General features: G+C 64.5%; 110 protein-coding genes and 1 pseudogene (1 of these 111 running past the window's edge). 43 read left to right on the top strand and 68 right to left on the bottom strand.

Translation table 11 applies throughout. The features are described 5' to 3' along the window. The first annotated feature begins 239 nt into the window (after positions 1-239). Positions 240-3,617, top strand: coding sequence for a transglutaminase family protein (locus tag NMQ16_RS10045; RefSeq protein ID WP_257080428.1), 3,378 nt, complete (start codon positions 240-242; stop codon positions 3,615-3,617). A gap of 31 nt (positions 3,618-3,648) precedes the next feature. Here NMQ16_RS10045 and NMQ16_RS10050 read toward each other — a convergent pair whose 3' ends face one another. Then, on the bottom strand, positions 3,649-3,771 hold the full coding sequence (locus NMQ16_RS10050) for a hypothetical protein (protein WP_257080648.1): 123 nt from the start codon (positions 3,769-3,771) through the stop codon (positions 3,649-3,651). A 3-nt stretch (positions 3,772-3,774) separates the two neighbouring features. Between NMQ16_RS10050 and NMQ16_RS10055 the strand changes: the two genes are divergently transcribed. Beyond that, positions 3,775-4,116: a twin-arginine translocation signal domain-containing protein gene (locus tag NMQ16_RS10055; protein WP_257080634.1), complete on the top strand. Its 342-nt coding sequence runs from the start codon at positions 3,775-3,777 to the stop codon at positions 4,114-4,116. Next, positions 3,998-4,363 carry a YbaN family protein gene (locus tag NMQ16_RS10060; RefSeq protein ID WP_257080636.1) on the top strand — a complete coding sequence of 122 codons (366 nt, stop codon included), beginning with the start codon at positions 3,998-4,000 and terminating at the stop codon, positions 4,361-4,363. Before NMQ16_RS10055 ends, NMQ16_RS10060 begins: the two co-directional genes overlap by 119 nt. A gap of 4 nt (positions 4,364-4,367) precedes the next feature. Here the strand turns inward: NMQ16_RS10060 and NMQ16_RS10065 are convergent, their stop codons facing one another. Together NMQ16_RS10065 and NMQ16_RS10070 are read right to left on the bottom strand one after the other, a co-directional pair. Then, positions 4,368-5,462: an alkene reductase gene (locus tag NMQ16_RS10065; RefSeq protein ID WP_257080429.1), complete on the bottom strand. Its 1,095-nt coding sequence runs from the start codon at positions 5,460-5,462 to the stop codon at positions 4,368-4,370. Between the two features lie 104 nt (positions 5,463-5,566). Continuing rightward, positions 5,567-6,571, bottom strand: coding sequence for a zinc-binding alcohol dehydrogenase family protein (locus tag NMQ16_RS10070; RefSeq protein ID WP_257080430.1), 1,005 nt, complete (start codon positions 6,569-6,571; stop codon positions 5,567-5,569). A 103-nt stretch (positions 6,572-6,674) separates the two neighbouring features. On the opposite strand from NMQ16_RS10070, the gene NMQ16_RS10075 reads away from it, so the two are divergent. After that, on the top strand, positions 6,675-7,601 hold the full coding sequence (locus NMQ16_RS10075; RefSeq protein ID WP_257080431.1) for a LysR family transcriptional regulator: 927 nt from the start codon (positions 6,675-6,677) through the stop codon (positions 7,599-7,601). Here the strand turns inward: NMQ16_RS10075 and NMQ16_RS10080 are convergent. From NMQ16_RS10080 to NMQ16_RS10100, 5 genes are all read right to left on the bottom strand, one after another. After that, positions 7,568-7,879 (bottom strand): DUF3253 domain-containing protein, encoded by a 312-nt coding sequence (locus tag NMQ16_RS10080; protein ID WP_257080432.1) that lies wholly within the window; start codon positions 7,877-7,879, stop codon positions 7,568-7,570. The genes NMQ16_RS10075 and NMQ16_RS10080 overlap by 34 nt on opposite strands. Further along, positions 7,843-8,676 (bottom strand): sulfurtransferase, encoded by an 834-nt coding sequence (locus tag NMQ16_RS10085; RefSeq protein WP_257080433.1) that lies wholly within the window; start codon positions 8,674-8,676, stop codon positions 7,843-7,845. The genes NMQ16_RS10080 and NMQ16_RS10085 overlap by 37 nt, the downstream gene beginning before the upstream one ends. 5 nt (positions 8,677-8,681) lie before the next feature. Beyond that, positions 8,682-9,032: an STAS/SEC14 domain-containing protein gene (locus tag NMQ16_RS10090; protein WP_069039493.1), complete on the bottom strand. Its 351-nt coding sequence runs from the start codon at positions 9,030-9,032 to the stop codon at positions 8,682-8,684. Positions 9,033-9,051: 19 nt separating this feature from the next. After that, a complete protein-coding gene (locus tag NMQ16_RS10095) occupies positions 9,052-9,900 on the bottom strand; it encodes a DMT family transporter (protein WP_257080434.1) in 849 nt (282 codons plus the stop codon). A gap of 89 nt (positions 9,901-9,989) precedes the next feature. Continuing rightward, positions 9,990-11,093, bottom strand: coding sequence for an aromatic ring-hydroxylating dioxygenase subunit alpha (locus NMQ16_RS10100; protein WP_257080435.1), 1,104 nt, complete (start codon positions 11,091-11,093; stop codon positions 9,990-9,992). A 193-nt stretch (positions 11,094-11,286) separates the two neighbouring features. On the opposite strand from NMQ16_RS10100, the gene NMQ16_RS10105 reads away from it, so the two are divergent. From NMQ16_RS10105 to dxs, 3 genes are read left to right on the top strand one after another with little or no spacing between them, the layout of a single operon-like run. Then, entirely contained in the window at positions 11,287-11,541 is a 255-nt protein-coding gene (locus tag NMQ16_RS10105; RefSeq protein ID WP_257080436.1) for an exodeoxyribonuclease VII small subunit, read from the top strand. Next, positions 11,534-12,430, top strand: coding sequence for a polyprenyl synthetase family protein (locus tag NMQ16_RS10110; RefSeq protein WP_257080437.1), 897 nt, complete (start codon positions 11,534-11,536; stop codon positions 12,428-12,430). Before NMQ16_RS10105 ends, NMQ16_RS10110 begins: the two co-directional genes overlap by 8 nt. Before the next feature lie 2 nt (positions 12,431-12,432). Next, complete coding sequence (dxs, locus tag NMQ16_RS10115; RefSeq protein ID WP_257080438.1) at positions 12,433-14,322, top strand: 1-deoxy-D-xylulose-5-phosphate synthase; 1,890 nt, start codon at positions 12,433-12,435, stop codon at positions 14,320-14,322. Positions 14,323-14,414: 92 nt separating this feature from the next. On the opposite strand, the gene rplS is transcribed toward dxs, so the two are convergent. From rplS to pyrF, 7 genes are all read right to left on the bottom strand, one after another. Further along, entirely contained in the window at positions 14,415-14,798 is a 384-nt protein-coding gene (rplS, locus tag NMQ16_RS10120; protein WP_069039488.1) for a 50S ribosomal protein L19, read from the bottom strand. 123 nt (positions 14,799-14,921) lie between these two features. Further along, positions 14,922-15,653 carry a tRNA (guanosine(37)-N1)-methyltransferase TrmD gene (gene trmD, locus NMQ16_RS10125; protein WP_257080439.1) on the bottom strand — a complete coding sequence of 244 codons (732 nt, stop codon included), beginning with the start codon at positions 15,651-15,653 and terminating at the stop codon, positions 14,922-14,924. Continuing rightward, positions 15,635-16,180 (bottom strand): ribosome maturation factor RimM, encoded by a 546-nt coding sequence (gene rimM, locus NMQ16_RS10130; RefSeq protein WP_306441786.1) that lies wholly within the window; start codon positions 16,178-16,180, stop codon positions 15,635-15,637. The genes trmD and rimM overlap by 19 nt, the downstream gene beginning before the upstream one ends. Beyond that, a complete protein-coding gene (rpsP, locus tag NMQ16_RS10135) occupies positions 16,177-16,413 on the bottom strand; it encodes a 30S ribosomal protein S16 (RefSeq protein ID WP_257080443.1) in 237 nt (78 codons plus the stop codon). Before rpsP ends, rimM begins: the two co-directional genes overlap by 4 nt. A gap of 88 nt (positions 16,414-16,501) precedes the next feature. Beyond that, positions 16,502-18,427: an ATP-binding protein gene (locus tag NMQ16_RS10140; RefSeq protein WP_257080444.1), complete on the bottom strand. Its 1,926-nt coding sequence runs from the start codon at positions 18,425-18,427 to the stop codon at positions 16,502-16,504. After that, positions 18,424-19,260: an ABC transporter substrate binding protein gene (locus NMQ16_RS10145; RefSeq protein ID WP_257080445.1), complete on the bottom strand. Its 837-nt coding sequence runs from the start codon at positions 19,258-19,260 to the stop codon at positions 18,424-18,426. The genes NMQ16_RS10140 and NMQ16_RS10145 overlap by 4 nt, the downstream gene beginning before the upstream one ends. A gap of 226 nt (positions 19,261-19,486) precedes the next feature. After that, on the bottom strand, positions 19,487-20,227 hold the full coding sequence (gene pyrF, locus NMQ16_RS10150) for an orotidine-5'-phosphate decarboxylase (RefSeq protein WP_257080447.1): 741 nt from the start codon (positions 20,225-20,227) through the stop codon (positions 19,487-19,489). Positions 20,228-20,390: 163 nt separating this feature from the next. On the opposite strand from pyrF, the gene NMQ16_RS10155 reads away from it, so the two are divergent. Continuing rightward, entirely contained in the window at positions 20,391-21,842 is a 1,452-nt protein-coding gene (locus NMQ16_RS10155) for a hypothetical protein (protein ID WP_257080448.1), read from the top strand. Here NMQ16_RS10155 and NMQ16_RS10160 read toward each other — a convergent pair. Beyond that, complete coding sequence (locus tag NMQ16_RS10160) at positions 21,839-22,684, bottom strand: YihY/virulence factor BrkB family protein (RefSeq protein ID WP_257080449.1); 846 nt, start codon at positions 22,682-22,684, stop codon at positions 21,839-21,841. The two genes, NMQ16_RS10155 and NMQ16_RS10160, sit on opposite strands and share 4 nt — an antisense overlap. 99 nt (positions 22,685-22,783) lie before the next feature. Here NMQ16_RS10160 and wrbA point away from each other — a divergent pair, with 99 nt between their 5' ends. Next, complete coding sequence (gene wrbA / locus NMQ16_RS10165) at positions 22,784-23,377, top strand: NAD(P)H:quinone oxidoreductase (protein WP_257080450.1); 594 nt, start codon at positions 22,784-22,786, stop codon at positions 23,375-23,377. Between the two features lies 1 nt (position 23,378). Further along, positions 23,379-23,738: a DUF2069 domain-containing protein gene (locus tag NMQ16_RS10170; protein WP_257080451.1), complete on the top strand. Its 360-nt coding sequence runs from the start codon at positions 23,379-23,381 to the stop codon at positions 23,736-23,738. A gap of 33 nt (positions 23,739-23,771) precedes the next feature. On the opposite strand, the gene NMQ16_RS10175 is transcribed toward NMQ16_RS10170, so the two are convergent. The 5 genes from NMQ16_RS10175 to NMQ16_RS10195 all read right to left on the bottom strand — a co-directional run bounded on the left by NMQ16_RS10175 (position 23,772) and on the right by NMQ16_RS10195 (position 29,968). Continuing rightward, entirely contained in the window at positions 23,772-25,316 is a 1,545-nt protein-coding gene (locus NMQ16_RS10175) for a 2-isopropylmalate synthase (protein WP_257080452.1), read from the bottom strand. A gap of 228 nt (positions 25,317-25,544) precedes the next feature. Beyond that, positions 25,545-26,321, bottom strand: a complete 777-nt coding sequence (gene pssA, locus NMQ16_RS10180; protein WP_257080641.1) for a CDP-diacylglycerol--serine O-phosphatidyltransferase — start codon at positions 26,319-26,321, stop codon at positions 25,545-25,547. A 206-nt stretch (positions 26,322-26,527) separates the two neighbouring features. Then, entirely contained in the window at positions 26,528-27,544 is a 1,017-nt protein-coding gene (gene ilvC / locus NMQ16_RS10185; protein ID WP_069039477.1) for a ketol-acid reductoisomerase, read from the bottom strand. Positions 27,545-27,615: 71 nt separating this feature from the next. After that, complete coding sequence (gene ilvN / locus NMQ16_RS10190) at positions 27,616-28,107, bottom strand: acetolactate synthase small subunit (RefSeq protein WP_257080453.1); 492 nt, start codon at positions 28,105-28,107, stop codon at positions 27,616-27,618. A 151-nt stretch (positions 28,108-28,258) separates the two neighbouring features. Next, positions 28,259-29,968: an acetolactate synthase 3 catalytic subunit gene (locus NMQ16_RS10195; RefSeq protein ID WP_257080454.1), complete on the bottom strand. Its 1,710-nt coding sequence runs from the start codon at positions 29,966-29,968 to the stop codon at positions 28,259-28,261. A 196-nt stretch (positions 29,969-30,164) separates the two neighbouring features. On the opposite strand from NMQ16_RS10195, the gene NMQ16_RS10200 reads away from it, so the two are divergent. The 4 genes from NMQ16_RS10200 to NMQ16_RS10215 all read left to right on the top strand — a co-directional run bounded on the left by NMQ16_RS10200 (position 30,165) and on the right by NMQ16_RS10215 (position 32,120). Further along, a complete protein-coding gene (locus NMQ16_RS10200) occupies positions 30,165-30,731 on the top strand; it encodes an RNA polymerase sigma factor (RefSeq protein WP_257080643.1) in 567 nt (188 codons plus the stop codon). Continuing rightward, positions 30,728-31,150: a DUF3619 family protein gene (locus NMQ16_RS10205; RefSeq protein ID WP_257080455.1), complete on the top strand. Its 423-nt coding sequence runs from the start codon at positions 30,728-30,730 to the stop codon at positions 31,148-31,150. The genes NMQ16_RS10200 and NMQ16_RS10205 overlap by 4 nt, the downstream gene beginning before the upstream one ends. Further along, positions 31,150-31,602, top strand: coding sequence for a DUF3106 domain-containing protein (locus tag NMQ16_RS10210; protein WP_257080456.1), 453 nt, complete (start codon positions 31,150-31,152; stop codon positions 31,600-31,602). Before NMQ16_RS10205 ends, NMQ16_RS10210 begins: the two co-directional genes overlap by 1 nt. Positions 31,603-31,688: 86 nt before the next feature. Next, complete coding sequence (locus NMQ16_RS10215; RefSeq protein WP_257080457.1) at positions 31,689-32,120, top strand: RDD family protein; 432 nt, start codon at positions 31,689-31,691, stop codon at positions 32,118-32,120. A gap of 30 nt (positions 32,121-32,150) precedes the next feature. Here NMQ16_RS10215 and lptG read toward each other — a convergent pair whose 3' ends face one another. Both lptG and lptF read right to left on the bottom strand, forming a co-directional pair. Next, a complete protein-coding gene (gene lptG, locus NMQ16_RS10220; protein WP_257080458.1) occupies positions 32,151-33,224 on the bottom strand; it encodes an LPS export ABC transporter permease LptG in 1,074 nt (357 codons plus the stop codon). Positions 33,225-33,226: 2 nt separating this feature from the next. Further along, the gene (gene lptF, locus NMQ16_RS10225; RefSeq protein WP_257080459.1) at positions 33,227-34,309 is read right to left on the bottom strand and encodes an LPS export ABC transporter permease LptF; all 1,083 of its coding nucleotides are present in this window, start codon (positions 34,307-34,309) and stop codon (positions 33,227-33,229) included. 127 nt (positions 34,310-34,436) lie between these two features. On the opposite strand from lptF, the gene NMQ16_RS10230 reads away from it, so the two are divergent. Genes NMQ16_RS10230 through NMQ16_RS10245 form a run of 4 tightly spaced genes read left to right on the top strand, consistent with a single transcriptional unit; the run spans position 34,437 to position 40,090 of the window. Then, entirely contained in the window at positions 34,437-35,930 is a 1,494-nt protein-coding gene (locus NMQ16_RS10230; RefSeq protein WP_257080460.1) for a leucyl aminopeptidase, read from the top strand. A 4-nt stretch (positions 35,931-35,934) separates the two neighbouring features. After that, entirely contained in the window at positions 35,935-36,363 is a 429-nt protein-coding gene (locus tag NMQ16_RS10235) for a DNA polymerase III subunit chi (protein ID WP_257080461.1), read from the top strand. Continuing rightward, positions 36,360-37,118, top strand: a complete 759-nt coding sequence (locus tag NMQ16_RS10240; protein ID WP_257080462.1) for a hypothetical protein — start codon at positions 36,360-36,362, stop codon at positions 37,116-37,118. Before NMQ16_RS10235 ends, NMQ16_RS10240 begins: the two co-directional genes overlap by 4 nt. 29 nt (positions 37,119-37,147) lie before the next feature. Then, positions 37,148-40,090 (top strand): valine--tRNA ligase, encoded by a 2,943-nt coding sequence (locus NMQ16_RS10245; RefSeq protein ID WP_257080463.1) that lies wholly within the window; start codon positions 37,148-37,150, stop codon positions 40,088-40,090. A gap of 418 nt (positions 40,091-40,508) precedes the next feature. Here the strand turns inward: NMQ16_RS10245 and NMQ16_RS10250 are convergent, their stop codons facing one another. Then, positions 40,509-40,736: a sulfurtransferase TusA family protein gene (locus NMQ16_RS10250; RefSeq protein WP_069039466.1), complete on the bottom strand. Its 228-nt coding sequence runs from the start codon at positions 40,734-40,736 to the stop codon at positions 40,509-40,511. Positions 40,737-40,805: 69 nt separating this feature from the next. Beyond that, a complete protein-coding gene (locus tag NMQ16_RS10255) occupies positions 40,806-42,257 on the bottom strand; it encodes a M48 family metalloprotease (protein WP_257080466.1) in 1,452 nt (483 codons plus the stop codon). A 190-nt stretch (positions 42,258-42,447) separates the two neighbouring features. Here NMQ16_RS10255 and NMQ16_RS10260 point away from each other — a divergent pair, with 190 nt between their 5' ends. The 4 genes from NMQ16_RS10260 to NMQ16_RS10275 all read left to right on the top strand — a co-directional run bounded on the left by NMQ16_RS10260 (position 42,448) and on the right by NMQ16_RS10275 (position 45,540). After that, the gene (locus NMQ16_RS10260) at positions 42,448-42,918 is read left to right on the top strand and encodes a response regulator (RefSeq protein ID WP_306441788.1); all 471 of its coding nucleotides are present in this window, start codon (positions 42,448-42,450) and stop codon (positions 42,916-42,918) included. Positions 42,919-42,929: 11 nt separating this feature from the next. Continuing rightward, on the top strand, positions 42,930-43,421 hold the full coding sequence (gene moaC, locus NMQ16_RS10265) for a cyclic pyranopterin monophosphate synthase MoaC (RefSeq protein WP_257080469.1): 492 nt from the start codon (positions 42,930-42,932) through the stop codon (positions 43,419-43,421). Positions 43,422-43,515: 94 nt separating this feature from the next. Further along, entirely contained in the window at positions 43,516-45,003 is a 1,488-nt protein-coding gene (locus NMQ16_RS10270; RefSeq protein WP_257080471.1) for a CYTH and CHAD domain-containing protein, read from the top strand. A 78-nt stretch (positions 45,004-45,081) separates the two neighbouring features. Next, entirely contained in the window at positions 45,082-45,540 is a 459-nt protein-coding gene (locus NMQ16_RS10275) for a histidine phosphatase family protein (RefSeq protein WP_257080472.1), read from the top strand. A 4-nt stretch (positions 45,541-45,544) separates the two neighbouring features. Here the strand turns inward: NMQ16_RS10275 and NMQ16_RS10280 are convergent, their stop codons facing one another. The 14 genes from NMQ16_RS10280 to NMQ16_RS10345 form a co-directional block, all read right to left on the bottom strand. Then, positions 45,545-47,020: an O-antigen ligase gene (locus NMQ16_RS10280; protein WP_257080473.1), complete on the bottom strand. Its 1,476-nt coding sequence runs from the start codon at positions 47,018-47,020 to the stop codon at positions 45,545-45,547. 61 nt (positions 47,021-47,081) lie between these two features. Next, positions 47,082-47,711: a prepilin-type N-terminal cleavage/methylation domain-containing protein gene (locus tag NMQ16_RS10285; protein ID WP_306441775.1), complete on the bottom strand. Its 630-nt coding sequence runs from the start codon at positions 47,709-47,711 to the stop codon at positions 47,082-47,084. A gap of 21 nt (positions 47,712-47,732) precedes the next feature. After that, complete coding sequence (locus tag NMQ16_RS10290; RefSeq protein WP_257080475.1) at positions 47,733-49,364, bottom strand: HD domain-containing phosphohydrolase; 1,632 nt, start codon at positions 49,362-49,364, stop codon at positions 47,733-47,735. A gap of 28 nt (positions 49,365-49,392) precedes the next feature. Beyond that, positions 49,393-51,768 (bottom strand): GspE/PulE family protein, encoded by a 2,376-nt coding sequence (locus tag NMQ16_RS10295; RefSeq protein ID WP_257080476.1) that lies wholly within the window; start codon positions 51,766-51,768, stop codon positions 49,393-49,395. A gap of 69 nt (positions 51,769-51,837) precedes the next feature. Continuing rightward, positions 51,838-52,605 carry an MBL fold metallo-hydrolase gene (locus NMQ16_RS10300; protein ID WP_257080477.1) on the bottom strand — a complete coding sequence of 256 codons (768 nt, stop codon included), beginning with the start codon at positions 52,603-52,605 and terminating at the stop codon, positions 51,838-51,840. A 21-nt stretch (positions 52,606-52,626) separates the two neighbouring features. Next, positions 52,627-54,864, bottom strand: coding sequence for a CHASE2 domain-containing protein (locus NMQ16_RS10305; protein WP_257080478.1), 2,238 nt, complete (start codon positions 54,862-54,864; stop codon positions 52,627-52,629). 117 nt (positions 54,865-54,981) lie between these two features. Beyond that, entirely contained in the window at positions 54,982-55,791 is an 810-nt protein-coding gene (locus NMQ16_RS10310; RefSeq protein WP_257080479.1) for an FHA domain-containing protein, read from the bottom strand. 12 nt (positions 55,792-55,803) lie between these two features. Continuing rightward, entirely contained in the window at positions 55,804-56,577 is a 774-nt protein-coding gene (locus tag NMQ16_RS10315; RefSeq protein ID WP_257080646.1) for a Stp1/IreP family PP2C-type Ser/Thr phosphatase, read from the bottom strand. 113 nt (positions 56,578-56,690) lie between these two features. Then, positions 56,691-59,306: a serine/threonine-protein kinase gene (locus tag NMQ16_RS10320; protein ID WP_257080480.1), complete on the bottom strand. Its 2,616-nt coding sequence runs from the start codon at positions 59,304-59,306 to the stop codon at positions 56,691-56,693. Positions 59,307-59,519: 213 nt separating this feature from the next. Further along, on the bottom strand, positions 59,520-60,473 hold the full coding sequence (locus NMQ16_RS10325) for an ornithine cyclodeaminase family protein (RefSeq protein WP_257080481.1): 954 nt from the start codon (positions 60,471-60,473) through the stop codon (positions 59,520-59,522). A gap of 6 nt (positions 60,474-60,479) precedes the next feature. Next, on the bottom strand, positions 60,480-61,223 hold the full coding sequence (locus NMQ16_RS10330) for a TerC family protein (RefSeq protein WP_257080483.1): 744 nt from the start codon (positions 61,221-61,223) through the stop codon (positions 60,480-60,482). Between the two features lie 128 nt (positions 61,224-61,351). Next, positions 61,352-62,245, bottom strand: coding sequence for a succinate--CoA ligase subunit alpha (gene sucD, locus NMQ16_RS10335; protein WP_069039450.1), 894 nt, complete (start codon positions 62,243-62,245; stop codon positions 61,352-61,354). 14 nt (positions 62,246-62,259) lie between these two features. After that, a complete protein-coding gene (gene sucC, locus NMQ16_RS10340; protein ID WP_257080484.1) occupies positions 62,260-63,426 on the bottom strand; it encodes an ADP-forming succinate--CoA ligase subunit beta in 1,167 nt (388 codons plus the stop codon). Positions 63,427-63,616: 190 nt separating this feature from the next. Beyond that, on the bottom strand, positions 63,617-64,315 hold the full coding sequence (locus tag NMQ16_RS10345) for a fumarylacetoacetate hydrolase family protein (RefSeq protein ID WP_257080485.1): 699 nt from the start codon (positions 64,313-64,315) through the stop codon (positions 63,617-63,619). 211 nt (positions 64,316-64,526) lie between these two features. Between NMQ16_RS10345 and NMQ16_RS10350 the strand changes: the two genes are divergently transcribed. After that, positions 64,527-66,680: a FimV family protein gene (locus tag NMQ16_RS10350; RefSeq protein ID WP_257080486.1), complete on the top strand. Its 2,154-nt coding sequence runs from the start codon at positions 64,527-64,529 to the stop codon at positions 66,678-66,680. A 15-nt stretch (positions 66,681-66,695) separates the two neighbouring features. Here the strand turns inward: NMQ16_RS10350 and NMQ16_RS10355 are convergent, their stop codons facing one another. Then, positions 66,696-67,442 (bottom strand): Nif3-like dinuclear metal center hexameric protein, encoded by a 747-nt coding sequence (locus tag NMQ16_RS10355; RefSeq protein WP_257080490.1) that lies wholly within the window; start codon positions 67,440-67,442, stop codon positions 66,696-66,698. 27 nt (positions 67,443-67,469) lie between these two features. On the opposite strand from NMQ16_RS10355, the gene NMQ16_RS10360 reads away from it, so the two are divergent. Next, positions 67,470-68,672 carry a Do family serine endopeptidase gene (locus tag NMQ16_RS10360; protein WP_257080491.1) on the top strand — a complete coding sequence of 401 codons (1,203 nt, stop codon included), beginning with the start codon at positions 67,470-67,472 and terminating at the stop codon, positions 68,670-68,672. On the opposite strand, the gene tatC is transcribed toward NMQ16_RS10360, so the two are convergent. From tatC to hisB, 10 genes are all read right to left on the bottom strand, one after another. Then, positions 68,673-69,419 (bottom strand): twin-arginine translocase subunit TatC, encoded by a 747-nt coding sequence (gene tatC / locus NMQ16_RS10365; RefSeq protein WP_257080493.1) that lies wholly within the window; start codon positions 69,417-69,419, stop codon positions 68,673-68,675. 10 nt (positions 69,420-69,429) lie between these two features. Further along, entirely contained in the window at positions 69,430-69,885 is a 456-nt protein-coding gene (tatB, locus tag NMQ16_RS10370) for a Sec-independent protein translocase protein TatB (RefSeq protein ID WP_257080495.1), read from the bottom strand. Positions 69,886-69,966: 81 nt separating this feature from the next. Then, complete coding sequence (gene tatA / locus NMQ16_RS10375; protein WP_257080496.1) at positions 69,967-70,194, bottom strand: Sec-independent protein translocase subunit TatA; 228 nt, start codon at positions 70,192-70,194, stop codon at positions 69,967-69,969. 2 nt (positions 70,195-70,196) lie between these two features. Continuing rightward, positions 70,197-70,556, bottom strand: a complete 360-nt coding sequence (locus NMQ16_RS10380) for a histidine triad nucleotide-binding protein (protein WP_257080497.1) — start codon at positions 70,554-70,556, stop codon at positions 70,197-70,199. 72 nt (positions 70,557-70,628) lie between these two features. Further along, positions 70,629-70,952, bottom strand: a complete 324-nt coding sequence (locus NMQ16_RS10385; RefSeq protein WP_257080498.1) for a phosphoribosyl-ATP diphosphatase — start codon at positions 70,950-70,952, stop codon at positions 70,629-70,631. Further along, positions 70,949-71,338: a phosphoribosyl-AMP cyclohydrolase gene (gene hisI / locus NMQ16_RS10390; RefSeq protein WP_257080499.1), complete on the bottom strand. Its 390-nt coding sequence runs from the start codon at positions 71,336-71,338 to the stop codon at positions 70,949-70,951. The genes NMQ16_RS10385 and hisI overlap by 4 nt, the downstream gene beginning before the upstream one ends. Continuing rightward, positions 71,335-72,105, bottom strand: coding sequence for an imidazole glycerol phosphate synthase subunit HisF (gene hisF, locus NMQ16_RS10395; protein WP_257080500.1), 771 nt, complete (start codon positions 72,103-72,105; stop codon positions 71,335-71,337). Before hisF ends, hisI begins: the two co-directional genes overlap by 4 nt. Positions 72,106-72,138: 33 nt before the next feature. Continuing rightward, a complete protein-coding gene (hisA, locus tag NMQ16_RS10400; RefSeq protein ID WP_257080502.1) occupies positions 72,139-72,885 on the bottom strand; it encodes a 1-(5-phosphoribosyl)-5-[(5-phosphoribosylamino)methylideneamino]imidazole-4-carboxamide isomerase in 747 nt (248 codons plus the stop codon). Between the two features lie 76 nt (positions 72,886-72,961). After that, a complete protein-coding gene (gene hisH, locus NMQ16_RS10405) occupies positions 72,962-73,597 on the bottom strand; it encodes an imidazole glycerol phosphate synthase subunit HisH (RefSeq protein WP_257080504.1) in 636 nt (211 codons plus the stop codon). Between the two features lie 57 nt (positions 73,598-73,654). Next, positions 73,655-74,242: an imidazoleglycerol-phosphate dehydratase HisB gene (gene hisB, locus NMQ16_RS10410; RefSeq protein WP_257080505.1), complete on the bottom strand. Its 588-nt coding sequence runs from the start codon at positions 74,240-74,242 to the stop codon at positions 73,655-73,657. Between the two features lie 150 nt (positions 74,243-74,392). On the opposite strand from hisB, the gene NMQ16_RS10415 reads away from it, so the two are divergent. The 3 genes from NMQ16_RS10415 (at position 74,393) to NMQ16_RS10425 (ending at position 77,064) form a co-directional block, all read left to right on the top strand. After that, on the top strand, positions 74,393-75,469 hold the full coding sequence (locus NMQ16_RS10415) for a histidinol-phosphate transaminase (RefSeq protein WP_257080507.1): 1,077 nt from the start codon (positions 74,393-74,395) through the stop codon (positions 75,467-75,469). A 68-nt stretch (positions 75,470-75,537) separates the two neighbouring features. Next, positions 75,538-76,155 (top strand): hypothetical protein, encoded by a 618-nt coding sequence (locus tag NMQ16_RS10420; protein WP_257080508.1) that lies wholly within the window; start codon positions 75,538-75,540, stop codon positions 76,153-76,155. Positions 76,156-76,335: 180 nt separating this feature from the next. Then, positions 76,336-77,064 (top strand): hypothetical protein, encoded by a 729-nt coding sequence (locus NMQ16_RS10425; RefSeq protein WP_257080509.1) that lies wholly within the window; start codon positions 76,336-76,338, stop codon positions 77,062-77,064. Positions 77,065-77,088: 24 nt separating this feature from the next. Here NMQ16_RS10425 and NMQ16_RS10430 read toward each other — a convergent pair whose 3' ends face one another. The 13 genes from NMQ16_RS10430 to NMQ16_RS10490 form a co-directional block, all read right to left on the bottom strand. Then, on the bottom strand, positions 77,089-77,898 hold the full coding sequence (locus NMQ16_RS10430; protein WP_257080510.1) for a DUF2189 domain-containing protein: 810 nt from the start codon (positions 77,896-77,898) through the stop codon (positions 77,089-77,091). Positions 77,899-77,999: 101 nt separating this feature from the next. Continuing rightward, positions 78,000-79,304, bottom strand: coding sequence for a histidinol dehydrogenase (gene hisD, locus NMQ16_RS10435; protein ID WP_257080511.1), 1,305 nt, complete (start codon positions 79,302-79,304; stop codon positions 78,000-78,002). Next, entirely contained in the window at positions 79,301-79,942 is a 642-nt protein-coding gene (gene hisG / locus NMQ16_RS10440) for an ATP phosphoribosyltransferase (protein WP_257080513.1), read from the bottom strand. The genes hisD and hisG overlap by 4 nt, the downstream gene beginning before the upstream one ends. A 64-nt stretch (positions 79,943-80,006) precedes the next feature. Then, the gene (gene murA / locus NMQ16_RS10445; protein WP_257080515.1) at positions 80,007-81,269 is read right to left on the bottom strand and encodes a UDP-N-acetylglucosamine 1-carboxyvinyltransferase; all 1,263 of its coding nucleotides are present in this window, start codon (positions 81,267-81,269) and stop codon (positions 80,007-80,009) included. 7 nt (positions 81,270-81,276) lie between these two features. Next, positions 81,277-81,510, bottom strand: coding sequence for a BolA family protein (locus NMQ16_RS10450; protein WP_257080517.1), 234 nt, complete (start codon positions 81,508-81,510; stop codon positions 81,277-81,279). A 1-nt stretch (position 81,511) separates the two neighbouring features. Further along, complete coding sequence (locus NMQ16_RS10455; RefSeq protein ID WP_257080519.1) at positions 81,512-82,270, bottom strand: ABC transporter permease; 759 nt, start codon at positions 82,268-82,270, stop codon at positions 81,512-81,514. Next, positions 82,267-83,181, bottom strand: coding sequence for an ABC transporter ATP-binding protein (locus NMQ16_RS10460; RefSeq protein WP_257080521.1), 915 nt, complete (start codon positions 83,179-83,181; stop codon positions 82,267-82,269). The genes NMQ16_RS10455 and NMQ16_RS10460 overlap by 4 nt, the downstream gene beginning before the upstream one ends. Positions 83,182-83,229: 48 nt before the next feature. Continuing rightward, complete coding sequence (locus NMQ16_RS10465; RefSeq protein ID WP_257080522.1) at positions 83,230-83,526, bottom strand: lipid asymmetry maintenance protein MlaB; 297 nt, start codon at positions 83,524-83,526, stop codon at positions 83,230-83,232. Further along, positions 83,523-84,143: a phospholipid-binding protein MlaC gene (locus NMQ16_RS10470; protein ID WP_257080524.1), complete on the bottom strand. Its 621-nt coding sequence runs from the start codon at positions 84,141-84,143 to the stop codon at positions 83,523-83,525. The genes NMQ16_RS10465 and NMQ16_RS10470 overlap by 4 nt, the downstream gene beginning before the upstream one ends. Before the next feature lie 89 nt (positions 84,144-84,232). Further along, positions 84,233-85,096, bottom strand: a complete 864-nt coding sequence (locus NMQ16_RS10475; RefSeq protein WP_257080526.1) for a VacJ family lipoprotein — start codon at positions 85,094-85,096, stop codon at positions 84,233-84,235. Positions 85,097-85,128: 32 nt separating this feature from the next. Beyond that, entirely contained in the window at positions 85,129-85,605 is a 477-nt protein-coding gene (mlaD, locus tag NMQ16_RS10480) for an outer membrane lipid asymmetry maintenance protein MlaD (RefSeq protein ID WP_257080528.1), read from the bottom strand. Continuing rightward, positions 85,602-86,390, bottom strand: coding sequence for a lipid asymmetry maintenance ABC transporter permease subunit MlaE (gene mlaE / locus NMQ16_RS10485; protein ID WP_069039422.1), 789 nt, complete (start codon positions 86,388-86,390; stop codon positions 85,602-85,604). The genes mlaD and mlaE overlap by 4 nt, the downstream gene beginning before the upstream one ends. After that, a complete protein-coding gene (locus NMQ16_RS10490) occupies positions 86,387-87,208 on the bottom strand; it encodes an ABC transporter ATP-binding protein (RefSeq protein ID WP_257080532.1) in 822 nt (273 codons plus the stop codon). The genes mlaE and NMQ16_RS10490 overlap by 4 nt, the downstream gene beginning before the upstream one ends. Positions 87,209-87,312: 104 nt before the next feature. Here NMQ16_RS10490 and NMQ16_RS10495 point away from each other — a divergent pair, with 104 nt between their 5' ends. From NMQ16_RS10495 to NMQ16_RS10550, 12 genes are all read left to right on the top strand, one after another. After that, positions 87,313-88,764 (top strand): sigma-54 dependent transcriptional regulator, encoded by a 1,452-nt coding sequence (locus NMQ16_RS10495; protein ID WP_257080534.1) that lies wholly within the window; start codon positions 87,313-87,315, stop codon positions 88,762-88,764. A gap of 1 nt (position 88,765) precedes the next feature. Next, a complete protein-coding gene (locus NMQ16_RS10500) occupies positions 88,766-90,238 on the top strand; it encodes an AAA family ATPase (protein ID WP_257080536.1) in 1,473 nt (490 codons plus the stop codon). Between the two features lie 217 nt (positions 90,239-90,455). After that, positions 90,456-92,102, top strand: coding sequence for a pilus (MSHA type) biogenesis protein MshL (locus NMQ16_RS10505; RefSeq protein ID WP_257080538.1), 1,647 nt, complete (start codon positions 90,456-90,458; stop codon positions 92,100-92,102). After that, entirely contained in the window at positions 92,099-93,343 is a 1,245-nt protein-coding gene (locus NMQ16_RS10510; protein WP_257080540.1) for a tetratricopeptide repeat protein, read from the top strand. The genes NMQ16_RS10505 and NMQ16_RS10510 overlap by 4 nt, the downstream gene beginning before the upstream one ends. After that, positions 93,333-95,087 carry a GspE/PulE family protein gene (locus tag NMQ16_RS10515; RefSeq protein WP_373566773.1) on the top strand — a complete coding sequence of 585 codons (1,755 nt, stop codon included), beginning with the start codon at positions 93,333-93,335 and terminating at the stop codon, positions 95,085-95,087. Before NMQ16_RS10510 ends, NMQ16_RS10515 begins: the two co-directional genes overlap by 11 nt. A 2-nt stretch (positions 95,088-95,089) precedes the next feature. After that, a complete protein-coding gene (locus NMQ16_RS10520) occupies positions 95,090-96,292 on the top strand; it encodes a type II secretion system F family protein (protein ID WP_257080545.1) in 1,203 nt (400 codons plus the stop codon). Beyond that, a complete protein-coding gene (locus tag NMQ16_RS10525) occupies positions 96,292-97,815 on the top strand; it encodes a hypothetical protein (RefSeq protein ID WP_257080546.1) in 1,524 nt (507 codons plus the stop codon). The genes NMQ16_RS10520 and NMQ16_RS10525 overlap by 1 nt, the downstream gene beginning before the upstream one ends. Next, positions 97,812-98,414, top strand: a complete 603-nt coding sequence (locus NMQ16_RS10530; protein ID WP_257080547.1) for a hypothetical protein — start codon at positions 97,812-97,814, stop codon at positions 98,412-98,414. Before NMQ16_RS10525 ends, NMQ16_RS10530 begins: the two co-directional genes overlap by 4 nt. Beyond that, a complete protein-coding gene (locus NMQ16_RS10535; protein ID WP_257080548.1) occupies positions 98,411-98,815 on the top strand; it encodes a hypothetical protein in 405 nt (134 codons plus the stop codon). The genes NMQ16_RS10530 and NMQ16_RS10535 overlap by 4 nt, the downstream gene beginning before the upstream one ends. Then, complete coding sequence (locus NMQ16_RS10540; RefSeq protein WP_257080549.1) at positions 98,812-99,729, top strand: hypothetical protein; 918 nt, start codon at positions 98,812-98,814, stop codon at positions 99,727-99,729. The genes NMQ16_RS10535 and NMQ16_RS10540 overlap by 4 nt, the downstream gene beginning before the upstream one ends. Then, positions 99,726-100,451, top strand: coding sequence for a type II secretion system protein (locus NMQ16_RS10545; RefSeq protein WP_257080551.1), 726 nt, complete (start codon positions 99,726-99,728; stop codon positions 100,449-100,451). Before NMQ16_RS10540 ends, NMQ16_RS10545 begins: the two co-directional genes overlap by 4 nt. Before the next feature lie 237 nt (positions 100,452-100,688). Then, entirely contained in the window at positions 100,689-102,023 is a 1,335-nt protein-coding gene (locus tag NMQ16_RS10550; protein WP_257080553.1) for an adenylate/guanylate cyclase domain-containing protein, read from the top strand. Positions 102,024-102,257: 234 nt separating this feature from the next. Here the strand turns inward: NMQ16_RS10550 and NMQ16_RS10555 are convergent, their stop codons facing one another. Both NMQ16_RS10555 and folE read right to left on the bottom strand, forming a co-directional pair. Beyond that, positions 102,258-103,421 carry a porin gene (locus tag NMQ16_RS10555; protein ID WP_257080555.1) on the bottom strand — a complete coding sequence of 388 codons (1,164 nt, stop codon included), beginning with the start codon at positions 103,419-103,421 and terminating at the stop codon, positions 102,258-102,260. Positions 103,422-104,042: 621 nt separating this feature from the next. Next, the gene (gene folE, locus NMQ16_RS10560) at positions 104,043-104,648 is read right to left on the bottom strand and encodes a GTP cyclohydrolase I FolE (RefSeq protein ID WP_257080557.1); all 606 of its coding nucleotides are present in this window, start codon (positions 104,646-104,648) and stop codon (positions 104,043-104,045) included. Between the two features lie 298 nt (positions 104,649-104,946). Here folE and NMQ16_RS10565 point away from each other — a divergent pair, with 298 nt between their 5' ends. Further along, positions 104,947-106,458, top strand: a complete 1,512-nt coding sequence (locus NMQ16_RS10565; RefSeq protein ID WP_257080559.1) for a DegQ family serine endoprotease — start codon at positions 104,947-104,949, stop codon at positions 106,456-106,458. 151 nt (positions 106,459-106,609) lie between these two features. Here the strand turns inward: NMQ16_RS10565 and ribD are convergent, their stop codons facing one another. The 3 genes from ribD to NMQ16_RS10580 all read right to left on the bottom strand — a co-directional run bounded on the left by ribD (position 106,610) and on the right by NMQ16_RS10580 (position 109,167). After that, positions 106,610-107,683: a bifunctional diaminohydroxyphosphoribosylaminopyrimidine deaminase/5-amino-6-(5-phosphoribosylamino)uracil reductase RibD gene (gene ribD, locus NMQ16_RS10570; protein ID WP_373566774.1), complete on the bottom strand. Its 1,074-nt coding sequence runs from the start codon at positions 107,681-107,683 to the stop codon at positions 106,610-106,612. A 21-nt stretch (positions 107,684-107,704) separates the two neighbouring features. Further along, a complete protein-coding gene (gene nrdR, locus NMQ16_RS10575) occupies positions 107,705-108,184 on the bottom strand; it encodes a transcriptional regulator NrdR (RefSeq protein WP_257080570.1) in 480 nt (159 codons plus the stop codon). Positions 108,185-108,270: 86 nt separating this feature from the next. Further along, positions 108,271-109,167: a flagellar brake protein gene (locus NMQ16_RS10580; RefSeq protein WP_257080572.1), complete on the bottom strand. Its 897-nt coding sequence runs from the start codon at positions 109,165-109,167 to the stop codon at positions 108,271-108,273. Between the two features lie 383 nt (positions 109,168-109,550). Here NMQ16_RS10580 and aceE point away from each other — a divergent pair, with 383 nt between their 5' ends. The 3 genes and pseudogenes from aceE to NMQ16_RS10590 form a co-directional block, all read left to right on the top strand. Next, entirely contained in the window at positions 109,551-112,226 is a 2,676-nt protein-coding gene (aceE, locus tag NMQ16_RS10585; protein WP_257080582.1) for a pyruvate dehydrogenase (acetyl-transferring), homodimeric type, read from the top strand. 96 nt (positions 112,227-112,322) lie between these two features. Next, positions 112,323-112,487: pseudogene (locus NMQ16_RS19380) on the top strand (biotin/lipoyl-containing protein); the annotation flags it as partial. 265 nt (positions 112,488-112,752) lie between these two features. Next, positions 112,753-113,457, top strand: the 5' portion of a protein-coding gene (locus NMQ16_RS10590) for a 2-oxo acid dehydrogenase subunit E2 (protein WP_373566775.1). Its footprint extends 312 nt past the window's final position; 705 of the gene's 1,017 nt are visible here — the first part of the coding sequence; it begins with the start codon at positions 112,753-112,755; the stop codon falls past the right edge of the window.

Below are 113,457 nucleotides of genomic sequence, written 5' to 3' on the forward strand. Positions count from 1 at the left end.
ACGGCTGGATGTCGACCCGAGCAATCTGCACAAGCTGGCGCGTCGCCTCGGACTCAAATGACAGGCGACGGCGGCGGCTTGCGGACACGTCATGCACCGGCGCGGTGCGTGACGTGTCCGCAGCGTGCAACGGCCGTCGACGAGCTGAAACGAATAGCACAGAAAATCATGGACTTGTCTCGCGCACGCTAATTGCTTGAGTGCATCATCCCCTTCACTGCCCGCAACCGGAGTATTCCGTGTCCATCCACGTCGCACTGAATCACGTCACCCACTACCGCTACGACCGTCCGGTGCTGCTGAGCCCGCAGGTGGTGCGACTGCGCCCGGCGCCGCACACCCGTACGCCCATCCTGTCGTATTCGCTGCGCGTCACGCCGGCCGAGCACTTCGTCAATTGGCAGCAGGACCCGCAGTCCAACTATCTGGCGCGTCTGGTGTTTCCGGAACGCACGCGCGAGCTGCGCATCGAGGTCGATCTGATCGCCGAAATGTCGGTCATCAATCCGTTCGATTTCTTCCTCGAACCGGCGGCCGAGAAAATTCCCTTCGGATACAACGAAGAGCAGACGCGCGAACTGTTCCCGTATCTGGTCACCTTGCCGCTGACCCGCGACAACGCGCCGAAATTCACCCGCTGGGTCGATGACGCACGCACCCTGTTCGGCAGCAACGGCAAGGCCAGCGTCGACTATCTCGTTGCGTTGATCCAGCAGATGCAGGGCGACATCCGCTACCTGATCCGCATGGAGCCGGGCGTGCAGACGCCGGAGGAAACCTTGCAGAAGGGCAGCGGCTCGTGCCGCGACACGACCTGGCTGCTGGTGCAGGTGCTGCGTCATCTGGGGCTGGCGGCGCGTTTCGTGTCCGGCTATCTGATACAGCTCACCGCCGACGTGAAGTCGCTCGACGGCCCGAGCGGCCCGGAGAACGATTTCACCGATCTGCACGCCTGGTGCGAGGTGTATCTGCCGGGCGCCGGCTGGGTGGGGCTGGATGCGACGTCCGGCCTGTTCGCCGGCGAGGGCCACATTCCGCTCGCCTGCTCGCCCGACCCGTCATCGGCGGCGCCGATCAGCGGACTGACCGAAAAGTGCGAAACCGAATTCGAGCACCACATGAAGGTCGAGCGCATATGGGAAGCGCCGCGCGTGACCAAGCCCTACACCGACGACGCCTGGTCGCGCATCGAAACGCTGGGTCATCGCATCGACATCGATCTGGCTCAGCACGATGTGCGGCTGACCATGGGCGGCGAGCCGACCTTCGTGTCGGTGGATGACCGCGATGGCCCGGAGTGGAACACCACCGCCGATTCGCCGCCGGACAAGCCGGTCAAGCGCCTGCTCGGCGCGGAATTGCTGGCGAAACTGAAGGCGCGCTATGCGCCGGGAGGCCTGCTGCATTACGGCCAGGGCAAGTGGTATCCGGGCGAACAGCTGCCGCGTTGGTCGCTGTCCTGCTTCTGGAGGCGCGACGGTGAGCCGATGTGGACCGATCCCGGCCTGATCGCCGACGAAGCGGTCGATTACGCGCTCACCGCGGAACATTGCGCGACCTTCCTGAAGGCGCTGTCGAAGCGCCTTGAAGTGGACGGCAAATATGTGTTTCCGGCCTTCGAGGACGTCTGGTACTACCTGTGGCGCGAACGCAAGCTGCCGGCGAACGTCGATCCGTTCGATTCACGGCTCGAAGATCCGCTGGAGCGCGAGCGCATGCGCCGGCTGTTCCATGACGGGCTGGACAGCGAGGTCGGCCACATCCTGCCGCTGGCGCGCACACCGGCCGGCAACGCCTGGCAGAGCGGTCCGTGGTTCCTGCGCGACGAACGCTGCTTCCTGATTCCGGGTGATTCGCCGATGGGCTACCGGCTGCCGCTCGATTCCCAACCCTGGGTGTCGGCCGCCGAATACCCATGGGTGCATGCGCCCGACCCGGTGCAGCGGCAGGTGCCGCTGCGGCCGCAGCGCGACATCGCCGTGCGCCTGCAGCAGCCGGAGGACGACGATGCGACGGCCATCGACTTCGCCTCCGCAGGTCCGGCGGCGACCCGCGTGCCGGCCACCGACCGCAAGCCGGAAACACTCGAATCCGCCGGCTGGATCACCCGCACCGCGCTGTGCGCGCAGGTGCGCCACGGAGTGATGTACCTGTTCATGCCGCCGCTGCCGACACTGGACGATTATCTGGAACTGGTCACTGCGGTCGAACTGACCGCGGCCGCCTGCGGCCACCCGGTGGTGCTCGAAGGCTACGAGCCGCCGCGCGATGCACGCGTCGAGGTGTTGCGCATCACGCCCGACCCGGGCGTGCTGGAAGTGAACATCCAGCCCTACCACTCATGGGACGACATGGTCGCCGGCACCACCTTCCTCTACGAGGCTGCGCATGAAACCCGCCTCGGTACCGAGAAGTTCATGATCGACGGCCGCCACAGCGGTACCGGCGGCGGCAATCACTTCGTGCTGGGCGGCGCCACGGTGGCCGACTCGCCCTTCCTGCGACGGCCCGATCTGCTGCGCAGCATGATCAGTTACTGGCACAACCATCCGGCGCTGTCGTATCTGTTTTCCGGCCTGTTCATCGGCCCGACCAGTCAGGCGCCGCGCATCGACGAGGCGCGCAACGATTCGGTGTACGAGATGGAAATCGCGTTCGCCGAAATCGAGCGCCGTTCGCGCGATACGGGCTACACGCCGCCCTGGCTGATCGACCGCATCCTGCGCAACCTGCTGGTCGATGCCACCGGCAATACGCACCGCGCCGAATTCTGCATCGACAAGCTTTACTCGCCGGATGGCGCGACCGGCCGGCTCGGCCTGCTGGAAATGCGCGGCTTCGAAATGCCGCCGCATGCGCGCATGAGCCTGACGCAGCAACTGCTGCTGCGCGCGCTGATCGCCCGCTTCTGGCAGCAACCGTATGCGCCGCCGAAGCTCAAGCGCTGGGGCACCGAACTGCACGACCGCTTCATGCTGCCGCACTTCGTGTGGGAGGACATGGGGGACGTGATCGATGACCTGCGTGCCTTCGGTTACCCGATGGAACTGCAATGGTTCGCGCCGCACTTCGAGTTCCGCTTCCCGCGGATGGGGCAGTTCTCCGCCCGCAACGTGCTGGTGGAATTGCGCAGCGCACTTGAACCGTGGCATGTGCTGGGTGAGGAAGGCGGCGCTGGTGGCACGGTGCGCTATGTCGATTCTTCGGTCGAGCGCCTGCAGGTCAAGGTGCAGGGCCTGGTCGACGACCGGCATGTGCTGGCGGTCAATGGCCGGCGCGTGCCCCTGTCGCCAACCGGTCGCGTGGGTGAATACGTCGCCGGCGTACGCTACCGCGCCTGGCAACCGGCCACCTGCCTGCACCCGACCATCCCGCCACACGCCCCGCTGGTGTTCGATCTGGTGGACGACTGGATGAAGCGTTCGATGGGCGGCTGCCAGTACCACGTCGCGCACGCCGGCGGGCGCAATCACGAAAGCTTCCCGGTCAATTCGTACGAAGCGGAAGGCCGCCGTCTCGCGCGCTTCTTCGCCATGGGACATACCCCCGGCCACCTGTCCGCCCCACCCGAGGACCGCAATCCAAACTTCCCGTTCACCCTCGATCTGCGACGGTAAGATCGGCCCCCCGCGCCGTTCCTGCCGGGATTTACGCAGTCACTGTGGGAGCGGCGGCCTCGCCGCGATCGGCGCGTTGATCAACGATCATCGCGGCATCCATCGCGGCGAGGCCGCCGCTCCCACAATCCGTTGCATCGAATTCGAAGGACATGACATGACTTCCCGCAGAGATTTTTTGCTCAACGCAGGCATCGCAGGCGCCGCGGTGGCGGCTGCCTCGGTCAATCGCGTGGCGCTGGCCGCCGTGCCCGAACCGGTGATCGAAACGTCGGCCGATNTTCATCGACCGGCCAACGCGTGGCGGGGTGCGGCACAATGCAGCTTTCGCCCTTGCTCCATCCGTGTTGATCCACTGGACCCGACAATTTCTGTGGCGGCTGCTGGCCGCGGTTTCGGTAGTGCTGGGCGTGATCGGTGCGGTGCTGCCGGTGCTGCCAACCGTGCCCTTCCTGCTGCTGGCGGCCTGGGCGGCCAGCCGGGGCTGGCCGGAACTTGAAGCCAGATTGCTGGCGCACCCGACCTATGGCCCCTGCATCACGAACTGGCGCGAACAAGGCGCCATTCCGCGGCGCGCCAAGTGGCTGGCCAGCGCGATGATGCTGTTCAGCGCCACCACGCTGTGGTTCAGCCCGGTGCCGGGGTGGGTACGCGGCGGCGTATATGTGATGTTGATGGTGGTCGCCGGCTGGATGTGGACGCGCCCCGAACCGGCGGTGCGCCCCCTGCCGCAAGACCTTCCCTGAGCGATCAGGCAGCGTCCAGCGCCGGATAATCGGTATAGCCCGCTGCACCGCCGCCGTACATCAGTTCGGCGCGTAACTCGTTGTACGGCGCGTTGTCGCGCAGGCGGCGTACCAGATCCGGGTTCGAAATGAAGGGGCGGCCGAAAGCCACCGCGTCGATGCCACCCGATGCGACGGCATCCATCGCCATCGGGCGGTCGTAGCCATTGTTCGCGATCCAGCCACCGTTGAACCGTGCGCGCAGCGCCGCGTAGTCGATCGGCGGCTTGACGCTGGCTGGTGCGCGTTCGCCGCCGGTTTCACCCTCGATCATGTGCACGAAGGCGATGCCCAGCGCCGACAGCCGGTCCAGCACATGGCTGTGCAGCGCCTGAGGGTTGCTGTCGAGCGGCGTATCGCAGAAGGTCGTGGCGGGCGAGAGGCGCACGCCGGTGCGACCGGCGCCGACTTCTGCAACCACTGCCTGCATGATCTCCAGCAGCAGCCGGGCGCGATTCTCGATCGGGCCGCCATACGGGCCGCTGCGGTCATTCACGCTGTCGCGCAGGAACTGCTCCAGCAGATAGCTGTTGGCCGAATGCACTTCCACGCCGTCGAAACCGGCGTCGATCGCATTGCGCGCGGCGCGGCGGTAGTCGTCGATCAGACCGGGCAGTTCGTCGTCGCGCAGCGCCCGCGGTGCGGACACATCGACGAACCCGTCACGCGTGAAGCACTGCGCATCCGGACGCCGCGACGTGGACGACACCGGAGATGCGCCGCCGGGCAGCAGCGACGTGTGCGAAATGCGGCCGACGTGCCACAGCTGCAGGATGATGCGACCGCCTGCGGCGTGCACCGCATCGGTCACCTTGCGCCAGCCGGCGACCTGTTCGGCGGAGTGAATGCCCGGCGTGTCGAGATAGCCCTGCCCCATCGGATTGACCTGCGTCGCCTCGGCGATGATCAGGCCGGCGCTCGCGCGCTGCGTGTAGTACTCGACGGTCAGCGGTCCCGGCACCTGACCGGGCAGCGCGCGGTTGCGCGTCAGCGGCGCCATGACGATGCGGTTGTTCAGTGCGATGTCGCCCAGCTTGAGCGGGTCGAAAAGTGTGGTCATGCAGTACTCCCCGAATTGAAATGGCCTCGCCGCGGATGCACACCGGTCCGACCCGAAGCGATCAAGCGTGATCGGGCCTTGCGGCATTCATCCGCGGTATGGAATCAGAATCCTTCCAGCACGATCTTGCCGCGCGCCCGGCCGCTTTCCAGCAGCGCGTGCGCACGGCGCAGATTGGCTGCGTTGATGGCGCCGAAGTGCTCGCCCAGCGTGCTGCGCAGGCGTCCGGCATCGACCAGGTCGGCGACGGCGTCGAGCAGCGTACCCTGCTCGGCCATGTCGGCGGTCTGGTAGAGCGAGCGCGTGAACATCAGTTCCCAGTGCAGCGACAGACTCTTGCGCTTCAAGGCGAGCACATCGAGCGGCCCGGCCGGATCGTCGATCAGCGCCAGCCGGCCCTGCGGCGCAAGCGCTTCGACCAGCTGCGCGTAGTGCAGATCGGTCTGGGTCAGACTGGCAACATGCGTCACCGATTCGATGCCCGCCGCGCGCAGCGCCTGCGCCAGCGGCTGCCGATGATCGATCACGTGATGCGCACCCAGTTTGCGCACCCAGGCTTCGGTTTCCGGTCGCGACGCGGTGGCGATCAGCGTCAGCCGCGTCAATTCACGCGCCAGCTGCAGCAGGATGGAGCCGACGCCGCCGGCCGCACCCACCACCAGCAACCGGCCTTCGGCGTCGTGCACCTGCAGCCGATCGAACAGCAGCTCCCAGGCCGTGATGGCGGTCAGCGGCAGCGCCGCCGCCTGGGCGAATCCGAGCGAGACCGGCATGCGACCGACCAGACGTGCATCCACAGCCTGGAATTGCGCATTGCTGCCCTGCCGCGTCAGGTCGCCGGCGTACCACACGCGGTCACCCGGCCTGAAGCGGGTGACCTGGGCGCCGACGGCTTCGACCACGCCGGCTGCGTCCCAGCCGGGTACGCGCCACTGGCCCTCCGGCGGCGGGTTGTTGCGGCGCACCTTGGTATCGACCGGATTGACCGACACCGCCTCGACCCGCACAAACACATCATGCCCGTGCGCCTCAGGCGGCGTCAGTTCGATATCGACCAGACAATCTGCGCGATCCACCGGCAGGTTTTCGCGGAAGGCGACGGCTTTCATTGCATTGACCCGGACGACTGGTGAAGTGGTCGCCATGCTAACGCCTGCAGAATCGATTGATAATCCAGCAAATACCCAATTCATCTTCAAACAATTTTTGAAAATGAAACTGCGCGACCTGACCCTTTCCCAACTGGAACTGTTCGTCCGCATCGCCGACGCCGGTTCACTGAGCACCGCCGCGCGCCAGTTCGATCTGACGCCGGCCGCCGCCAGTGCCGCGCTGAAGCGGCTGGAAGCGGTTTTCGGCGTGCGCCTGATCGAGCGGTCGACGCGTTCGATGCGGCTGACGGCCGAGGGCGAACTGCTGCGCGACCATGCACGGCGCGCACTCGGCGATCTCGACGACGCGCGCGCGCTGCTCGGTGCCGGGCGCGAGACCCTGACTGGCGACATCCACCTCGCGGCGCCGTCCGATCTCGGTCGCGGTGCGCTGTCCGCCATGCTGGACCGCTTCATTGCACAACATCCGGATGTCCGGCTGACGCTGTACGTGTCCGACACACTGCAGGACCTGGTGCGGGAGCGGGTCGATCTGGCGGTGCGCTACGGCGAGTTGCCGGACTCATCCATGGTGGCGCGCCGGCTGCATGTCACGCGACGGGTCGTCGTGGCCTCGCCAGACTACATCGCGCGGCACGGCGCCCCCGCTCATCCATCGGAACTGGTGCAGCACAATTGCCTTGCCCTGTACCGCAGCGGCCGGCCGCATCTGGCATGGCGCTTCGAACGCGCGGGCGTCGAAACGACGATCACGGTGCGGGGCAACCGGCTGGCTTACGATGGTGCACTGGTGCGGCAGTGGGTGATCGAAGGGCTGGGCATCGCAACCAAGGCGCGGCTGGACGTCATCGACGATCTGACGAGCGGCCGGCTGGTCGAACTGCTGACCGACTGGCGCGGCGAAGATTTTCCGCTGCATGCGATGTTGCCCGCCGGCCGCCACATGCCGCTGCGGGTGCGCCGGCTGCTGGATTTCCTCGGTGAACAGTTCGCTCAGGTGGAGCCGGAACAAGGCCCGGATGCCTGAGCGATACGGATCGGGCCGCGCCAGTCGCCGTCGGCATCGCGCTTTTCACCGCCTTGCGTGATGACGACCCGGCCCTCGCGCGCCAGCCGGCGTGCCACCTCGCGCACGCGTGGCATCAGCGCGCGCCAGTCAGCGGCCAGCGCCCGCGCGACTTCAGACGGGCAGATCGAACGTCCGGCGCCCCGCAGGGCAACCTGCGCGAGCAATTCGCGCACGATCTGCGCATCGTCGGTGACGCTGTTCAGCGCGCCACCGGCCGCGCCGGATCGCTGCACCATTCGCTCCACGAACCCGGGTAGAGGCGCGCACCGGACAGGCCGGCCAGTTCGAGCGCCAGCAGGTTGTGGCAGGCCGTGACGCCACTGCCGCACTGCATGACGAGCGTCGCCGGATCGCGTGCTTTCGCGATCGCGCACCACTCGGCGCGCAGCACATCCGCCGGCTTGAAGCGGCCATCGTCGGTCAGATTGAGCTTGAAGAAACGATTGACCGCGCCCGGAATGTGGCCGCCGACCGGATCCAGCGTTTCGTTCTCGCCCCGGAAACGGTCCGGCGCACGCGCATCGACCACCAGCAGCGCGCCGCCGTCGAGATTGGCCAGCAGCGCATCGGCATCCACCGTGGTGTCGACCGCGCCCTCCGGATAGCGAGTGGCTGGGCGGCTGCGCACGCTCTGATTGAGTGCTCCGCCCGCGGCGAGCCAGGCGGCGAGGCCGCCGTCGAGCACTGCGGCGTCGGCATGGCCGACCCAGCGCAGCATCCACCACAGACGGGCGGCGAACATCCCGCCCGCGTCGTCGTAGGCGACCACCGAGTGCCCGGGCGTGATGCCGCAGCGGCCGAGCAGCGCGGTGAAGGCGGCCGGCGACGGCAGCGGGTGACGGCCGTTGCTGCCGGTCTTCACCGACGACAGGTCGCGATCGAGGTGCATGAACAGCGCCCCGGGAATATGGCTCCCGGCCCAGGCGGCCTCGCCGGCGTCAGGTCTTGCCAGGTCATGCCGGCAGTCGATCACGACCAGGGCGTCGTCGCCGAGGCGACCGGCGAGTGCATCGGCGCTGATCAGCGGGCCCATGGCGCTCACACCGTTTCGGCGAGCCAGGCGCGCGCGCTGGCCTCGTCGTCGAACACGGTCACGTCGGCATCGACGAACACCTGCGACAGCCAGGCCGTCCAGACCATCCACGGACTGCCTGCGATCACCGCGATACGGCCGAAATCGTGGCTGTGCGCGCGGGCGAAGCGCAGTTCCTCGAGCGCCATGTCGAGCGTGAAATCGGTCATCTGGCGAAGGTCGATCAGCAGATTGACCACGCCTTCGAACTTGATGCGGTAATTCACCAGGTCTTCGAACTCGCGGTAATCCGCCAGCGTGAACTCGCCGAAGGCAGACACCGTCACCAGATTGCCTTCGGACTCCGTTGCGATCATTTGAAATCTCCTTTCAGAACTAGGACTTCACCGGCGGCGGCCTGAGCAGCGCAAGCAGGCCGCTGGCAACGATGAGCAGCATGCCCAGCCAGACTACTGCAGTCGGGACCTCCTGCCACAGCAGGATGCCGTAAAGCGTGGAAAAGGCGACCGTCGTGTAGGCCAGACTGGCCGACACCAGCGTGCGTCCCCCCTTGTAGGCAGCGGTCATGCAAAGCTGAGCCGCCGTGCCGAACACGCCGACGCCGCCGAGCAATGCCCAGGTGCGTGCCGAATGGAAGTGGAATCCGCCGTCGGCCAGTGCCCACAGCGCGCCCAGCACGGCCGAACAGGCAGAGAAGTAGAGCACGATGCGCCACTCGGGTTCACCGAGGCGCCCCAGATCGCGCACGCTCAGGTAGGCGACGGTGGCGATCAACCCGGACCCCAGTCCGAACAGCCCGCCGACCCACTGGTCGCTGCCCAGCGTCGGCTGCAGCACCAGTACGACACCGGCGAAACCGATGGCCAGCGCCAGCATCAGCGGTCGTGACAATTCGCCCGAAGCGGTGAAGCCGAGCCAGGCGGCCATGAACAGCGGCGAGGTGTAGTTCAGCGTGACCGCAGTCGGCAATGGCAGGAGCGATATGGCTTCGAAGTAAAGGATGAGCGAAACCGCGCCCGACAGGCCGCGCTTCAGGTGCACGCCAGCGTGCGGCGTGGCGAAGTCGGCACCGCGCAGGCGCATCACCACGGCCACCAGCAGCAGCGCGATGAATCCACGGTAGAAAGCGATTTCCGACGCCGGCAAGGCGTCGCTCGCCAGCTTCACGCACACGCCCATCGACGCAAACAGCAGGCTGGCCAGCACCATCCACAGCGACTGCATCGTCAGACCCTCAGCTGCACAAGGAAGCGAGGCACCGGGGTACCCCGTCCTGCCCGAGGCACCGACCAGGGCTCACGGGCATCCGGCCGTCACAGATAGTCGGCCATTTCGCGGCGGTACCACTCGTGGAAGTGCTGCATGCCATCCTCCATCGGCGACTGATAAGGTCCTGTTTCCGAGCGGCCCTGCTTCATCAGCGCGCGCCGGCCGGCGTCCATGCGCTCCGCGATTTCGTCGTCCTCGCGTGCCGTTTCCATGTAGGCGGCGCGTTCGGCTTCGATGAATTCGCGCTCGAACAGCACGATGTCTTCCGGGTAGTAGAACTCGACCACGTTCAGCGTGCTGTCCGGTCCCTGCGGGTACAGCGTGCTGACCACCAGCACGTGCGGATACCACTCGACCATGATGTTCGGGTAGTAGGTCAGCCAGATCGCGCCGTGCGGCGGAAGCTCGCCCTGATAGTAGTCGAGCACCGCGCGGTGCCAGCGTTCGTAGGTCGGCGTGCCGGGCCGCGCGAGGCGGTTGTTCACGCCGACCCTCTGCACCGAGAAATCGCGAGCAAATTCCCAGCTCAGGTCATCGCACGTGACGAACTTGCCCAGCCCGGGGTGGAAGGGCTCGACGTGATAATCCTCCAGATAGACCTCGATGAAGGTCTTCCAGTTGTAGTTGCACTGGTGCATTTCGACGTGATCGAGCCGGTAGCCGGAAAAATCGAAATCGGGTGCCACCTGCATGCCGGCCAGATCGGCTGCGATGTCGCGCTGGCCCGAAAACAGCAACCCTTTCCAGTTCTGCAGCGGCTGTCGCTTCAGGTTCAGGCAGGGTGTGTCCGGGAAATGCGGCGCGCCCAGAAGTTCGCCCCGCGTGTCATAGGTCCAGCGATGCACCGGGCAGACGATGTTGGATGCGTTGCCGCGCCCCTTCATCATCAGCGCCTGACGATGGCGGCATACGTTGGACAGCAGTTCGACGCCGGACGCGTTGCGTACCAGCATGAGTGCATCGTCGGCCCAGCCCAGGGTCTGATAGTCGCCCGGATCGGGCACCATCAGTTCATGCCCCACATAACCCGGCCCGTTGTCGAACAGCACGCGCTTTTCGAGTTCGAACAGCGATGCATCGACGTACCAGGACACCGGAAACTGTGATTGCGCCGGTTCCAGACGGGTAATGGACTGTAGATCGGACATTCCCCAACCCCCGAAGTCAAAGTTGGAAAACCGCGCGCCGGCCTGCGCGGAACACATGGCACGAGAAAGTCTGTGCACGGATGTGCGAGGGCCGGGTGCGCGTGACAAAGCCGGTGAGTATAACCAGATGCAGGTTTGACCGCCCGGGGTGGATCAGCTATTTTTCGCGGTCCAGCCAGCGCCCGTACCCAGAATGATCCGAAAATCGGAAGCGGCGTCAGAACCCGCCAGCTTCGAGACCGCCATCGAAGAACTCGAATCCATCGTGCGTGCGATGGAAGACGGCAAGCTGCCGCTCGACAGCGCGCTGGAGCGTTACCAGCGAGGTATTGATCTGGTGCGCCACTGCCAGTCGGCGCTGAATGCTGCCGAACAGAAGGTACAGATACTCGAAGACGGGTTGCTGCGCGATTTTCCGGCCGATGCAGGCGCGCGTGACAATGACTGAAGTCGGACCGGGTTTCCGCGACTGGGTGAGCGCTGTACAGCAGCGTACCGAATGCGCACTCAGCCGCTTTCTGCCGCCGGACACGATAGCCCCTGCACGATTGCATGAAGCCATGCGCTATGCCGCGCTGGGCGGCGGCAAGCGGGTGCGTCCGCTGCTCTGTCACGCGGCAGGCAGCCTGTCAGGCGCCGCACCCGAAGCACTCGACGCCGCTGCCTGTGCGCTCGAACTGATCCACGTCTATTCCCTCGTGCATGACGACATGCCCTGCATGGACGACGATGTGCTGCGCCGCGGCAAGCCCACAGTGCATGTGCAGTACGACGACGCCACGGCGCTGCTGGTCGGCGACAGCCTGCAATCGCTTGCTTTCCTTCTTCTTGCGGAACACTGTTCGGTCGCCCCGGTCACGCGGATAGATCTGATCACGCAACTGGCGATCGCGTCCGGCTCACGCGGCATGGCGGGCGGTCAGGCGATCGATCTGGCATCGGTCGGCCTGGAACTGAACGTCGAGGCGCTCGAATTCATGCATATCCACAAAACCGGTGCGCTGATACGCTGTGCGGTGAAACTGGGCGCCGCCTGCGGGGAACTGGACGCAGCCGGCACGGCGAAGCTGGACCATTACGCGGCACGGGTCGGGCTGCTGTTCCAGGTGGTGGATGACCTGCTCGACTGTGAAGCGAGCACGGCGGCGCTGGGCAAGACTGCGGGCAAGGACGCCGCGGCGAACAAGCCGACCTATGTCACAACGCTGGGCATCGGCCGGGCGCGCGAACGAGCCCGCGAACTGCACGACGAAGCGCTCGACAGCCTCACCGGTTTCGGCAACAAGGCACAACGCCTGCGCGAACTCGCCGATTTCGTGCTGACACGGCAGAACTGAACATGGACAGATCCTTGCAAACGACAAGCGCCTACCCGCTGCTCGACACGATCGGCTCTCCGGCCGACGTGCGGGCGCTCGACGCGCGCGACCTCGCGCCGCTGGCGGCCGAACTGCGCAGATTCCTGCTCGAATCGGTGTCGCGCACCGGCGGTCACCTGTCGTCCAACCTCGGCACGGTGGAACTGACGGTCGCGCTGCATCACATCTACAACACGCCGCACGACCGCATCGTGTGGGATGTCGGCCACCAGACCTACGCGCACAAGATACTGACCGGCCGGCGCGAACGCATGTCGACACTGCGCCAGTATCAGGGCGTGAGCGGCTTCCCCCGCCGCTGCGAAAGCGAGTACGACACCTTCGGCACCGCGCACTCTTCGACCTCCATCTCCGCGGCCCTCGGGATGGCCGTCGCAGCCCGCGCACAAGGGCTGAAACGGCACAGCATCGCGGTGATCGGCGACGGCGCGATGACCGCCGGCATGGCATTCGAGGCGCTGAACAATGCTGGCGTCGAAGACGCGGACATCCTTGTCATCCTGAACGACAACGACATGTCTATCTCGCCGCCGGTCGGCGCGCTGAACAAGTATCTGACACGCCTGCTGTCGGGCCAGACCTACAATGCTGCGCGGCGAGCCGGAGCAAAGGTGCTCGAACTGGCACCTTCGCTGAAGGAGTTCGCCAAGCGTGCGGAAGAACACGTGAAGGGCATGATCACGCCCGGCACGCTGTTCGAGGAATTCGGCTTCCATTACTACGGTCCGATCGACGGACATGATCTTGACGCACTGATTCCGACACTGGAAAACCTGCGCGAACTGCCCGGACCGAAATTCCTGCACGTGATCACGAAGAAGGGCTACGGATACAAGCTGGCCGAAGCCGACCCCATCCTGTACCACGGTGTCGGCAAGTTCGACCACCATGCGGGAATCCAGACGGCCAAGGGCGCCGGCAAGCTGACCTACACCCAGGTGTTCGGTGACTGGCTGTGCGACATGGCGGCGCTGAGCGACAAGCTGATGGCGATCACGCCGGCGATGCGCGAAGGCTCGGGCATGGTGCGCTTTGCCCAGGAATACCCGACGCGCTACTTTGATGTGGGGATCGCCGAACAGCACGCACTGACGTTCGCGGCCGGCATCGCATGCGAAGGCATGAAGCCCGTGGTCGCCATCTACTCGACCTTCCTGCAGCGCGCTTACGACCAGTTGATCCACGACGTCTGCCTGCAGAACCTGCCGGTCATGATGGCACTCGACCGCGCCGGTCTGGTGGGTGCCGACGGTGCGACCCATCACGGTGCGTTCGACCTGTCCTACCTGATGTGCCTGCCGAACATTGTCGTGATGACACCAAGCGACGAGAACGAGTGCCGGCAGATGCTGTACACCGCCTATCTGCACGAAGGTCCCAGCGCCGTACGCTATCCGCGCGGCAGTGGCCCCGGCGTACCGTTGCAGAGCGACATGCGCGCCTTGCCGATCGGCAAGGGCGAGCTGCGCCGTTCCGGCAACGGCGAAGTCGCCCTGCTTGCCTTCGGCGCCATGCTCACACCGGCGCTGGCAGTGGCTGATGAGTTCGACGCCAGCGTGGCGAACATGCGATTTGCCAAGCCGCTCGACACGGCGCTTGTAATCGAACTGGCGCAGCGCCACGCAGTGCTGGTGACGCTGGAAGAGAACGCGCTGATCGGCGGCGCCGGCAGCGAAGTCGAGCGCGTGATCAACGACGCCCGACTCGCCTGTCGCGTGGTGCGCATCGGCCTGCCTGACCGCTTCGTCGATCACGGCGATCCGGCGCAACTGATGGCGGAGGTCGGACTGGATGAGGCGGGCGTGCGGGCTCGGGTGCGGGCTGCGCTGCAGCCGCTGGATGCCAGCTGACATCAGCGCGAGGCCAGACGTGAAAAAGGGACCGCGAGGTCCCTTTTTCATCATCGCTGCAGGGGGCGCCGAGGCGCCCCGCAGGACTGCGTTCAGTCCTGCTTGGCAGCCGGTGCAGCGCGGCGCACAAGCTTTTCCTTGATGCGCGCCGACTTGCCCGAACGCTCGCGCAGGTAGTACAGCTTGGCGCGGCGCACGTCGCCGCGGCGCTTCACCTCGACCGACGCGATCAGCGGCGAGTAGGTCTGGAATGTCCGCTCGACGCCTTCGCCGCTGGAAATCTTGCGAACGATGAAATTCGAGTTCAGGCCGCGGTTGCGCTTCGAGATCACGACGCCTTCGTAAGCCTGGACGCGCTTGCGCTCGCCTTCGACCACGTTCACGTTCACGATCACCGTATCGCCGGGCGCGAAGTCAGGGATGTTCTTGCCCAGACGGGCGATTTCTTCCTGTTCGAGTTGCTCAATCAGATTCATTGCAAAAACTCCTGGTCAGTGGCATTGCCTTGCCGCAGAGCACCTGTTCCGTGATGCGCGCATTTATTGAAGTGATCCGTACGCGATCACCCTCTCTACTTCAACTGCATTTACGTCATTTTCCTACAGCAGATCAGGACGACGCTTGCGCGTCAGCGCCAGAGCCTGCTCGGCGCGCCAGCGCCGGATACGGGCATGATCACCCGACAACAGCACTTCCGGCACCGTTTCGCCTTCCCACGTTTCCGGCCGCGTGTAGTGCGGACAGTCGAGCAGGCCGGCAACGAATGAATCCTCGATCGCCGAATTTGCGTCATTCAGTGCGCCCGGAAGCTGGCGGATGATGGCATCCATCAGCACCATCGCCGGCAACTCACCGCCGGACAACACGAAATCACCCAGCGATATTTCAAGGTCGACATGGCGGTCGATCAAGCGCTGATCCACCCCTTCATACCGACCACACAACAAGACAAGCGCCTGCGCGCCTGACAGGTCCATCACGCGACGATGCGTCAATCGCTCGCCCGCCGGTGAAAAGTGCACCACTTTCACCGCGCCGCCATGGCGCGCCCTGCACGCCGCGATCGACTGCGCGAGCGGTTCCGCCATCATCACCATGCCGGGACCACCGCCATACGGACGGTCATCCACGGTACGGTGGGCGTCAGTCGCGTAATCGCGCGGATTGACATAATTCGCGCGCCACAGCGATCGCTCCATCGCGCGTCGCGTGATGCCGCTGCGCTCGATGGCCGCAAACATTTCAGGGAACAGCGTGATCACCTCGAAGGCGATACCCGCCGTTCCGGCTGCTTCGTCAGCGCGATCAGGCCCTACCACTGCGCATCCCATTCGACGCAAACCACGCCCGCTTCGCGATCGACATCGGTCACCACGGCCGACACAAAAGGAATCAGGCGTTCAACCGGCTTGTCACCCGATCGGGCATCGACCACGACCAGCACGTCGTCGGCACCGGTTTCCAGCAGCCGATCGATCTGACCGAGCGTCACGCCCGCACTGTTCACGACCGTCAGACCGATCAGGTCGCCCCAGTAGTACTCATCCTCTCCGGTATCCGGAAGTTCATGGCGCGGCACGGCTACATACAGGCCGACCAGCTTTTCCGACCCGTTACGGTCGTCGCAGCCTTCGAACTTCACGACCGGCCCGGTGTTCTGCAGTTTCAACGCAGCCAGCTTCAGCGTGCCCCACTGATCAGCCGGCGCGTCTGCGTCGGCATGAACACGCCAGTCTCCGATCACTTTCCACGACTGAGGATCGTCACCGAAGGGGTGCAGCCTCAACCAACCCTGCACGCCGAACGGCGCCGACAGTCGCCCGAGGACGACCAGGGTGCTCGCCGAGCCGGAAATCAGGCGACCTTCTTGACCAGACGGGCGACCGTCGGGCTCAGTTGCGCGCCGACGCCGGTCCAGTAGGCCAGTCGTTCGGTGTTGACCGACAGGCCGGTGCCTTCCGGGGCGATCGGGTTGTAGTAACCGACGCGCTCGATGAAGCGGCCATCGCGACGATTGCGGGAATCGGTCGCAACGATATTGAAAAACGGGCGCTTCTTGGCACCCCCACGCGCGAGACGGATAACGACCATTGCACTTCCTTCGAAACGAGGAAAACCCGCGATATTAGCGAAGAACCTACTACGCAGCAAGACATTCACCGCGCAACTTCGATCGTCATCAGGCGACCGGGTTCTGTGACTGCGCAAGAACCTGCTGGATCAATGCACGCAACCGAGCCGGACGCACCGGCTTGTGCAACACCGGGTAGCCGCGCGCGGTCGCCATGCGCCTCACCTGCGGATCGGTGTCACCGGTTACCAGTGCAGCGGCGATCTCACCCTTCTGCTCGGCGAGCAGCGTGTCGAGCACGTCGATCCCGGTCGCGACGGCTGCGAGCCGAAAATCGCACAGGATCAGTGCCGGCGCCTTCTCGCGCTGCCGGATGGCGTCGCGCGCTTCGGACAGTGTTCCGGCACACAGCACCTCGCAGCCCCAGGAGGCAAGCAGACCGGCGATGCTCGTGCGAGATCCCGGATCGTCGTCGATGACGACGACGAACAGCGACAGCCGGTCGGGCATCACGTCCGGCACGTCTTCAGGCACAGTGCGGTTACCACCTTCGACACGGGGTACTTCGATCGCGAATACCGACCCCACACCGGTCCGCGAGCGCACGGTCACCTCGTGGCCGAGCAGTCCGACCAGTCGCCGTACGATGGCCAGTCCGAGCCCGAGACCCTGGCCACGCGCGCGCGCCGGGTTCTGCAATTGGTAGAACTCCTCGAAAATCATCTCGAGCGCCTCGTCGGGGATGCCCGGACCCGAGTCGCGCACCTCGATGCGCAGGAGATCGCCACGCGTTCGCACGGCAATCAGCACGCCGCCCCGCTGCGTGTAGCGAACCGCATTCGACACCAGATTGATCATGATGCGTTCAAGCAGCAGCGGATCGGTATCCGCCCATGCGTCGGTCGCGCGCAGCTTCAGGCGCAATCCGCGCTGCAGTGCATCGGCCGCGAAGTCATCCACGATGCGCGACAACAGCGGCTGCAATGCGAACTCGGAACGACGCGCTGTTACGCCGCCGGCGTCCAGCTTCGACATGTCGAGCAGCGCATCGAGGAGATCTTCCATCGCACCGACTGATTCCTCGATCTGCCTTATCAGGGAACGATGTTCCGAACCGCGCAAGCGTTCGGCCAGTTCGGCAACGAACAGCCCGAGCGCGTGCATCGGCTGGCGAAGGTCATGGCTGGCGGCTGCAAGAAAACGTGATTTCGCGTGATTGGCGCGTTCGGCATCGTCCGTGCGACTGCGCAACTGGCGGGTCGCGTCAGCAATGCGTGCTTCAAGCTCGTCGCGCGCTCGGGTTAACCGCTCGGCCATGTTGTTCACGCCTTCGCCCAGGATACGCAGCGACCCGCCTCCCGCCACCGGCACACGCTCGTCGAGATGACCGTCGCCGATTCGCCGGACGACGCGCGATACTTCTCGCACCGGTCGGGTCACCGTATGGCTGATGCGGATCGCAAACGCGCTGGCCGCCAGCAGCGCGCAGGCAATGACGAGCGCGCTTGTCACGGCGAAATCGGTCTTCAGCGCATCGACCCGCTTGCGCGACACCTCGACAAGTACCCAACCGGTTGGGCGATTGTCGACCGAGCCTTCGGTCAGCCCGTCGAACATGTCCTGGTCGCCGATCACCGCACTGCGCACAATGGGCTCGATGAAAAGCGTCGAGGACTCAAGCTCGACCAGTGCCAGTCCGGCCGGCCGGGCACCGGGCACATAGGCTTCACGGCTGAGCAAGCCGCCCGACACCACGAGGTCTCCGTCGCGGTTCGATACCATGATGCCCGTGACGTCACGTTCGCGCCGCGCGGCCTCGATCAGCGCCACCAGTGCATCGGTGTTGCCGGAAAACACGCCGTAGTCGGCGGAGGCCGCAACCTGACGCGCAGTGGCGTGACCCCGTTCGACCAGCGCGCTTTCGAGCGCGGCCAGACGATCCAGCACGAGCCACACGCCACCGACAAGGCCACACACCAGCAGGGGTGCAAGTGCCACCAGCAGAACGCGGGATCGGATTCCCCAGTGCTTCATGGCGACTTCTCCTGCTGCACCAGCTGGTCGCGCAAGGCTTCGGCATCGGCGATCCGCAGGCCGAGCGAGCGTGCAACATGGGTATTCACCGACACCGTGAAGTGACGGGGAAAGCGCGCAGGCGGCCAGTTGCGTTCGAGTGTCCAGCCGATCATCGCGTCGGTGGCCTGGCGCGCCATTTGTTCGGGCGTCGAGTAAAGCGACATCACTGCGCCGGCACGTACGTAGGCGGCGGAAAATCCGACCACCGGTATGCGGGCACGGAAGGATGTAAGCAGCAGATTGCGCACGGTGCCGGCGTTGTGCACGCGCGGATCCGGCAGCGCGAGAAACAGTTGAGACTGCTCAAGAACCTGTGTGAGCGACGAGAAAAGCGATGCCTCACCTGTAAAGGACGCAAACACCAACTGGAGCGGCGTGCCGGTCATCGCCTCGCGCAGCGGCTGCAGGCGTTGCGGTGTATCAGCATCAGCCACCACGCCGATGCGCCGCACGTCAGGCAGTGCCAGACGGATCAGCGCCACCTGACGCGAAAATGGCTGATCGATATGGATGGCCGACCACCTGCGCGCATCACCTGCAACCAAGGCTTCGTAAGCCGCCTTCGGCACAAGCGTGGAAAGCACCGGTACATTGACCTCGCTCTGCACAAGCGTGCGCAGTGCACTCGCACCGACAGCGACCACCAGATCATGCGACTCGAGCGCTTCGGGCGAAAAGTCTGCCCGCGACAGCACGGCGATCGAATAGCCGCCACGCGCGCCGCGCTCAGCCTTCAATGAATCGGCAAACTCCGCGTAGGCGCCACCCGATTCACTGAGCAGGACCAGCACGGATGCTGCGAGAGCGGCTGGCGCACCAAGCAGGAGGAGCGCGCACAGCAGCGCCCTGGCGGCCCGGGAGAACCGGGAACGCATGGACGACCGGGCGGGTGTAGGTGCCGACGCAAGCACGTGAACGCGGTACTGCCCCGACGCTGACTGAAGACACGATGAGTATGCTGCAAGGCTCACGCGCAAATCATCATCCGAAGGGCTGATGACGTACGCGGGTTTCCTTTCAGCACACACCCAGCGCCTGTGCGATCTGCTGCTGCATCCGGCGCGCGGCCGCGGCCGGGTCGGACGCATTGCGGATCGGGCGCCCGACCACGAGGTAATCGGCACCGTTGGCCAACGCCTGCGCGACATCAACGGTACGCTTCTGGTCGTCAGACGGCCGGTTCTCGACCGGCCTGATGCCCGGCGTCACGACCAGCACGCGCGAACCGAGTTCGGCGCGGATCGCCGGCGCTTCAAGACCGGACGACACGACACCATCGCACCCGGCTGCCAGCGCGCGCCGGGCGCGTGACAGAACGAGTGCTTCGACATCACAGGCAAAGCCGAGGTCGTCCAGATCGCCGCGATCGAGACTGGTCAGCACGGTCACTGCGAGAATCTTCAATGCGCCCTTGTCGGCGCCAGCCGCCTCCATGATGGCCTGATTGCCGTGCACCGTCGCAAAGGTCGCACCGCTGCAGGACAGCGCACGGACTGCCGACCGCACGGTTTCCGGCACGTCGAAGAACTTCAGGTCGACAAACACCTTCTTGTCGCGCTGCACCAGCCAGTCGAGCAGCTCGAAGTAGTTGCCGGTCATGAACAGCTCCAGACCGATCTTGTAGAAGCGGACCGCGTCGCCCAGCTGGTCGACGACGGCACGCGCCTGATCGGCACTCGGTACATCCAGGGCAACAATCAGCCGGTCGGCCGGGTCGATGAGGGGGCGTTCAGCGCTGGCGGGTCGGAAGTCGGTCATGATCCAGAAAGAAGTGAGGCGTATGGCCTGCGCACGAAAAGCCCGAGTTTACTAGAATCATCCCTTCCTTCTTCCGCTGCAACGATCACTCACGATGTCTTTTCCCGCTTCCGTATCGCCCGTGCTCGAAGGGCTCATCCGTGACGCGCGGACGGGAGACGGCATGAGAACGGTGCTCAACTGGCTCGCACAGCCGGCTGACAGCCTAGTCGCGGTTGAATCGACCGCGTTGTCTGCCCACCTTGACATGCTCGACGAGGCGAACGTGGCACAGACCGTTCGTGTGCGCATCCTCGATATCTTCCACGACCGTGCGCGAACCTGCACTGCGGCACTGAAGCCAGAGCTTGCGGCGAGTGCCCTCCCGGTCGAACATGGAATGCGCAACACCGCGGAAACGCTCTGTTTGCTGCATATGCGGCTTGCCCGCGCCTATCTCGATGCGCTCGCAGAAGGCGCGGCCCATCGGCCCGCACGTACCGCAGGACATGCCATGGTGTGCGTACTCAACGCCTACGCACTCAATGTGCTCATCGCGGCCGACGACCCGCCGGGCCTGTGGGGCACCGCCAATGCGCTGTTGATGCATGCGCGGACCGTAGCCACGCCGATGACAAGCGGGCCGGGCTCTGTCGACGCCGAACAGCTTTACCGTCAACTGGTCGCGCTGGCGCTTGCCCAGCCGCCCAATCTTGCACCGTCCGATTTCTTCCGGGTAGCCGAATACGTGCGCAGCTACTCGGGGGCGGTGCAGATGCAGGTACAACCCCCCCATCGCGACCTGGATTCATGGTTCTGGCTCGACGACGAGATAGACCGGGGTCCCACCGCGGTGTTGCGCACACCGGCCGACATGGAACGCACCGGGCACATCCTTTACTGCTCATGTCAGCGGCTGGGGCAGGTACTCGGTCAGCACCTCGATCTGATCGACGAAGGGGGCAGCGCTGGCGAACTGCACCTGCCTGCCTGTCTCGAACAACTGCCGACGCGCCGGCTGATGCGCATGCTCCAGTCGCGCTGGATGTCGATGCCCAGGCGCCAGCAGGCGCGCCGCGAACGCGTCCAGGACGTGCGCATGCTGATCGGGTTCGATGCGATATGGACATTGCTCGAACGGCGCGATGCCTCGCCGGACTGGTCGAACTGCAGTTCGCACTGGATCATCCAGAACGACAGTGCGAGCGGCTTCGCGCTGAGTCTGGCGAGCGGCCAGACCGGACTTGTACGTCCGGGCACGCCGGTCATGATCAAGGGCGTCGATTCGCGGAAATGGATGATCTGCGTGGTGCGCTGGGCACGCAGCGGACAGGCGGACCAGATGGAAATCGGTGTCGAACTGCTCAGCCATGGCGCACAGGCAGCCACCGTGATATTCGGCACCGAGCGGGCATCCGGTCGCATGTCGGTCGCAGCACTGCGGCTGCCGCCGCTGACTTCGCGCCGACCGCAGCCGGCATTGATGCTGCAAACGGGCGCCGCAGTCGGGCGCGATATCCTCATCGCGCATGCCGCCGGCGAGCGCCTGCGGCTGGGAGATGCCCGGTTGTCGGACCTCACCCTGCAAACTCACGCCTTCGAACTGTTCGAACTTGAAGAACTGATGACGTCCTAGGGTCTGTTGCCCGACCGCACGCCTGCGTGCAGTTCCGCCGTCAGGCTGGCGCCGAACAGCACGATGCTCCAGAACAGATAGAGCCACAGCAGGAAAACCGGCAAGGTCGCCAGCGCGCCATATACCAGCTCATAGCCCGGCACGTGATCGATATAGACACTGAGAGCCTTCTGCATCAACGACAGCAGCGCCGTGGCGACCAGCGCACCGGTCGCCGCATAGCGCAGCGATACGCGAGCGCGGGGCAGCATGCCGTACAGCAACAGCAGAAAACCGGCGGTGACCAGAGCGGCCGCCGCGCGCAGCGCCGCGAGCTTGAGCCAGGTCGGCTCGTCGATCAGTCCGAGCGACGCGGTGACCAGATACAGGCTCAGCGCGGCTCCGGTGCCCAGGGCAAGCGGTGCCAGAAGCGGCAGGCCGAGATAGACCAGCATGGTCTGGCGCAGCCTGCGTCGCGGCGCCTGTGACCACATTGCATTGATCGCATGGTCTGCGGTGCGCACCCACACCCAGGCACTGACCAGCAGCACCAGCAGATCGGCCGCTGAAAGGCGGCGCGCCTTTGCGACGAAGCGCATGGCGTGGCGAACCACCGATGCGCCCGTTTCATCCGGCAGCAGCGTACCGGTCAGATAGGCGCGCAGCGGCTTGGCGACGCGCAGCGCATCGGGCAACAGATCGGCGATTTGCTGCGCCAGCACCAGCAGCGGCACCAGCGCGAAAAGCAGCGCCAGTGCCAACGCGGCGGCGGACTGGGCCGCATGGGCGTCCCGGTGCCGACGAGCCGTGGCCGCCAGTGTCCGAAAAATGCGGCCGAGCGAAACCGGGAAACGGGAAGACATGTCGTACGCGAAGAAGAACGGGAAATTCGGTGACCGGGGCCGGGGCCTGTACACTCAGCCACCTCATTGTGCTGGATCACCTGCGTTGAAAGATATCCGGTGAAGGAAATTCTGGTTCTGTACTACAGCCGCAACGGCTCGGTTCTCAATCTGGCGCGCCAGATCGGGCGCGGCATCGACTCGGTCGACGGTGCCGCCGCACGCCTGCGCACCGTACCCGCTGTATCAACGGTGTGCGAGGCGGTCGCCTCGACAGTGCCGGACAGCGGCGCACCTTATGCCGAAGCACGCGATCTGGAAGAATGCGCCGGCGTGGCGCTGGGCAGTCCGACCCGCTTCGGCAACATGGCCGCGCCGCTCAAGTACTTTCTTGATGGCAGCAGTCCGCAATGGCTGTCGGGCGCGCTGTCAGGCAAGCCTGCTGCGGTATTCACCTCGACCACCTCACAGCACGGCGGTCAGGAAAGCACACTGCTGACGATGATGCTGCCGCTGCTCCATCACGGCATGGTCATTGTCGGCCTGCCCTACTCCGAACCCGACCTCAGCACGACACCCGACGGCGGATCGCCCTACGGCGCCAGCCATGTGGCGGGAGCCGATGGCGACAACCGGCTGACCGAGCCGGAGGCACGCCTCGCCTTCGCACTCGGCCGCAGGCTTGCACTCACTGCACTCAAACTGGCCGCCTGACATGACCGCACGTCACTGGAACCTGATGGCCAGCATCAGCCTGGTCGCCCTCATCCTGCTCGGCCTGGCGTGGGAGCTGTGGCTTGCTCCACTGCGTCCGGGTGGGTCCTGGCTGGTGTTGAAGATCGTGCCGTTGCTTGCCGCGCTGTTCGGCATCCTGCGTGGCAAGCGCTACACGCATCAGTGGATGTCATTGCTCAGCCTGGTCTACCTGACGGAGGGCATCGTGCGTGCGACGTCCGACAGCGGGCTGTCGGCGCAGCTGGCGGCTGTCGCAACCGTGCTGACGACGACGTTGTTCTTCGGCTGCATGTTCTATTCGAAACTGACGGCGCCAAGCCGGATGGCTGCAGCGGAGTGACAAAGGCCGGCGCCCCTGGCGCCGGCCTTCAGGTCAGATCGGGCTTTCGCCCTGGGGATTCAGCTTCTGGCCGCCGCGCAGCTTGTTCAGCGCGTTGATGTAGGCCTTGGCCGAAGCGACGATGATGTCGGTGTCCGCACCCTGACCATTCACGATGCGGCCGCCCTTCGCCAGACGGACGGTCACCTCGCCCTGCGCGTCGGTACCGGTGGTGATCGCGTTGACCGAATAGAGCAACAGTTCGGCTTTGCTCGCCGCCACCATTTCGATCGCCCGGAACGCCGCATCGACCGGGCCACTGCCCTTCGACTCGACGGTCGCTTCGCGGCCTGCATCGATCAGCGTCACTGCGGCATGCGGCGTTTCACCGGTTTCCGAACGCACGCTCATGGCGACCAGCTTGTACAGTTCCTCTTCCGGCGTGACCGACTCGTCGCTCATCAGCGCCTGCAGGTCCTCATCGAAGATTTCGTGCTTCTTGTCGGCCAGCTCCTTGAAGGCGGCGAACGCGACGTTCAACTGTTCTTCCGACTCGACCACGATGCCCAGATCGTTCAGGCGCGCGCGGAATGCATTTCGGCCCGAATGCTTGCCGAGCACCAGCTTGTTGGTGTTCCAGCCCACATCCTCGGCACGCATGATTTCGTAGGTTTCGCGGTGCTTGAGCACGCCGTCCTGATGAATGCCGGACTCGTGCGCGAAGGCATTGGCACCGACCACCGCCTTGTTCGGCTGCACCGGATAGCCGGTGATGGTCGACACCAGGCGCGACGCCGGCACGATCTGCGTGGCATCGATACGCGTCTCAAGGCCGAACACATCACGCCGGGTACGCACTGCCATGACGATTTCTTCGAGTGACGCATTGCCTGCCCGCTCGCCCAGTCCGTTGATCGTGCACTCGACCTGGCGTGCGCCGGCCATCACAGCGGCAAGCGAATTGGCGACCGCCATGCCGAGATCGTTATGGCAGTGCGTCGACCAGATGACCTTGTCGGCGCCCGGAACCCGCTCGATGAGCTGCTTCATGCGCTCGGCCCACTGCGCCGGCACCGAATAGCCGACCGTATCGGGCACGTTGATGGTCCGGGCACCCGCCTTGATCACCTCGGTGAAGACACGGACCAGGAAATCGATGTCGCTGCGCACGGCGTCTTCGGCCGAGAACTCCACGTCATCCGTGTACTCGAGCGCCCAGCCGACCGACTTGATCGCCTGCGCCACGACCTGATCGGGCGTCATGCGCAGCTTCTTCTCCATGTGGATCGGGCTGGTCGCGATGAAGGTGTGGATGCGCCCGCTGGCGGCGGGCTTGATCGCCTCGCCAGCCCGGCGGATATCGCTCTCGCTGGCACGGGCGAGCGAGCACACGGTGGATTCGCGAATGGTTTCCGCCACCGCGCGTACCGACTCGAAGTCACCGTTAGAAGCGGCTGCGAAGCCGGCTTCGATGACGTCGACTCGCATGCGTTCGAGCTGGCGGGCAATGCGCAACTTCTCGTCGCGCGTCATCGATGCGCCGGGGCTTTGTTCGCCGTCGCGCAAGGTGGTGTCAAAAATGATCAATCGTTCAGACATGACTTTCTCCGGTTTCAGACTGGAATGTTCGGCGTACGGGATCGCTCCGCGGTGGCGCTGGCGCACGGCGGGCAGACTTCAGCAAATTTTGGGGAGGAATTAGTGTGCGCGCGAGCGCAGCAGCGGCCGGGCCAGCAGCAGGCGGCGCAGCGAGAGGGATGACGACGGAAGGCGGATCGCGTTCATGTACGCGAATATAAATGCAATTCCGCCGTCCGGCAATCGCACTTACTGTGGGTCGGCCGGAGGCTGAGCTGATTTTCGCGTGAAGATTTTCGCCAGCAGCATCACGTAGCCGGACAACGCATAGGCGACAAACAGGCCGAACAGCACGATGGGCGGGTTCACCGACACCGCAACGAAGGCAAGCACGAAGCCGAAAATGACGATGAAGGGCACACTTCGGCGCAGATTGATGTCCTTGCCACTCCAAAATTTCACGTTGCTGACCATCGTCAGGCCGGCGAAAAGGGTGATTGCGAACGCCGCCCAGCGCATGTCCGGGCCGGTGTACCCATTGTCGGTCGTGACCCACACAAGGCCGGCGACCAACGCTGCCGCGGCCGGGCTCGGCAGTCCCTGAAAATATCGTTTGTCCACCGTGCCGAGATTGGTGTTGAAACGCGCCAATCGCAATGCCGCGCCGGCACAGTAGATGAAGGCGGCAATCCAGCCCCATTTCCCGAGGCCGCGCATGGCCCACTCGTAGGCGATCAGCGCGGGCGCAGCGCCAAAGGACACCATGTCCGAAAGCGAGTCGTACTCGGCGCCGAACGCGGACTGCGTATGGGTCAGGCGCGCCACCCGACCATCAAGCCCGTCAAGCACCATGGCGACAAAAATGGCGACAGCGGCGTACTCGTAGCGGCCGTTCATGGCCTGCACGATCGCGTAGAAGCCCGCAAACAGGGAGGCTGTGGTGAACAGATTGGGCAGGATGTAGATGCCGCGCCGACGTTTCAGCGGGTCGGCCGGTTTCACATACTGCGGGTCGTACTCTGACATGCGCTCACTCCGGCAAACCCTGCGCAACGGCAACGCGCAAGGCAGAACACTGCGTACAGGGCGATCCGGCGGACGCCATGCGAACAGGTCCGCCATCATGAGCGATCCATGTCTCAGGACACGACCGGAATCATTCAAGCCCGGAAAGAAAAAGCCCGATCAGTCCACGCACATGCGCAGACTGATCGGGCCGCACAGGCACCGAATCAGTTCTTCGACTGGTCGACCAGCTTGTTCTTCGCGATCCACGGCATCATCGCACGCAGCTCGGCACCGACCTTCTCGATCTCGTGATTCGCGGTCAGGCGACGACGGGCGGTCATTTCCGGGTAATTGGTGCGGCCTTCGAGAATGAAGCGCTTGGCGTAATTGCCGTTCTGGATGTTGTCCAGGCACTCCTTCATCGCGGCACGGGCTTCTGCGCCGATGATGCGCGGGCCGGTCACGTACTCACCATACTCGGCGTTGTTCGAGATCGAGTAGTTCATGTTGGCAATGCCGCCTTCGAAGATCAGATCAACGATCAGCTTCACTTCGTGCAGGCATTCGAAATAGGCCATTTCCGGTGCGTAGCCTGCATCCGTCAGCGTTTCGTAACCGGCCTTGATCAGTTCGACCAGACCGCCGCACAGCACGGTCTGTTCGCCGAACAGATCCGTTTCGGTCTCTTCGCGGAACGAGGTTTCGATCACGCCGCCCTTGGTGCCGCCGTTGGCCGCAGAGTAAGACAGCGCGAGATCACGCGCCTTGCCCGACTTGTCCTGATACACGGCGATAAGCGACGGCACGCCGCCTCCGCGCAGGTATTCGGAACGAACCGTATGGCCGGGGCCCTTCGGCGCAATCATCACGACATCGAGGTCGGCGCGCGGCACGACCTGGTTGTAGTGGATGTTGAAACCATGCGCGAATGCGAGCGTCGCACCCTTCTTGATGTTCGGCTCGATATCACCGTAGTACACCTGCGGAATGTTCTCGTCCGGCAGCAGGATCATGACCAGATCCGCGCCCTTCACTGCCTCTGCCACTTCCTTCACCTTCAGGCCGGCACCTTCAGCCTTCTTCCAGGACACGCCGCCCTTGCGCAGGCCGACCGTGACCTTGACGCCGGAATCGGACAGGTTCTGTGCGTGGGCATGGCCTTGCGAACCATAACCGACGATGGTGACTTTCTTGCCTTTGATGAGGGACAGGTCAGCGTCCTTGTCGTAGAAGACTTTCATGGGTTTTCCCTTATACGTGTGGGTTTGAGCGGTGATGTGGTACGTGAAGGTGATACGGATTCGGTTGCTGCCTACAGACGCAATATGCGATCGCCGCGGCCGATGCCGCAGACGCCGGTACGCACGGTTTCCAGGATCAGCGACGCATCGATGGCGCCGACGAAGGAATCGAGTTTGGACGTGTTGCCGGTCAGCTCGATGACATAGGTCGAGTCGGTCACGTCGATGATGCGGCCGCGGAAGATGTCGGCGACACGCTTCAGTTCTTCACGGTCCTTGCCGGTCGCGCGCACCTTGATCAGCATGAGCTCGCGCTCGACGTGTGCGGCTTCGGACAGGTCAACCACCTTGACCACCTCGATCAGCTTGTTCAGCTGCTTGGTGATCTGTTCGATGATGTCATCCGAACCGGTGGAAATGATGGTCATGCGCGACAGCGACACGTCTTCGGTCGGTGCCACGGTCAGCGATTCGATGTTGTAGCCGCGAGCGGAAAACAGCCCGGACACGCGAGACAGTGCGCCTGCCTCGTTTTCGATCAATACGGATATGACGTGCCTCATTGCGAGCGCCTTGGTAGGGATTGCAGAGACCGCTGCCGCGGAAACGGGCTGCCGGAGGCCGGTGCCCGATGCCTGCCGGGCGGGTAATCCCGGCTGGCGGACTGGCCAGCCTGGCCGGCCAGCTCCGCGTACAGCAGCGTTCGAACTACGGTTACAGGTCTTCCGAAGACAGGATCATGTCGGTCAGACCCTTGCCGCCCATCACCATTGGATAAACGTTTTCGGTCTGGTCGACCTGGAAGTCGAGGAACACCAGATCATTCTTGCGCTTGAACGCCTCGCGCAGTGCGCCTTCGACATCGCCCGGCTTTTCGATGCGCATGCCGATGTGGCCATAGGCTTCTGCCAGCTTCGGGAAATCCGGCAGCGAATCCATGTACGACTCCGAGTAGCGGTTGCCGTGGATGATTTCCTGCCACTGGCGGACCATGCCCAGATAGCGGTTGTTCAGGCTGCAGATCTTGAGCGGGATACGGTACTGCTTGCAGGTCGACAGTTCCTGGATGTTCATCTGCACCGAACCTTCGCCGGTCACCACCGCAACCGGCGATCCCGGGTGGGCGAGCTGCACGCCGATACCGTAGGGAATGCCCACGCCCATCGTGCCCAGACCACCGGAATTGAGCCAGCGGCGCGGCTTGTCGAACTTGTAGTACTGAGCCGCCCACATCTGGTGCTGGCCGACGTCGGACGTCACGAATGCGTCGCCCTTGGTCACTTCCCACAGCTTTTCGATGACGAACTGCGGCTTGATGATTTCGTCGCTCTGCTTGTACTTGAGGCAGTCGCGGCGGCGCCATTCTTCGATCTGCTTCCACCACTCGCCGAGCGCTTCCGGATCGGGGCGGTCAGCCGAGCCGTCGAGCAGGCGAAGGATGTCGTCCAGCACGTCCGGCAGGTTGCCGACGATGGGCACATCCACCTTCACACGCTTGGAGATCGACGACGGATCGATGTCGATGTGGATGATCTTGCGCGCAATGCGCGCGAAGTCAGCCGGATTGCCGATCACCCGATCGTCGAAGCGGGCGCCGACGGCAATCAGCACGTCGCAGTACTGCATCGCCATGTTCGCCTCGTAGTTGCCGTGCATGCCGAGCATGCCGACGAACTGCTTGTCGGTCGCCGGATAGGCGCCGAGGCCCATCAGCGTGTTGGTGCACGGCGCGCCGAGCGTGCGTACGAGTTTGGTGAGCTGCTCCGAACAGTCCGACAGGATGACGCCGCCGCCGGCGTAGATCATCGGCCGCTTGGCTTCCAGCAGCAGCTGAACGGCCTTCTTGATCTGCCCCTGATGCCCCTTGATGATCGGATTGTACGAACGCATCGTCACCGATTTCGGGTACTCATACTCCGCCTTGGCGATCGTGATGTCCTTCGGAATATCGACCAGCACCGGGCCCGGGCGGCCGGTCTTCGCGATGTAGAAGGCTTTCTTGATCGTGCTGGCGATATCCTTCGCGTCCTTGACCAGGAAGTTGTGCTTCACGCACGGACGCGTGATGCCGACCGTATCGCACTCCTGGAAGGCGTCCTGGCCGATGGCGGCCGTCGGCACCTGACCGGAGATGATCACCATCGGGATGGAATCCATGTAAGCCGTGGCTATGCCGGTGATGGCATTGGTGACACCGGGACCGGATGTGACGAGCGCAACCCCTACACGGTCAGTCGAGCGCGAGTAGGCATCGGCCGCGTGCAGCGCGGCCTGTTCGTGCCGGACCAGTACATGGCGTACCGCGTCCTGCTTGAAAAGCTCGTCGTACAGGTACAGGACGGCACCGCCCGGATACCCGAACACATATTCGACCTTTTCTTCCGCAAGGCACCTGACTACAATTTCCGCTCCGGTCAATAGCATTGAAGCACCTGTATAAAATTTCCGGAAAAGCGCCAGAGGGTAGCCTGCACCTGTTGCGTGGTCAAGGCATTTGTCCGCCATCGGCGCGACGATGCGAACTCACCATCGCGCCCCGTCCGCCGGGAACCAAGCCTCCAGCCGATCGATCCAGACCACGCTGACCGTTCGGCGCAGATCACCCCGAGAAGGAATCAATCTGGCTTCCAGAGAAGAACTGTCGAGCTTTCTCGCCGCCGTGGAACGTCGTGCCTTCAAACAGGCCGTTTTCGCGTTGCGCAATGATGAATCCGCGCTCGATGCGGTGCAGGATGCAATGCTCAAACTGGCAGAAAAGTACAGTGACCGGCCGGCCGGCGAGTTCCCGATGCTGTTCCAGCGCATCCTGCAGAACGTCATTCGCGACGCTTTCCGGCGACGCAAGGTACGCTCGACCTGGACAACGCTGCTGTCGGCCTTCTCCGGCGCGGATGACGATGACGATTTCGATCTGCTCGACACCATGGTGGTCGACGACCCGTCATCATTCGGCCGCAGCCCGGAGCAGAACGTCGGGCAGGCGGAAGTGATGGCGCTCATCGAGCGGGAGATTGCCCGGCTCCCGGGCCGTCAACGAGAGGCTTTCCTGATGCGTTACTGGGAAGAAATGGATATTTCCGAAACCGCGGCGGTCATGGGCTGCTCCGAGGGCAGCGTGAAGACGCACTGCTCGCGCGCGACGCATTCTTTGGCCGCCGCCCTGAAACTGCGCGGCGTCAAGCTATGAACCATCCCGTCATCAGGCCCGAGCCGACCGCGCTCGAACAGGCAGCGATAGGCCAGCGCGCGCATGCCGCACTGGAAGCCGCCAGTGCCGGACTGGCGCCCGACATCGTGTTCCGTCTGAGCCAGTCGCGCGAAAAGGCGCTTGCACTGCATGCATCGAAACGACGGGCGCCTATCGCCCTGTTTCAGCTGGTCGGCTTTCCGGGCACCGGCCAGAACTGGCTGCGCGACGTCATCACGCCGGCGCTCGGCATCGTATTGCTGGCTGCGGTCGCCACCTTTGCCGGGCAATATGCTGCGAACGCGAATCACAGCGAAGTCATTGAAATCGACAGCGCACTGCTGACCGATGACCTGCCGATCGATGCCTATCTCGACCGCGGCTTTGCCGCCTGGGTCGCGCACCAGGGAGGCGTCTGATGCGCACCCTGCTGTATGCGATTTCGATTCTGCTGGCTTTCACAGCGGCCGTCCCTGCACAGGCCGGCGAGCAGCCCGACTGGCAGCATCTGAGTGCAGCGCAGCGCGACGTGCTCGCTCCGCTGGGGGGTGACTGGAACCACCTTGACGATGACAGGCGCCGGAAATGGCTCGAACTCGCGCAGCGATTTCCATCGATGACGCCCGACGAGCGAGCGCGCATGCGCGCTCGCATGAGCTACTGGTCCAGCCTTACACCGGAGGAGCGGGTCGAAGCACGCGAGCGCTACAAGCGCCTGCAGGCCATGCCGCCCGAGCAGCGCGAAGCACTGGCGCGCAAGTGGGAAGCCTACGAAAGCCTGTCGCGCGAAGAACGCAAACGCTTCAATGACAGTCAACGCCCGGTAGAGAAAGCGCCGGGCGCCGCCGCTGCAACCCCTGTGCGCAAGTAAACTGTGCATGTTCTCCACGGTTCGCCGGAGTGCACTTCGCATTCCAGCGAGCCTCATGCCGCCATTTCACGCTGCCTGACTGTCCGATGTCCGACCTCATCCGTTTTCCGGCCGCCGGCCTGCGCCGGCGCCTCGCCTCGCTGCTGTACGAATCCCTGTTGTTGCTGGGCGTGCTGGCCGCTGGCTTCATGCTTCCATATCTGGTGATAGGCCTGTTCTTCGAAGTCTCACCACAGGGCTGGTTTGCCTGGCTGCACGCCGGTTCTCTGCTCGGCCTGTATTTCGTGCATTACTGGCACACCGGCGGGCAGACGCTGGCCATGCAGACCTGGGGCATCCGGGTGGTCGATGCGACGCAGGACAACCCGCCGCACTGGCGCCGCGCCACGCTGCGCTATCTGCTGAGCTGGCCTTCGGTGCTGTTCTGCGGCGCCGGACTGATCTGGGCACTGTTCGATCGCGAGCGCCAGTTTCTGCACGACCGGCTGGCTGGCACGCGGGTGATCCGCGTCAAGTAACCTGCCAGGAAGGTCTGGGGGAGCAGACGTTCATCGCCGGTCTTCCCACCACAGCATGGCGGCCGCAGCGAACATGAAGAGCAGTCCCGGCGTCAGCGCCGCCGCATAGGGCGGCCACGAATTGATGGCGCCGAGGTTGGAAAACAGCCCGTTCAGCATGTGGAAGAACACGCCGATCATCACGCCGGTAAACACCTTGATGCTGACCGCGGCATTGCGGTTGTGCATGTAGGCAAACGGCAACGCAAGCGCCAGCATCACGATGCAGGCGAGCGGATAGGTAAATTTCTTCCACAACGCAATTTCGTAGCGACCGGTTTCCTGCCGGTTGTCGACCAGGTGCTGGATGTAGTGCCAGAGCTTCCAGGCCGACATGCGTTCGGGCACGACCAGCATGACACTCATCACATCGGGGCTCAGACCCGATTCCCACACCAGGCTGTCCGATCGGCTCACCCGCGCACCCTTGTCGGTGAATTCGGTGCGGGTGACGTCGGTCAGCGTCCAGCCCTCGGGCGGCAGATAGGCGGCCCCGGCGGCTTCCAGCACCGACAGCAGCACACGCCTGTCGTTGAACTCGAAAATGCGCAGCTGCTGCAATTTGCCATCGGGCGTTACGCTGCCCACGTTCACGAAGTCGTTCTCGTCCTTGATCCAGAAGCCGCTGCGGAATTCGCTGGTCAGCAACTGCGAGCGCGCGGCGAGCTTCAGTTCCTGCGCCGCCTTCTCGGCGGGCGGTGCAACGAACTCGCCGGTCACGAAAGTCAGCACCACAAAGGGCAGACCGATACGTGCCAGCAGACGCAGCAGTTGCGGCGTGGACACGCCCGACACCCGCAGCACGGTGATTTCGGAATGGCGCGACAGTGTGGTCAGCGAGTACAGCCCGCCGATCAATACTGCAATCGGCAGCGTTTCATACACGCGGCCGGGCATGGTCAGCACGGTGTACATCACCGCGTGCTCAAGCCCGTAATTGCCGCGCCCGAGGTTGTCCAGTTCGTTGATCAGGTCGAAAAAGCCGAACAGCCCGAGAAAGGACGCCAGCACCAGCAAGGTGGCCAGCACGACTTCGCGACGCAGGTAGCGTTCGTGTATCAGCATGGTCAGCGGTTCGCCCAGGCCCGTGGAACATGAGCGTACGCGCGCCACGCAAACAGGAGGGCGAGCAGCAGGAACATGCCACCGTGCAGCGACCACAGTGCGCCGGACAGCGACAGCTTGCCCTGTGCAACCCAAGCCTGTGTGATGCTCAGCAGGTTCGAATACATCAGATAGATCAGCAGCGCGGTGAGCAGATTGGTGGCGCGGCCGGCGCGCGGATTGACGAACGAGAGCGGAATCGCCAGCAGCGCCAGATTGAGCGCAGCGATAGGCAGCCCGATGCGGAACGCCAGTTCGCCATTGTTCGGCGGCGTCGGATCGGCCAGCAGTTCCGCGACCGTACGCAGATAAGGTCGTGACTCAACGCCCTGCGCCTCGCGCGTTTCGATGCGCACTGCGTAGCGCTCGAATTCCATCACGCGATACTCCGGGCTGCCCGGCACGCCCTCGTAGCGACGCCCTTCGAGCATCACGACGAAGCGGTCGCCGTTTTCCACCGTCTGCGTATAGCCGTCGCCGGCCACCATCACCCCCAGCTTTCCCTTGTCGGTCGTACTGACGAAGATGTTCTTCACCGCACCGTCCTTGCCCTCGCCGCTTTCCACGAAGAACACGCGGTCTGCCTGGGACGACTCGCGGAAACTGCCGGGTGACATCTGGGCCACGTCATCGCGATTGCTCATGCGGGTGCGGAATTCGGCACTCTTGTTCAGCGCCCAAGGCGCGAGATAGAGCGACAGCACCGCCACCAGCATGGTCAGCGGCACGGCAAACACCAGCACCGGGCGTATCCAGGCGGTCAGCGACACGCCGGTCGAAAACCACACGACCATTTCCGAATCGCGCCAGCTGCGCGACATCGACAGCAGAACGGCGATGAACAGCGTGAGCGACAAGATGACCGACATGTAGCGCAGCGCGCCGAAGCCGAGCAGCGCCATCACCGCTTCGGATGCCACCTTTCCGCCGGCCGCCTGTCCGAGCAGGCGGACGAGCTGCGTGGACAGCACGATGGCAAACAGGGCCACGAAGACCGTCAAGGCTGTGCTGGCGAATTCGCGCAGGGCGGCGCGCTGGAAGATCAAGCCTGGGGCTCCGTGCGGAACAACTCGGCGCCGGGGCACCGAGCAGCGTTCTTTTTTGACTCGTGTGCGGCTTCACGCCGATAATCAGGCGGTTTGAAGCGGCGCGAATTGACTTGAGGAGAAGCGGGTGGAATTTAGCATAAAGAGCGGCAGCCCCGAGAAACTGCGCACGGGCGCACTGATCGTCGGCGTCTACGAATCCCGCAAGCTCACTGCCGCTGCCGCTGCGCTGGACGCGGCGAGCAAGGGCCGAATCGGCGAAATCACCGGCAGCGGCGACATGGAAGGCAAGGCGGGCAGCACGCTGCTGCTGCACAAGTTGCCCGGCGTTGCCGCCGAGCGTGTGCTGCTGGTCGGTCTGGGCAAGGAGAAGGAATTCGGCGCCCGCGAATACCGCGACGCAGTGGCGGCAGCCGTGCGCGCACTGCGCGACACCGGTGCAGCCGACGCGGTGTGCGCGTTGGCCGACGAGGCGCCGCGCAAGTCCGGCGGCACACGCGCGCTGCGGCAGGCGGCGAGCACCGTGCTCGACGTGCTGTACCGCTACGACACGCACGCGCGCCACAAGAAGGATGAATCGCGCGCGCTGGCAAAGATGGCCTTCACGCTACCGAAGAAGTGCAGCGCCAGCGCAGCCGACGAGGCGCTGGTGCAGGGTGCCGCCATCGGCCACGCCCTCGCCTTCACGAAAACCCTGGGCAATCTGCCGCCCAATGTCTGCACACCGACCTATCTGGCCGAGCAGGCGCTGGAACTGGGTCGCAAGAGCGGCATCGCCGTGACCGTGCTGGAACGCGCCGACATGCAGAAGCTGGGCATGGGTTCGCTGCTGTCGGTGTCGGCAGGCACCCGCCAACCGCCGAAGTTCATTGCCATGGAGTATCGCGCCGGCAAGAAGGCCGATGCACCGGTGGTGCTGGTCGGCAAGGGCGTCACGTTTGACTCCGGCGGCATTTCGCTGAAGCCGGGCGAAGGCATGGACGAAATGAAGTACGACATGTGCGGCGCCGCCAGCGTGCTCGGCACGCTGCAGGCCATCGCGGCGATGAAACTGCCGATCAATGTGGTCGGCCTGATTCCGACGGTGGAAAACATGCCGGGCGGCGCGGCAACCCGTCCGGGCGACGTGGTCAAGTCGATGTCCGGCCAGACCATCGAAATCCTGAACACCGACGCCGAAGGCCGGCTCATCCTGTGCGATGCGCTGACCTACGCGGAACGCTTCGAGCCGGCCTGCGTGGTCGACATCGCCACGCTGACCGGCGCCTGCATCATCGCGCTCGGCCACGTCACCAGCGGCCTGATGGCGAACGACGACGCGCTGGCCGACGAATTGCTGGCCGCCGGCCAGAGCGCGCTCGACCGCGCCTGGCGGCTGCCGATCTGGGACGACTACCAGGAGCAGTTGAAGAGCAACTTCGCCGACATGGGCAATATCGGCGGTCGACCGGCCGGCTCCATCACCGCCGCCTGCTTCCTTTCCCGCTTCACGAAAAAGTACAAGTGGGCGCATCTGGACATCGCCGGCACGGCCTGGAAGAGCGGCAAGGACAAGGGCGCGACCGGCCGGCCGGTACCGCTTTTGGTGAATTTCCTGCTCGAACGCGCCGGCAAGCTCTGAGTCCATGCCCCGGGTCGACTTCCACCACGACGCGCCCGACAAGCTGCGCCACGCCTGCGAACTGGTCGCTGGCTGGTACGCCGCCGGGCGCCGGGTGTGGATCCATTGCGCCGACGACCTGCTCGCGGCGCGCATCGACCAGATGTTGTGGACGTTCGAGCACCTCGCCTTCGTGCCGCATGTGCGCGACGGCCACCCGCTGGCCGACACCAGCCCGGTACGCATCGGTCGCGATCCTGCGCTGGCGCCGGCCGACGCGGTGCTGCTGAACCTGTCGGTCCGGGTACCTGAAGGCTTCGAGCAGCGCGAGCACATCGTCGAAATCGTCGGCCGCGACGCCGAGGACCGCGAAGCCGCCCGTGCGCGCTTCGTGCTCTACCGGCAGCACGGCTGCGACCTGCACACCCGACACGCCACGGCGGAGCCCGCATGAGTGATGACCTGCTTGGACGGGCGGACAGCCTGATGCGGCGCAGCCGCAGCTTTGTCGCCGGCCACGCCGCGCCGGCCCCGGTAGATGACGGCATTCCGCTGCTGACGGAAGCCATCGATCTCGATGCGCTGATCGCCGTCCCGGAACCGGAAGACCGTACGGCGGAGATTACCGCGCAGGTCACGGCGGAGGTCACCGAACGTGTGACTGCTGCAGTGACGGAGCGCGTGACCGCCGACGTGACGGCACGCGTCACCGCCGAGGTCACGGCTGCGGTGACGGCAGACGTGACGCGGCAGGTCACGCAGCAGGTGACGACGGAAGTCACCGAACAGGTCACGCGCGAGGTCACCGAGCGCGTCACGCAGGAAGTCGCCGCGCAGACACGGCTGGATCTCCTGGACGAGGCCCGCCATGCGGTACGGGCGGAAATCAGCAAGGAACTCCGGGACGCGCTGCAGCAGAATACGTCGCATGCCCTGACGCAGCAGTTCGGTGATCTGGCGCCGCTGATCCAGAGCCTGATCGACGACTGGAGCCGCACCACCTTGCCGGCGCTGGTCGGGCTTGAACTGCGCGCCGCGCTCGAAGCCGCTATGGGCGCCGCCGTCGACAACGCCACAGCGCGCATCCGCGAGCAGGCGGTGCTCGACCTGCGCGACACCATCGCCGGTGAAATCGAGGCGCGCAGCGTGGCAGTGGTCACCGCCGCGCTGTCCCGCGACCCGTCGGAAGCACCGGACCAGCCTCTATAATCGACGGTTTGCTTTTACGCGAACCCGTCATGACGCTGGCCAAGAGCTTCGAGCCGGCCGACATCGAACGCCGCTGGTACCCCGAGTGGGAATCGCGCGGCTATTTCGCTGCCGGTCTGGACACAGACACCCCGAACAAGCCCAATTTCTGCATCCTGCTGCCGCCGCCCAACGTCACCGGCACGCTGCACATGGGTCACGGCTTCAACCAGACCCTGATGGACGCGCTCACGCGCTACCACCGCATGCGCGGCGACAACACGCTGTGGCAGCCGGGCACCGACCACGCGGGCATCGCCACGCAGATCGTCGTCGAGCGCCAGCTCGACGCTCAGGGCATCTCCCGCCACGACCTCGGCCGCGAGGCCTTCGTGAAGAAGGTGTGGGAGTGGAAGGAATTTTCCGGCTCGACCATCACGCGCCAGATGCGCCGGCTGGGCACCTCGCCCGACTGGACGCGCGAACGCTTCACGATGGACGAAGGCCTGTCGAAGATCGTCACCGAAACCTTCGTCCGCCTGCATGAAGAAGGCCTGATCTACCGCGGCAAACGCCTCGTAAACTGGGACCCGGTACTGGGCACGGCCGTCTCCGACCTCGAAGTGGTGCAGGAAGAGGAAGCTGGTTCGCTGTGGCACATCCGCTATCCGCTGGCTGACGGTTCGGGCCATCTGACCGTCGCCACGACCCGTCCGGAAACCATGCTGGGCGACGTCGCCGTCATGGTGCATCCGGAGGACGAGCGCTACGCCGCGCTTATCGGCAAGACCGTGAAGCTGCCGCTGACCGATCGGGAAATCCCGGTCATCGCCGACGACTATGTCGATCGCGAATTCGGTACAGGCGTGGTCAAGGTGACGCCGGCGCACGACTTCAACGACTACGCGGTCGGCCAGCGACACGGATTGCCGATGATCAGCATCCTGACGCTGGACGCGAAGATCAACGAGCATGCGCCCGCGAAGTACCAGGGCATGGATCGATTTGCCGCGCGCAAGGCCATCGTCGCCGATCTCGAAGCGGCCGGCCTGCTGGACAAGACCGACAAGCACACGCTGAAGGTGCCGCGCGGCGACCGTACCAACGCGGTGATCGAGCCCATGCTGACCGACCAGTGGTTCGTCGCGATGAGCAAGCCGGGTGCCGACGGCAGAAGCATCACGCAGAAGGCGCTCGACGTGGTGGCCAACGGCGAAATCCGCTTCCATCCGGAAAACTGGGTGAACACCTACAACCAGTGGCTGAACAACATCCAGGACTGGTGCATCTCCCGCCAGCTGTGGTGGGGCCACCAGATTCCGGCCTGGTACGACGAGCAGGGCAATGTGTTTGTCGCGCACTCCGAAGCCGAGGCTTACCAGAAGTATTTCGAACACCTCGCGCAATCCAACCCCGACCTGAAGCGCCTCGCCGTCGCCACCGCGATGGCGCGCGAAATGTCCGGCGATACATTGCCCGAGGTCGGCCGCAACTACGCCATCAAGGAAAACCTGCCGCTTCTGAAGCGCGACGAGGACGTGCTGGACACCTGGTATTCGTCGGCGCTGTGGCCCTTCTCGACGCTGGACTGGACACCGGACTGGGAGCCTGGCAATCCGGACAAGAGCAATCCGGCGCTCGACCTCTACCTGCCGTCGTCGGTACTTGTGACCGGCTTCGACATCATCTTCTTCTGGGTGGCGCGCATGGTCATGATGACCACGCACATCACCGGGAAGATTCCGTTCCGCGATGTCTATGTGCACGGCCTGATCCGCGACGCGGAAGGCCAGAAGATGTCGAAGTCCAAGGGCAATGTGCTGGACCCGATCGACCTGATCGACGGCATCGCGCTTGACGACCTGGTAAAGAAGCGCACCACCGGCCTGATGAATCCGAAGCAGGCGGAACAGATCGAGAAGCGCACGCGCAAGGAGTTTCCGGACGGCATCCCCGCCTTCGGCACCGACGCGCTGCGCTTCACCTTCGCCTCGCTCGCCAGCCCCGGCCGCGACATCAAGTTCGACATGCAGCGCTGCGAGGGCTACCGCAACTTCTGCAACAAGCTGTGGAACGCCACCCGCTTCGTGCTGATGAACTGCGAAGGGCAGGACTGCGGGATGGCGCCGTGCAACGAAGACTGCGGCCCGGACGGCGCATTGCATTTCCAGGCGCCCGACCTGTGGATCGTCAGCGAATTGCAGCGCGTCGAAGCCGAAGTCGAGAAGCAGTTCGGCGACTACCGCTTCGACCTGGTGGCGCAGGCCATCTACCGTTTCGTGTGGGACGAGTACTGCGACTGGTATCTCGAACTGGCCAAGGTGCAGGTCCAGAACGGCACACCGGCGCAGCAGCGCGCCACGCGCCGCACCCTGCTGCGCGTGCTCGAAACCGTGCTGCGCCTGGCCCATCCGCTGATTCCGTTCATCACGGAAGAGCTGTGGCAGACGGTCGCACCGCTGGCGGCACGCAAGGAGGGCGATTCGATCCAGATCGTGCGCTATCCGCAGGCGGTGCCCAGCCGCATCGACGCGACGGCCGATGCCTGGGTGATCGAACTGAAGTCCATGGTCGACGCCTGCCGCAGCCTGCGTGGCGAAATGGGCGTATCGCCGGCGTTGAAGGTACCGCTGCTGGCCGCTGGCAATGTCGAGGCGATCACGGGCTACGCGCCCTACCTCGCGGCGCTCGCCAGGCTGAGCGAAGTACAGGCTGTCGGCGACGCGTTGCCGGCTTCGCCGGCACCGGTGCAGGTGGTTGGGGATTTCCGTCTGCTGCTGAAGATCGAGATCGACGTGGCCGCCGAGCGCGAGCGCATCGGCAAGGAAATCTCTCGGGTCAGCGGCGAGATCGCCAAGTGCGAAGCCAAGCTGGGCAACGAAAGCTTCGTCGACCGCGCGCCGGCCAATGTGGTCGAACAGGAGCGCAAGCGCATGACCGACTTTGGCGATCTGCTGGGCAAGCTGAAGGAGCAGCTCGGCCGGCTGGGCTGACGCGCAGATTCAAGTGTCCAGCGATCAGGGACCACTCACACAGTGGTCGGCACCGGACAGCCCCTCCCCACACAGGCCCTGTATGGCCAGCCAGCTCCTCAGGCGGCCATCCGCGGGGGTTTTTGTGGGAGCGGTGGCCCGTGAAAGCGGCTCTGTTGGGAGCAGCCCTGTGGGAGCGGCGGCCTCGCCGCGATACGCACTCTGCACAATGATGGTCACGGCACGATCGCGGCGAGGGCGGAGCGGGGGTTTCGGCGAGCACTGCTCGCCGCCCGCAGAGCCGGCCGGCCATGCAGGGCCGGCAGTGGATCGCCGCTCCCACAGGGCTGCTTTCACAGAAAATGGACGGCTGCTGCACCCGCGATTGGCAGATCGTCGCGGTCCGGTTTGGGGCGACCGCCCCTGTCGGCGAGGTGTCTTACTTGCGGCGCAGCAGGAAGGCGAATTCCTTGTTCGCGTCGCTGCTTTCGAGCAGCGTGTTGCCGGTCTGGCGTGCAAAGGCTTCGAAGTCGCGCACCGCACCGGGGTCGGTCGCGACCACGCGCAATACCTGGCCGCTGCTCATTTCTGACAGCGCCTTCTTCGTGCGCAGGATGGGCAGCGGACAGTTCAGGCCGCGCGCATCGAGTTCCTTGTCGAATTCCATGTCTGCTCCGGTCGCTTGGGTCGCGATGAAAGGGAGCGCGAGTTTACACCTGTCGGCCCGGGCCGGTGTTCACAGCCCGTCGCGCTTGAGTTCGGCCAGCTTCTCGCGCAGTTCACGCAACCGCGCGTCGACCACCGACTGTTGGTAAAAGTCGCCATCGGCAGCGCGTTGAGCGATCTCCAGCTGTTCGATCGCCGCCTGATACTGGCCATTGAGCGCGTAGGCTTCCGCCTGCGAGCGGTGCTGCGCCAGTCGCTGGTCGAGCAGCGCATGGCTGCGTGCCTGGTAGCGATACAGGCGCGGGTCCTGCGTATAAGCCAACACCTCGTCATTGATCAGTGCGAGTGCCTCGGCGGGTCGCCGGTCGGCGAGCAGCGCCTCGATCAGACCGTAGGTGAGCGCGCGCGAACGCGAACGCTTCAAACCGTCGCGAAAGCGCTCGATGGCGCCTTTGGCATCACCGGATTCGAGAAGGATCAGGCCGGCAAGATTGTCGAGCATCGGTGATTCGAAGCGCTCGGCACGCAGCCCGTCCACCTCTAGCTGCGCGCGGGCAAAATCGCGCTGGCGCAATGCGGCATGTGCCAGACCGAAACGCGCGGCGAGCCGGATGCTGCCTTGCACGTCGCGCAAGCGATTGTCGAATTCGGCCAGCGCCTCCCTTGCATCGCCTTCATAGGCGCGCAGCTTGGCGCGCACCAGAAGAAAATCGAGGCTGTCCGGCACCTGTCTGTAGGCGGTTTCCTCGATACGGGCGCTGGCGTCGGTGATGCGTTCGACCGTCAGCGGGTGGGTGCGCAGATAGGCCGGCGAATTGCTCTCGTAGAAGCGCGCCGAACGCTGCATGCGCTCGAAGAAGGCCGCCATGGCCCGGGTATCGAAGCCCGCGCTGTCGAGCATCTGCAGGCCGATGCGATCGGCTTCACGCTCGAAATCGCGCGTGTAGGCAAGTTGCGACGCGACCGTCGCCGCCTGGCCGGCGATCATGGCGCCCTGCGCAACCTGCGAATTGCCGCGCGCTGCCAGCACGGCGATGACGAGCGACGCCAGCGCGATGATGGTCGACTGACCGCGATTGGAAAACTGGCGCGCGATATGGCGTTGCGTCACGTGCGAAATTTCGTGCGCGATCACCGACGCCAGTTCGGATTCACTCTGCGCGGTGACGATGAGGCCGCTATGCACGCCGATGAAACCGCCCGGCCACGCGAAGGCGTTCAGGCTCGGATCGCGCAGCGCGAACAGTTCGAAGTCCTGCGTCGACCCGGGCAGTTTCTCGGTGAGCCGGTCGGCGAGATGATTGAGGTAACCGTTGATTTCCGGGTCATCGACGTACGCACGCTCGCGCACCCGCATGTCGCGCCACAACGCAAGGCCGATGCGATTCTCCAGCGCGGGTGACAGGTCAGCCTGAGCCGAGTCGCCCAGATCGGGCAGCGGTTGCGCGGGTACGGACAAGGGCAGCAGAAGGACGGCAACGACAGCGGTGCGCAGGCTGCGGCGGGTGAAGAAGTGACTCATGGCGATGCTATGATAACGAAGCGAAGTGAACGATCGTTCGGTTCCGGTATCCGGGCCTGTACCGTCGCTGCGCAGCCCGGACAGCCCGCTGCACGCCCGGCAGCCTACCGGGCGACTGCAGGGCGTCGCCTGCCATGTTCCACAGGCATTGCCAGACAGCCATCTTCACCCATTCACGCCCACGCACCCGATGTCATCGATTCCGGTTGGTTCGCACGCCCTGCTGCTGATTGAAGACGTGCCCGAGGATGTGAAGCTCATCACCACGGCACTGCGCACCATCGTGCCGGCCGACCAGATCAAGGTCGTACCGTCGGGCGAGGAAGCGCTCGACTACCTGTTCGGTCGCGGCAACTACGCCGGGCGCGATACGCGTTACCAGCCCGCGCTGATCATGCTGGACCTCACACTGCCGCGCATCAACGGCATGGAAGTGCTGCGCCTGGTGCGCGCCGATCCGCAGACGCATGTGTTGCCGGTGGTCGTCGTGTCCGCCTCCTCGCAGCAGCGAGACATCCGAACCGCGGCCCAGCTTGGCGCCAACAGCTTCGTCCGCAAGTCGCTCGACTTCGTGAGCTTTTCCGAAACGCTGACGCTGCTGGCCCGCTACTGGCTCGAATTGAACATCCAGCCGCCGCATCCGTCGGCGATGACGCGCTGAGGGCGCATACGATGAGTGCCGACAATCCCGCCCAGCTGACACATTTCGATGCCGAAGGCCAGGCCCACATGGTCGATGTCGGCGACAAGGCACACACCGCGCGCGTGGCGCGTGCCGCCGGGTCGATCACCATGCTGCCGGCCACCTTCGAACTGGTGCGCGATGGCACCGCGAAAAAGGGCGATGTACTGGGCGTGGCGCGCATCGCAGGCATCCAGGCTTCGAAGCGGACGTCCGACCTGATTCCGCTGTGCCATACGATCGCACTGACCAAGGTCAGCGTGGATTTCACGCTCGATGCAGCCGGCAGCGCGGTGCATTGCGAAGTCACCGCGCGCACCACCGGCCAGACCGGCGTCGAGATGGAAGCGCTGACTTCGGTCAGCGTAGCCTTGCTGACCATCTACGACATGTGCAAGGCGGTGGACCGCGGCATGCAGATCGGTGACATCCGTTTGCTCGAGAAGGCCGGCGGCAAATCGGGGCACTGGCAGGCGGACTGAATCGGGCCGCGCCGCCGCAAGGTGACGAAGCGGGGCAGTTTCGTTCTACCATCGGCGCCTTCCGGGCAGTGACGCCCGATGCGACAGGACAGTCATGGGCCGGGAAACGGAACTCAAGCTGGCGCTCGCCGAACACGGATGGCGTGCCTTCTCGCGGCATCCCCTGCTGCGCAAGGCGATCGCTGCGCCGCAGACGCACACCTTGCGCAACCTCTATTTCGACACGCCGGATTTTCGCCTGCGCGAGCAGCGCGCGGCGCTGCGGTTGCGCCGCGTCGGGCGGCGCTGGCTGCAGACGGTGAAATGCGCCAGCGCCGCCAGCGCCGGCCTGTCCTCCCGCCCGGAGTGGGAACAGCCCTTTACCGGCCAGTTCGATTTTTCGCAGGTCGATGACGCAGCGCTGCGCCGCCTGCTCGACGGGCTGCGTGACCGCGGCTTGCTGGCACAGGTATTCGAAACGAATTTCGAGCGGCGCGAATGGCGTTTCGCGGCGGGTGACGGCGAACTGCTGTTGATGGCCGACCGCGGCATGATCGAAGCAGCCGGGCGGCGCGACAGCATTTCGGAGCTGGAACTTGAATTGGCCGGAGCACCGATCGAAGCGCTGCTCGACCATGCCGACACCCTGGTGCGCACCCTGCCTCTGCGTGCCGAATCGCGCAGCAAGGCGCAGCGCGGATACGCACTGATCGAAGACAAACCATGTCAGCCGGTGCGTGCCACGCGTTCGCCGGTCGACCCAGAAGGCGGCGCGCAGGACGCCTTCCGCGCGGTCGCGCTGGACTGCATCCAGCACTATCAAGCCAACGAAGTCGGTGCGCTGCAGTCCGACGCGCCGGAATTCATTCACCAGATGCGGGTGGCGCTGCGCCGGCTGCGCAGTGCGCTGCGCCTGTTCGCGCCGGCGCTGCCTGAAGGCATGGCGGCCGATCTCGCGCTGCCGCTGCGCGCGCTTGCCGGTGATCTGGGTGAGCTGCGCGATCGGGACGTGCTGCAATCCGAACTGCTCGCGCCCGTGCTGTCCCACGACGCGCCCGATAATCTGCACGCACTCGATGGCGCGCTCCATGCCATCCGGCAGCAGGTGCGCGACCGCGTGCAGAAAGCGCTGCAGGACGGCCGGCAGGCACGTCTGATGATGGCGCTGCTGCGTGCGCTGCACGAACTTCCGCCAGACGGTGAAGGCAATCTGCGCACGCTGGCGCACAAGCGTCTGGCCCGTGCCCACGCGCGCATGGTCGATGGCTGCCGGCACGCGGCCGATGGCGACATCGGGGCGCTGCATGCGCTGCGCATCGACATCAAGCGGTTGCGCTACGCAATCGAATTCTTTGCGCCGCTGCTCGGGCCGCGCAAGACCAAACGGGCGATCGGCGCACTGATGCAGGCGCAGGAAGATCTCGGCTTCCTGAACGACCTGAGTCAGGCCGGTCCGCGCCTGCTCGCCGCCGCCGGCGACGACCCCGCACTCGTGGCGGCCGTGGCGTTGATTGCACGTCATCACCTGCCGCGCTACCGCAGGATCGTCAGCGATGCACCGAAACTGCTGAAACGCCTGTCGCGCATGCCTTTGCCACGCTGACATCGCCGTGCGTTCATTCCACTGTCACGCCCGGCGCCCACACTGCCGCGCGCCCTGAAAATGATGGAGGAGACAGACATGGAATTGATACTGTGGCGCCACGCGGAAGCGGTCGACACCCTGCCCGACGCGACACGCCGCCTGTCCGGCCGCGGCGAGCGCCAGGCCGCGCAGATGGCTGCATGGCTCAAGCCCCGGCTCCCGAAACAGACCCGCATTCTGGCCAGCCCGGCCACCCGCTGCCAGCAGACCGTGCAGGCGCTCGGCCTCGACTTCGAAACGTCCCGCCTGTTGTCGACCGACAGCTCGGTCGCCGACCTGATCGCCGCCTCCGAGTGGCCGACCGGCGGCGGCGCAGCGCTCATCGTCGGCCATCAACCCACGCTCGGCCAGCTCGCCGCCCTGCTGCTGTCCGGTCAGGAAGCGGACTGGACCGTGAAAAAGGGCGCGGTGTGGTGGTTCAGCAACCGGGTACGGGACGGGGAAACGCAGACGGTGCTACGCGCTTGCCTGGGCAGCGATCTGGTCGAAAACTGACTCGCTACATTGAAGGAAATACAACGCCCTGCAACCAGAACCGGGGCTGAAAATGTCCGGCGCCGGTCCGCTCGAACGTTTCTGTCTCCCACGCTTCCAGATTGGATAACTCGGGCCAGATCGCCCACCACAGGATCAGCATCATGGCCAGCGGCGCAAAGCGAAGTACTTTCCACAGATTCGACTGAAGGGCCGTGAGCCGGACGGGCGGTGACTGATTGAGCGATAGCAGCCAGGCCACCAGCACGACGAAGAGCAACTGGCTGTGCGGCGCACTCAGCAGACCGTCCAGTTGCGCCTCGATCAGCCCACCGACGATGCACATCCACAGCACCAACCGGATCGGATCCATTGAGGCCCCGGTTTCAATACGGCAACGCAGAAACTGCCGCCACAGCGCGCGAGCGGTTGCGGCGATGACCAGCAGCGCGAACGGCACACCCCACTCGTAAGCGAGCTGCAGCACGATGTTGTGCGTCGTGCTCGCGATGCCGTTGTTCGTCGCCGAAAACATCATCGGCCCGGCACCCAGCCAAGGCCGTTCGAGAATGCCCTGCCAGGCGCGGCGCCACAGTACATCACGGTTCGAAAGGCTGACCCCCTCGCGCAGGCGGTCCAGCGCATCGGTCGATGCCAGCCCGGTCACCCATGACGGCATCTGCACGAACAGCAACTGATGCAGCACATAACCCGCCGCGATGGCCAGTATGCCGCGCAACGCGACGCGCCTCGCCGCCGGACTGCACAGGGCGGTCAGCGCCAGCGTGACCGCCGCCGCCAGCCAGGTCGCCCGGGTGCCGGAAAAGTAGGCGAGAGACCACCACAGCGCCGCAAGCACGAACAGCAGCCCGGGCAACCATCGCACGAACGACGGCGCAAGCTCGTCGAACAGCCGCGGACGCAGCAGAAGCAGCGGCCAGGACAGCGTGACCCAAGCACCGAAAAAGCGCGGATTGATGAAGCCTTCGAAGAAACTGAACGGGTCGGGCAGCAGGCCGCTGGCGAGCGACGCTGCGAGCCAGAGTAGCGAATTGGCGACATAGAGGGCGATCGACAGCTGCGCGCTCAGCAGCAGTGCATCGGATAGCCTGGCAATGCGGATCACCTCGGCCCACCAGATTGCAACGATGATCAGCAATGCGAGGGTGAGGGATTCGACGAGTACCGGGCGCAGCGAAACGCCGTGGATGGCCACCACGGCAAGCAGCACTAGAGCGACAAGTGCATGCGCCCGGCACAGACGCGGCGCACTGCGAAACGGCAAGAAAGGCAGGAATACGGTGGACAGCGTGAGGCCGATCAATTCCATCAGGCGCTGATGGTCATACCAAGATTGCGGGTACTCAAGTTTCAATACAAGAAGAATCTCGAATCCAGCCAGCAGAAACACGAGCGCCAAAATTAGGTCGCGGGCGTTCGGCCCAGCTTGTTGCGATTGCTGTTGTTGAGTTTGCGTCAAGTGAGTGATTGATGTCGTCATCGAGGTCAACAAAAAAGGGGGACTCTCGATGAGCCCCCCCCCCTTTCATACCGCGGCGAAATTAACTTCCAGCTGGGTACGACTTCGTAATTGCTGCCGTCGCAACCGCATTGGTGATGTTGGCCGTGGAACTCGCCCACGTGATGCTAGCTGCACCCGCCGTAGCCGTCGGGTTAAGTGTGATGGTGCTCGAACTAGAAATGCCGGAACCGATACCATCCTTCAACGCAATCACGATCGTGCCGTCAGTGGTCGTTACTCCGCTCACTTCATTGGTGACAAGGTCAGTCGGAATATTGAACGAACCTTCGTCGCATACCGACTCGTCACCACCATTTTCCTGGATACAAACGCCGACTGCGGTCTTGATGGAGCTGATCGAAGCAAGAACGCTCTGAACCTTCGCCCGGACCGTGTAGTCCTGATACTGCGGAATCGCGATCGCCGCGAGAATACCGATGATGGCAACCACGATCATCAGTTCGATCAGCGTAAAGCCTTGTTGAACCTTCTTCATATCACTCTCCTGGAATTTGAACGGAACGGGCGCCTGTGCGCTCAGGGTGATATCGAGCAAGGCGGGTGCCAGCTTTAGCGATTTTTTACAAACCGTTGAATTATTTAATTTTTTATTTCCGAACGTGCTGACACAGTTCGCAACAGATGCCTGCGTGCTGACGTGCACAGGCATCATGTGACGGAAATTGTCAGTTCAGGGCTGGAAGCCGGGGATGGACGACAGGTCGACGTCGTCGATCTGTTCCGGGTCGAGGAAAGTTTCGGCGTACTTGAGATACACCTGTCGGCGCACGAACACGTCGAACAGGTCGGGGTCGATGTGGCCGTTCAGACGGAACTTGCCGAGGATGTGCAGGGCTTCCGACAGTCGCATCGGGCGCTTGTACGGCCGGTCCTTTGCGGTCAGCGCTTCGAATATGTCGGCGATGCCCATGACCCGCGCCTGCACGCTCATCTGGTCGCGCGCCAAGCCGCGTGGATAGCCCTTGCCGTCCATGCGTTCATGATGACCGCCGGCATACTCGGGCACATTGGTCAGATGGCGCGGCCAGGGCAGTGCTTCGAGCATGCGTATCGTCGATACGATGTGATAGTTGATGATTTCCCGCTCGGCACCGGTCAGCGTGCCTGCGCGTATGGTCAGATTTTCGACTTCTTCCTCGCTCAGGCAGGACCGTTCCGAGCCCTGTGAATCGGTCCAGCGCCAGCGGTGGGCGATCGCATGGACCCGCTCGACGTCGGCGTCGCTCATGCGTTCGGAACCGATGTTGGCGTGATGCAGGAAGGCACGGTCTTCGTCGATGTCGCGCAGCCGGTCGGCACCGTGACGCTCGATCTGGGCAAGCACGGCCGGCGAGGCATTGAGGCCGGCAGCGAAGCGGCTGTTGAGTGTGGCCAGTTCGATGTCGCGCCGGATCAGTTCGAAGCGGGTGTCGATCAGTTCGATACGGTCGAAAATGGTCTGCAGCTTGGTGGCCTTGTCGACCACGTGCACCGGGGTCGTGACCTTGCCGCAGTCGTGCAGCAGACCGGCGATCTTCAGTTCGTAGCGGTCGGCTTCGGTCATCGTGAAGCCGGCGAGCGGGCCATCCTGCGTGTCATTCACGGCTTCGGCCAGCATCATCGTGAGCGTCGGCACGCGCTGGCAGTGGCCGCCGGTGTACGGCGACTTCTCGTCGATCGCGTTGTTGATCAGCGTGATGAAGGATTCGAACAGCGCTTCGAGCTGGCTCACCAGCTGGCGGTTGGTCAGCGCGATGGCGGCCTGCGAGGCCAGGGATTCGGCCAGCTGGCGGTCCGAGCCGGAAAAGATGCCGACGGCGCCGGTGACCGGATGCACGGCGTTGATCAGCTGCAGCACGCCGATCACCGCACCCTCGTGGTTCATCATCGGCACGGTCAGGAAGCTGGTCGAACGGTAGCCGGTCCGGGCGTCGAAGGCGCGCGTGCCGGAAAAGTCGAAACCTTCTGCACGGTAGGCATCTGCGATGTTGACCGTCTGCCCCTTCAGCGCGCTGTAAGCCGCCACCATGGACAGGTTGGGTGAGCCGTCTTCGAGGTGCAGCGGCAGCGGCGGAAAGGCGATCGGCGTGCCGGTCGTGCCGCCCATCGCAATGCCCAGCGAGTCGGTACGCAGTATTTCGAAGCGCAGGTGCTCGCCCGCTTCGTCGATGCGGTACAGCGTACCGCCGTCGGCATGGGTGATGGTTTTGGCCGCCAGCAGGATCTTCTCGAGCAGCGCATCGATGTTGCGCTCGTTGGACAGCGCGCTGCCGATCTCGTTGAGCTGTTCCAGGCGCCGCAGCAGATCGTCGAGTGTATCCATGGCGTGCGTTCCGGTCAGTGCCCGCGGCCTACTTGATGCAGACCGCGCGAACCTGCTTCATGTCGGTCGCGCCCGACAAGACCTTTTCCATGCCATCCATCTTCAGTGTGCGCATGCCTTCCTGCAGCGCGGTCGCCAGCATGGTGGCCACGCGCTCGCGCTCCTGGATGTTCTTCTTGATTGCGTCGGTACCGATCATCAGCTCGTGCAGGCCGAGCCGCCCGCGGTAGCCGGTTTCACCGCACTCCGGGCACCCTTTGGCACGGTAGAGCGTGAAGCGGCCCTTGTCGTCGGCATACGCCTTTTTCCACTCATTGAAGATGCGCTCCATCGCGCCTTCGGCATCGACCACGAAATCGGGCGTACTGCGCATTTCCTCGCTGTACTCCTGCAGGAAATGCTTCATCTCGTCGTCGCTCGGGTGCCAGGCTTCCTTGCAAACCGGGCACAGCCGCTTGGCAAGACGCTGAGCGAGCACGCCCAGCAAAGCATCGGCGAAGTTGAACGGGTCCATGCCCATGTCGAGCAGGCGCACGATGGATTCCGGTGCGCTGTTGGTGTGCAGCGTCGAGAACACGAGGTGACCGGTGAGCGAAGCTTCGATGCCGATCGCCACGGTTTCCTTGTCGCGCATTTCACCAACCATGATCACGTCCGGGTCAGCCCGCAGGAAGGCGCGCATGATGGCCGGAAAGTCCAGCCCCGCCTTCTTGTTGATCTGTACCTGCCGCAAGCCCTTCTGCGTGATTTCCACCGGATCTTCGGCGGTCCATATCTTGGTTTCCGGCGTATTGATGTGGCCGAGTATGGAATGCAGCGTGGTGGTCTTGCCGGAGCCGGTCGGGCCGCAGACGAAAAACAGGCCGTAGGGCTTGCTGACAGCGTCCTTCAGCCTGGCGAGGTTGACCGGCAGCACGCCCAGCTTGTCCATCGGAATCGGCTCGCCGGCCGCCAGGATACGCATCACGACATCCTCGACGCCGCCGGCCGAAGGGATCGTCGCGACCCGCAGTTCGATGTCGAGCGGACCGAACTTGCGGAACTTGATCTTGCCGTCCTGTGGTTTGCGACGCTCGGAAATATCGAGATCGCACATGATCTTCAGACGCGTGACCAGCGCGCTCCGGTAGCTGGCGGGCACTTCGATGTAGGGGTGCAGCGTGCCGTCCTTGCGGAAGCGCACGTGGGTCTTGTCCTTGCCCGGACGCGGTTCGATGTGGATGTCGGACGCGCCCTGCTGGTAGGCATCGATGATGATCTTGTTCACCAGCCGCACCAGTTCGTTGTCGGCGGCAGCGCTGACGTCGTCATTGCCGGAGTCCTGCGCGGATTCGTCCTCGCCCAGCATGTCCGACAGCAGGTCGCCGACGCTGGTTTCGTCCATCGTCGAGCCGTAGAACTGGTCGAGCGTCTGCACGAATTCCTTCGTCGTGGTGACGCGGAACAGCAGCTTGGACTTCGGGAAGATGTTGTTGACGACGCGCGCGCCCTTGACCTTTTCCGGGTCGAGCGCCATGACGACGATGCCGTCCTTGCCCTCTTCCACCGGCACCCACTGCTGCTCCTCGAGATACTCGCGCTTCAGATTCTTGATCAGGTCGAACGGCTTGATGCGTTCCGGCCGGAAGTGTTCGTAGGCGACACCGAAGAACTTGGAAAGCGATGCACCGATCGCCTGCTGCTTGACCTGGAAGTCGCGCGCCAGCACGTCCTCGACATCGACGCCCTTGCGCCTTGCCGCACGCGACGCCAGATCGAACTCCTGCGGCGACATGACGCCATCGACCACCAGGTAGTCGTATTTCGACTTCACGACGTGGGTGACCCGATTGCGCTGCTGGAAGGCAACCGCCAGCGTGTGCGCCATACTGAGCAAGCCTTCTTCGGCAAGTGCCGAGAATGGCTGGCCGGACTTGTTGTTGATCAGCTGGACGACTCCGAGCAGGTCCTTCTTTTCCGGATCGAGAATGGGTGCGACCAGCATCTGCTTGGTGCGGTAGCCCGTCTTCTTGTCGACGCCGTCGAGGAAACGCAGGCTGGGCGAGTGCGACTTCAACTCCTCTTCGTCGTACACGTCGCGCAGATTCAGCAGCTGGCGGCTCATGCCGACGAAACCCGCCACGGACTGCTCGGTCAGCGGCAACCTGAGATCCTTGAAGGAATTGAGGCCGGTCTTGACCTTGGACACGATAGTGGACTTGTCTTCGCCCAGCACGTAGATCGTGAGGCGATCGGCATTGAACAGCGCAGAAATTTCCTGCGACAGCTCAAGCATGATTTCGTCGATGTTCGTGGTGGCGTGAATCTTCGTCGTGACGCCCTGAAGATTCTTGAAGAAGGCCAGCCGGCTCGATACATCGCTCATGGCGCCCAGATCACTCGCCGGCGGCATCACTGCACTCATTCGATCACCTCGTTTCCGCCGGCCGGCGCACACCGCGCGACGGCGTCGCGCAGATGTGCTGAAAGCAGGTCAGAAGTCGAAAACATGATTGTTGCGCAACATGCGGGGTTGGAGTGCGCCCAATGTTTCGGCGATCTCGCGCATGGTCATGATCATCTGGCTTGGTTTCAGATGCGTGATGTAGATTTCGGCAGGATGTTCCAGTTTCTGGAGCTCGCTCGCCAGCATGTCCGGGCACAGGTGGCGCGACATCACCGCCAGTTGGCGGTCACGGTCCGGAAAGGCGGTTTCGATGATGAGATAGCGCAGATCGGGCAGTGCATTGACCGCCGACCAGAATTCGTCACACACCGTGGTATCGCCGGAAAACGCCAGCGTGCCACCCGCTGAACGCACGGCGTAGCCAACGGCTGGAACGGTGTGTTGCGCGGGCAGCACCCGGATGGCGCGGCCGCCCAACTCGATCTCGTCGCCGACTCGCAGTTCGCGAAAGCGCATGAATGGCTTCTCGGCGGACGGAATCTCGGTGAAATCGGGCCAGATCGACCAGTTGAAGATGTGGCGGCGCAGGACTTCCAGCGTCGGGCCGGTTGTCCATACGGTCAGCGGCGTGTCACGCAACTCACCTACGGTGTCGACCATCAGCGGCAGACAGGCGATGTGATCGAGATGGCTGTGCGTGACGAACACATGATCGATGCGCGAAAGCTCGGCGATTGAAAGGTCACCCACGCCGGTGCCGGCGTCGATCAGGATGTCGTTGTCCACGAGCAGCGAGGTGGTACGCAGATTTGCACCACCGATACCGCCACTGCAACCGAGCACCCTTATCCTCATCAGTTCCTGATCCAGAAAACTCTACTTCGTTTCAAATGTCCGCACGCCGTCCCAATCCTTCCCGGGCGGGTGGCGGCGGTAATCGGCAATCTGTTCGGCGTACAGCCGGTATAGTCCGCAGTCCGGCGCAATGCGCTGCAGATTGAACAAGGTCAGTTCAGCCTGATCCCACTCCTGGCCGCGGAACTGTCGCAACGCCAGATTCCACAACTTAAGTTCTTCGACCCGACTGCGGTCGAATTCGCTCTCGAAGGCGAGCGGTTCGAAAATCGATACCGGCTCGTCCTTGCCCTTCACCCGGACCCGGTCGATCTCGCGAAAGACGACATCCTTGACCGCACGTCGCGTCGCCTCGCCAACCAGTACGCCAACGCCGTACTGCTTGGTCAGCCCCTCGAGGCGGGACGCCAGATTCACCGCATCGCCCATGACAGTATAGGCTTTGCGTACCGGTGACCCCATGTCGCCGACCGTCATCGGGCCGGTGTTCAGACCCACGCCTATCTTCAGTTCCGGCCAGCCACGCGCCATCAGCGAGCGGTTCAGATCGGCCAGCGCCGCATGCATGCGCAACGCAGCGGCCACGGCGTGCCGGGCATGTTCGGGGTCATCGACCGGCGCACCCCAGAACGCCATGATCGCGTCACCGATGTATTTGTCGAGCGTCCCACGCTGATCCTGAATCACTGCAGTCATTGCGCCCAGGTAATCGTTCATGAGCTGTGTCAATTGTTTCGGTTCGAGACCTTCCGAAATGCTGGTAAAGCCCCGGATGTCCGAAAACAGAACGGTCAGCTCGGCGTTTCTCCCCTCCATGCTGTAGTGCTCGGGGTTGCGGCTCATCTCCTCGACCAGTTCGGGCGGCACGTACTGCCCGAACATGCGGGTGAATTGGCGCTTCGAACGTGACTCGAAGAAGTAGCCGTACGACATGTTAAGCGCATAAAGCCCGACCACGAGCAGCACCGATGCCGCCAGCGGCAGAACGAAGTCGGCAAACTGCCAGAACGCGAAGTTCATGCCGACCAGTGCGAGCAACGCGCCACCGGCAAGCAGCGTCGCGTACTGAGGCGAGAGCCGCGGCAGCGACCAGATGAGCAGGCCGCCGATCGCGAGCAGCACGACCACATCGAACCCGGTGACGTACTGCGGGCGATGCTTGATGCGGCCATCGAGCATGCCGGCGATCAGGTTGGCGTGAATTTCCACCCCCGGGTAGGTGCTGCCGACGGGCGTGGCACGCAGGTCAAGCAGCCCGGGCGCGGTGGTACCGAGCAGCGCGATCCGCCCCTTCAATGCATCGACTGGCGTGCGGCCGGCGAGCACATCGGCCAACGAGTGGTATGCAAAACTGCCTTGCAGGCCGCGATAGGGGATCAGCGCGGCCACGTTCTCGTCGACCGGTACCCGCAAGGTGCCCTTGCTGGTCGTCATTTCCAGCCATTCGAGTCCGGCGTAGTCCCGACTGGCTGAAGAGAAAAAGCCGCTTTCGGCGTATCCCGGTGCCAGCTTCGGACTGCCGAGCAGCGTGCGGACGATGGCGAGCGACAGCGATTCGTAATAAGCGCCCTGGTGCTCGACCAGCATCGGTACGCGCCGGTTCAGACCATCGAAATCGGGCAGCGGATTGAAGTGGCCGGCGCCGAGCGCCTCCTGCTGGAAACGCGGCAGATTGGCACCAAAGCTGTTGAAGGTCGCAAATGCGATGTTGCGGCCACGGAAGGTGCCGGCCGGCAAGACCGGCTCCGGCAGCGCGCCGCTGTTCAGACCATCTTCGCGGTTGCCGAAGTAGTAGCCCAGCAGGACGGGCCGGTTCTTGAGAGAGGCCGCAAACCGCTGGTCGTAGTCGAGTTGCGGCCTCAGCGTGTCGAGCGATGCACGGAAATCCGCGTTGTCGGCGAGCGCGCCCTGCGCCAGACCTTCCAGCGCCGGCAGCCCCGAACTGGTGTCCGGCTCGGCAAAAACAACGTCGACGCCGAGCAGGCTGACGCCGTAGTGGTCGAACAGCAAGTCCATCAGCACCGCAAGCCGCTCCCGCCCCCATGGCCAACGCCCGACTTCAGTCAACGATTTCTCGTCGATGTCGAGAATGACCACCCGGTCATCGATGCCGCCCGGCATCGTCAGCGACAGCTTGGTGTCGTAGGCGATGTGATCAAGGTTGCCCAGCACCGGAATCTGGTACAGGCGGGCAGCATGGCCAAGGAGGAGAAGCAGGAACAGCAGGCCGATGCCGTAACGCAGCGCGTTCTGGTTCATTGCGGACGTCCGGCAACGCACCCCGGCCCGGGCTGCGCCTCATCCGGCACATGCTCTGGGGGGCGGCGGACGGCAGGCGCCGGACGCGGCAGCATGACAGGCTCGGATCGGGCGTCGTCAGCGCTTGATGAAGAACTCCATCTTCACACCGGCAATTTCGATCACGTCGTGATCCTCGAGCGGGTGCGCCTGGGCATCGAGCTGTCGACCGTTGACGACCGGCATGTTCGCGCCTTCGACATGGGTGATGAAATACCCCTGCGGACGGCGTGTGATGACGGCGACCTGCAGCCCCGGTTTGCCGAGCGTGGTCAGCGTCTTCGTCAATTCAAGTTCGCGCCCGGCGTTGGCCCCATTGAGAATCTGAATCGCACCGACCTGATTGGCGCTCGCGGACGGCGGCGGCGGCGGCGGCGGCGGCGGGGGTGCCAGCGGAGGCGGCGGAGGCGGCAGGCCGGCGCCGCCGAGCGACGAACCGGCCGGCATCGACTGGCCAGGACGGAAACCGGTCTGCGTATCGGTCTGGGCACGCACCGGTGCAGGCGCGGGCGCAGGCGGTGCATCGGCCGGCGCCTTGCGCATCATGTCCGGACGCAACACCATGGTTTTTTCGAAATCCGGTGACTGCGCGACGGTCGGCGTTTCGTTGATGTACTTGAGCCGGTACTTGCCGAGTTCGACCACGTCGTTGTTCTGCAGGAAGTGCTTCTTGATCGGCTGCCCATTCACATAGGTGCCGTTCGTGCTGTTCATGTCCTCAAGGAAGGAATCGTTGAGGATGGTGACGATGACCGCATGCTCGCCGCTGATCGCGAGATTGTCGATCTGGATGTCGTTGTGCGGTTTGCGCCCAATGGTGGTGCGCTCCTTGGCGAGCGGCAACTCCTTGAGGACCAGTCCATCCATGCTGAGTATCAGTTTTGCCATTTTCCAGTCCCTTTACTTCAACCATGCAAGCAGGCGCGCGAGCCAGCCGCGTTCGGTGGCAGGAAAGGCCTGCAGCACCCTGACCAGTATCACCGACACATTGTCGCGTCCGCCATTGTCGTTCGCCATCTGTACCAGCTGTTCGGCCGCCAGATCGAGGTTGGCGGACAAGGCCTGAAGCGTCAGCGCGATGTCGTCGTTCTCGACCATGTCGTTCAGTCCGTCGGAACAGAACAGGTATACGTCTCCGGGAACCACGTCGTAGGTGCGTATTTCGGGCTCGACTTCCGGGTCTACGCCCAGCGCGCGCGTCACGAGGTTCTTGTTCTGGGAACGACGCGCGTCTTCTTCCGTAATCATGCCGCTGTCGATTTGCTCCTGCAACAGCGAGTGATCACGCGTGACGCACTCGAAGGCGCCGTCACGCAACCGGTACATGCGCGAATCGCCGATATGCGCGACGGATATGTGATTATCGCGGAAAACGGCCATGACCAGGGTCGTGCCCATGCCCGAATACTGCGGCTGGCTCTCGGCCGCCTGATAGATCGCGTTGTTGGCGCGGCCAATGACCGATTCCAGCAGTTGTGACACACCGTGTTTCGCGTCCTGCAGGCCCTGCGCAAGCTCGGAACCGATGACCGCGGTCGCCATGCCGCTCGCCACCTCACCGGCGTTGTAGCCGCCCATGCCGTCGGCCAGTATCGCGAGGCCGACACCGGGCTGCGTGAACACCGCGTCTTCATTGTGGGTGCGCACCATGCCGGAATGGGTGCGACTGACCATCTGCAGCGCCTGACCGAGGTCCCGGGTCATGTCAGTACCGCCCGCACAGGCAGATACACGGACACATCCCCTCCGGGGACAGCAGGTGGTGTGGGCATGCGGACTGTGTCATGTCAGATATCGAAATCAACTTGGGTGATGGATTGTGTCAGGTTGCCGGCGCAGGTACGCAGGTCGGCCGCCATGTCTCCACCCGACTGATAGCGCGCATCGACTTCCTTGGAGAGCGCGCGGTCGATGATGGCCGACAGGCAATCCGGAACGTCAGGACGGATGTCACGGATGTCCGGATGTGCTTCGTTCGCAATGCGGAACATCAGCTGCGCCATGGAATCGCCTTCGAAAGGCAGCTTGCCGCAGACCATCTGGAACAACATGACACCGAGCGAGAACAGGTCTGAACGGCCATCGATCTTCTTGCCTGCCAGCTGCTCGGGCGACATGTAGGACGGCGTACCAAGCACCATGCCGGTCTTGGTGCGCGACGAATCGGTGATGCGCGCGATGCCGAAGTCGGTCACCTTGACCTGATCCGACTCGGCCTCGTACATGATGTTGGCGGGCTTCACGTCGCGATGCACGACTTGGTTGCCGTGCGCGTAGGCGAGCGCCTCGGCCACGCGCGCCACGACGTCCATCACCTTCGGCAGCGGCAGCAGCTGACCCGGCTTGGTCTGCGGCACCAGGTCACGTCCCTTCAGGAACTCCATCGCGATGTAGGCGAGATCGTGCTCTTCACCGGCATCGAAGATGGTGACGATGTTCGGGTGATTCAGGCGCCCGGCGGTTTCGGCTTCGCGGAAGAAACGTTCCTTCACATCGGCCAGCTCTTCCTCGTCGAACTCCTGCGAAAGTGCCATCGTCTTGATGGCGACGACACGGTTGATCTTCGGATCGCGGCCGAGATAGACGACACCCATGGCGCCCTTGCCGAGTTCCTTCTCGACCTGGTAGCGCCCGAGCATGGGCTTCTCGACCGTGCCGTCCTCGAGGATGCTGGTATTCGTGCGGCCACCGCTGCCACCTCCGAGCATGACGGTTTCCGACATCGCCTTGGCGCGCTTCACCCGCGTTTCAAGATCGCGGAACTTCGGGTTGTACTCCGCCATGTGGCGGAACACGCTTTCCGCCTTGTTGAACTGGCGCTTGCGTTCGAAATCGAGCGCAAGGTTGTAGAGGTTCTCCATCACCGCATCGGACAGCGGGACCTGGCGGAACTTGTCCCATGCCATGTCGAGCTGTCCCTGGCCCTGGAAGGCCAGCGCCAGCATGCGGTTCGACTCGGCCGACTGTTCATCGGACTTCACCTTGCCGCGCTCGGTCACCAGGAAGCGCTTGGTGGTCAGCAGCAAATGGCCGACCAGCAGCAGTGCGGCCGGCAACATGAGCTGCAGCCAGACGAGCTGGCTGGTCATCAGCACGAAGTGGGTTGCCAGCAGTGCAACGAAAATGGCAGCGGTAATGCCGGCACCCAGGCCGGCCTTCAAGCGGGGCAGCAGCACGATGAGGTAAAGCGCAACCAGCAGGAACACGCCGAACTCGGCCGCCACCGACCACGGCGGCGAAACGAAGAAATGCTCCTGCAGGATGCTGGACAGACCGTGCGCCATCACCTCGACCGACGACATGGCCGGCGACACCGGCGTGGCGTAGAAATTGCCTATGCCCGGTGCGGTCTGGCCGATCAGAACGATGCGGTCGCGGTACTTGTCGAGCGGGATCTTGCCGCTCATGACGTCGAAGAAGGAATCGACCGGAAAGGCCGGTTTGCCGCCTTCGCCGCGGTAATAAAAGCTGTACATGCCCAGACTCGGGTCGGTGGCAACGTTGAGGCGGGCCAGCGACACCGACTCGCCCAGCGTGACCTTGATGTCAGCGACGCCGAGATTCAGGCTTCTTGCCGCAATCAATAGCGGCAGCGACGGGTAGAACTGGTCGAAATGGGTCATCACCAGCGGATGAAGCCGCAGGCCGCCGTCGCGATCAATCGACGGATTCAGGTGACCCACCGCTGCCGCAACCGTACCCAGCTGTTCGATGACGCCGGCCGATACGTCCAGCGTCAACGGCGGCAGCGGCTCGGAACCACTCACGTTGGTCAGCGCGGTAGCGCGCACGAAGTCGGGCAGCGGCTTGTCGGGGCGGCCCTGCGGTTCGCCATCGAGGAACAGCATCGGCAGCGCGACATTGCCCGCCTTCTTCATGCTGTCAGCGAGTTGCCGGTCGGTATTCAGCGCCGCTTCGGCTTCGCGCAGGGTGGCGCTGAAGGCGTCCAGCGGATTGACGGCCTGCAAAGGCGGATCAACGGCCACTTCACCTTCCGCAACGGGCTCGGCGGCAGCCACTGCGATCTCGATCTGATCACGCGCCTGCTGCTCGAGCGCAAGCAACCTGTTTATGTAGACGAGACCCGGATCAAGCTGCGGCTCCGCGAAGAAGATCGTCGTACCGACCACCTTGGCCTGTGCCTGCGCCAGCTTGTCGATCATGCGGGCATGCACATCACGCGGCCACGGCCAGCGGCCGATGTTGTCGATGCTCTGCTGATCGATCGCGATGATGGCAATGCGAGGACTCGGGGTACGGTCGGTCGCTGCGACACCGATGTCGTAGGCCTTGCGTTCGAGGCTCTGGATCAGGTCGGACTGGGTGGAGAAAAGGAACAGCAGGCTGATGATGACGCCCAGGAACCAATCCGTCTTCCATACAGCGGCTTTGGCCACGCTCACCCCCGAAAAATTGTGGCTTCCTGATTGCTGGAGGCCGGTGACCTGCTTGTTGTTGTGCGACCTACCTGATTTTCCGCAAAACCAAGTCTCACGAGAAAACAGTCATCTGTCACATATTCTTGCAGTTCAGCCTCAACTCCGTCAAACGGGGCTTCACCCCGCGCGGTGGAATATCACGCTGCGCGCATTCAAATCGTCACATTGCGCCGGTCATCAGTACGGCAGCTCGCGGCCCAGGCCGGCCATCCTGGCCTTTTCGAGCAGGCGCGTTGCCAGCGTGAGGTCCTGGATCGCCATGCCCTGAGACTCGAACAGCGTGATGTGGTCCTCCGCCTGGCGCCCCGGCCGCATGCCATTGAGCAACTCGCCAAGTTCGACCATTCCGTACTCGGCCAGGCGCCCTTTTTCGAGCGCCGGCAGCAGGTCGCCGGATTCGCGCAACGCCGTCGCGCGCGAGTCGACTGCAACCACGGCAGCACGGCGGATGACGGTTTCGTCGATTTCACGACGGATGAGCGCATTGGAACCCGCGGCTGTCACGTGCGCACCGGGCCTGAGCCAGCGCCCGTCGAACAGCGGCTCGCTGGCGGTGGTGATGGTCACCACGATGTCCGCCGACTTCACCATTTCCTCGGCGCTGGCGGCCGGACGAACCCTGCGGCCGAGACGTGCCGTCTGTTCGGTGCAAAAGGCGTCGAGCTTGTCGCGCTTGCGGGCGAACACCTGGATGTCGTCCACTTCGCGCACTGCGCACAGCGCGGCGATCTGGCTTTGCGCCTGCCAGCCGGCGCCGAACACACCGGCGACTTTCGACGCCGGATTCGACAGCAGCCGGGCGGCCAGCCCGCCTGTCGCGCCCGTGCGCATCATGCCCAGGTAGTCGGCTTCCAGCACCGCAAGCGCGCGGCCGGTTGCGGCGTCGAACAGATGGACCCAGAAGCGCGCCGCCTCGCGGCTGGTCGTGTAGCTCTTGTAGCCGGTCACACCGAGCGGCAGCACGGCGCCGTGCAGCATGTGCAGCGCCGAAGTCGGGGTGCGGCTGCGCGCGCGCGGCGTGTCTATGGCTTCGCCGGTGGCGTGCCAGCGGTGCGCGTCTTCCACCGCCGACAGCGCGTCCTGCAGGGTCAGCACCTGACGGACATCGCTTTCAGTGAGGTAGAGCGCCATGGTGGGTTACTGGATCGGGTAGTCGACCGGCTTGTTGCGCGCGCCGAGGACCTTGCCGAGTGCCAGCACGAAGATCGCGCCGACCACGCCTGCGCCATAGCGCACGGCGGCAATCGCTTCCGGTGCCGCGGTCGGTGAGGACGGCTCGATCAACGGCAGATAAGGCGTGATCGCCGGATCGCCAACCGCCATGGTGCCGGCGATCCAGCCAAGCAACATCGCACCGAGGGTGATGATGATGGGGTATCGGGTCATCAGTCCGAGCACGATCTGGCTGCCCCACACGATGATCGGGATCGACACGACAAGCCCGAATACGACCAGTGCGAACTGGTGGTCTGCACCGGCCCCTTCGGCCGCGCCGGCGATGGCGATCACATTGTCGAGGCTCATTACGAAGTCGGCGACGATGACGGTCTTCACCGCCGCCCACAGCTTGTCGCTGGGCTTGATGTTCGCGTGGTCGTCGTCATCGTCGGCCATCAGCAGCTTGATGCCGATCCACAACAGCAGCAGCGCGCCGATCAGCTTCAGGAAAGGCAGCTTGAGCAGCGTCAGCGCAAACATGATGAGCACCACGCGCAACACCACGGCGCCTGCGGTACCCCACATGATGCCCAGTCGACGCTGCGCCGGCGGCAGCTTGCGGCAGGCCAGCGCGATCACCACCGCGTTGTCGCCGCCGAGCAGGATGTCGATCATGATGATCTGACCGACAGCGAGCCAGAATTCGGGAGAACTGAAATCCATGATGGTCTTGCATTCGAATTGCGGAAGGGCGGATTCTACCGGTGTGGCCGCATGACGAGCACAAATGAAAAGGCCACCGCCGAAGCGGTGGCCTTCCATCGTCACGTCTGTTCGTCAGTGCGCCGCAATCAGAGCAGCCCCTTGAGCAGCTTGCCCATCTCCGACGGATTGCGCGTCACCGTGAAGCCGCACGCCTCCATGATTTCAAGCTTGGCATCGGCCGTATCGGCACCGCCGGAAATCAGCGCGCCGGCGTGACCCATGCGTTTGCCGGCCGGCGCCGTGACGCCAGCGATGAAACCGACGATGGGCTTCTTCATGTTGGCCTTGCACCACTCGGCTGCTTCCGCTTCGTCCGGACCGCCGATTTCACCGATCATGATGACCGCATCGGTATCCGGATCGTCGTTGAAGAGCTGCATCACTTCAATGTGCTTCAGACCGTTGATCGGGTCACCACCGATGCCGACCGCGCTCGACTGGCCGAGGCCGATCTCGCTCAGCTGACCAACCGCTTCGTAGGTCAGCGTGCCGGAGCGGCTGACCACCCCGATACGGCCCTTCTTGTGGATGTGGCCCGGCATGATGCCGATCTTGATTTCGTCCGGCGTGATAAGGCCGGGGCAGTTCGGGCCGAGCAGTCGCGTGCGCTTGCCGCCGGCGGCTTCCTTTGCCTTCATCCGGTTGCGCACCATCAGCATGTCGCGCACCGGAATGCCTTCGGTGATGCAGATGACCAGGTCGAGGTCGGCTTCGACCGCTTCCCAGATTGCAGCGGCCGCGCCCGGGGGCGGCACATAGACCACCGACACTGTGGCGCCGGTTGCTGCCTTGGCCTCCGCCACGGTGGCGTGGATCGGAATGCCTTCGAAGTCTTCGCCCGCCTTCTTGGGATTGACGCCGGCGACGAAGCAGTTCTTGCCGTTCGCGTAGTCGCGGCACATGCGGGTGTGGAACTGGCCGGTCTTCCCGGTGATGCCCTGGGTGATGACCTTGGTGTCCTTGTTGATCAGAATCGACATGTGTTGAGTTCCCCTCAGTGTCCGGCCACGGCGGCCACGATCTTCTGTGCCGCATCCGCCATGCTGTCGGCCGCAATGATGGGCAGCCCCGAATCCTTCAGGATCTGCTTGCCCAGATCTTCATTGGTGCCTTTCATGCGTACGACCAGCGGCACGGTGAGATGCACTTCGCGCGCCGCGGCGACCACGCCGGTGGCGATGGTGTCGCAGCGCATGATGCCGCCGAAGATATTGACCAGGATGCCGCGCACATTGGGGTTGCGCAGCATGATCTTGAACGCCTCGGTCACCTTCTCGGTCGTGGCGCCGCCGCCGACGTCGAGGAAGTTGGCCGGCTCGGCGCCGTACAGCTTGATCACGTCCATCGTGGCCATGGCCAGACCGGCGCCATTGACCAGGCAGCCGATGTTGCCGTCCAGCGACACGTAGGACAGATCGAACTTCGACGCTTCGATTTCCGCCGGATCTTCTTCGTCCAGATCACGGAAGGCCACGATGTCTTCGTGACGGTAGAGCGCGTTCGAGTCGAAATTGAACTTGGCGTCCAGCGCCTTGATGTTGCCGTTGCCTTCGAGTATCAGCGGATTGATCTCGGCCAGCGAGGCGTCGGTTTCCATGTAGCAGGTGTACAGCTTCCTGAATGTATCCATGGCCTGGGCCTGCGACGCCGCCGGGACGCCGATGCCATCGGCCAGTTCCTTCGCCTGCGCATCGGTCAGTCCGACCAGCGGATCAACAAACACCTTGATGATCTTTTCCGGCGTGTTGTGGGCGACTTCCTCGATGTCCATGCCGCCTTCGCTGGACGCCATCAGCGCCACCTTCTGCGTGGCGCGGTCTGTCAGCGCGGCGACGTAGTATTCCTTCCTGATATCGGCGCCTTCCTCGATCAGAAGGCGGCGGACTTTCTGTCCATCCGGGCCGGTCTGGTGGGTCACCAATTGCATGCCCATGATCTGATTGGCGAATTCCCGCACTTCGTCGAGTGACTTGGCCACCTTGACGCCGCCACCCTTGCCGCGGCCACCGGCGTGAATCTGCGCCTTCACCACCCAGACCTTGCCGCCCAGCGACTCGGCCGCTGCCACTGCCTGATCCGCTTCGAAGCAGGGCACGCCCCGCGGTGTCACTACACCGAAACGGCGCAATACCTCTTTCGCCTGATACTCATGGATCTTCATGCGTATTCCTCGCCTTGTTGTCCGCACTGTTGCTGGAATGCCGGCCCGGCGCGTTCCACCGGACAGGTCCTTCAGGCACGGGGCGCCGGTTGGCGCACCATCCAACGGGGCGGCGTGCGCACCGCCTCGTATAATCCATAATTATACAGCTCATAAGCCGCACTGAAACCTCGAAACGGCAAAACGCCGATCAATCTTGCGGCAGCGCAATATCCACCCTGAGCTCGGCGACACCGTCCACACGTGCGTCGACGCGGTCACCGGGTTGCAGTGCCGCAACACCCGCCGGCGTGCCGGTGAACAGCAGATCGCCCGCGCGCAGTTCGACCAGCCGCGAAAGCCTGACCAGCAGCGTGTCGACATCCAGAATCATGTCGGTCAGGTTGCCCCGCTGACGCAACTGACCGTTCACCGACAATTCGATCTGTCCCGCGCGCGGGTGGCCGCATTCGGTGGCGGGCACCAGCTGCGACACCGGCGCACTCTGGTCGAAACCCTTGCCCATGTCCCACGGCTGTCCCTTGTCGCGTGCCGCACGCTGCAGGTCCCGCCGGGTCAGGTCCAGCCCGACGCCGTAGCCGAAGATGCAGGCGCGCGCCTGCGCCGTGTTCAGATTGCGGCCACCCGCGTGCAGTGCCACCACCAGTTCCACTTCATGCTGCAGGTCAGTTGTCGCCGGCGGATAGGCCACCGCAACAGGCCCACTCACCACTGCATCGGCCGGCTTGGAAAAGAAGAACGGCGACTCGAGCGCCGGGTCATGCCCCATCTCCCGCGCGTGCTCGGCGTAATTGCGTCCGACGCAATAGATGCGCCGAACGGGAAAAAGGGCTTCTTCCCCCTGTACCGGAAGCGTCGGTTGAGGCAATGGAAACAGCAGCATCGGCATGGCAGGCACCTGCAGGGTTGTCGTGACACACAAGTTTGCCTGTAGCGGCATCGCTTGGCACGACGCGGCTCGGGCCGGATTGCGCCATTAAAGTAAAGTTTCCCCTCCTGCGGCCGAAAGCACTGACATCGATCAATTCTCTCAGGCGCATGAAGGTTCGGAGATCCTTGTGACCCCTCGACGTCCGCTACATCCACGCACGCTTGATTACTTGCGTCCGACCCTACTGGCAGCCGCGTTGCTCGCCGCAGGTCTGCACGCACAGGATGCGCTCGCACTCGGATTGGGGGCGATCAGGACCAAATCGGTCATTGGCGAGCCGTTCCGCGCAGAAATCAACGTGCTCGGTGAAGGTGAAACCGTTCCGCCCAGCACCTGCTTCTCGATCGATGCGCCGGCCACGGCTGCGGCGGACGAACTGCCTTGGCTGTCGAGCGCCCGCATCCGCACGCAGGGGCGCACCGTTTTCATCAGCAGCGCACAAGCCATCAACGAACCCATCCTGATGGTCGGCGTACGTATAGGCTGTGGTTTCGAGTTGGCGCGCGAATACGCCGTATTGATGCAGCCGTCCGGCGCGCCGCAGATCGAGGACACCGTGGCGCCCGCACCGACTGCGCCGGCTGTGGTTCCGTCACGCCGCGCTGTTGCAAGCACCCCGATCGATGCCCCGACTGCATCCGTGGCCAATGACCAGCCTGCGCAGCCGAAGCCGAGGCCGGAACGCAAGACGCGACGCCAGAAGGAAGCTGCGACTATCGACCGCCTGTGGGTGGCGCCGAACGCCGATGACGGCAACGGACTGAAAATGTCGGGCGGCCTGTCGCGTCGCGCCGAGGCCAGTGAAGCCCAGCGCGAGGTGCTGCGCACCGAGCAGCGGCTGCTCGCGGCACTCGATGAGCAGATTGCGACCCATCTCGCCATCGCCGACAAGGTCAAGCAGCTCGAGGCACGCATGGCCGAACTGCAGAAGCAGCTCGGTCGGACCGAAGCATCGATGAATGCCGCCTTGCCGCCGGAGCAAGCCGCGACTTCGGTCACCGCCCGGACTGACATCACGCAGGCGGCGCCAGCGGCTGCCACCAGCGAACCGGATGCCGTGATTCAGCAGGCGCCCGCCGAAGACAGCCCGGCGATCGAATCGACCGCGGCGGAGGCACCATCCGGCCCGGACGAGGTTGTCGCGCCGCCAGCCGGGCTGACCAACGAGCCGGTGCGCGTCATCAACAAGCTGCCGCCCGATACCGTGCCGGATGCCCCCGAAGCGAGCGGCGTAAACTGGCTGGTCGCAGCACTCGGTGCTCTGGCCGCCGGGTCCGTACTGGGCGGCGCCTGGGTGTGGCGCCGTCGCGCGCGCAAACTCGCAGCCAACGCAGCCTTGCGCAGCCGCCATGCCGAAGAGGCCATCACCCGCATGATGATGAGCCAGACACTGCCGCCGCAGGCGGTGGACACGCAGGCCGTGCAGGTCGAAGTGGACACGACGGCCTGGACGCAGCCCCGGCAACAGGCCCCCGAATATCCGCTCGGGCCGACAGCAGGCGCGCCCGAAGCCGTGTCGTTCGAGCATTTTCCCGGCGAAGCACCCGCCGAGAACATTCAGGACCTGGATATTGCGCAGCAGCGCCCGGTCGCGGACAGCGCGACTTCCGGAGATGCGCCCGCCGTTGATTTCGAACTGGGGCAAATCGACGCGAGCGATGCAGGTACGCCGATTCGGCTCGACCTCGAATTCGACAGCTTCACCGGTTCGACGAGCAGCCTTGGCGCAACCGAACCCAGCGCTGCACCGCTCGGTCCGAGGCTGGTCAGCAGTACGGCCACCACACCTGCTGCCCTGAGTTTCGACCAGACCGCCCGACCCGCCAATGAAGAGGCGCCGCCATCCCCCGAGCACGTGCTCGAACTGGCCGAAATCATGATGTCCTTTGGTCGTGCCGAGGGCGCAGCGCAGACGCTGTCCGAATTCCTGCGCGATTACCCGAAGGAGTCGATCATTCCATGGCTCAAGTTGCTCGATCTTTACCACTCGAGCGGCCGGCGCGGCGAATACGACGATCTTGCGCCCAAACTGAATCGCGCATTCAACGCCAAGGTGCCGGACTGGGAGCATTTCAGCGGCCCCACTACGTCGGAATCGGTCGAGCAGTTCGGCCACATCATGGCGCGCATCAACGCCAGTTGGCCGAATCAGGATTGTCTGGACTACCTGGTGGAGCTGCTGCGGGACAACCGCGCCGGCGCCCGCGTCGGTTTTCCGCTCGGTGTGATCGACGACATCCTGCTTTTGAAGGCCATGCTCGAATGGCTGATCGCCAACCCATCGATCACCGAAACCCAGACATCCCGGCTGGCCCTGCTGTAAGACAGCACGCCCGGATCAAACCGGGTTGTCGATATCGACGAAATCGACAGTCAGGCCGAAACGTTCGGTCAGATGTGCGCCCAGTGCCATGACGCCATACCGCTCGGTCGCGTGATGACCGGCCGCAATGTAGGGCACCCCGGACTCGCGCGCGAGATGGGTGGTCGGTTCGGAAATTTCGCCCGATATGTACAGATCGACCCCTGCATCGATGGCCTGCTCGAAATATCCCTGCGCCCCGCCGGTGCACCAGGCGACGCGATGCACCCTGCGCTGCGGGTCACCGACCAGCAACGGCGTGCGACCCAGCACGATCTCGGCACGTTTGCACAATTCGCCAGCCGTGGCCGGCTGCCCGGGCTCGCCCAGCCATATCAAACCCTGTTCTCCGGCCGTACCGGTCGGCCGGAAATCGAGCAGGCAGCCGAGGCGGGCGTTGTTGCCCAGCTCGGGATGCGCATCCAGCGGCAAGTGATAGGCAAACAGGTTGATGTCATGTGCAAGCACGCGCGCGATCCGGGCGCGTCGGGTACCGGTCACCCGGCCATCCTCACCGCGCCAGAACCAGCCGTGATGCACCAGCAGAGCCTGCGCACCGCGCTCGATTGCAACATCGATCAGGGCCAGGCTGGCACTGACGCCGCAGACGATTTTCGACACCTCTGACGCGCCTTCCACTTGCAGTCCGTTTGGGCAATAATCCTTGAAGCGCGCGGCATCCAGCAGTTCATCGAGATGTCTTTGCAGCTGCGTCCTGTCCATTTTCCCCCCGGTTTCCATTTCCTGATTATGCAGCGTCTGTGGCTTGTCTTCGCTCAATCGGTCACGGCCGCGCTGGCCGTGCTTTTCGTCATTGCGACGCTGCGCCCCGACTGGTTGCCGGCGCGCAACGGCCAGACAGGCAGCAGCGCGACCGTATCGGCCGCTCAGGCAGCCCTGCTGCCGGATGTGGTGACGCCCCCCGCGCGCACCGAGGCCGCCAGGGTCGTGACCTACGCGGATGCGGCGCAGAAGGCACTGCCTTCGGTGGTGCACGTTTTCACGACCAAGGCGGTGAAGACGCCGCAGCACCCGCTGATGAATGATCCGGTGTTCCGGCACTTTTTCGGTGACCGGCTCGGCAATCAGCCACAGCGCCAGATGGGACTCGGTTCCGGCGTGATCGTCAGCGAGGATGGCGTCGTGCTGACCAACAATCACGTTGTCGAAGCCGCCGACGAGATCGAGGTATCGCTGAACGACGGCGGCAAGTATCCGGCAACGCTGATCGGCAGCGACCCCGAATCCGACCTGGCTGTGCTGCGTGTCAAGGCGCCAAACAAATTGCCGGCGGCCAGTTTCGGTGAAACCGACGGCCTGCGCATTGGTGACGTGGTGCTGGCGATCGGCAACCCGTTCGACGTCGGGCAGACCGTCACGATGGGCATCGTGTCGGCGCTCGGTCGCTCGCAGTTGGGCATCAACACCTTCGAGAACTTCATCCAGACCGATGCAGCGATCAACCCGGGCAATTCGGGCGGCGCACTGGTCGATGCCGATGGCAATCTGGTCGGCATCAACACGGCGATCTACTCGCGCAGCGGCGGCTCGCTGGGCATAGGTTTCGCGATTCCGGTCAGCACGGCGCGCAGCGTGATGGAACAGATCGTCGCCAACGGCTCGGTCACGCGCGGCTGGGTCGGCGTGGAGGTGCAGGAACTGACGCCCGAACTGGCTGAAAGCTTCAAGGTTCCGGCGGCTGGCGGAGCGCTGATCGCCGGTGTGATGCGCGGCAGTCCCGCGGATCGCGGCGGCGTCCGCCCGGGCGATGTGCTGCTGGAGGTCGATGGAAGGAAGGTGAAGGACGCGTCCGGCATGCTGCAGCTGATCGCTGCACTCGTACCCGGTCAGCAGGCTACGCTGAAGATTTACCGCAGCGGCGGCGAAAAGGACCTGGGTGTCACGGTCGGCAAACGCCCCGTCACCGCACAGGTGCAGCGCCGCGCTGAGTGATCAGGCGTCCTGCACAGTCTTGCTGCGCTCGGGCGACGCCTTGATGAAGCGCGAAAACAGGATGCCGAGCTCGTACAGCAGGCAGAGCGGAATCGCGAGCAGCAGTTGCGACACCACATCAGGCGGTGTGACGATCGCCGCCACGACGAAGGCCCCGACGATCACGTAGGGGCGAGCCTCCTTCAGCTGCGCAATCGTCACCAGCCCGAAGCGCACCAGCACGATGACCACGATGGGTACCTCGAACGTGACGCCGAAGGCGGTGAACATGGTCAGCACGAAGGACAGGTACTGCTCGATATCCGGCGCTGGCGTGATGCTTTTCGGCGCAAATTCCGCGATGAAACTGAATACAACACCGAAAACGAGGAAGTAGCAGAACGCCATGCCGACGATGAACAACAACGTGCTGGCGATGATGAGCGGCAGTCCGAGTCGCTTTTCGTGTGCGTACAGGCCAGGCGCTATAAAGGCCCATACCTGGTAAAGCACCACCGGCAGGGAAATCAGGAAGGCGAGCATCAGCGTCACCTTCACCGGCACAAAGAACGGCGTCACGACGCCGGTGGCGATCATCTTCGTACCCTCCGGCAACGCCACCATCAGCGGATGGGCAAGGATGTCGTAGATGTCCGCCGCCCAGGGCATCAGGCACACGAACACCACGACCACCGCGATGACGGCGCGCAGCAGCCGGTCGCGCAGTTCGACCAGATGGGATACGAAGCTTTCGGTCTGTTCGTTCATGCCCGACGTCTCATGCCTTTTCGCGATTCGCCGGCTCGATCGCGCCCGGCGGCGGGATATCGAGCGACAGCTGGCCGGACGCGGGATCTTCGGCCGGCACGGCGGGGTTGACCGGCCGTGGCGGTTCCATAAGGGTGTTTTCGACAGCGGCGTATTTGTCCTGCTCGGCCATCGCTGCGCGCATCTGGTCACTCAGTCCGGTCGCTTCGTTGTTGACGCCGGCCGCGGTTTCATCGACCTGGCGCTCGACATCGCGCACCTGCTGCTCAACCTGGGCTTGCAGCTTGCGCAACTCGTCCAGTTGCATCTCGCGCGAAATGTCCGATTTCACATCGCTCACGTAACGCTTCAGACGGCCAAGCAGATGCCCGGCCGTGCGCGCAGCGCGCGGCAACCTCTCGGGGCCGAGCACCAGCAGCGCTACGACGCCTATGATCAGGAATTCGGAAAAACCGATGTCAAACATGGACTGGACGGATGAGGCACCGGGCACTGCGTCCCGGTGGCCGTGTGACGACGCGACCCGGCAGGCGGCCGGTCACAAGGGTCAGGACTTGACCTTCTCTTCGGCCTTGACGTCGATGGTGCGGCCCACGTGCTGGGTCGGCTGTTCAGGTGTGACGGCGGTGTCGTTCTCGCCACCCTTCACACCGTCCTTGAAGCCCTTGACCGCGCCACCCAGGTCGGAACCGATGTTGCGCAACTTCTTCGTGCCGAAGATCAGAAGCACGATGACCAGAACGATGAGCCAGTGCGTAATGCTGAATGAACCCATGATTACCTCTCGAAAACGAGCATGGGCGGCAGGGGATCCGGCCCGCCCACGACATGCATGTGAAGATGATACACCTCCTGCCGACCCACCCTTCCGCAGTTGATCATCGTGCGATAACCATCGGTGCAACCGGCTTCGCGGGCCAGCTCGCCGACTTTCGCGAGCATTCGACCCAGCGCCGCCTCATGCGCCGCACTGGCATCGGACAGCGTCGGAATGTGGGACTTCGGAATGATCAGGAAGTGCACCGGGGCGGCAGGATTGATGTCGTGGAAGGCATAGATCAGATCATCCTCGTACAGCTTGCGCGACGGAATCTTGCCGCTGATGATCTTGCAGAAAATGCAGTCGTTGTCTTGCATGGTTCAAGTGTGTCCGTCTAGCGCGAATTCTGGGATACGCGTATTACCGTATTGTGTGCCCGCAACAGCACGTCAGGTCGTGCGCGAACGTTTTTCGTCCAGACCGGAAATGCCTTCGCGGCGACGAAACTCGTGCAGCACGTCATCGACCGTCAGGCCGTGGTGCGCGAGCAGCACCATGCTGTGGAACCAGAGGTCGCACACTTCCTTCACCAGGTGGCCTGCATCGTCGTCCTTCGACGCCATGATGGTCTCGGCAGCTTCTTCGGCAACCTTCTTGCAGATCGCGTCGGTACCCTTGTGCAGCAGCGACGACACGTACGACGAGTCGGGTTCGGCCGCCTTGCGTTCGGCGATGGTCTGCGCCACTCGATGCAATACTTCTATATCGATCATTTGTAGATGTCGTCCGGTTTCTTGAGTACGGGCTCGGTCGTTTCCCAACCGTCGTCCCTCAAGGCATGGAAAAAGCAGCTGTGACGTCCGGTATGGCAGGCGATACCGCCGGTTTGTTCAACTTTCAGCAGCAGTACGTCGCGGTCGCAGTCGAGACGGATGTCCAGCACCTTCTGCGTGTGACCCGATTCTTCACCCTTGTGCCACAGCCTGCCGCGCGAACGCGACCAGAAAACGGCCTCACGCAGTTCAGCCGTGCGTGTCAGCGCCTCACGATTCATCCACGCGAACATCAGCACATCGCCGCTGGCCGCCTCCTGCACGATGACCGGCAGCAGGCCGTTCGCGTCCCATGCGATGTCGTCTGCCCAGGCCGGCCCGCTCACAGCCTGACCTCGATGCCGCGGCTGCGCATGCGCTCCTTGGCTTCGCGTACCGTGTGCTCGCCGAAGTGGAAGATGCTGGCGGCCAGTACGGCATCCGCGCCACCATCCAGCACGCCATCGACAAGATGGTCGAGTGTGCCGACGCCCCCCGAAGCAATCACCGGGATACGCACCGCGTCCGCCACCGCGCGCGTCAGCGCCAGGTCGAAACCGCTCTTCGTGCCATCGCGGTCCATGCTGGTGAGCAGGATTTCGCCCGCGCCGAGCGATTCGACCTTCTGCGCCCAGGCGATCGCATCCAGGCCGGTCGCGTTGCGGCCGCCGTGGGTAAACACCTCCCAGTGCGGCTGACCGTCGCGGTCGGCCACGCGCTTTGCGTCGATGGCGACCACGATGCATTGCGAGCCGACCTTGCCGGACGCCCGGGCGACCAGTTCTGGATCGTTGATCGCCGCCGTATTCATGCTCACCTTGTCGGCGCCGGCATTGAGCAGACGGCGCACGTCGTCGACCGCGCGCACGCCACCGCCCACCGTCAGCGGGATGAACACCTGATCGGCGACCCGCTCGACGACGTGCAGGATGATGTCGCGCGCGTCCGAGCTCGCGGTGATGTCGAGGAAGGTCAGTTCGTCGGCGCCCTGTTCGTCGTAGCGACGGGCAATTTCAACCGGATCGCCAGCGTCCTTGAGGGCGACAAAATTGACGCCTTTGACCACGCGGCCGGCGTTGACGTCCAGACAGGGAATGATGCGCTTGGCCAGCATGGAACTCCCGCGCCGCGCGCGATGAAAAGTGGGTCAGGTGTCGCCGTTAAGACGGTCGACTTCGGCCTGGGCCGCCGCGAAATCCAGCGTGCCCTCGTAGATGGCGCGTCCGGTGATGGCACCCATGACGCCTTCGTCCTCGACTGCACACAGTGCGCGGATGTCGTCCATATTGGTCACGCCGCCCGAGGCGATGACTGGTATGCGCAGCGCCTGGGCGAGCTTGACGGTCGCTTCGATGTTGACGCCACCCAGCATGCCGTCGCGGCCGATGTCCGTGTAGACGACCGCTTCGACGCCCTGGTCCTCGAACTTCTTCGCCAGATCGACGACATCATGGCCGGTCATTTTCGACCAGCCATCCACCGCCACCTTGCCATCGCGCGCGTCCAGCCCGACGATGATGTGGCCGGGGAATGCGCCGCAGGCATCGTGCACGAAACCCGGGCTCTTCACCGCCGCAGTGCCGATGATGACGTAGCTGATGCCGTCATCCAGGTAGCGTTCGATGGTATCGAGGTCGCGGATGCCACCGCCGAGCTGGATAGGGATTTCGTCACCCAGTTCGCGCACGATGGCCTTGATGGCCGATTCGTTCTTCGGCTTGCCGGCCACGGCGCCGTTCAGGTCGACCAGATGCAGGCGGCGCGCGCCGGCATCCAGCCAATGCCGGGCCATGGCAGCCGGGTCTTCCGAAAATACGGTCACCACATCCATGTCGCCTTGCTTCAGGCGTACGCAGTGGCCGTCCTTGAGGTCGATGGCAGGAATCAGCAGCATGGCACGAGGTCGGGTCGGGTCAGAAAAGGGATGTCGGGAGCGGTCACGGTCGGGCAGCGTTGCCCGGCTTCGTCCATCAGGGTGTCCAGTCGATGAAGTTCGCCAGCAGGCGTAGTCCGGCGTGAGCGCTCTTTTCGGGATGGAACTGAACGGCGAAAATATTATCCCGCGCTATGGCGCTGGTAAAGGGCGCGCCGTAACAGGTTTCGCCGGCAGTCACGGCAGCGTCCTGCGGCACCACATAGTAACTGTGTACGAAGTAGAAACGCTCTTCATCCGGAATGCCTGCCCAGAGCGGGTGTTTCGCTGTCTGCCGAACGCCGTTCCAGCCCATGTGCGGCACCTTCAGGCGGGCGCCGCTGACCGGATCCACCGGATTGTCGAAGCGCCGGACTTCACCCTCCAGAACGCCGAGACCGGGATGATCGCCCTCTTCACTATGCTCGAACAACATCTGCAGGCCGATGCAGATACCGAGGAAAGGCTTGGTCGCGGCAGCATCGATCACCGTACTGCGCAACCGGCGCAGATCGAGTTCGCGCATGCAGTCGGGCATGGCGCCCTGCCCCGGAAACACGATCCGGTCAGCAGTGATCACATCGCGCGGGTCGCTGCTGACGACGACGTCAGCCGCAGGCGCAATGTGCCCGATCGCCTTGGCGACTGAACGCAGGTTGCCCATACCGTAATCGATGATGACAACGCGGGTCATGAGTGGCGCAGGAAGGAGTGGAACGCGTAAGAGTGGGGCGCGAAATCAGGCGAACGCTCAGAGCGAGCCCTTTGTCGACGGCATCTGGCCGGAGGCGCGATCATCGCGCTCGCTGGCCGCACGCAAGGCTCTGGCAAAGGCCTTGAACACTGTTTCGCACTGATGGTGGGCATTGATTCCGCGCAGATTGTCGATGTGCAGTGTGACGAGCGCGTGATTGACGAAGCCCTGGAAGAACTCGCGCACCAGGTCGACGTCGAAATCACCGATGCGCGCACGCGTGTAGTCGACGTTGTAGACGAGGCCCGGACGGCCGGACAGGTCAACGACGACGCGCGACATCGCTTCGTCGAGCGGTACATAGGCGTGGCCGTAGCGGCGCAGCCCCTTCTTGTCGCCAACCGCCTTGGCGTAGGCCTGACCCAGCGAGATGCCGACATCCTCCACCGTGTGGTGGGCATCGATTTCCAGATCACCCTTCGCAATGACTTCCAGATCGATCAAGCCGTGGCGAACGATCTGGTCGAGCATGTGGTCAAGGAAGGGGATGCCAGTATCGAGCTTGCCCTGGCCGCTGCCATCGAGATTGATGCGCACGCTGATCTGGGTTTCGAGCGTGTTGCGCGTGATGTCTGCTTGCCGCATGAATGGTCGGATCGCTGTCGGAAAATCGCTCCGGCGCAGCGCCGGAATCGCAAGTTGCGAATGATAACATCGACTCGCGCAGGGTCATTTGCGGCGCCAGTCGCGCTGGCTGCCCGTTCTCCGTTTCAACAAGTCACCGCCTCGATCATCATGAGCCAGTTCTGGAGCCCCGTCGTCAGCACCCTGTCGCCCTACACACCGGGCGAGCAACCGAAGATCGAAGGCCTGATCAAGCTCAATACCAACGAGTGCCCCTACCCGCCGAGCCCGCGCGCCGTGGCGGCCATACAGGCCGAACTGGGCTTCGACGGCGACCGGCTGAAGCTGTACCCGGAACCGACGGGTCAGTTGCTGCGCGAAGCGATCGCCGTACGCTTCGGTATCGGGCCGGATCAGGTCTTCGTCGGCAACAGTTCCGACGAAGTGCTGGCGCACACCTTCATCGGTCTGCTGAATCACGACCGGCCGCTGGTTTTTCCGGACATCACCTACAGCTTCTACCCGGTCTACTGCCAGTTGTACGGCATCGCCTTCGAGCGCGTGCCGCTGGACGCGCAGTTCGCGATCCGCGTCGACGATCTGATCGCGCGCCGGCCTGGCGCGGTGATCTTTCCGAATCCGAACGCCCCGACCGGCTGCCTGCTGCCGCTGGACGACATCGACCGGCTCGCCGATGCATTGCCCGATTGCCCGGTAATCATCGATGAGGCCTACATCGATTTCGGCGGCGAATCGGCGGTGGTGCTGATCGATCGCCACACCAATCTGCTGGTCACGCAGACGCTGTCGAAGTCGCGTTCGCTGGCCGGTCTGCGCGTGGGTTTCGCCGTGGGTCACCCGGCCTTGATCGAAGCGCTGACGCGGGTGAAGGACAGTTTCAACTCCTACCCGCTCGACCGCCTGGCCCTCGTTGGCGCCACGGCCTCGATCGAGGATGTCGAATGGTTCGAGCAGACGCGCCGGCGCGTCATCGCCAGCCGGGAAGTGCTGCGCGCAGATCTGGCTGAGTTGGGCTTCGAAGTACTGCCGTCTGCCGCCAACTTCCTGTTCGTCCGCCATCCGGCGCACGACGCCGCCGCGCTGGCACTGGCACTGCGCGAGCGGCGCATCCTGGTGCGTCACTTCAAGGCAGCACGCATCGACCAGTTTCTGCGCATCACGATCGGCACCGATGCGTGTTGTGCATCGCTGATCGCCGCGCTGCGCGACATCATGCAGGTTTCCTGACCCGATTCCGCAACTGCGGAGCGCTTCTTGCTAGTGCATTCGGGTCCACATCCTCAGGTCGTTCAGTCATGCATCGCTTCACCCGTACCCTGCTTCAGTCCGCCCTGATCGCCGCGCTCGCCGGCTGCACGGGCATTTCGTTCAAGCAAGGTGCTGGCGGTGAGGACTTCCGTCGCGCCGAAGCCGAATGCAAGAGCACCACTTCGGAGCGCAGCGCCTTCTCCCGGTGCATGGACGAAAAAGGATGGTGGACGCGGTCGATGGAAGAACTGTCGCAACTCGGTTTTGCGCCCGTGGATGAGGACGCGGCCGATGCCGAGGAAGAGAGCGCAGCGCCGGTAGCCGCAGCGGCGGCTTCTTCCGGTTCTGCAAGCGCAGCCACGGGTTCGAAGCCGGCTGTGGCAGCCCCTTCCGGCGTTGCACCGGCAGAAAAGAAGGCCGGCGCAGCCCGACCGGCTGCCGCAGTGGCCGCCAAACCTGCCGTGCCGAAAGATCCGCTGTCGCGCATCACCATTGCCATGTGGGCCAAAGCCGGCGCCGACGGCTCGGCGCTGATGACTTCACAGGCAGCCTGCCTGTCTTCACTCGGTGCCGGCCACGAACCCGATCCGGTCGCCAAGACGGTCACTCGCGGCCTGTACGACTGCCTGCGCAAGGATGGCTGGACCGGCATGACCTTACGCTGACTTTTCCCTGCGCTACCCCAATCCGTGGCGTTTGATCATCTCACCCAAATGGAATACTCTTGGGTCGGGTGTATGCACAATAGATAATTCAAAAAGCGGCATTTGAACGGCTGCCAGGGACACACCCGAAGAAATCCGCCTTCAACGAGGCGGTTCATCACATTTCCCAAGGAGAGTCCCATGTTGTCAGCACGCAAGCTTCTGGCTATCTCGCTGTGCCTGTCGGCGCAGCACACGTTCGCACTGAGTAACGGTGACATTGCGTTCACCGCACTGAATACCGATGAAGACGGCTGGACCGTCGTGGCCCTGGCCGACCTGGCGGCGGACAGCACGATCTACTTCACCGACAGCAACTGGGGCGGCGCCGCATTTTCGAGCGCCGAAGGCTTTCACACCTGGAACACCGGCGCGGCATCGATCGCCGCGGGCAGCGTGATCCGCTTCAGCCAGATCGATCAGGCCAGCCGCGCGGTGTCGATCGGCGCGCTGACCTCGTCAGGCAGCCGTGCGTTGAGCAGCACCGCCGAAACCGTGTACGCCTACCTGGGCACGGCCGCCAACAGCCCGACCACCTTCCTCGCCGCGGTGTCATCCGAAGCAGGCGCCGCCGCCACGAACGCGCTCTCTGCCGCCGGGCTGCAGGACGGCGTCAATGCCGTCATTCTGACGGCCAGCACCGACTTCGCCGAATACACCGGGCCGCGCAGCGGGGAAGCAGATTTCGCAACTTATCGGCTGCTGGTCAACGCCTCATCGAACTGGACCGGCTTCACGGATGGTGACCAGTCCGCTGCACAACCCGGCCTCGCGGCGTTTTCGATTTCGGTGTCTCCGGTGCCGGAAGTGTCGGGGGGCTGGATGATGTTGGCAGGCCTTGCGCTGGTGGCCGCGCGCCTGCGTCGATAACCCGCCGGCACCAGGCGGTAAAGCTCAGGGCGCTGGCAGGGGTTCGACCAGCGCCCTGTAGGCATGCCACGTTGCGTGCCCGATCAGCGGCATCAGCACGATCAGGCCGAGGAACAGGGTCGTGAAGCCGGCCACGGTCAGCAACACGATCAGCACGGCCCACACCAGCATCGGGCCGGGGTTGCGACCGAGCGCGATCAGGCTCGCCAGCATCGAAGTGACCGCGTCCTGCCGCCGGTCCAGCATCAATGGAATGGCGACCACGCTGGCGCCGAACACGAGTGACGCAAAGATGAAGCCGACCACTGCGTAGGCCAGCAGGAATTCGACGTTCTCCAGACTGACCACCTGTTCGACAAACCGGCTGGCGGACGGCATTTCAGAGGTATAGAACAGCGCGAACACGACCAGCGACGCGCGCGCCCACACGAGAAAGATGATGATCAGCACGACGGCGAACACGCCGATTGCCCCGGCATTGTGCTGACCTGCGGTGAGCGAGTGCGCCAGCATGGGTGTTTCACCGGCTTCGCGCCGGCGCGACAGGTCGTACAGGCCGAGCGAAAGAAAAGGGCCCAGCAGCAGGAAGCCGCAGACCAGCGCCGAGGTGAGGTGATAGGCGTGACTGAACACGACCGACAGCAGCACGCCCATGAAGGCGAAACAGCCGCCGTAGAAAATGCTGGCGGCCGGATTGCCGGCCAGATCCGCAGCACCCTTGGCAAGCCAGTCGAACGGCGCGAACAGTGTCACTTCACGGACGACCGGAAACGGAAGCCCCTGTGCATCACCCCGGGCCGGACTTTCTCCGGTCGGCAGTTCCGATGGCTGCATGCGTACACCCCTCATCCGCATCACTGCATTGATGTGCGCCGACCACCCTGCCGGCGCGTGACCCGGCGCCACTGTACGCCGAGTCGTCGCAGCCGGGGGAATCAGTCCTTCAGACGCATTTCAGCCGAACGTGCGTGCGCCTGCAGACCTTCGCCATGCGCGAGCACCGACGCAATGCGGCCGAGTTTCTGCGCGCCTTCAGCGGAAATTTCGAGGATGGACGTGCGCTTCTGGAAGTCATACACCCCGAGCGGGCTCGAGAAGCGCGCACTGCGCATCGTCGGCAGCACGTGGTTCGGGCCCGCGCAGTAGTCGCCCAGCGCCTCGACCGAGTAGTGTCCGAGGAACATGGCACCCGCGTGACGGATGCGGTCTACCCAGTCGCGCGGCGTTTCGGTGCAGATTTCGAGGTGCTCCGGCGCGATCCGGTTGGCGATGTCACACGCCTCGCCGAGGTCGCGCACCTTGATCAGCGCTCCCCGGTTGGCAAGGGACGTGGTGATGGTGTCGCGTCGCGGCATGTCAGGCAGCAGACGGTCGATCGATGCATGTACTCGGTCGATGAAGGCAGCGTCGGTGCACAGCAGGATGGACTGGGCAAGCTCGTCATGCTCAGCCTGGGCGAACAGGTCCATCGCGACCCAGTCCGGATTGCCGTGGCCATCGGAAATGATCAGCACCTCGGACGGGCCGGCCACCATGTCGATGCCGACCGTGCCGAACACCCGGCGTTTGGCGCTGGCCACATACGCATTGCCCGGGCCGACGATCTTGTCCACCTGCGGAATGCTCTGCGTGCCGTAGGCAAGCGCGCCGACCGCCTGGGCGCCACCGATCGTGAACACGCGGTCGACGCCGGTGATGGCAGCGGCTGCAAGCACCAGTGCATTGCGCTCGCCACCCGGGGTTGGCACGACCATGATCAATTCCGATACGCCCGCGACCTTGGCCGGCACGGCGTTCATCAGCACCGAACTCGGGTAGGACGCGCGGCCGCCGGGCACATACAGCCCGACGCGATCAAGCGGCGTCACCTTCTGGCCCAGCGTGGTGCCGTCCGCTTCGGTGTATTCCCACGATGCCTGCTTCTGGCGCTCGTGATACAGGCGCACGCGGTCGGCGGCTTCGACCAATGCCGCACGCTGCTCGTCGCCCAGACTGGCATAGGCCTCGTCGAGCACGCTGCGCGGCAGCTCGAGTTCGACCATCGACGCCGCGTTGAGGCGGTCGAAGCGGCGGGTGCACTCGAGCACGGCCTCGTCGCCGCGCGCACGCACATCGCGCAGGATGCCGGCTACCGCCGCTTCGATGGCGTCGTCGGTCGACGCATCGAAGGCGAGCAGCGCATCGAGCTGTTCGATGAAATCCGGCGCGCCGGAATCCATGCGTCGGATGGCGGTACTCATTGCACCGCCCCGGCGATCGCTTCGAGTATCGGCGACAGCGCATCGTGCTTCACTTTCAGTGAAGCCTGATTGATGATGAGCCGGGAGCTGATGTCCATGATGTGTTCGACCTCGACCAGATTGTTCGCGCGCAGCGTACCGCCACTGCTGACCAGATCGACGATGGCGTCAGCCAGTCCGACCAGCGGCGCCAGTTCCATCGATCCGTACAGCTTGATCAGGTCGACGTGGACGCCCTTGGCCGCGAAATGTTCGCGCGCCGTGTGCACATACTTGGTCGCCACCTTGAGGCGCGCACCGCGGCGCACTGCCTGCTCGTAGTCGAAACCGGCCTGCGTCGCCACACTCAGGCGGCAGCACGCAATCTTCAGGTCGATCGGCTGGTAAAGGCCGGCGCCGCCGTGTTCCAGCAGCACATCCTTGCCGGCAATGCCGATGTCCGCCGCGCCGTACTGCACATAGGTCGGTGTGTCGGACGCGCGCACGATGACCAGGCGCACATCCGGCCGGTTGGTTCCGATGATGAGCTTTCGCGACGTCTCGGGATCGTCGGTCGGTTCGATGCCGGCCGCCGCAAGCAGCGGCAGCGTTTCTTCGAAAATGCGACCCTTGGACAGGGCGAGGGTGATGCCTTCCACGGTGTGCCTCGTTAGCGGTTGGATCGGCGGCGGCTGAGTCGGCCGCGGGAACGTCGATGGCAGGTCAGGACAGGCGCCTGACGGTGGCGCCGAGCGCGGCCAGTTTCTGTTCGATGCGCTCGTAGCCGCGATCCAGATGATAGATGCGTTCGATCACGGTTTCACCACGCGCCACGAGACCGGCGATGATCAGTCCGGCCGACGCGCGCAGATCGGTGGCCATGACGGTCGCCCCATCGAGCTGCGCCACGCCCTGGACCACCGCGGTGTTGCCATCGATGCGGATGTCCGCGCCCAGCCGGGCCAGTTCGACCGCATGCATGAAGCGATTCTCGAAAATCGTTTCGCGGATGATGGACGTGCCTTCGGCCAGCGCATTGATCGCCATGAACTGCGCCTGCATGTCCGTCGGAAAGGCCGGATAGGGCGCCGTACGGATCGACACCGCCTTCAGCCGTCGCGGCGCCCGCAGTACGATGGCTTCGAACGACGGCGACTTTTCGGTGCGGATGTCGCAGCCGGCATCCATCAGCTTGTCGACCACCGCATCGAGGTAGGCGGCCGACGTGCCGGTCAGGCGGATTTCGCCGCCGGTGGCCGCCGCTGCGCACAGATAGGTACCGGTTTCAATGCGGTCCGGCATGATGCGATGTGTCGCGCCGTGCAGCCGCTCGACGCCCTGAATGCGGATCACGTCGCTGCCGGCGCCTGATATGCGCGCGCCCATGGCGACCAGACAGTTCGCCAGATCGACGACTTCCGGCTCGCGGGCGGCGTTCTCGATCACCGTTTCGCCATCGGCGAGCACGGCGGCCATCATCAGGTTTTCGGTGCCGGTCACGGTCACCATGTCGGTGAATAGCCGCGCGCCACGCAGGCGCGACGTGCGCGCGACGACATAGCCGTGTTCCACCGCGATGTCGGCACCCATCGCCGTCAGACCCTTGATGTGCTGATCGACCGGTCGCGCACCGATCGCGCAGCCGCCGGGCAGAGACACCTTCGCCTCGCCGCAGCGGGCCACCAGCGGACCGAGCACGAGGATGGAGGCGCGCATGGTTTTCACCATTTCGTACGGCGCCAGCGGATTGTCCAGCCCGGACGCATCCAGCGTGACGACCGAGCCGTCGCGCTGCACGGCTACGCCCATCTGCGCCAGCAACTTGAGCATGGTGCCGATGTCGTTGAGCTGCGGCACATTGGTCAGCGTCAGTGGCTCACGTGTCAGCAGCGCTGCGCACAGGATGGGCAGCGCTGCATTCTTGGCACCCGACATCTCGGCCTCGCCCTGCAGGCGATGACCACCTTCGATCAACAGCTTGTCCATCGTGCGATCAGGCCTTCCACTCGGCCGGCGTCAGCGTCTTCATCGACAGCGCATGGATTTCCTCGCGCATGCGATCGCCCAGCGCGGCGTAGACGAGCTGGTGACGGCGGATGCGGGTCAGACCGTCGAAGGCCGCGGACACGATGACCGCCTCGAAGTGCTGGCCGTCACCGGACACCTGACAGTGGTCACAGGCGATGCCGGCTGTGATGGAGGATTCAATGCTTTGCGGAGTAACCATATCAACTTCTCAATTTGTAGCCGCGGGCCAGCATGTTCAAAGTGGCATAGGTCAACGCCACGAAACTGCCGCCTGCGACGAGGGCACTGATCCACGGCGAAACATCCGACTGGCCGAAGAAGCCGTAACGGAAACCATCGATCATGTAGAAGAACGGATTGACGTGCGACACCGTCTGCCAGAACGCCGGCAGCGAGTGGATGGAGTAGAACACACCGGACAGGAAGGTGAGCGGCATCACGACGAAATTCTGGAACGCGGCAAGCTGGTCGAACTTGTCGGCCCAGATGCCTGCAATGACGCCGAGACTGGCCAGGATGGCGCCGCCCAGTGTCGCGAAGAACAATATCCACAGCGGATGCGCATAGGGCAATTCGACGAACCACAGCGTCACCAGCCAGACGCCGGCGCCGACCACCAGCCCGCGGATGACCGCCGCCAGCACGTAGGCGGCGTAGAACTCGCGATACGAAATCGGCGGCAGCAGCACGAACACGATGTTGCCGGTCACCTTCGACTGGATCAGCGACGAGGAACTGTTGGAGAACGCGTTCTGAAGCAGGCTCATCATCACCAGACCTGGCACCAGGAAAGCCGTGTAGCTCACGCCACCATACACTTCGACCTGACGGTCGAGCACGTGCGAAAACACAAGCAGGTAGAGCAACGCGGTCAGTACCGGTGCGCCGACGGTCTGGAAGCCGACCTTCCAGAAGCGCAGCACCTCTTTGTATAGAAGGGTACGCAGCGCAATGCTCACGCGGCCTCCTGCATGATGGAAATGAACACGTCTTCAAGATCCGGACGGACCAGTTCGATCTCTTCAAGTCCGACGCCGGCCGCATGCAGCCGGGCGAGGCAGGCGCTGACCGCGTCGGCGTTTTCGAGCGCTAGCACGACACGTCCGTCGGCCGTTGCTCGCGCCACGGCGTGCAGATCGGCAGGCAGCGCAACGTCGCCGCGCAGGCGAAGGCGCAGCATCTGCTGGATGGGCCGCGCCAGCAGATCGGCCGTATTGTCGAGTGCAATGACGCGCCCCTGCTTCAGCATGGCGATGCGACCGCACAGGCTTTCCGCTTCTTCCAGATAGTGGGTGGTCAGCACGATGGTGTGGCCCTGTCGGTTCAGATCGCGCACAAAGGCCCACAGGCCCTGGCGCAGCTCGACATCGACACCGGCGGTCGGTTCGTCCAGCACGATGACCGGCGGTCGGTGCACCAGCGCCTGCGCGACCAGCACCCGTCGCTTCATGCCGCCGGACAGCGCTCGCATGTTCACGTCAGCCTTCGTATGGAGGTCGAGGTGATGCAGGATTTCGTCTATCCAGTCATCGTTGCGGCGCAAGCCGAAGTAGCCGGACTGGATGCGCAGCGTTTCGCGCACCGTGAAGAAGGGATCGAACACCAGTTCCTGCGGCACCACACCCAGGTTGCGCCGCGCATCGCGATAGTCGTCAACCACGTCGTGCCCCATCACCCGTATCACGCCGGAATCGGCGCGGCCGAGTCCGGCGAGCAGGGAGATCAGCGTGGTCTTGCCGGCACCGTTCGGTCCGAGCAGGCCGAAGAATTCGCCTTGCCGAACGGTCAGAGATACATGATCGAGCGCCTGAAGCGAGCCATATCGCTTGCAGACGCCATCGATCAGCAAGGCGGCAGACGGATCAGACATGGACATGCTTCGGGACGCGCACCGCAGCGGTGCCGGGAAAGACGGCGATCAGCGTGCGGAGGACGCGGCGTCAAGTCCGCAGAACGACGACACTTCGTACAGATTGGACAGGCTGAGCAGTCCTTCGGGGGCACCGACGACCGGCAGCGGACCAGCCGAACCCGACGACGCACGTTCCCAGGCAAGCAGCACGGCGATGGCAGCCGAATCCACTTCGCTCACTCCGGACAGATCGATCGATCTGGCCGATCCGATCAATGCGAGACCGGCGTCGCGCAAACCGACCGCCTCGGCCAGACGCATCGCGCCAGTCACCCGCAGCACATCTCCATCCAGAGCGATCATTTTGCAGCGGCTGCCGGCGGGGAATTCTTCAAGCGCAGGGACTTCACCAGACCGTCGACGCCGCCGGCACGAATTTCGGCGGCAAAGGTTTCGCGATAATTGGTCACCAGGCTGACGCCAGCGACGCTCACGTCATACACCTTCCAGCCTTCGCCGTTCTTCTCGAGCGCATAGTCGATCGGGATCGGCCGACCGCCTGCGCGAACGACCTTGGTCTTGACGGTCACGTCGGTCTGCTCGGGCGCCATGCGGAACGGATCGAATTCGACCGTCTCGTTCTTGTAACTGGTCAAGGCATTCGAGTACGTGCGAACCAGCAGCGTGCGAAACTCGGTGATCAGCTGCCCCTTCTGTTCGTCCGACGCATTCGTCCACTCGCGCCCCATGGCCAGCTGCGTCATGCGCGAAAAATTGAAGTGAGGGATCACCTGGGTTTCCACCAGTTCTGCTGCGCGCTTCTTGTCGCCCGCCTTGATGGCCGCATCGGTCCGCAGGGTGTTCAACACCTCTTCGGTCACTTCCTTTACGAGCGTATCGGGCGTTTTCGCGACGTTCGCCTGCGCCCCGGCGCTCAGGGCGAAAGTCAGCAGAAACAGTTGAAATATGCGTTTGAACATGAGTTCTCCCAGATGAAAAAGGCCTGTCGCCATGCGACAGGCCGTCATGACCACACCGCCCCGCCAGACTGGCCGGGGCGCTGAAACGGTCAGTTCGACGCTACGGCGAGCTCCGTCGACCGCTGCGAATTCATGACATCAACGCCCATGGTGGCAGGTGTGCCGACAAGCATGAAGCGCCAAGTTGCTTCAATCGGTAACATGTTCATCAGGTTTTCGCTCGGCGCAAGCTGTGCGAACGGGCTTTCACGCGGTGCGTTTCCGTCATAGATCAGGCTGCGGCGACGCTGCAGGTAGGCATCGCGCACGTAAGCGTACTTGTCGAGCGCGGCGGCTTCGATCGCGCTTTCCGCCTTCAGGAAATCGGCGCGCATATCGATGGCACGCAGCGCAAGGGCGGAATTGCGGACCGAGACGGGATCGTGGTTGGCAACCGGATCGATCCAGACGTCGACCAGGAAGCCGCCGGTATCACGCAGCGTGCGCGGTCCGATGATCGGCAGCACGACATACGCGCCATCGCCCACACCCCAACGGCCGAGCGTCTGGCCGAAATCTTCCTCGTGCTTTTCGAGCCCCATGCCGGTGGCCACGTCGAACAACCCGACGATGCCGATGGTCGTGTTGATGACCACGCGTCCGACATCGGACAGTGCTTCGCCCGGCTTGCCCTGGATCAGGTTGTTGAAACCGATCCACAGATCCGCGATGTTGCCGAAGAAATTCGACACACCGGTCTGGACAGGCGTCGGCGTGATGTAGTCATAACCCTGCGCAACGGGCTTGATGAGCGCCTTGTCGACCGTTTCGTTGAACGAGAAGACCGCGCGGTTGAACCCTTCGATCGGATCCTTAGGATTGCCCGAGGTTGCGCAACCGGTCATCAGCGTTGCAGCAATGGCTGCAACGAGCACCGGACGTATATTCGATGTCTGCTTTTTTGTATCGGTCATCTGGCGAGCTTCCCGGCTATGCACTATGCACATCACTGCTCGGGAGCCTGCGGGCTCTCGGCAGCCTTGTTGAACATGAACTGACTGATCAGCTTTTCAAGCACTACCGCAGACTGCGTCTTCGTTATCGTTGCGCCGGCGGCAAGCATTTCCGAATCGCCGCCGACTTCAAAACCGATGTACTGCTCGCCGAGCAATCCTGACGTCAGGATGGTCGCAAACGTGTCACGCGGGAAAACATACCGCTTATCGACATCCATCCTGACCACCGCGACATAAAGAGTGGGGTCGAAAGTGATTTCCGTCACCCGACCGACCACGACGCCCGCACTTTTTACGGGTGCGCGCGGTTTCAGGCCACCGATGTTATCAAAGTTGGCTTGCAGCCTGTATGTCTCGCCTATGTTAGCGGACGCAAGGTTGCCGACCTTTAGTGCCAGAAACAACACTGCGGCCACGCCGATCGCCACGAACACACCGACCCACAGGTCGAGCACAGTACGGTTCATCCGTTACCCCTGAACATGAAGGATGTAAGCACAAAGTCCAGCGCCAGAATGGTGAGCGCCGAATTGACAACAGTTCGCGTGATTGCGCGCGACACGCCCTCGGCGGTCGGGGCCGAATCGTAACCTTCGAAAACCGCGATCAGCGACACCGCAAAGCCGAACACCACGCTTTTGATGATGCCGTTCACGATGTCGTAGCGGAAATCGACCGATGCCTGCATCTGCGACCAGAAGGCCCCGTCATCGACACCGATGAACACGACACCGATGAACCAGGCGCCGAACACGCCCATCATCGAAAATAGCGCCGCGAGCAGCGGCATCGAAATGACGCCGCCCCAGAAGCGCGGTGCCACGACCCGTGCGATCGGGTCTACCGCCATCATGTCCATCGCCTTGAGCTGCTCGGTCGTCTTCATCAGGCCGATTTCGGCTGTCAGCGCCGAACCTGCGCGGCTGGCGAACAGCAGCCCGGCAACCACCGGCCCCAGTTCGCGCACCAGCGACAGCGCCACCAGAATGCCCAGCGCCTCGCTAGAGCCGTAGCGCTGCAGCGTTTCGTACCCCTGCAGACCGAGCACCAGACCGACGAAGAAGCCGGACACCATGATGATGATCAGCGACAGTACACCGGTCGAAAATACCTCGCGAATGGTCAGCGAGAAGCGCGAAAACGCTGTGCCCGAGCGCATCAGTACCGCAACGAAGAAGCGGCTGGCGAAGCCAAGCCGCCAGAGACCGTCGAGCGTGCGCGCCCCCATCGAGCGAAGCACCCGGGCGATCATGCGTACGTCTCCATCAGGGTTGTCCGGTAATCGTCACCCGGAAAATGGAACGGCAGCGGCCCGTCGATCTCCGCGTTGACGAATTGATGCACGAACGGATCGGTCGAGGCACGGATCTCGTCCGGCGTGCCTTCGGCCACCACCTTGCCGGCCGACAGGAAATACAGGTAATCGACGATTTCGAGAGATTCGTGCACGTCGTGCGTCACCATGATCGAACTCGCACCAAGCGCGTCATTGAGCCGGCGGATCAACTGGCCGACCACGGCAAGGGAAATCGGATCAAGCCCGGCGAACGGCTCGTCGTACATGATGAGCATCGGGTCGAGCGCCACGGCACGGGCCAGTGCGACGCGACGCGCCATCCCGCCGGACAGTTCGGCCGGCATCAGCTTCCAAGCACCGCGCAGCCCGACTGCGTGCAGTTTGGTCATGACCAGATCGCGGATCATGTCGGACGGAAGGTCGGTGTGTTCGCGCAACGGAAAGGCCACGTTGTCGAACACGTTCAGATCGGTAAACAGCGCGCCGAACTGGAACAGCATGCCCATGCGCCGCCGCGCGGCATACATTTCGCGGCGCGACAGCCGCGCAAGCTCCTGCCCGTCCACCGTCAGGTGGCCCGCCGTCGGTTTGAGCTGACCGCCGATCAGGCGCAGCAATGTCGTCTTCCCGCAGCCGCTGCCGCCCATGATGGCGACCAGTTTGCCGCGCGGAATGCGCAGATTGATGCCGGAAAGGATGGGCCGCGTGTCGTAGGCGAAGTCGACGTTCTTCAAGTCGACCAGAATGTCTTCGGCCGGAGGGGACAGTGACACGTGAACAGGGTATGCGGGTGACAGGGAGCGCGATTGTAGCAGAGGCGCTCCTCAGGCCGCAGCGACGCTTCCGGATGCTTCACCGCCGTGCGCTATCATCGGCCATGACCTTCGCGAATGCTGCCCGCCCGACGAAAACCGAAGCGCCGCGGCCCGGACTGCTGATTGTCGACGACGATCCGCTGATTGCCGATTCACTCAGCTTCCTGCTCGAGGCGGATTTTCTCGTCACCAGCCGCGCCTCTCGCGGTGCGGCCATCGCGTGGCTGCGCGAACAGCCGGCGGCGCCGAAACTTGCGCTGATCGATCTTGGTCTGCCGCCGTACCCGCATCGGCCGGATGAAGGCTACGCACTGATCGCCGACCTGCTGGCCCACGCGCCGGACACCCGCATCGTGGTGCTGTCCGGTCAGGGGGAGGAAGGCCTCGCTCGCCATGCGCGGGCCCTTGGCGCCACGGAGTTCGTGTCCAAACCTGCGCAGCCAGCGGCGCTGCATGCGCTGCTGCGCCAGCTGGCGGAAACCTGCAGCCCGCCACCTCCCGCCCTGCCGGCTCTGATCGGCGACAGCGAACCGGTGATCCGACTGCGCGCACAGATCGTGCAGTACGCAGACCTGCCCTATCCGGTGCTGGTGGAAGGCGAATCGGGCACCGGCAAGGACATTGTCGCCAACTGCCTGCACGCCGGCACGACACGTGGCGGCCAGCCCTTTCTGGCGCTCAACTGCGCCGCCATTTCACCCAGTCTGGTCGAGCCTACGCTGTTCGGCCATGCGCGCGGCGCGTTCACCGGTGCGCAGACGGCACGTGCCGGCTATTTCGAGGAGGCCGCGTCGGGTAGCCTGTTCCTCGATGAAATCGGCGAACTGCCGCTCGACCTTCAGGCCAAGCTGCTGCGCGTGCTCGAGAACGGTGAGTACCAGCGGGTCGGCGAAACGCAGTTGCGCCGTTCAAGCGCACGCATCATCGCGGCCACCAATCGCGATCTGAGCGAGGAAGTCCGCGCCGGGCGCTTCCGGTCGGATCTGTATCACCGGCTGAGCGTATTCACGATCACCTTGCCGGCGCTGCGCGACATGGGCAGCGACCGGCTGCAGCTGCTCGAGCACTTTCGCGGGCAGTTCTGCGCCCAGCTCGAACGACTGCCGTTTTCGCTGTCAGCCAATGCACGTGCGGCCTGGCTGGCTTACGGCTTTCCCGGCAATGTGCGCGAACTGCGCAATATCGTCATCCGGCTGTCGACCAAGTATCCCGGTCGCGAAGTCGATCTGGCCGATCTGCAGGCGGAATTCGACCCGGCCGGCAACACACCGGCCGCGCCGGCGCTGCACGACGCACCGGCGCGCGAGCTGTCGGAGGTTGCACTCGACGAGCTGCGCGCCGGCGGCTTCCGGCTCGACGCTCGCCTGCGCGAATGGGAAAGCGCATATATAGACGCTGCCATGCGACTGGCGCGCGGCAACGTGAGTGCGGCGGCACGTCTGCTGGGCATCGCGCGCACGACGCTTTACCACCGCATGGACGCGCCGGATGCCGACGCGGGACGCGGCGACTGACATGTACCTCGAACACTTCGGCCTGCGCGAATCGCCGTTCCGCATCACCCCGCATGCCGATTTCTTCTTCGGTGGCGCGAACCGCCGGGCACTGCTCGACGCGCTGGTCTACGCGCTCGGACGCGAAGAGGGTCTGGTCAAGGTCAGCGGCGAAGTCGGCACCGGCAAGACCATGCTGGCGCGGGTGCTGATCGATCACCTTCCCGCCCATCTGCGCGCCATCTATCTCGCCGACCCGCTGATGAACCGCGGCGAACTGCTCGCCGTGCTGGCCGACGAGCTGGGCTGCGCGCCCGCCACCGGCAGCGATGGCAGCGCGCACCGGCTGCTGCGCGCGGTGCAGGAGGCGCTGGTGGCCGAATTCGCCGCCGGCCGCCAGATCGTGCTGCTGATCGACGAGGCGCATGCGATGCCGGCGGAAACACTGGAACAGATCCGCTTGCTGTCCAACCTCGAATCCGAACGCCACAAGCTGATCAAGATCGCGCTGTTCGGCCAGCCGGAGCTGGACGACCTGCTGGCGCGCACCGACATGCGGCAACTGAAGGACCGCATCACCCAGCATTTCCGGCTCGACCCGCTGCAGCCGGACGATGTCGGCACCTACATAGATTTCCGCATGCGCGCCGCCGGCTATCGCGGACCGAACGTGTTCGACGCCGCCTCGGTGACACGCATCGCGCGTGATTCGGGCGGCCTGACACGACGCATCAACATCCTGGCCGACAAGGCGCTGCTGGCGGCGTTTGCGCGCGGCGCGCACGGCGTCACGGCAGCCGACGCCACGCGTGCGTTCGCCGACACCGAACTGCGCGTGCCGGCACCGGGCGGCGTCACGCCGACACGGCTGGCGCTGGCGGTCGCGGCATCCGTCGTGCTGCTGGCCGCCGGTTTTCTGCTCGGGCACAGCATCGACCGAGTGCCCCCCGAAACAGCCCCCGCGGCAGCGACCGCCAGTGGCACGACGGCCGTCGCCCCGGCCGGCCGTGCGCCGGAGCCGCCGCCCGCTGCCGCTCCGGCGCCTGAACAGGCCCCACCGGCAGCCCCGGCGGACGAACCTTCCGTCCCGCAGGTTGCCGCGCTACCGGACGCCATCGCTTCAGCCCCGCCCGACGCTGCACCGGAACCGGCTTCGGAGCTCGCCGCACCTCCCGACGACCTGATGTCGCTGCTGGCATCGAGCAAATCATGGACAACCTCGGCGCCCGACGACCGCTGGTTCATCCAGCTGATGTCGGCCCCGGTCGCCCAGGGCGAACAGGTCGAGCGCTATGTCCGGCGCGCCCGGCGTACGCTCGACGCACAGCAGTTGCGGGCCTATCGCGCAGACACTGCGGGCGGTACGAAGCTGGCGGTGATCTACGGCGACTTCCCGGATCAGCGCGCCGCCCAGCAGGCGCTCGCCACGCTGCCCGACTGGATCGCCACCGCGCGGCCGATTGCGCGGCCAGTGCGAAGCCTGCGCCAGCCCTGAAAATGCCAAAGGCATTGACGGAACAGGGCCGACTGCGCATCATGTTGATCGACCCCGGATTCCGCGTACCATCCGAATTCAGTTTCATTCCGAGTCACCGTCCGTCTCCGTGCCCATGACAGCATTGCTGCGCCCCGTTCTGCCCTGCGCCGTGATTGCGGCCCTGCTTGCCGGTTGTGCGGCACATACCCCCCAGCCGATGTCGGATGCACACGTCGTGGCAAAGAAGGCTGACCGTGCGACCAGCGCGGCGCGCGAGGGCATCCCGCCGCCAGTCGCCCGCCCGCTGTCGCCGCCCCAGCCGCAGCCGCGGCACAAGTCGGAGACCTACAGCGTGGTGGTCAACCGGGTGCCGGTGAACGAATTGCTTTTCGCGCTGGCGCGTGATGCCAAGGTGAATGTAGACATCCACCCCGGCATCGAAGGTGCGGTCACGCTGAACGCGATCGACCAGACGCTGCCGCAGTTGCTCACGCGCATCGCCACCCAGGTCGACATGCGCTTCGAGCTCGACGGACCGAATCTGGTCGTGATGCCCGACGCGCCCTACCTGCGCAGCTACCGGGTCGACTACGTGAACATGTCGCGCGATGTCACGGGCGCGGTGTCGATCAATACGCAGATCGCCTCGACCAGTTCTGCCGCGGTCACCGGTACCGGCGGCACTGCGAACGTCGCCACGCAGACCGGCAATGCCGGCAACAGCTCCAGCACCCGGATCGAGAACGTCGCGAAGAACCGCTTCTGGGAATCGCTGGAACGCAATATCCGCGACCTGCTGCACGAAACCGACAAGCTGATGCCGGACACGATGACCGAACCGGCAGCCGCGCCGGTCGCCGGTACCGATCCTGCCGTCGCGGCGCCGCCGCTTGAGCGACGCGCCACCTTCCGTGAAGCCGCGTCGGTCATCCTGAATGCCGAAACCGGCGTCATCAATGTGCGCGCCACCTCGCGCCAGCACGAAAAGGTGCAGGAATTCATCAGCCAGGTGACGCGCATCGCGCGTCGCCAGGTGCTGATCGAAGCGACCATCGCAGAGGTGCAGCTGACCGACAACTACCAGCAGGGCATCGACTGGACCGCCTTCGCCGGCGGCGGCAAGCGCGGCGGTGCCACGGTGTCGCTGAACACCACCTCGACCGATCTGACGACCAATGCGCCGTTCGCCATCGGTCTGGGCCGCAACCGCGAACTGGTCGACAGCATCAAGCTGCTTGAAACCTACGGCGACGTGAAGGTGCTGTCGAGCCCCAAGCTGTCGGTGCTGAACAACCAGACCGCGCTGCTGAAGGTCGTCAACAACATCGTCTATTTCGAGATCAAGTCCGACGTGGTCGCCAATACCAACACGCAGGCCGTGCGCAGTTTCACCGCCACACCGCGCTCGGTATCGGTCGGCCTGGTGATGGCGGTCACGCCGCAGATCAGCGCCGACGGCTACGTATTGCTGAACGTGCGGCCCACCATTTCGCGCAAGGTGGGAGACGCGCAGGATCCGACGCCCGACCTGAGCTCGCCCAATCTGGTACCGGTCATCCAGACGCGCGAACTCGAATCGGTCATGCGCGTGGCCAGCGGCGAAACCGCGGTGCTCGGCGGTCTGATGCAGGACGAACTCAATTTCCGCCGCGACAGCATTCCCGGCGTATCGGCGCTGCCCTTCATCGGCGCGCTGTTGTCGGCGCGCAATGAGACATCGCGCAAGACCGAACTGGTCGTGCTGATCCGCCCGGTCGTGATCGAAGACGCCAGTCTCGACGGTGACTATCGTTCGCTGGCCGACTCACTGCCGGACGAGCGCTTCATGAAACCGACCTTCCCGCTGCCCGGCGCGAACCGGAACGTGGAGCCGGCGCAGTGAGCCTGCTGCTCGAAGCGCTGAAGAAGGCCGAGGCCGCCAAGCGGCGCGAGGAAGACCCGGCAGCCGCAAGCGAAACCACGCCGGTCGCGGCCCCGCCGCCGGCACGCATCACGCCGGCCCATGAGCTGGAACTGATCGACGATGAATTCGCCCAGGCCGCGCGCTTCGCCGGGCTGGACGTACCCGAGCCGCGCCCGGCCACGCCACCGCCGCCCGCGCCCGGTCCGGAAGCAGCGCGCGTGCTGTTCGACGCAAAACGACCGGCGCCGCGCGGCAAGTCTCCGCTCACCTGGCTGCTCGGTGTGGCCGGCCTGCTGCTGCTCGGCATCGTCGGCTGGGTCATGTGGCAGATCGGTCTGCTGGACAGCAGCCGGGCCGTCGTACCGGCCGCCTCCCTGCCGCCGCCGCCGGCGCTCATCGCGGCGCCCACACCCGCACCCGTTCCTTTGCCTGAGCAACCCACTGCGTCCGTCGCTGCGGTTGCACCGTCATCACTGGCCGCTGCTTCACCGGTGACCGCCCCCGCAGCACTGCCCGATGACGCATTGGCAGCCGCGCCGTCAAGCCGCTTCCTGTCCGGTCAGCTCGCCGCCGATGCGCCGGCACCGACGCAGCCGCCCGCTGCAGCGCCCGCTGCGCCACCGATCCGCATCACCCGCAATGCGCCGGTCATTCCGCAGGACATCAACGAAGGCTACGCGGCGTTCAACGCAGGCGAGTACGACCGTGCTCGCGTCGCCTACGAACGCGCGCTGCGAGCCGATCCGCGCAATCCGGACGCGCTGCACGGCCTGATGGCGCTGGCCGACGTGCGGGGCGATGCGCAGCAGGCGCGCATGCTGTTGCGGCGCATCGCCGAAATCGATCCGGCCGACCCGTCGGTGCAGGTCGCACTCAGCGAAAACGTCGACCCGGTCGCACAGGAGGCACGGCTGTTGAACATCGCCGCGGCACAGCCGCAATCGGCACCTGCTGCATTCGCGCTCGGCAATCTGTATGCCGGACAGGCACGCTGGCGCGAAGCGCAGCAGGCCTATTTCAACGCCTGGACGCTGGCGCCCGACCAGCCTGACCATGCGTACAACCTTGCGGTGAGCCTCGACCAGCTACGCCAGTCAAAGCTCGCACTGCAGTATTACCGCGAAGCCATGACGTTGCGCAGCCAACGCTCGGCAGCCTTCGACGCAGACGCAGTGGCCACCCGCATCGCCGCGCTGCAGGCCGCGCCGGATGGGCCCTGAGCACATGAACTCGCCGGCGAACGCACCGCGCCGCCCGCTCGGCCAGTTGCTGCTGGCGCAGGGTCTGGTGACCGAAGACCAGTTGCGCATCGCGCTGCAGGAACAGCAGAAGCTGAACATTCCGATGGGGCGCCTGCTGGTGCAGCTGGGCTTCGTCAGCGAAGCCACGCTGCGCGAGGCACTCGGCGTCACGTTGGGCAAACGCACGGTGGATCTGTCGCATGCGCTGATCGACGCCGACGCCCTGCGCCTGGTGCCGCAGGCGCTGGCCAAGCGGCACCGGCTGCTGCCGCTGAACTACCTGGTCAGCGCGCGCAAGCTGACGGTCGCCGTGTCCGACGTGAACGACATCGTCGCGCTCGACCAGCTTCGTGCGCTGCTGCCGGAAGGCATCGAGCTCGAAACCGTGCTGGCCGGCGAGACCGAAATCGCGCACGCGATCGATCAGTCCTACGGCCACGAACTGTCGATCGAAGGCATCCTGACCGAGCTGGAAACCGGCGAGGTCGATTACCGCGCACTGGCCTCCTCGGCCGACGAATACAGCCAGCCCGTGGTGCGCCTGATCGACGCGCTGCTGACCGATGCGGTCAAGCGCGGTGCCTCCGACATCCACTTCGAACCGGAAGCCGGCTTCCTGCGCATCCGTTACCGCATCGACGGCCTGCTGCGGCAGATCCGCGCGCTGCACCGCTCGTACTGGCCGGCGATGGCGGTGCGCATCAAGGTGGTGGCCGGCATGAACATCGCCGAAATGCGCGCGCCGCAGGACGGCCGCATTTCACTCACCATCAGCGGCCGGCCAGTCGACTTCCGCGTGTCGTCGCAACCGACACTGCACGGCGAAAACATCGTGCTGCGCATCCTCGACCGGGCGCGCGGCATCGTCGCGCTCGACGAACTGGGGCTGGCCGATTCGCAGCTCGACCAGCTGAAGCTGATGATCGCGCGCCCCGAAGGCATCATCCTCGCCACAGGCCCGACCGGCAGCGGCAAGACGACAACGCTGTATTCGGTGCTCAACCACATCAATTCCGAGGGCGTGAACATCATGACCCTCGAAGATCCGGTCGAGTATCCGATGGCGCTGATCCGCCAGACCTCGGTCGCCGAAGCGGTGAAGCTCGATTTCGCCAATGGCGTACGCTCGATGATGCGGCAGGATCCGGACATCATCCTGGTGGGCGAAATCCGCGATGCCGAAACCGCCGAGATGGCTTTTCGCGCCGCGATGACCGGTCACCAAGTGTATTCCACGCTGCACACCAACTCGGCGCTCGGCGCGATCCCGCGCCTGCTCGACATCGGCATCCTGCCCGACATCATGGCCGGCAACATCATCGGCGTCATGGCGCAGCGCCTGTTGCGCAAGCTGTGCGTCTATTGCCGAAAGGCGCGACCGGCCGAGGCGCACGAAATCCATCTGCTCGGTCTGCGCGAGGACCGCGCAGCGCCGGACATCCACGATGCGGTCGGCTGCCCGGCGTGCGAATTCACCGGCTACCGCGGCCGGCTGGCGGTGATGGAGCTGCTGCGCATGGATTCCGACCTCGACGAACTGGTGGCCCGGCGCGCCACGGCGCGCGAGCTGCGCAACGCCGCCCGCGCCAAGGGCTTCCGCTCGCTGGCCGAAGACGGTCTGCGGCGCGTCATCGACGGCTCGACCTCGCTGGACGAACTGGCGCGCGTGGTCGACCTCACCGAACGCATGGCCCAGAGCGGTCCGGACTGGTACGCGCGCTGACGATGGCGATGTTTTCGTACAAGGCGATGAACACGCAGGGCCGCATGGTGTTCGGCCGCATGGACGCCGCCAATCTGGTCGATCTCGAAATGCGCCTGAAGCGCATGCAGCTCGACTTCGTCAATGGCCAGCCGATGAAGTACGCGCAGCCGCTGTTCGGTCACAGCCTGCCGCGACTCGAACTGATCAACTTCAGCTTTCACCTCGAACAGCTGGTGCGCTCCGGCGTGCCGCTGATCGAGGCGCTGACCGACCTGCGCGATTCGACCGAACACCCGCGCATGCGCGAAATCGTCGCCTCGCTGGTCGAAGGCATCGAGGGCGGCCGATCGCTGTCGCAGGCCATGGCCGAACATCCGGCCGCATTCAGCAAGGTGTTCTGTGCACTGGTCCGTGCCGGCGAACTGACCGGCAATCTGGCCGAGGTGCTGCGCGAACAGATCGACGCCTTCAAATGGGAAGACGAACTGGTGTCGCAGACACGACGCCTGCTGACCTATCCGGCCATCGTCGGCACCTTCCTTCTGTTCGTCATCGCGGTGCTGATGCTGGTGGTGGTACCCGACCTCGCGCGCTTCTTCCGCAACACCGGGCTCGAGCTGCCGCTGCAGACGCGCATCCTGATGGGCACCTCGGAATTCCTGCTGGCCTGGTGGCCGGCCGTGCTGTTGCTCATCGTCGCGACAGCGGTCGGCGCTGTTGCGCTGTTGCGCTACAACCCGGTCGCCCGGCAGCGCTTCGACGGTTTCAAACTGTCGGTGCCGGTGATCGGACCGATCCTGCACAAGGTGGTGCTGTCGCGCTTCGCCAGCATGTTCGCGATGATGTACGGTGCCGGCATCCCGATCATCGATGCGGTGCGCACATCCGAAGATGTGGTCGGCAACGAGGCCGTGCGCGACGCGCTGGCGCGCGCCGGCGCACTGATCAGCCAGGGCCAGAACGTGACCGCCGCGTTCCAGAGCGTCGGACTGTTTCCGCCGCTGGTCGTGCGCATGCTGCGCGTGGGCGAAAGCACCGGTGCGCTCGACCGCGCGCTGCGCGAGGTGTCCTACTTCTACACGCGTGACGTGCGTGAATCGATTGCGCGCGCGCAGGCCGCGATGGAACCGACGCTGACGCTGGTGCTCGGCCTGCTGCTGATGGCCGTGGCCTTCGCCGTCCTCGGACCGGTGTACGACATGCTGACGAAGTTGAAGACCTGATGCCGCGCCGCCACGTCCTCTATCTCGACGCGACGCAGCTTGTCGCCTATGGTTGGCGCGCCGGGGAGGTGACCGAGCACGCCCGCTTCGCGACTACGAGCGACGGCGTGGCCGCATTCGCCGACTTCCTGCGCACACAACGTGACGGCCTGTACCTGATGCTGTGCGATCTGGCCGACGAAGCCTTCATCGCCGAAATGGTGCCTTTCGTGCGTGGCGGTGACCGCGCGGCACTGATCCGGCGCAAGCTCGGCCAGCATTTCTTCGGCACCACGCTCACCTGCGCTCGCTCGCTCGGGCGCTCGCGCGCCGGACGGCGCGACGAACAGATGCTGTTCTGCGCGCTGACCCGGCCGGCCATGCTCGAACCCTGGCTGGCGGCGCTGCGCGATGCCGATGTCGCATTGAGCGGCATCCACAGCGTGGCACTGGCCAGCGAACCGGTTCTCGAACGGCTGCGCATTGCGCAGGGCAGCTCGCTGCTGCTGGCCATCACCCGCACCGGCGTGCGGCAGAGCTTCTTCGAAGAGGGCCGCCTGCGCTTTTCGCGCCTGACACCGCTCGGCGCGCTGTCGAGCAACGACCTGCCACGCGCCTGCGCCGAAGAAGCACGGCGGCTGCACCCCTATCTGCTGAGCCAGCGTCTGGTCACCCGCAACGCGCCGCTGAGCGTGCGCGTGCTGGTGCCGCCGGCCCGCATGGACGAGTTTTCGCAGGCCTGCCGCAGCAATGACATGCTTCAGTTCGAACTGATCGACAGTCATCTGGCCGCACAGCGGCTTGGCCTGCGCCCGGCGCCGGACGACCTGTACTGCGAAACGTTGTTCGTGCAGGCGCTGATGCGCCAGCCGCCGGCCGAACAGTTCGCGCCGGCCACCGAACTTCGCGCCTTCCGCGTCTGGCAAGCGCGCTTCGCGCTGATCGCCGCCGGCAGCGTGGCGCTGGCGGCATGCCTGCTGATGGCCACGCACAGCGCGCTCGACAGCCTCGAACTGAGCGAAAGGAGCGCGCGGCTGCAGGACGACGCGCGGCGTGCCGAAGCCGCCCGGCGCGACATCATTGCGCGCCTGCCGCCGACACCGGTGCCGCTGGACACGCTTCGGGTCGTGCATGAACGCAGCCTGCAACTGGAGCAGCGCAGCGCAGTACCGGCCGGACTGCTGCAGGCGCTCGGCGCCGTTCTGGAGCGCTACCCGCAGGTTGAACTGGACCGGCTCGACTGGAAGCTGGGCAGTGCCGGCATGCCGGTGGCCGACGGACTGGCGCCGGTCGAGGCGCAACTGCTGGTGCAGGCGCGGCTGCCCGCCGAATACGGCGCCCAGCAGAGACGGGCGCTGGAACTGGTGGACGCCCTTGCCCTCGATCTGGGCCGTGCAGCGGACGGCCTGCAGGTGAAAGTCACGCGTCCGCCGTTCGATCTCGAATCGGGTCAGGTGCTGCGCGGCGGGGCGCGCAGCGACCGCAGCGACGCCGACAGTACGCCGCAATTCGCGCTGCTGATCAGCCGGGGGCTTGCGCCATGAACGCCGCCGACCTGAAGAAGCTGCGCGGTGCCGCGGCGCTGGCCGCGCTGATGGCACTGGCGGGTGCCGGCGCGCTGTGGGCAAGCGCCCGGCTGGCTGACGAAGCGAAGCAGGACCACACCCGCGCGATCGCCGCGCGTGCTGCCGCGCAGAGCGGGCTGGCCGCAGCGCAGGCCGAAGAGCTGGAAATCGCGCAGAAGATCGACCGTTACCGTCAGCTCGCCGCGCGCGGCGCCATCGGCGCCGAACAGCGTCTGGCCTGGGTCGAACTGATCCGCGACACCCGGGCGCGGCATCGCCTGGGCGCGCTCGATTACGAATTTTCGCCGCAGCGGCCGCTCGATCGCTCGATCGCACCGTCTGACGCCGGCGAACTCGAAGTGAGCAGCAGCACGTTGCGCCTGCGCCTGCCGCTGCTGCATGAAGGTGACCTGCTGACCTTGCTCGACGAACTGAGCCAGCTCGCGCCGGCCCTGGTACGGGTACGCGAGTGCAGCATGGTGCTGCGTGTGGTGACCGACGCGACCCCGGAAGCGCTGCAGGCCGACTGCCTGCTCGACTGGATCACCTTCCGTCCGAAAGAGGGGGGCGCGTCGTGAAACGCGCGCTGCTCCTGCTTCTGTGCGGCGTCGCGCATGCGACGGCGGCGCAGCCGCTCGGGCGTCTTTTCTACAGTGCGGCGGAGCGCGCGCGGCTGGAGCAGCTGCGCGGCCAGCCAGTGCAGGCGGCCACCGTGCCACGTGCCGTCGGCACGGTGCGGCACGACGGCATCGTCGTCCGCTCTTCCGGCCCGGTGACCTGGTTCGTCAATGGCGGTGCGCTGGATGCACGCGCACTGCCATCGCTGCAGGCACAGCCGGCGGGCACCGCACTGCAGCTGCCGGGCAATGCCGGTGAGGCGGTCAGGCTGCGCCCGGGCGAACAGACCGCCGTCGACGAAGCCGGTCAGGCAGCGCCGGCTTCGGGCGTGATCGACTTGCAGCCGGGTCGCAGCCGATGAGCGCAAGGCCGTCGACACGACAACGGCAGGGCGGCGCCGCGCTGCTGATCGCCATCGCGCTGCTCGGTCTGCTGGCGATCGCCACGCTGGCCCGCGCGTTGTCGTCGCCTGCAGGCACCGACAGCGAACTGGCCACCGAGCGCGCGCTGGCCAGGGCGCGCGATGCGTTGGCGGCTTATGGTGCGCTGGGCAATGTCGCCGGCAACCATGACAACTCGCCGGGCGCCCTGCCCTGCCCGGATCTCGACAACGACGGCGTGTCCGATTTCAACTGCAGCGGCCACATCGGTCGTCTGCCCTGGCGCACGTTGGGCATGGGCCCGGTGCTCGATGGCGCAGGAGAATGCCTGTGGTACGCGCGCAGCGCCCGCTTCAGCAACAACATTCAGACCAGCGAGCGCGGCAGCAGCGCCGACAAGCCGGCACTGAACCCGGCAACGTCGGGCGGCATCGTCGAAGTCAGTGCCGCGGGCGCTGGCCAGCCGGTGGCGGCAGTACTGATCGCACCCGGCTCCGCGCTGCCGGGTCAGTCGCGCAGCGGCGGCTTCGGCGAGTCCGGCTGCCGCGAAGGCGGCATCGAACAATTCGTCGAAGGCGCGACGGTGGCCGGCACTGCCTATACGCACACAGACGGCGAGCACGCCATCGCACTGCGCGCGCAGGACGATTTCAACGACCGCGTGCTCACGCTCACCACCAGCCGTCTTTTCGCCAGCGCCGGTGCGCGCGTGCTGGGCGACATTTCGCTCGCCAGCGACGGCACGCCGCCGCATGCATGGTGGATCAACAATCAATGGTGCGCCCACGTCTGCACGTCGGGGACACAGGGCGTCGTCACGCTGGCAGACGGCTCACGCGTGACACGCGCGCTGTCGCTGCTGCCGGCCTGCGCCGGCGTGTGCACCGGATCATGACGCGCCAGCGCGGATTCACCCTGATCGAAATTGCGGTGGTCCTGACCATCGTCGCGCTGCTCAGCGTGGGTGCGATCGCCGCGCTGCAACTCGCCATGCTGCGCACGCGCATCGCCGATACACAGACGGCGCTGCGCGAAGCCCGCGAGGCGGTTGTCGCGTTCGCCGTGGTCAACCGTTCGCTGCCCTGCCCGGCGGTGTCGGAGGTCGACGGCACCGAACAAAGCCGCGCCGGCGGCAGCTGCGCCAACCGGCGCGGCCTGCTGCCCTGGCAGACGCTGGGCGTGCGCGGCCTCGACGGCTGGGGCAACCGGCTCGGCTATGTCGTGTCGCAGAACACCACTGCGGCGCGCAGTCTCGTCGTTGCACCCGGACAGCGCATCGCGCTCACCGGCGAAGGCGACGTCACGATCCGTACCCGTGACACAGCCGGCGCCGAAGTGCTGCTGAACAGCGGCACCGCCGTGGCCTTCGCGCTGTGGTCGCACGGCGAAAATGGACGGGGTGCCACAACGGCGGTTGGCAGTCTGATCGCCCACGATTCGGCCAGTAACGTCGACGAACAGGCCAACAGCTCGCAGCCGGGTACCTCTGGCGTGCTCTATGCGCGCGACGGCAGCGTCAGCACGGCTGCCGCAGGCGGCGAGTTCGATGACCTCGTGGCATGGGAATCGCGCTTCGTGCTGTTCGGCCGAATGATGAATGCGGGGCAATTGCCGTGAGCGGCGCTTCCTGCAATGCAGGGCGTGTCACAGGACGCTGTTCCAACAGGGAAAACAGGGCCGCTCACAGAACACGGAGCGAACTGACCGGAGAGCTGTGGGAGCGGCGCCCCCGCCGCGATCAGTGCAGTGAAGGTCGACGGTCCACGTGCGTATCGCGGCGAGGACGCCGCTCGCACAAAAACTCCGCTGCTCACCGCCCCCCCGCGGCGCTCCTGCCGCGATCCGGACCTTGAAATGAGTGCCGGCCCCTCCACAAATTTCGTCGCCCGCCTGCGCAGTGGCGGCATTCTTCCCGGCGACAGCCCAGAAGAGCGGCTGAACAAGTCGCTGCTGGTGCTGGCGACCGGCCTGGTCTGTGTGGCGTCGATGCTGTGGCTGGCGGTGTATTGGTCGATCGGCCCGCAACTGTCGGCCACCCTGCCTTTCGCCTACCAGCTGCTGCTGGCCGGCAACCTGCTGCTGTACATCCGCAGCGGCAACTTCAAGCTTTTCCGCAGCACCCAGCTCGGGCTGTTCCTGTTCGTGCCCTTCGTCGCACAGTGGGCCATCGGCAATTTCATCACGGCCAGCGGCATCCTGCTGTGGGGCTTGCTGGCGCCGGTCGGCGCCATCCTGTGCATCGGCGCGCGCGAAGCGCTTGCCTGGTTCTTCGCCTACGCCTTGCTGATCGTGCTGACCGGCGTGTTCGATTTCTATCTGGCCGACGCCAGCACCTACCGCGACGCCACCGTCTCGGTGGAAACCAGCGTGGTGTTTTTCGCGCTCAACTTCCTCGCCATTTCGACCATCGTGTTCATGCTGCTGCGCTTCGCGATCGAACAGAAGCAGCGCACCGCCAGTCAGCTTGCCGAAGCGCACGCGCTGCTGGAAAGCGAACAGGAGCGCTCGGAACGCCTGCTGCTGAACATCCTGCCCGGTCCGGTCGCCGAACGCCTGAAGCAGAACGAAAAGAACATCGCCGACGGATTTGCTGACGTCAGCGTCATGTTCGCCGACATCGTGAATTTCACCCAGGTGGCCGCCGGCATGACGCCGGCACAGGTGTTCTCGATGCTCAACCGCGTGTTTTCACGCTTCGACGAACAGGCCGGTGCGCGCGGCCTGGAGAAGATCAAGACCATCGGCGACGCCTACATGGTGGCCGGCGGCCTGAACGAGAACACGTCGGACTACACCGCCGCGCTGGCTGATCTGGCGCTGGAAATGCGCGACTGGCTCAGGAACCAGACCACCGGTACCGGCGTACTGCTTGATCTTCGCATCGGCATCGGCACCGGTCCGGTTGTCGCCGGCGTGGTGGGCAAGAAGAAATTCATCTACGACTTGTGGGGCGACACCGTCAATCTGGCCAGTCGCATCACCACTGAAGGCGTCCCCGGCATGGTGCAGGTCGACACCACGACCTACCTCCGCCTGCGCAACCGCTTTGACTTCCACCCGCCGCAGACGCTCTATCTGAAGGGCAAGGGCGACACCGTGGTGTATCGACTGATCGGACGCAAGGACGACATGGTTGGCATGACGGCGGGACAGGTCGACATCCTGCTCGACGCGACGCCGGAGCGCTGAACGGGCGCAACCCGGGCCGGTTGGCCGGGAGCGGAGGCGATCGCTTTCAGTGACGGCACGTTCAATCTTTCATGAGTACCCGTCCCTGCTCACATGCTCTGTGACCACAGGTCACAGAGCATGTGAGTCAGCTGTTCGAGAACGCCGATCGAACGACGATACACCGAGAAAGGTGAACGAAAAACGGGCGCCCGAAGGCGCCCGCTTCAACACAGCTTTCTGATCGGAAACCGATTAGAACGTGTGTGCGATACCAACGTTGAAGCCGGTGTCGCCGTAGCCTGCACCGCTGTTGCCGTTCGCAGTAGCCGTGCCGCTCGTGCCCGAAGCATTCTTCGAGATCGCGCAGGTCGCAGCACTGTCAGCGCTCAGCTTGGCAACAGTCGCGTAGGCAGTCGTGCGCTTCGAGAACGAGTACTCACCGCCGAAGCCCCACTTCTTACAATCGGCGTTGTTGCGAGCGTCGTCGTTGGCCTTCACGTAGCTGGCCTTCAGCAGGAAGTTGGCGCTGACCGGAACAGTCAAACCAACCAGCCAGCCGTCGCTTTCCGAAATCGCCTTGGAAGCGGTGTCATCACCTTCTACGTTCTCGTAGTAGGCCGACAGCTTGGCAACGCCGAAGTCGTAACTGGCACCAACGACCCACAGGTCAAATTCAAGATCGCTGCCGCCATTGGCAACACTGCGCTTGACCTGGAGGTTTTCGTAATCGAGCGTAAAGCTGATCGGGCCGTTGTTGTACAGCGCGGCCAGCGCATACAGGGGGGTGTCACCGGCATCGACATCCGTGCCGTTACCACCGATACCGGCTGCGGCCAGCGGGTTGCTGCCGTCTTCGCCCAGCAGGTTGGTCGTGTAAGCGGCGAGGAACTTCAGGCCGGGAGCAACTTCCGGCGAGATGTAGACCACTGCGTTGTCGGCACGGTCAGCCTGACCGAGACCCGAGGTCACGCCGAACAGCGAACCGGCATTGGCAACAGTCTGGTTCTTGAACGGGTCGTACTGGCCGACGAAGGAGTAACGAGCGCCATCAACGCGGCCACCGAGCACGGTACCGAAAGCGCCTTCGAGACCAATCCAGCTGTGACGGTTGGACGTGCCGCCGAACGCCTGGCCGGTATCACCTGCGAAACCGAATTCGAATTCGAAGATTGCCTTCAGGCCGTTGCCGAGCGCTTCGCTGCCGCGGAAGCCGATGCGGTTGGTGCCGAGGATGCCGTCTTCAAAGCCGTTCTGACGACCCGTCTGACCGGCTTGGGAGTTGCCACCGCTGTCACCACCACGCGACATGAAACCGTAGTCGATGCGACCGTACATGGTCACGTTCGATGCTTCGGCGAGTACGGCGGTCGGTACGAGTGCGGCTGCGATCGCAGCTGCAAGCAATTTCTTGGACATTACGCAATTCTCCTCTTGCGATGATAGTGGGTGCCCGGATCGTGTTCGATCGCAGAGCGACTGTACTGCCGGGCTACACACCTTCGGACATTCAGAAGGTGGACCGCACTGTACCGAAGCATGAAAGCTCCCTGCAAGCCATGCGTAGAATTACGTATGCACCCGTCCGGTGCGTTGTGGTTTTCGTGCAACAGCCTTAAGAGGGAGGCTAGGCTGGCTTTCCAACTGCCAGGACAGAACCTTCACTGGCGAGGAACTCCACCGGATCCGCCTGATAGCCGCTCCGGGTTCTGCCCGGGCCTCGCTGCCGCATATATATATGCAGACAAGAAGCGTCATGCGACCGAGGCTGAGCGGATCACGCCTCGACGCCTCCAACCCGCGATTGCGGCCGGCGATGCCAAACACCGGGCCCCGGATCGTCCCCGGATGTTCGCGCTGGCGTCGCAAGAGATCTGGCGGGACATGCTGAGTGCGGAGAACCCTGGCTGGAAGGCGGGGATCCGGGCGGAGGCAACGAGACCGTCGGTCACAACGCATCGCGGCGAGGCCCGCCCCGCGCGACCGAACCCGGTGCACTGGAGCGACGCCTCGCCGCGCTGCCTGACCTGACGCGTTGACTCAGCTTTCGCAGCCGCCCGCGGTCCGGCCGATCAGATTGAAGAACTCGCGCCGCGTGCTGGCGTCGTCGCGGAAGGCACCGAGCATGCGGCTGGTCACCATGGCGACACCCGGCTTGTGCACACCGCGCGTCGTCATGCATTCGTGTGCCGCCTCGATCACCACCGCAACGCCGCGCGGTTGCAGCACTTCGTATAGCGCGTCCGCGATCTGCACCGTCATCTTTTCCTGAATCTGCAGACGCTTGCCGAACACTTCGACCAGGCGCGCGAGCTTGGAAATGCCGACGACGCGCCGATCCGGCAGGTAGGCAATATGCGCCTTGCCGATGATGGGCACCATGTGATGCTCGCAATGGCTTTCGAAGCGGATGCCGGTCAGTGCGATCACCTCGTCGTAGCCTTCGACCTCTTCGAAGGTGCGCGACAGCACTTCACGCGGGTCGATCGAATAGCCGGCGAAGAACTCCTCATACGACTTGACGACGCGCGACGGCGTGTCGAGCAGCCCCTCGCGCGTCGGATCGTCGCCGGCCCACTGAATCAGCGTACGGACAGCCGCCTCGGCTTCTTCCCGGCTCGGGCGTGTGGTGTCTGAATGGTTCATGGTCATCCTGTTTTTGCTTATATATAGAGCGGCGCGATCATGGTGCGATGCCGCTGCGTGACACCCGGACTGAGCATGGTGGCGGCGCGGCCACCTGTTTTCAAGTGCGGTTCATCGTCTCGGACCCTTGATATGTCAATTTAGCTCCCCAGATTCCCATCGAACCGGCGCGACGACGCCCATTGTTTCGGGATGTAAACCGCCGGAACAGCCCGTCGCCCGCGCGGCTCCATCGTTCGCTCACAAGCTCCGCAGCGCTTCGCTGCTGCGGGCAATAACACTCAGGAGAGGACATCCGATGAAGATCACCCTGTCACGTACCGCTCTGGCGGCCATCGCCGCCACGACTTTCGGCCTTGGCGCGACGGCGACCACGATTGACTGGATGCACAAGGCGCAGGCAGCTGCCGACAGCCAGCCGCTGCTGCTGGCGCAGGCTGCAACGGCCACTTCGGCCCCGGGCACCGGCAATCTGGTGACCGGTCTGCCCGACTTCACGACGCTGGTCGACCAGACCTCTGCATCGGTCGTGAACATCAGCGTCGTCGGCAAGGCGGCCAAGTCGCCGGCCATGAACCCGAACGACCCGATGTACGAATTTTTCCGCCGCTTCGGCATCCCGGTGCCGCAGGACCCGCGCGGTGGCCAGGGGCCGGGCAATGGCCAGGGCCCGGCACCGCGCGGGATCGGTTCCGGCTTCGTGATCAGCCAGGATGGCTACATCCTCACCAACGCGCACGTGGTGTCGGAGGCCGCCGAAGTGACGGTGAAATTCACCGACAAGCGCGAACTGAAGGCGCGCGTGATCGGCAGCGACAAGCGCACCGACGTTGCGCTGATCAAGGTCGAAGCAAGGAACCTTCCGGCCGTCAAACTGGGTAATGCGGACCAGGTGCGTGTTGGCGAATGGGTGGCGGCGATCGGCGCACCTTTCGGTTTCGAGAACACCGTGACCGCCGGCATCGTCAGCGCCAAGTCGCGCGCGCTGCCTGACGAATCGCTGGTGCCCTTCATCCAGACCGACGTGGCGATCAATCCGGGCAATTCGGGCGGTCCGCTGTTCAACCTGAAGGGCGAGGTAATCGGCATCAATTCGCAGATCTACTCGCGTACCGGCGGCTTCATGGGGCTGTCGTTCGCCATTCCGATCGACGTGGCCATGCGCGTGGCCGACCAGATCAAGCAGTTCGGCCGCGCCAAGCATGCGCGCCTGGGTATCAGCATCCAGCCGATCACGCGCGACCTGGCCGACAGCTTCGGGCTGGACCGTGCGCGCGGCGCGCTGGTTGCAAATGTCGAAAAGGATGGTCCGGCGGACCGGGCGGGCCTCCAGCCCGGTGACGTGGTGCTGTCGGTCGATGGCCGCGAGGTGGCGGATTCGTTCGACCTGCCCAAGGTGATCGGCAATCTGCCGCCAGGCAAGCCGGTCAAGCTCAAGGTATGGCGCCAGGGCGCGGAACGTACCGTGACGGCGACGCTGGGCGAGCAGGGCGAAACCGAAGCCGTCGCCCAGGCCGATACGGGGCGCGACGCGCAGCCGGTACGTGACCGTCTGGGTCTGGTGGTGCGTCCGCTCACCGGCGGCGAGGCCCAGCAACTGGGCGTGAATCGCGGCCTGGTCGTTTCCGACGCGGCGGGTCCGTCCGCCCAGGCCGGCATCCAGCCGGGCGACGCCATCCTTGCGGTGAATGGTCAGCCGGTCGGCAGCGCCGAAGAACTGGCGCGCCTGGTCGAACGCGCCAAGGGCCGCGTCGCCCTGTTGATCCAGCGCGGCGAAAACCGGTTGTTCGTGCCGATCCGGGCGGGTTGATCGCACCGGACGCCGCGCAGCCGACCGGCTGTGGGAGCGGCGGCCTCGCCGCGATCCGTGCCGCGACCATCGCTGTGCGGAGTGCCGATCGCGGCGAGGCCGCCGCTCCCACAGCCGCTCCCACCAAACCGTCGCCACTCACACACAGCGTCTACGGTGATTGCCGCAAGCGCGCCAGCACGCGCCAGTCGCGTCCCACGGCGCGGATGTCGCGCACATCCAGATCGATGCGCTGGTCCAGCGTATCGAACGGGCCGAGGTTGAACAGGCCCATGCCGCGGCCGAGCACGGTCGGCGCGACATACATCAGCAACTCATCGACACAGCCTTCGCGCAGCAGCGAACCATTGAGCTTGTGACCGGATTCGGCGTGCAGCTCATTGATGCCACGCGCACCGAGCGCCTGCAGCAGGGCCGGCAGGTCGACCTTGCCGCCGTCGTTCGGCAGCACCAGCAACTCGGCACCGGCGTCGCGCAGCGCGCGGGCGTTCGGCACATCGTCCGATGCGCACGCCACCAGCACCGGTGCGCGGTCGATGTCGGCGAACAGCTTCGCAGCGGGTGACAGCGCCAGCCGGGCATCGACAATGACGCGCAGCGGCTGGCGCTCCACGGGCACCTCGCGTACGGTCAGTGACGGGTTGTCCTCCTGCACGGTGCCGATGCCGGACAGCACGGCACAGGCGCGCGCGCGCCAGCGGTGACCGTCGCGGCGCGCCGCCCGGCCGGTGATCCACTGGCTGACGCCGTTGTCGAGCGCCGTTACGCCGTCCAGCGTCGATGCGGTTTTCAGCCTGACCCAGGGGCGACCGCGCGTCATGCGCGACACGAAGCCGATATTGAGTTCATGCGCTTCCTGCTCCAGCACGCCGCAGGTGGTCGCGATGCCGGCCGCGGCCAGCCTTGCCAGCCCCTGACCGGAGACCAGCGGGTTCGGGTCCTGCATGGCGGCCACAACGCGCGCCACACCGGCCCGGACCAGCGTGTCGGCGCAAGGTGGCGTGCGGCCATGGTGACTGCATGGCTCGAGCGTCACGTACGCGGTGGCGCCGCGCGCCGCATCGCCGGCGGCTTGCAGCGCATGCGCTTCGGCGTGCGGCTCACCCGCCCTGACGTGCCAGCCCTCGCCGACGACCTGTCCGCCGCGCACGATAACGCAACCGACGCGCGGGTTGGGCGTCGTCGTGTTCAGTCCGCGCGCCGCCAGCCTCAGCGCTCGCGCCATGTGAAGTGCGTCGCCCGCCATTCAGCCGGCCGCCTTGCGCGGCGCGCGTGTCGGCTTGGTCACTTCGCGCACCACTTCGGAGAACTCGTCGACGTCCTCGAAATTGCGATACACGCTGGCAAAACGAATGTAGCCGATCTTGTCGAGCTTCTTGAGTTCGCGCATCACCAGTTCGCCCAGCCGGTCGGTCGCCAGTTCGCGCACGCCCATGGTGAGCAGGCGCTCCTCGATGCGATCCATCGCCAGATCGACCGATTCGGTCGTGACGGGACGCTTGCGCAGCGCCAGCATCATGCTGGCGCGCAGCTTTTCGCGGTCGTAGTCGGCGCGCCGGCCGTCCTTCTTCACCACCTGCGGCATTTTCAGGTCGACCCGCTCGTAGGTCGTGAAGCGCTTGTCGCACGCCGCACAACGTCGGCGGCGGCGGATGATGTCGCCGTCCTCGCTTTCACGGGTTTCGACGACCTGGGTGTCGGGCGAACTGCAGAAGGGGCATTTCATCGGAGCGCTCCGTGCTTGATTCGCGGCGATGGTACGCCTAGCAGGACGCTACGGCATCCCGCACGGAGCCATTACGATCCCACTGATCAGCCGCCTTCGCTGAGCGCAATGATCCTGTTGTAGACAAAAGCAGTCAGTGCCAGTCGGTCCTGCTCCGGAACATCGGTGAATTCAACGCCATGATTCAGGATGGCCTGCTCGCCTTCCGGGTCACTGGCGTGCGTGACCGAACGGATGACGCCGCCTACCTGCACGAACTGGTCGATGTCGTCGAACTGCAGGCGAAACTTGCAGGTGAATGGGCTGCCGGTTTCGCCCAGCGCCGACTTGCCGGCCAGCAGCGCGCCACCCTTGCTGATGTCGATCAGCGTCGCCGCGTGCGCAGCGCCTGCCGCGTCGGTCACAGCGGCGATGATACGGACCGCTGCCCGCTGCGCCTGACGCACGCGCATGCCGCTGACCTTCTTCGGATAGCTCAGGTGCAGGTAGGGGAAGGGGGTGTTCGACATCTTCAGCACGTGCGCCGGAAAGGCATACACGCTCTTGCCCGAAAACAGGCGGACGACAAACGCGGCGTCCTGCTTGACGATCGCATAGCTGCCTTCGACCATCGGCGCAGTCACCATGACACTGCGGCCCTTGGAATAGCCGAGCAGCCGAACGGTGTAGCGCTGCCCGTCGTCGCCGGTACCCTGAAGCTGGAAGACGTCGCCGATCTGCAGACGGATTTCTTCCAGATCGAGCTGCACGCCAGCTTTGTCGCCCTCCCGCCTGGGTTCGTTTTCCTGACCGGCGCGCGCCGTCACCGACGGCAGGCTGGTACTGACCTTGTCCCGGTAAAGTCCCCGTTCGCTCAGCACGTCAAGCTGGTTCTGCGTCTGTACGATCACGCCCGCCTTCAGCAGCAGCTTGTTGTTCTGGTCATACAGTGAATACGGCAACGGTCTGCCGATCGCGACGTCCGACTTGCGAACAGGAATCATCTGTCACTCCGAAAATGTATGGTCTGCAAACGTATCGACACCCCGCGGCAAAACTTGATGTCGCCGGGAAACATTCCCGACGTGCCTTGAGCACCGGTGTGACGTTTCGGTTATCCACGACTGGTCGCCGGTCCCGGGCGTGTCCCATAATGCGGTCACGCCAACGCGGGCGATCCCTGCGTACGGCGCTGCCATGGCAGCCACCCGCTGCCGCTTCAGAGCTGTCGACATATGCATCACCCATGCGCAGACGGACAGGCGCCCCGGACGAGCCTCTCTTCGCCCGGCACGCTGACCACCCCGGACGGGCTCCATGCCCCGGTCGGGTTGTGCATCGGCAGTGCATTTGATCGAACGGTCGATCAAACAAGAGGAGAAGTCCTGTGTCTGCACTACCCCACCCCCTGCTGGTCTCGGATCCGGACGCCGTCGAAACCCAGGAATGGCTGGACGCGCTTGAAGGCGTGATCGAGCACGCGGGCGAACAACGCGCGCATTACCTGATCGAACGGCTGACCGAACAGGCGCGACGCGCCGGCATCAACCTGCCGTATTCGGCGACCACCGCGTACATCAACTCCATCCCGGCCGGCAAGCAGGTGCAGGCACCCGGCGACTACGAAATCGAACACCGCATCCGCAACTACATCCGCTGGAATGCGATGGCGATGGTGCTGCGCGCCAACAAGCACACCAATGTCGGCGGCCACATCGCCAGCTTCGCGTCGAGCGCGACGCTGTATGACGTGGGTTTCAACTGGTTCTGGCATGCGCCGAGCCCGACCCACGGCGGCGACCTCATCTACTTCCAGGGCCATTCGGCGCCTGGCGTGTACGCCCGCGCCTTCCTGCTCGACCGCATCAGCGCGTCGCAGCTCGACAACTACCGCCAGGAAGTCGGAGGCGAAGGCCTGTCGAGCTACCCGCATCCGTGGCTGATGCCCGATTTCTGGCAATTTCCGACGGTTTCGATGGGGCTCGGGCCGCTGCAGGCCATCTATCAGGCCCGTTTCATGAAATATCTGCAGGACCGCGGCATCGCCAATACCGAAGGCCGCAAGGTGTGGTGCTTCATCGGCGACGGCGAAACCGACGAACCGGAAACACTGGGCGAAATCGCCATGGCGGCGCGCGAGAAACTCGACAACCTGGTGTTTGTCGTCAATTGCAATCTGCAGCGCCTCGACGGCCCGGTACGCGGCAACGGCAAGATCATCCAGGAACTGGAAGGGGATTTCCGCGGCGCCGGCTGGAATGTGATCAAGCTGCTGTGGGGCGGCTACTGGGACCCGCTGCTGGCTCAGGACAAGAACGGCTTGCTGGCCCAGCGCATGATGGAAGTGGTCGACGGCGAATACCAGACCATGAAGGCGCGCGACGGCGCCTATGTGCGCGAGCAGTTCTTCGGCAAATACCCGGAACTGGCGGCCATGGTCGCCAACTGGAGCAATGAGGACATCTTCCGCCTGAACCGCGGCGGCCATGATCCGCACAAGGTGTATGCCGCCTATGACGCGGCGGTCAAGCACACCGGCCAGCCGACGGTCATCCTGGCCAAGACCATCAAGGGCTACGGCATGGGCGGCTCGGGCGAGGCGCAGAACATTTCGCACCAGCAGAAGAAGGTCGACCTGGAATCGCTGCGCGGCTTCCGCGACCGCTTTGATCTGCCCATCAGCGACGCCGACATCGAAAACCTGCCCTACCTGAGGTTCGAGGAAGGGTCGAAGGAACTGCAATACATGCGCGAACGTCGCATGGCGCTGGGCGGCTACCTGCCGAGCCGCCGCACCAGGGCCGAGCCGCTCGAGGTGCCGCCGCTGTCCGCCTTCGACGCCCTGCTCAAGGCGTCCGGCGACGGACGCGAACTGTCGACCACGATGGCTTTCGTGCGCATCATGAACATCCTGCTGCGCGACCCGCATGTCGGCAAGCGCGTGGTGCCCATCGTGCCCGACGAATCACGCACCTTCGGCATGGAAGGCATGTTCCGGCAGATCGGCATCTGGAATCAGGAAGGCCAGAAGTACGTGCCGCAGGACGCCGACCAGTTGATGTTCTACAAGGAATCGAAAACCGGCCAGATCCTCCAGGAAGGCATCAACGAAGCGGGCGGCATGAGTGACTGGATCGCCGCCGCGACCAGCTACTCGGTTCACGGCGTCGCCACGATCCCGATCTATCTGTTCTATTCGATGTTCGGCTTCCAGCGCGTCGGCGACCTGATCTGGGCGGCCGGCGACCAGCGTTCGCGCGGCTTCCTGATCGGCGGCACGGCCGGGCGCACGACGCTCAATGGCGAGGGCCTGCAGCATGAAGACGGCCACTCGCATCTTTGGTCGGCCGCCATCCCCAACTGCATCAGCTACGACCCCACCTTCTCGTATGAAGTGGCGGTCATCGTGCAGGACGGCCTGCGCCGCATGATGGCGGAGCAGGAGGACGTGTTCTATTACCTCACGGTGATGAACGAGAACTACGAGCATCCGGCGATGCCGGACGGCGCCGAAGCGGACATCCTGAAGGGCATGTACCTGTTCCGCCGCGGTGCGGCCTCCAACGGCCCGCGCGTGCAGCTGACCGGCAGCGGCACCATCTTCCGCGAGGTGATCGCCGCGGCGGAACTGCTGCGCAGTGACTGGGGCGTCGAGGCCGACCTGTGGTCGTGCCCCAGCTTCACCGAACTGGCGCGCAACGGCACCGAATGCGCGCGCTGGAATCTGCTCAATCCGCTGGAAGCACCGCGCATGTCGCACGTCGAGCACTGCCTGCGCGACACGCGCGGACCGGTGATCGCCGCGACCGACTACGTACGACTGTTCGCCGAGCAGATCCGTGCCTTTGTACCGCGCCGCTACGTGGTGCTGGGTACCGACGGTTTCGGGCGCTCCGACACGCGCGAGGCGCTGCGCGCGCATTTCGAGGTAGACAAGCACTGGGTGACGGTCGCTGCGCTGAAGGCGCTGGCGGACGACGGCGCACTGGACCGTGCAAGGGTGGCCGAGGCCATCGCGCGTTACGGGCTGGACGTGAGCAAGCCCAACCCGCTGTGCGTCTGAGTCGGCACTGACCGACAGGCCGACCCGAGCCGCGACCCGGCGGGGCGCCTTCCTGGCCGCGCCGCGCGCGGTCGACCCTGAACAAGCGAGGCTGAAATGAGCACCATCAATATAGAAGTACCTGACATCGGCGACTTCGCCGATGTCCCGGTCATCGAAGTTCTGGTCAAGCCGGGCGACCGCGTCGCACTCGACGCACCGCTGGTGACGCTGGAATCCGACAAGGCCACCATGGACATTCCGGCGCCGGCCGCCGGCGTGATCGGCCAGATCACCGTCAAGATCGGCGACCGCGTGTCGCAGGGCGCGACGATCGGTACCATGGAAACAGGCGCATCGGAGGCAACGACCGCGTCGGCGGCCGCTCCGGCGACCGCCGACGCAGCACTGCCGGTTTCGCCGCCCCCGGCCATGCCGATCGCAATCGCCGTGCCGGCCGCACCCGCCCCGTCCGCCTCAGGCGATTTCGCACCGCCTGCCGCCGCCGCACCACGGATCAGCGGCAGCAAGNTCGCCGCCCCCGGCCATGCCGATCGCAATCGCCGTGCCGGCCGCACCCGCCCCGTCCGCCTCAGGCGATTTCGCACCGCCTGCCGCCGCCGCACCACGGATCAGCGGCAGCAAGGCGCACGCCAGTCCGTCGATGCGCGCCTACGCGCGCGAACTGGGGGTCGATCTGACCCGCGTCGCGGCGAGCGGACCGAAGAACCGGGTCATGCGCGAGGACATCAATGCCTTCGTCAAGGGTGCGCTGCAGACGCCGGCCGCCGTTCAGGCAGCGACCGGCAGCGGTACCGGGCTGGATCTGCTGCCCTGGCCCAAGATCGATTTCACCAAGTTCGGCGACATCGAACGCAAGCCGCTGTCACGCATCCGCAAACTGAGCGCGGCCAATCTGTCGCGCAACTGGGTCATGATCCCGGCGGTCACCTATCACGAAGACGCCGACGTCACCGACCTAGAAGCCTTCCGCCAGCAGATCAACGCGGAACAGGCCAGGGGCGGCACCAAGCTGACCATGCTCGCCTTCATCATCAAGGCGGTGTGTTCGGCGCTGAAGAAATTTCCCGACTTCAACAGTTCGATCGACCTGCAGGCCGAAGAACCTGCGCTCATCCTGAAACAGTACTGCCATATCGGCTTCGCCGCCGACACACCGGGCGGGCTGATGGTGCCGGTCATCCGCGACGCCGACAGGAAAGGCGTGGCTCAGTTGGCCGTCGAATGCGGC

It is taken from the genome of Methyloversatilis sp. XJ19-49, assembly GCF_024580145.1.
Taxonomy (GTDB): Bacteria; Pseudomonadota; Gammaproteobacteria; order Burkholderiales; family Rhodocyclaceae; genus Methyloversatilis.

What these genes read in the sequence shown, in the direction of transcription:
- NMQ16_RS10050 (WP_257080648.1), bottom strand. Translation starts at nt 3,771, where the DNA reads ATGTCCTTCGAATTCGATGCAACGGATTGTGGGAGCGGCGGCCTCGCC.
- NMQ16_RS10065 (WP_257080429.1), bottom strand. Translation starts at nt 5,462, where the DNA reads ATGACCACACTTTTCGACCCGCTCAAGCTGGGCGACATCGCACTGAAC.
- NMQ16_RS10070 (WP_257080430.1), bottom strand. Translation starts at nt 6,571, where the DNA reads ATGAAAGCCGTCGCCTTCCGCGAAAACCTGCCGGTGGATCGCGCAGAT.
- NMQ16_RS10075 (WP_257080431.1), top strand. Translation starts at nt 6,675, where the DNA reads ATGAAACTGCGCGACCTGACCCTTTCCCAACTGGAACTGTTCGTCCGC.
- NMQ16_RS10080 (WP_257080432.1), bottom strand. Translation starts at nt 7,879, where the DNA reads ATGGTGCAGCGATCCGGCGCGGCCGGTGGCGCGCTGAACAGCGTCACC.
- NMQ16_RS10085 (WP_257080433.1), bottom strand. Translation starts at nt 8,676, where the DNA reads ATGGGCCCGCTGATCAGCGCCGATGCACTCGCCGGTCGCCTCGGCGAC.
- NMQ16_RS10090 (WP_069039493.1), bottom strand. Translation starts at nt 9,032, where the DNA reads ATGATCGCAACGGAGTCCGAAGGCAATCTGGTGACGGTGTCTGCCTTC.
- NMQ16_RS10095 (WP_257080434.1), bottom strand. Translation starts at nt 9,900, where the DNA reads ATGCAGTCGCTGTGGATGGTGCTGGCCAGCCTGCTGTTTGCGTCGATG.
- NMQ16_RS10100 (WP_257080435.1), bottom strand. Translation starts at nt 11,093, where the DNA reads ATGTCCGATCTACAGTCCATTACCCGTCTGGAACCGGCGCAATCACAG.
- NMQ16_RS10105 (WP_257080436.1), top strand. Translation starts at nt 11,287, where the DNA reads ATGATCCGAAAATCGGAAGCGGCGTCAGAACCCGCCAGCTTCGAGACC.
- NMQ16_RS10110 (WP_257080437.1), top strand. Translation starts at nt 11,534, where the DNA reads ATGACTGAAGTCGGACCGGGTTTCCGCGACTGGGTGAGCGCTGTACAG.
- dxs (WP_257080438.1), top strand. Translation starts at nt 12,433, where the DNA reads ATGGACAGATCCTTGCAAACGACAAGCGCCTACCCGCTGCTCGACACG.
- rplS (WP_069039488.1), bottom strand. Translation starts at nt 14,798, where the DNA reads ATGAATCTGATTGAGCAACTCGAACAGGAAGAAATCGCCCGTCTGGGC.
- trmD (WP_257080439.1), bottom strand. Translation starts at nt 15,653, where the DNA reads ATGGGATGCGCAGTGGTAGGGCCTGATCGCGCTGACGAAGCAGCCGGA.
- rpsP (WP_257080443.1), bottom strand. Translation starts at nt 16,413, where the DNA reads ATGGTCGTTATCCGTCTCGCGCGTGGGGGTGCCAAGAAGCGCCCGTTT.
- NMQ16_RS10140 (WP_257080444.1), bottom strand. Translation starts at nt 18,427, where the DNA reads ATGAAGCACTGGGGAATCCGATCCCGCGTTCTGCTGGTGGCACTTGCA.
- pyrF (WP_257080447.1), bottom strand. Translation starts at nt 20,227, where the DNA reads ATGACCGACTTCCGACCCGCCAGCGCTGAACGCCCCCTCATCGACCCG.
- NMQ16_RS10155 (WP_257080448.1), top strand. Translation starts at nt 20,391, where the DNA reads ATGAGAACGGTGCTCAACTGGCTCGCACAGCCGGCTGACAGCCTAGTC.
- NMQ16_RS10160 (WP_257080449.1), bottom strand. Translation starts at nt 22,684, where the DNA reads ATGTCTTCCCGTTTCCCGGTTTCGCTCGGCCGCATTTTTCGGACACTG.
- NMQ16_RS10170 (WP_257080451.1), top strand. Translation starts at nt 23,379, where the DNA reads ATGACCGCACGTCACTGGAACCTGATGGCCAGCATCAGCCTGGTCGCC.
- NMQ16_RS10175 (WP_257080452.1), bottom strand. Translation starts at nt 25,316, where the DNA reads ATGTCTGAACGATTGATCATTTTTGACACCACCTTGCGCGACGGCGAA.
- pssA (WP_257080641.1), bottom strand. Translation starts at nt 26,321, where the DNA reads ATGTCAGAGTACGACCCGCAGTATGTGAAACCGGCCGACCCGCTGAAA.
- ilvC (WP_069039477.1), bottom strand. Translation starts at nt 27,544, where the DNA reads ATGAAAGTCTTCTACGACAAGGACGCTGACCTGTCCCTCATCAAAGGC.
- ilvN (WP_257080453.1), bottom strand. Translation starts at nt 28,107, where the DNA reads ATGAGGCACGTCATATCCGTATTGATCGAAAACGAGGCAGGCGCACTG.
- NMQ16_RS10195 (WP_257080454.1), bottom strand. Translation starts at nt 29,968, where the DNA reads ATGCTATTGACCGGAGCGGAAATTGTAGTCAGGTGCCTTGCGGAAGAA.
- NMQ16_RS10205 (WP_257080455.1), top strand. Translation starts at nt 30,728, where the DNA reads ATGAACCATCCCGTCATCAGGCCCGAGCCGACCGCGCTCGAACAGGCA.
- NMQ16_RS10210 (WP_257080456.1), top strand. Translation starts at nt 31,150, where the DNA reads ATGCGCACCCTGCTGTATGCGATTTCGATTCTGCTGGCTTTCACAGCG.
- NMQ16_RS10215 (WP_257080457.1), top strand. Translation starts at nt 31,689, where the DNA reads ATGTCCGACCTCATCCGTTTTCCGGCCGCCGGCCTGCGCCGGCGCCTC.
- lptG (WP_257080458.1), bottom strand. Translation starts at nt 33,224, where the DNA reads ATGCTGATACACGAACGCTACCTGCGTCGCGAAGTCGTGCTGGCCACC.
- NMQ16_RS10235 (WP_257080461.1), top strand. Translation starts at nt 35,935, where the DNA reads ATGCCCCGGGTCGACTTCCACCACGACGCGCCCGACAAGCTGCGCCAC.
- NMQ16_RS10240 (WP_257080462.1), top strand. Translation starts at nt 36,360, where the DNA reads ATGAGTGATGACCTGCTTGGACGGGCGGACAGCCTGATGCGGCGCAGC.
- NMQ16_RS10245 (WP_257080463.1), top strand. Translation starts at nt 37,148, where the DNA reads ATGACGCTGGCCAAGAGCTTCGAGCCGGCCGACATCGAACGCCGCTGG.
- NMQ16_RS10250 (WP_069039466.1), bottom strand. Translation starts at nt 40,736, where the DNA reads ATGGAATTCGACAAGGAACTCGATGCGCGCGGCCTGAACTGTCCGCTG.
- NMQ16_RS10255 (WP_257080466.1), bottom strand. Translation starts at nt 42,257, where the DNA reads ATGAGTCACTTCTTCACCCGCCGCAGCCTGCGCACCGCTGTCGTTGCC.
- NMQ16_RS10260 (WP_306441788.1), top strand. Translation starts at nt 42,448, where the DNA reads ATGTCATCGATTCCGGTTGGTTCGCACGCCCTGCTGCTGATTGAAGAC.
- moaC (WP_257080469.1), top strand. Translation starts at nt 42,930, where the DNA reads ATGAGTGCCGACAATCCCGCCCAGCTGACACATTTCGATGCCGAAGGC.
- NMQ16_RS10270 (WP_257080471.1), top strand. Translation starts at nt 43,516, where the DNA reads ATGGGCCGGGAAACGGAACTCAAGCTGGCGCTCGCCGAACACGGATGG.
- NMQ16_RS10275 (WP_257080472.1), top strand. Translation starts at nt 45,082, where the DNA reads ATGGAATTGATACTGTGGCGCCACGCGGAAGCGGTCGACACCCTGCCC.
- NMQ16_RS10280 (WP_257080473.1), bottom strand. Translation starts at nt 47,020, where the DNA reads ATGACGACATCAATCACTCACTTGACGCAAACTCAACAACAGCAATCG.
- NMQ16_RS10285 (WP_306441775.1), bottom strand. Translation starts at nt 47,711, where the DNA reads ATGCCTGTGCACGTCAGCACGCAGGCATCTGTTGCGAACTGTGTCAGC.
- NMQ16_RS10290 (WP_257080475.1), bottom strand. Translation starts at nt 49,364, where the DNA reads ATGGATACACTCGACGATCTGCTGCGGCGCCTGGAACAGCTCAACGAG.
- NMQ16_RS10295 (WP_257080476.1), bottom strand. Translation starts at nt 51,768, where the DNA reads ATGAGTGCAGTGATGCCGCCGGCGAGTGATCTGGGCGCCATGAGCGAT.
- NMQ16_RS10300 (WP_257080477.1), bottom strand. Translation starts at nt 52,605, where the DNA reads ATGAGGATAAGGGTGCTCGGTTGCAGTGGCGGTATCGGTGGTGCAAAT.
- NMQ16_RS10305 (WP_257080478.1), bottom strand. Translation starts at nt 54,864, where the DNA reads ATGAACCAGAACGCGCTGCGTTACGGCATCGGCCTGCTGTTCCTGCTT.
- NMQ16_RS10310 (WP_257080479.1), bottom strand. Translation starts at nt 55,791, where the DNA reads ATGGCAAAACTGATACTCAGCATGGATGGACTGGTCCTCAAGGAGTTG.
- NMQ16_RS10315 (WP_257080646.1), bottom strand. Translation starts at nt 56,577, where the DNA reads ATGGTCAGTCGCACCCATTCCGGCATGGTGCGCACCCACAATGAAGAC.
- NMQ16_RS10325 (WP_257080481.1), bottom strand. Translation starts at nt 60,473, where the DNA reads ATGGCGCTCTACCTCACTGAAAGCGATGTCCGTCAGGTGCTGACCCTG.
- NMQ16_RS10330 (WP_257080483.1), bottom strand. Translation starts at nt 61,223, where the DNA reads ATGGATTTCAGTTCTCCCGAATTCTGGCTCGCTGTCGGTCAGATCATC.
- sucD (WP_069039450.1), bottom strand. Translation starts at nt 62,245, where the DNA reads ATGTCGATTCTGATCAACAAGGACACCAAGGTCATCACCCAGGGCATC.
- sucC (WP_257080484.1), bottom strand. Translation starts at nt 63,426, where the DNA reads ATGAAGATCCATGAGTATCAGGCGAAAGAGGTATTGCGCCGTTTCGGT.
- NMQ16_RS10345 (WP_257080485.1), bottom strand. Translation starts at nt 64,315, where the DNA reads ATGCCGATGCTGCTGTTTCCATTGCCTCAACCGACGCTTCCGGTACAG.
- NMQ16_RS10355 (WP_257080490.1), bottom strand. Translation starts at nt 67,442, where the DNA reads ATGGACAGGACGCAGCTGCAAAGACATCTCGATGAACTGCTGGATGCC.
- NMQ16_RS10360 (WP_257080491.1), top strand. Translation starts at nt 67,470, where the DNA reads ATGCAGCGTCTGTGGCTTGTCTTCGCTCAATCGGTCACGGCCGCGCTG.
- tatC (WP_257080493.1), bottom strand. Translation starts at nt 69,419, where the DNA reads ATGAACGAACAGACCGAAAGCTTCGTATCCCATCTGGTCGAACTGCGC.
- tatB (WP_257080495.1), bottom strand. Translation starts at nt 69,885, where the DNA reads ATGTTTGACATCGGTTTTTCCGAATTCCTGATCATAGGCGTCGTAGCG.
- tatA (WP_257080496.1), bottom strand. Translation starts at nt 70,194, where the DNA reads ATGGGTTCATTCAGCATTACGCACTGGCTCATCGTTCTGGTCATCGTG.
- NMQ16_RS10380 (WP_257080497.1), bottom strand. Translation starts at nt 70,556, where the DNA reads ATGCAAGACAACGACTGCATTTTCTGCAAGATCATCAGCGGCAAGATT.
- NMQ16_RS10385 (WP_257080498.1), bottom strand. Translation starts at nt 70,952, where the DNA reads ATGATCGATATAGAAGTATTGCATCGAGTGGCGCAGACCATCGCCGAA.
- hisF (WP_257080500.1), bottom strand. Translation starts at nt 72,105, where the DNA reads ATGCTGGCCAAGCGCATCATTCCCTGTCTGGACGTCAACGCCGGCCGC.
- hisA (WP_257080502.1), bottom strand. Translation starts at nt 72,885, where the DNA reads ATGCTGCTGATTCCTGCCATCGACCTCAAGGACGGCCACTGCGTACGC.
- hisH (WP_257080504.1), bottom strand. Translation starts at nt 73,597, where the DNA reads ATGACCCGCGTTGTCATCATCGATTACGGTATGGGCAACCTGCGTTCA.
- hisB (WP_257080505.1), bottom strand. Translation starts at nt 74,242, where the DNA reads ATGCGGCAAGCAGACATCACGCGCAACACGCTCGAAACCCAGATCAGC.
- NMQ16_RS10415 (WP_257080507.1), top strand. Translation starts at nt 74,393, where the DNA reads ATGAGCCAGTTCTGGAGCCCCGTCGTCAGCACCCTGTCGCCCTACACA.
- NMQ16_RS10420 (WP_257080508.1), top strand. Translation starts at nt 75,538, where the DNA reads ATGCATCGCTTCACCCGTACCCTGCTTCAGTCCGCCCTGATCGCCGCG.
- NMQ16_RS10425 (WP_257080509.1), top strand. Translation starts at nt 76,336, where the DNA reads ATGTTGTCAGCACGCAAGCTTCTGGCTATCTCGCTGTGCCTGTCGGCG.
- NMQ16_RS10430 (WP_257080510.1), bottom strand. Translation starts at nt 77,898, where the DNA reads ATGCAGCCATCGGAACTGCCGACCGGAGAAAGTCCGGCCCGGGGTGAT.
- hisD (WP_257080511.1), bottom strand. Translation starts at nt 79,304, where the DNA reads ATGAGTACCGCCATCCGACGCATGGATTCCGGCGCGCCGGATTTCATC.
- murA (WP_257080515.1), bottom strand. Translation starts at nt 81,269, where the DNA reads ATGGACAAGCTGTTGATCGAAGGTGGTCATCGCCTGCAGGGCGAGGCC.
- NMQ16_RS10450 (WP_257080517.1), bottom strand. Translation starts at nt 81,510, where the DNA reads ATGGTTACTCCGCAAAGCATTGAATCCTCCATCACAGCCGGCATCGCC.
- NMQ16_RS10460 (WP_257080521.1), bottom strand. Translation starts at nt 83,181, where the DNA reads ATGTCTGATCCGTCTGCCGCCTTGCTGATCGATGGCGTCTGCAAGCGA.
- NMQ16_RS10465 (WP_257080522.1), bottom strand. Translation starts at nt 83,526, where the DNA reads ATGATCGCTCTGGATGGAGATGTGCTGCGGGTGACTGGCGCGATGCGT.
- NMQ16_RS10470 (WP_257080524.1), bottom strand. Translation starts at nt 84,143, where the DNA reads ATGTTCAAACGCATATTTCAACTGTTTCTGCTGACTTTCGCCCTGAGC.
- NMQ16_RS10475 (WP_257080526.1), bottom strand. Translation starts at nt 85,096, where the DNA reads ATGACCGATACAAAAAAGCAGACATCGAATATACGTCCGGTGCTCGTT.
- mlaD (WP_257080528.1), bottom strand. Translation starts at nt 85,605, where the DNA reads ATGAACCGTACTGTGCTCGACCTGTGGGTCGGTGTGTTCGTGGCGATC.
- mlaE (WP_069039422.1), bottom strand. Translation starts at nt 86,390, where the DNA reads ATGATCGCCCGGGTGCTTCGCTCGATGGGGGCGCGCACGCTCGACGGT.
- NMQ16_RS10495 (WP_257080534.1), top strand. Translation starts at nt 87,313, where the DNA reads ATGACCTTCGCGAATGCTGCCCGCCCGACGAAAACCGAAGCGCCGCGG.
- NMQ16_RS10500 (WP_257080536.1), top strand. Translation starts at nt 88,766, where the DNA reads ATGTACCTCGAACACTTCGGCCTGCGCGAATCGCCGTTCCGCATCACC.
- NMQ16_RS10515 (WP_373566773.1), top strand. Translation starts at nt 93,333, where the DNA reads ATGGGCCCTGAGCACATGAACTCGCCGGCGAACGCACCGCGCCGCCCG.
- NMQ16_RS10520 (WP_257080545.1), top strand. Translation starts at nt 95,090, where the DNA reads ATGGCGATGTTTTCGTACAAGGCGATGAACACGCAGGGCCGCATGGTG.
- NMQ16_RS10525 (WP_257080546.1), top strand. Translation starts at nt 96,292, where the DNA reads ATGCCGCGCCGCCACGTCCTCTATCTCGACGCGACGCAGCTTGTCGCC.
- NMQ16_RS10530 (WP_257080547.1), top strand. Translation starts at nt 97,812, where the DNA reads ATGAACGCCGCCGACCTGAAGAAGCTGCGCGGTGCCGCGGCGCTGGCC.
- NMQ16_RS10540 (WP_257080549.1), top strand. Translation starts at nt 98,812, where the DNA reads ATGAGCGCAAGGCCGTCGACACGACAACGGCAGGGCGGCGCCGCGCTG.
- NMQ16_RS10545 (WP_257080551.1), top strand. Translation starts at nt 99,726, where the DNA reads ATGACGCGCCAGCGCGGATTCACCCTGATCGAAATTGCGGTGGTCCTG.
- NMQ16_RS10550 (WP_257080553.1), top strand. Translation starts at nt 100,689, where the DNA reads ATGAGTGCCGGCCCCTCCACAAATTTCGTCGCCCGCCTGCGCAGTGGC.
- NMQ16_RS10555 (WP_257080555.1), bottom strand. Translation starts at nt 103,421, where the DNA reads ATGTCCAAGAAATTGCTTGCAGCTGCGATCGCAGCCGCACTCGTACCG.
- folE (WP_257080557.1), bottom strand. Translation starts at nt 104,648, where the DNA reads ATGAACCATTCAGACACCACACGCCCGAGCCGGGAAGAAGCCGAGGCG.
- NMQ16_RS10565 (WP_257080559.1), top strand. Translation starts at nt 104,947, where the DNA reads ATGAAGATCACCCTGTCACGTACCGCTCTGGCGGCCATCGCCGCCACG.
- ribD (WP_373566774.1), bottom strand. Translation starts at nt 107,683, where the DNA reads ATGGCGCGAGCGCTGAGGCTGGCGGCGCGCGGACTGAACACGACGACG.
- nrdR (WP_257080570.1), bottom strand. Translation starts at nt 108,184, where the DNA reads ATGAAATGCCCCTTCTGCAGTTCGCCCGACACCCAGGTCGTCGAAACC.
- NMQ16_RS10580 (WP_257080572.1), bottom strand. Translation starts at nt 109,167, where the DNA reads ATGATTCCTGTTCGCAAGTCGGACGTCGCGATCGGCAGACCGTTGCCG.